The organism is Halorubrum miltondacostae, assembly GCF_041379815.1.
GTDB lineage: Archaea > Halobacteriota > Halobacteria > Halobacteriales > Haloferacaceae > Halorubrum > Halorubrum miltondacostae.
This window is the reverse complement of the sequence record NZ_JBEDNY010000001.1, coordinates 111,805-219,713: the sequence shown is the minus strand read 5'-3', so window position 1 is coordinate 219,713 and position 107,909 is coordinate 111,805. Positions and strand designations below refer to the sequence as shown.

Genomic DNA, 107,909 nt, shown 5'->3' with positions numbered 1-107,909 from the left:
ATGTAGATGCCGGACGGGTCCGAACATCCGAACGTACAAGGGCTCGGCTCGCCAGTACACCAACACTACAGATGATCCACACACCACGCCAAGCCAGCGGGGTGGCCGTCGAATGAGCAGCGACGGCGTCTCCGCGGACCGAGTCGAACTACCAATCAAACGCACCACGGGCGACACGATGGAGGAGCGCCTCACGGGCAACGCCTATCACAACATCCTGCCCGCGCGCTACCTCCGGAAGAACGCGGACGGCGAACCGGTCGAAGATCAAGAAGAGCTGTTCGACCGCGTCGCGCGCAACGTCGCGCTCGCAGAGGCCGTCTTCGAGGCCGAGAAGCAGGGCGTCGAGGTCACCGTCACGCCCGACCAGCTGAAGCCCGACCACCCGCGGCGCGACGAGCTCGCCGAGGAAGTGTTCGGCGCGGGCACGACGGCCGACGACGAGACCGAGACGGCGCTCACGGCCCACAACGTCAACAAGTTCGCCTACGAGACGGTCGTCCCCGAGCTGCCCGAGAGCGTGCGCGACCACGTCGAGGCGACCGCCGAGACGTTCCGGAGCGGGATGGAGTCGCTCTCGTTCATGCCGAACTCCCCGACGCTGATGAACGCGGGCGACGAGCTCCAGCAGCTCTCCGCCTGCTTCGTCGACTCGCCGGGCGACGACATCACCGACATCCACCAGACCGCCAAGGAGGCGGCCGAGGTGTTCCAGTCCGGCGGCGGCATGGGGTACGCGTTCTGGAAGCTCCGCCCGTACGGCGACTCCGTCGGGTCCACCGGCGGCATCGCCTCCGGTCCGATCACCTTCATGCGGACGTTCGACCAGATGTGCGAGACGATCGCGCAGGGCGGCGCGCGCCGCGGCGCACAGATGGGCGTCATGCGCATCTCGCACCCGGATGTCATCCAGTTCATCCACGCGAAGAACAAGGACGTCTCCCTCGCGCACTCGCTGCGCCTGAACGACCCCGACGACTTCACGCACAACTCCTTCGCGGACGCGCTGGAGGAGGCCCGCGAACTCATCGACGAGGACGGTAAGGTGCCCGAGCACCTCCGGAACGCGGTCGAGGGGCACCTCTCGAACTTCAACATCAGCGTCGGCGTCACCGACGACTTCATGGAGGCGCTGGCGAACGACGAGGAGTTCACCTTCACCAACCCCCGCACGGAGGAGCCCCACGTCGCCACCCCGGAGACGAAGGAGCTCTACGACATGTTCGGGCTCGGCGAGCACGTCGAGGTCGGCGAGGAGCTCTCCGTCCCGGCGGCCGAGATCTGGGACCACATGATCCAGGGCGCCCACGAAAACGGGGAGCCGGGCGTCGTCTACCTCGAACGGATCAACAAGCAACACTCCTTCGACGTGGAAGAGCACCCGGAGCACCAGATCCTTGCGACGAACCCCTGCGGCGAGCAGCCGCTGGAAGAGTACGAGGCCTGTAACCTCGGCCACATCAACCTCTCGACGCTCGCGGACCTCGACGCGCCCGACTGGCGCGTCTGGTCGGACGAGCACGCCGACGAGTACGACTCCGAGGCGGCCGCGGTCGAGGCGTTCTTGGAGGAGGCGATCGACTTCGAGGAGTTCGAAGACCGGATCGCGTACGGCACCCGCTTCCTCGAGAACGTCGTCACGATGTCCGATTTCCCGGTCGACGAGATCGAGGAGAAGGTCCGCGACATGCGGAAGATCGGGCTCGGGATCATGGGGCTCGCGCAGCTGTACGTCCAGCTCGGCGTCCGCTACGGCTCCGAGTCGGGCAACGAGATCGCCCGGCAGCTGATGACCCATATCAACCACGAGTCGAAGCTCGCCTCGCACGAGCTCGCCGAGGAGCGCGGGACGTTCACCGACTGGGCGGACTCGAAGTACGCGAACCCGACCGAGCACCGCGACTGGTTCGAGCACTTCACCGGGCTTGACGCCGACGAGTGGGCGGACGGCTTCCCGATCCGCAACCACAACACGACGACGATCGCCCCCACGGGCACGACGTCGATGATCGGCAACACGACCGGCGGCTGCGAGCCGATCTACAACGTCGCTTACTACAAGAACGTCTCCGACGACGTCCAAGGCGACGAGATGCTCGTCGAGTTCGACGACTACTTCCTGCGCACGCTAGAGGCCAACGACGTCGACGTCGAGGCCGTCAAGCGCGAGGCGCAGGAGCAGATGGCCGCGAACGAGTTCGACGGCGTCGAGGGGCTCGACACCGTCCCGGACGCCATCGGCGAGCTGTTCGTCGTCACCGGCGACCTCTCGGCGAAGGACCACGCCGGCGTCCAGGTCGCCTGTCAGAAGGGCGTCGACTCCGCCATCTCGAAGACGGTGAACGCGCCCAACGACTCCACGCTGGGCGACGCCAAGGAGGTCTTCGAGTACATCTACGAGAACGGCGGGAAAGGCGTCACCTACTACCGCGACGGCACCCGCTCGAAGCAGGTGCTCACGACGCGGGCGCAGAACACGGAGTTCGCCGACGAAAGCGAGGCCGCGGAGACCATCGTCGAGCAGATCAACGAGGTCTTCGGCGGCGTCGAGGCGTTCTTCGACAACGAGGACGTCCGCACAGCGATCGACGCGGAGGTCTCTGACCTGCTCGAAGCGACCGAGCAGCCCCGGATCGACTACAGCGAGCGCAGCCCGCGCCCCGACTCGCTGTCGGGCGTCACCCAGCGCGTGGAGACAGGCTACGGCAAGCTGTACGTCACCATCAACGAGGACGAGCAGGGGCTGCCGTTCGAGCTGTTCGCGAACATCGGCCACTCCGGCGGCTACACCAACTCCTTCACGGAGGCGCTCGCGAAGGTCATTTCGACGGCGCTGCGCTCCGGCGTCGACCCCGAGGAGATCGTCGACGAGCTCCAGGGCACCCGGAGCCCGAAGGTCGCCTGGGACAAGGGCGAACAGATCCAGTCAATCCCGGACGCCATCGGCACCGCGCTGCGGCGCTACCTCGACGACGACGTCGACAAGGGGATCCCCCAACAGCAGAGCCTCGACGACGTCGAGGAGGCCGCGTCGGGCGCTGGCCGCCCGAGCCAGACCGACGGCGGCGCAGTCGACGCCGGGACGGCGACGGACGCGCCAGCCGGGACTGCGCCGACGGGCGAGGACGACGCCGCCGGCGCCGACGACTCGACGCAGGAACTCATCGCCGCGGGCGAGTCGCCCGAGTGTCCCGAGTGCGGCGGGATGAACCTCTACTACTCCGAGGGTTGTAAGACGTGCGAGTCGTGCGGCTGGTCGGAGTGTTAAGATAACGAGCAGTCGACGACGCAGTTTTTTCGAACGCCGACTCCGCGACACGGACTCACCGGTAGCTGTTCGGCTGGCGTACCGCTGGGCGGGTCGAAGCGCGGAGAAGCGTCGCGGGGGAGCTAGTCGTCTTCGAGCGCCTGCGCGATCCGCTGGAGCTGTCGGGTCGCATCGCGGACCTCGTCGCGGAGCTGGCGCACCTCGCGGACGAGCTCCTCGTTGCCGCCGTCGTCGCCGCGGCCGCCGCGCTCGCCGCCTTGCGCGCCAGGACCGCCGCCCATGCCGGGCGGGCCGCCCGCGCCGCCGGGGCCGCCGCCGCCCATCATGCCGGACATCATCTGCGCGAAGGGGTTGCCGCCGCCGCCACCGCCCATCCCCGGCGGGCCGCCGCCGCCCATCATCTCCTCGGGGTCTGGGCGGTCGCCCTCCTCGCGCTCCTGCTCGCGTCGCTCGCGGATCTCCTCGACGCGCTCGCGGAAGGACTTCTCCTCCCCGTCGTCGCCGTCGGCGGAGTCGCCCTGTTCGCCGGCCTCGCCGTTCTCGGGGTCGGTGGCGTCGTCGTCTGCCATGCGCGAGCGTTCGGCGGCGCGGCCGAAAAGGGTTGCCGTGGCGTCCGCGACGATGTATTTATAAGCCCGCGGTGGACCGCCGCTGACCGTAGGGCGCGGTCGCCAACAGGCCGGCCGACGGGGTCGCGTCGGCGTCAGGTTCGAACCATCCGGTGACAGTTCGGGCACTCCGTCGCCTCGGAGCTCCCGCCAGCCGCGGGCACGCGGTCGCCGCAGTTCGGACACCGCATCCGAGCGCGAGCGTACTCGGTGCGCGAACGAACCGGCGATCGGTCGTCGTCGTTAGACATACTTGTTTGGTATCCACTAGCACACAAGTAGGTTATCGATATATTCCTAAAACATCATTTAGGCGTCGAACGCGGGCCGTCAGCGCTCCGCCATCACTCGTGGCCGGAGACGCGGACCGGCTCGTAGGGTTCTTCGAGCCACTCGACATCCGATGTAGAGAGGTCGATCTCGAGCGCTTCGACCGCGTCCTCGAGGTGTTCGACGCTCGTCGTGCCGACGATCGGCGTGTCGACCCACTCCTTGTGGAACAGCCACGCGAGCGCGATCTGCGCCATCTTCACGCCTTTCTCGGCGGCGAGCTCTTCGACCCGTTCGTTGACCGCTCGGCCGCCCCCCTCGCGGTAGGGGTGCGCGTAGAGGTGCTCTTCCGTCTCGCCGCGGAGCGTGGTGTCGACTTCTTCGTGCGGGCGCGCCAGGTAGCCGCGCGCGAGCGGGCTCCACGGCATCACGCCGATCCCCTCCTTCTCGCAGAGCGGGAGCATCTCGCGCTCCTCCTCGCGGTACGCGAGGTTGTAGTGGTTCTGCATCGTGGCGAACCGCTCGTACCCCTCGCGATCGCTCGCGTGGAGCGACTCCGCGAACTGGTGAGCCCACATCGACGACGCGCCGACGTGGCGCACGTCGCCCCGCCGCACGGCGTCGTCGAGGGCGGCGAGGGTCTCCTCGATCGGCGTGTCGTCGTCCCAGCGGTGGATCTGATAGAGGTCGATCGTGTCCATCCCCAGCCGGTCGAGGGAGTTCGACAGCTCCTGTTCGATCGCCTTCCGAGAGAGCCCTCCGGAGTTCGGGTTCGACTCGTCCATCTGGAAGTACCCCTTCGTGGCCACGACGAACTCGTCGCGGTCGTACCCGTCGAGCGCCTCGCCGAGGACGCGCTCGCTCTCGCCGTTCGAGTACATGTTGGCGGTGTCGAAGAAGTTCACGCCCAGATCGATCGCGCGCTCAACCAGCTCGCGGCCCGCCTCGGGGTCGAGGACCCACTCGCGCCAGTCAGGGTCACCGAAGCTCATACAGCCGAGACAGATCTCCGAGACGGTCGTGCCGGTCGAACCGAGCGTGGTGTACTCCATACCCGCACCAGTTCGAGGCGGGACAAAAAGCTACGCGCGGCGGCGACGCTCGTCGGCGGTCTCCCGGGTCGAACGCCGCAGGGAACGCTAGGGCGCTAGAGGTCCCGGAACGACGCGGTGTACACGAGGAACGCGCCGGTGAGGAGGACGAACGCGAGGAAGGTCACGAGGGCGAGCACGTTCGCGACCGGGGACAGCAGCGCGAGGAAGGACTCTCCGGTCGAGTCGAGCACGAGGACGGCGAGGAGGGCGGCTATCAGCCCGAGCAGCCAGTTCGTGAGAATATTGTCCATGGCTCGCTCGACACGACGAGCCGATAAAAAGCCGCGGATGACGCGGAGGTGCGGGTGGCGCGGAGACATGTGCGACCCGGGACCGCCGCGGGCGGGCGGCGCCGCCGGACCTATGAGAGTCGGGACCGTTGATCATTTCGTGAGCGACCGGACGACCTGCTGGCTGCTCGGCGACCAGCTCAACCCCGACCTCGACGTGCTCGACCGGGCCGACGACGTGCTGCTGATCGAGGCCCACGGGTTCGCCGACCGGAAGCCGTACCACGCCCACAAGCTGACGCTCGTGTTCTCGGCGATGCGGCACTTCCGCGACGACCTCCGCGAGCGCGGCTACGACGTGACGTACGTGCGGGCGGACTCGTTCGGCGAGGGGCTCGACGAGTTCTTCGCCGACCGTCGTCCCGAGGCGGACGGCGGCGACGACGACAGCGGGCCGCACCTCCGGCTGATGCGGCCCGCGGGCCACGGCGCCGGCGAGCGGCTCCGCGAGTTGGTCGCCGAGCGTGGCGGCACCCTCGAACTCATCGACAACGAGCTGTTCTGGACGACGCCGGCGGACTGGCGCGAGTGGGCCGGCGACGGAGAGGCCGCGATCGGCGAGGACGGGGCGGCGGAGCGGACCTTCCGACAGGAGAACTGGTATCGGCACGTCCGCCGGGAGGCCGACGTGCTGATGGACGACGGCGACCCGGTCGGCGGAGAGTGGAACTACGACGACCTGAACCAAGAGACGCCGCCGGACGACTGGACCCCGCCGGGCCGGCCGACGTTCGAACCGGACGAGCTGACCCGCGAGACGCACGCGTGGGTCCGCGAGCGGTTCGACACGTGGGGGAACGACGCGCTCGACGAGTTCGGGTGGGCGGTCACCCGGGAGGAGGCCCGCGAGGCGCTCGACCGGTTCGTCCGGGACGGGTTACCCGCGTTCGGGCGGTACGAGGACGCGATGGTCGGCGGCGAGCCGTTCCTCTCGCACTCGCTGCTCTCGCCGGCGATCAACCTCGGGCTGCTCGACCCCCGCGAGCCCGTGCGGGCGGTCGAGCGCGCCTACGCGGAGCGCGGCGTCGAGCCCGGCGCATACGACCCGGACGACCACGGCGACGGGGGCGGGACGGCAACGTCGCTCGACGAGTTCGGCGGGGACGCGGCGGACGGCGAGGACGGAGCGACCGGGGGCAGAGCGACCGAGAGTGACGAGCCGGCCCCGGTGCCGCTCAACGCCGTCGAGGGGTTCGTCAGGCAGGTGATCGGCTGGCGGGAGTTCATGCGCCACGTGTACCGCGAAGCGATGCCGGAGCTCGCGGACGCGAATCAGCTGGATCAGGAGCGGGAGCTGCCCCCCGCCTACTGGGACGGCGAGACGGACATGCGGTGCCTCTCGGAGGCGGTCGGCCACGTCCGGGAGTTCGGCTACGCGCACCACATCGAGCGGCTGATGGTGCTGTCGAACTTCGCGCTCGTGTACGGCGCCGACCCCGCCGACGTGAACGAGTGGTTCCACCTCGGCTTCGTCGACGCCTACCACTGGGTGACGACGCCGAACGTCGTCGCGATGGGGTCGTTCGGCACCGACGTGCTCTCCTCGAAGCCGTACGCCTCCTCGGGGAACTACGTCAACCGGATGAGCGACCACTGCGCCGACTGCCGGTACGCCGTCTCGCGGACCACGGGCGAGGGCGCCTGCCCGTTCAACGCGCTCTACTGGGACTTCCTGAAGGAGAACGAGGAGACGCTCCGCGGCACGGGGCGGATGGGGCTGATGTACTCGCACGTCGACAACAAGGACGACGAGGAGTGGGCGGCGATCCGGGAGCGCGCGGACCGGGTGCGCGAGCTGGCCGGGGACGGAGAGCTGTGAGGCCTACTCGCCGCTCGCGAGGCGGCGGAGCCGCGGGAGCGCCTGCTCGTACCCGAGGCCGACGAGCCCCACGTACAGCGCGAGCAGCCCCATGCCGACTGCCCACGCGCCGAGAACGAGCTCGCCGCTCGAGACCGCGGAGAGTCCGAACTGTTCGAGGACGACGCCGACCGCGGCGGCCGCGCCGGCACCGACGGTGGCGGCGAGGAGTTCGACGAGTTCGACCGCGACGGCAGGTACTTCGACCATACCCGAGGAGGGACGGCCGGCGATTATGACTCTTTCGGGACCACGGTGAACGGCGCGTCGTCGGCCGAGTCACCGGCAGCGACCCCCCGTGGACGCCTCACTTCAGGCCGAACGACCGCATGACGGTGTCCGCGAGTCCCTTCGCGATCAGCGCCAGCCCCGCGAGGAGCACCATCATCGCGCCGGCGATGACGGGATCGCGGTAGGTGATGATACCGACCGCCGCGACGACGAGGACGAGCCCGACGATGCCTTCGAGGCCGAGTTTGCTTCGCATGTCGTCGAGTCTCCGTCGAGCGTTGTTAAATCGGACTGATCCGCGCGCACGCGACGCGGCGGCGACCCGAGAACGCGTCTGCGTCGCCCCGGCGCAGAGCGGCCCTTTTATTTCCGCGAGCGCGTATCACCGCGTACGCATGAGCAACGGAGACGGTGGCGGTCGGAACGACCTCCGGATGCCAGACGACGACGAGGTGTTCGCGGAGGTCGTCGAGATGCTTGGCGCGAACCGCGTGAAAGTGCGCTGTGCGGACGGGAAACAGCGAACCGCGCGCATCCCCGGCCGGATGCAAAAGCGGGTATGGATCCGCGAAGACGACATCGTCCTCGTCGAGCCGTGGGACTGGCAGGACGAGAAGGCCGACATCTCGTGGCGTTACGAGAAGAGCGAGGCCGAACAGCTCCGCGAGGAAGGCCACCTCCGGCAGGCGGAGTGAGCGTCTCGGCTCTCCGACGGCGCGCCGACCGGCCGCGTTCCACGCGCCGCCCGCGCGGCGCTTAAGTTCGAACGGGCCCCAACGAGCGTATGCTCCGGCTCGCGATGACGACCGACGCGGAGACGTTCGAACGCGTGCGCGGGCCGCTCGCCGACCGCGGCGTCGACGTCGGTCACGTGCGGGCGAAAGAGCGGTCGCTCCGCGTCTCGGGCGGAGGCGCCGAGGGAGACGGTCCCCCGGCGGCCGACGCCGACGAGTTCGACGGGTTCGACGTCGGCCTCGTCTACCCCACCCGGCTGATGGAGGGGGCGGTCGTCGACGAGCGGCTCGGCGTCCCGTGGGTGAACGGCCGCGACGCGGTCGTCACCTCGCGCAACAAGGCCGGCGTGCTGGCGACGCTCGACGACACTGGCCTCCCGACGCCGAAGACGACGCTCGTCTCGAACCCGGTCGACGAGTCGGTCGTCGTCGACGCCGTCGCGGAATTCTCCTACCCCGTCGTCGTGAAGCCGAACTCCGCGACCCGCGGCGTCGGCGTTGCGACCGCGACCGACCTCGACTCGCTGTTAGGCGTGGTCGACTACCTGAACCTGATCCACGACTACCGCGCCACCGGCGACAAGTCGTTCCTGATCCAGGAGTACCTCCCGGACGCGCGCGACTACCGGGCGATGGTCGTCGACGGCGCGTACGCCGGGGCGGTGCGGCGCGAACTCGACGCCGACGCGCTCGCGGCGGGCCGGTGGAAACACAACGTCCACCGCGGCGCGACGGCCCGCGGCGTCGACCTCGACCCCGAGGCGCGGGACCTCGCGGAGCGCGCGGCCGCGGCGCTCGGGATCGACTACCTCGGCGTCGACGTACTCGCGACCGACGACCGCCTCGTCGTCAACGAGACGAACGCGCGGCCGACCGTCGACGCCGCGACGAAGTACGAGGACGACTTCTACGACCGGTTTGCGGCGCTCGTCAGGCGAACCGCAGAGAACGAGTGAGAAGCGAAGCGTGACGCGCCGGCTCAGACCAAGTCGATCGACGCGCTGTCGTCGTCGCGGTCGAACGAGACCTCCAAGACGCCGTTGTTGAACGTCGCGTCCGCGGAGTGCTCGTCGACGGGGGCAGGGAGCTCGACCGTCTCGTCGTACTCGCGCCGGTCGGAGACGGCCGAGATGGTGAGCGCGTCGCCGTCGCAGCGGAGCGAGAGGTCGTCCTTCGAGACGGCGGGGAGGTCGGCGACGAGACGGACCGACTCCTCGGTCGTGTACGCGTCGACGTGGGTGTCGGAGCCGAACCCGGCGTCGTCGGCCGACGCGGCATCGCCGGTGGCCATCTCGTTCATCATCCGCTCGATCTCCTCGAAGAAGTCTCCGAACGGATCGTCGCGGTCGTCTCTGTCCATACCCCACGTGAGGTCGGTGACCCCGATAAGCCTTCTGTCGGTCGCCGTATCGGCCGGTATCCGCCCGGTACCGGCGAGTACCACCCGGCGGCGGCGAGCGACGATCCGTCGGCGGGGAGGCGGATCCGTGAGGCCGATCGTAACAAATTCGAACGATTATGACGATCTCCGGCGGACTGAGCCGGATTTAAGTAGTTGCGGCTCGGCTTTTTCGAACATGAGTAAATCGTACCTGTCAGCCGGCGAAGACGTGAGCGACGACGAGGTCGTCCGAGTGGGGCTCAACGGGTTCGGTCGCATCGGGCGAAACGTGTTCCGCGCGGTGCTGGAGAACCCCCGGATCGAGCTCACCGGGATCAACGACGTGATGGACTTCGACGATATGGGGTACCTCGCCAAGTACGACACCGTCATGGGCCGGCTGGACGGCGTCGAGCGCGACGGCGACGCGCTGACCGTCGGGGGCACAGAGGTGCCGTTGTTCAACGTCCAGGACCCCGCCGACCTCCCCTGGGACGAGCTCGACGTCGACGTCGCCTTGGAGTGTACGGGCATCTTCCGCACCCGCGACGACGCAAGCGCGCACCTCGACGGCGGCGCGGACACCGTGATCATCTCGGCCCCGCCGAAGGGCGAGAAGCCGGTCAAACAGCTCGTCTACGGCGTCAACCACGACGAGTACGAGGGCGACGACGTGATCTCGAACGCCTCCTGTACGACGAACTCCATCACGCCGGTCGCGAAGGTGCTCGACGCGGAGTTCGGTATCGACGCGGGCACCCTCACCACCGTCCACGCCTACACCGGCTCCCAGAGCCTCATCGACGGCCCGATGAGCAAGCGCCGCCGGGGCCGCGCGGCCGCCGAGAACATCGTCCCCACCTCCACCGGCGCGGCCGGCGCCGCCCAGAAGGTCCTCCCGCAGCTCGAGGGCAAGATCGACGGCATGGCGATGCGCGTCCCGGTCCCGACGGGCTCGCTCACCGAGTTCGTCGTCAGCCTCGAGGAGACCGTCACCGAGGAGGCGGTCAACGCCGCCTTCCGCGACGCCGCCGACTCCGGTCCGCTCGCCGGCGTCCTCGGTTACACCGACGACGAGGTCGTCTCCTCCGACATCGTCGGCCTCCCCTTCTCCAGCTACGTCGACCTCCAGTCGACGAACGTCATCGCCGGCGGGAAGCTGCTGAAGATCCTCACCTGGTACGACAACGAGTACGGCTTCTCGAACCGGATGCTCGACATGGCCGCGTACGTCCAAGACGAGGCCTAGACGGCTCGGACCCCGACGCGTCCGGCTGACACGTCGGAGCGACGGTACCGTTCCCCGACGGAGGAGCTCTCCGGCGGCGACAGTTCCCGACGGCGACGTTCCACGGCGGCGGTTCCCGACGGCAACGTTCCCCCAGAGCGCAACCGCTTAACTACCGCATCGACGACCGTTCACCCATGCCCGAGTTCGACACCATCGACGACCTCCCGGCCGACTCACGCGTCCTCGTTCGACTGGACCTCAACTCCCCCATCGAGGACGGATCACCGCAGGACAACCGCCGGTTCGAGCGCCACACGGAGACGGTCCGCGAACTCGCAGCGGCCGGCCACCGGGTCGTCCTCATGGCTCACCAGGGTCGCCCCGGTCGCGACGACTTCACGTCGCTCGCCGGTCACGCGGAACTCCTCGCGGACCACGTCGACCGCGACGTGGCGTTCGTCGACGACACGTACGGCGACGAGGCGCTGGACGCGATCGACGCGATCGACGCGGGCGAGGTCCTCCTGCTGGAGAACACCCGGATGTGTGAGGACGAACTGCCCGAGGCGGAGCCCGAGGCGAAGGCGGAGACGGAGTTCGTTCGGACGCTCGCGCCGCACTTCGACGCGTACGTCAACGACGCCTACTCGGCGGCCCACCGGAAGCACGCCTCGCTGGTCGGCTTCCCGCTCGCGCTCCCCGCGTACGCGGGCCGCGTGATGGAGACCGAGTACGAGGCGAACACCGCCATCGCGACCCGAGAGTTCGACGGCCCCGTGACGATGGTCGTCGGCGGGACGAAGGCGACCGACGTCATCGGCGTGATGGACGCGCTGGACGACCGCGTCGACCGCTTCCTGCTCGGCGGCGTCGCCGGCGAGCTGTTCCTCCGCGCCGCGGGCCACCCGGTCGGCCACGACGTGGGCGAGATGGACCTCTTCGACGAGCAGTGGGAGCGGAACCGCGAGCTGATAGAGTCGGTCCTCGACGAGCGCGGGGACGCGATCCACCTCGCGAGCGACCTCGCGTACGAGGGGCCGGACGGCGAGCGCGCGGAGGTCGCCGTCGACGACATCGACGAGAAGGAGACGGGCTTCCTCGACGTCGGCGCCGCGACGGTCGACGACTACCGGCCGCTGATCCGCGAGTCCGACGGGGTCTTCGTGAAAGGTGCGCTCGGCGTCTTCGAGGACGAGCGGTTCGCCGACGGCACCGTCGGGGCCCTGGCGGCCATCGCGGAGACGGACTGCTTCTCGGTCGTCGGCGGCGGCGACACCTCGCGGGCGATCGAGATGTACGGCCTGAGCGAGGACGAGTTCTCGCACGTCTCTATCGCGGGCGGCGCGTACATCCGCGCGCTGACGGGCGAGCCGCTCCCGGCGGTGGAGGTCTTGGAGGCGGCGGCGCGGCGAGCGGGGAACTGAGGCGGCGGCGCGACGCAGCGGCCCGTCTGCCTACTCCTCGACGTCGAGGTCGAACTGCTCGTTTTCTGTGACCGCGTTCAGGACGACGCTCGTGTTCGACTCCCGGATGTCCGAGTCCGTGAGGATCGACTTGATCTGGTCGTTCATCCCGTCCGTGTCGGTGAACTTCCCGATGGCGATCACGTCGTAATCGCCGGTGACCTCGTAGACGCTCACCATCTGTTTCTCCTGGCGCAGCTTCTCCGTGACGTCCGGCAGCGCGCTCCCCTCGACCTTGAGCTGGAGCACGGCCGTCACGTCGTACCCGATCTTGTCGTAGTCGACGACGGGGGTGTACCCCCGGATCACGCCTTCCTCCTCTAAGTCGCGGAGGTGGTTCGAAACGGTCGTCACCGAGACGTCGAGCTCGTCGCCCAGGCTCCGGAGGCTCGCGCGGCCGTTGCTGAGCAGCGAGTTGATGAGCTTCGCGTCGAGGTTTTCGTACGTCATCACACCTAACAACGCTTCCGGGGGTTTAGAATTTTACGAACGTCCAGCAGTTTTGCCTGTCTGGCGGTTCATGCGCCAAGCGATAAGGCCTTTATACTGGCAGATAACGATTCAAACGTCCAGAACATGACGGACGAACACGCGAAACCGGACGGCGGCCTCACGGCCGATGAACAGGCTGTACTCGACGAGATCGAGGAGCAGAACGTCGATTTCCTGCGGCTCCAGTTCACCGACATCCTCGGCGTCGTGAAGAACGTCTCCGTCCCCGCGCACCAGGCGGAGAAGGCGTTTACCGAAGGGATCTACTTCGACGGCTCCTCCATCGAGGGGTTCGTGCGCATCCAGGAGTCGGACATGCGGCTCGTCCCAGACCCCGACACGTTCGCGGTGCTCCCGTGGCGCAACGACGGCGACTCGGGCGCTGCGCGGCTCATCTGTGACATCGTCGACACCGACGGCGAGCCGTTCGTCGGCGGGCCGCGGCAGGTCCTGAAGTCGGTCCTCGCCGAGGCCGAGGAGATGGGCTACTCCGTCTCGATCGGTCCGGAGCCGGAGTTCTTCCTCTTCGAGAAGGACGACGACGGCAACGCGACCACGATCCCGCACGACAACGGCGGCTACTTCGATCTCGCCCCCAAGGACCTCGCGTCCGACGTGCGCAAGGAGATCATCTTCACCCTCGAGGAGATGGGCTTCGAGATCGAGGCCTCCCACCACGAGGTCGCCGAGGGCCAACACGAGATCAACTTCAAGTACGCCGACGCGCTCACGACCGCGGACAACATCGCGACGTTCCGCGCCGTCGTCCGCGCGGTCGCCGAACAGCACGACCTCCACGCCACGTTCATGCCCAAGCCCATCGCCGACATCAACGGCTCGGGCATGCACAGCCACATCTCGCTGTTCGACGAGGACGGCAACGCCTTCGCCGACGACTCCGACGAGTTCAACCTGAGCGAGACGGCCTACCAGTTCATGGGCGGCATCCTGAACCACGCCCCGGCGTTCACGGCGGTCACGAACCCGACCGTGAACTCCTACAAGCGGCTGGTGCCCGGCTACGAGGCCCCCATCTACGTCGCGTGGTCCGACACGAACCGCTCGGCGCTCGTCCGCGTCCCGGACGCCGCGGGCGTCTCCGCGCGGTTCGAGGTCCGCAGCCCCGACCCGTCCTGTAACCCCTACCTCGGCATGGCGTCGCTCATCGCCGCCGGCCTCGACGGGATCAAGACCGGTGCCGACCCCGGCGATCCGGTCCGCGAGGACATCTACGAGTTCGACGACGCGAAGCGCGAGGAGTACGGCATCGAGACGCTGCCGCCGAACCTCGGCGCGGCGGTCGAGGAGCTGGAGACCGACGAAGTGCTCCAGGAAGCCCTCGGCCCGCACACCTCCGAGAAGTTCGCCGAGGCGAAGTCCCAGGAGTTCAGCGAGTACCTCACCCAGGTGTCGCAGTGGGAGGAGGACCGCTACCTCGAGACGTTCTGAGGGCGACCCGCGGACAGCCCGCGACCGGGATTTTTTCGCCGCGTCAGCCGCCGAGCGCCGGCTCCACCCGTCCGGGAAGCGCCGGGAGCGCGACGACGGCGACCACGGCGGCGGTCGTCGCCGCCAGCGTGACCGGGAGCGCGCCCGCGAGGGCGTACGCCCCGACCCAGAGCCCGCCGGTGACCGCCAGCGCGGGGACGGCGACGCGGGCCGGGACCGACGGCTCCGCGCCGTCGACGAGCCGCCAGCCGATCGCTCCCCCGGCGCCGGTGGCGACCCCGATCCCCGCCTCGACGACCTCCCCTGTGTGTCCGCCCGCGATGGCGACGGCCAGCGCGCCCGCCGAGACGACCGCCGCGAGGGCGAACGCCGGCGCGGGGTCCAGTTCAGCGGTCGGTCCGGCCGCCGAGTCCGCGTGGGCCGACCGCCGGACTCGCGGGTCGCCGGCGAGCCACAGCGCGACCGCGACGGTTCCCGTGCCGACGGCGAGCCCCGCGAGCACGTCGACGAGGTAGTGGACCTCGATGATCACCCGGGAGGCCGCGACAGCGACGGCGACCGCTCCCGCCGCGAAGTAGCGGCGGCGGTCGGTCCAGAGCCGGTCGTACAGCAGCGCGATGGCGAGGTACGCGGCCGCGCCGCCGGTGGCGTGGCCGCTGGGGAAGCCGAACCCGTCCGAGAGCACCTGCGCCTCGTACCAGTCGGAGAGGAGCGCGGGGAGCCACGTCGGGATGTCGGCCGGCGGCATCGCGCCGGGCGGCCGGGGGACCGCGAACCACGCCTTGCCGAGCGCCGTCGCGGCGTACGCGCACGTAACGGCGGCGATGGCGGTCGCGCCGGCGCGGCGCGGCGAGCCCGCGACGCCGTCGCCCGCGAACCAGTAGCCGACCGCGAGCAGCGCGAAGAGGAACCAGGGGTCCGCGAGGTGGGTGACGGCCGCGAAGGCGACGACGACGAACTCGGGGAGCGCGTCGACGAAGGCAGTCTCGCCGACCCCGCGCTCGGCGGCGACGAGTCCGGTCACGCGCCGATCACGCGGTCGCTCGCCGCCGGGTCAAAAGGCGCGGCGGCGGTCGTCACCGGGCCAGGGGACGCGGTGTCGATCGTCACCGCGCCGCGGGGTCCGGTGTCAGTCATCGCCGCGGCGGCGAGCGTAGTCGAGCGCCTTGCCGGGCGTCTCGATCAGGTTGAGGCCGATGCCGACGACGACGAAGATCGTGTATAGGCCGAGCGTCGACAGCCCGAGGACGACAATCGCGCCAACCGCGTAGATCCCGTCAAGGGAGGTCAGCGCGGCGAGCGTCAGCACGGTCCCGTACAGCAGCACGAGGTACGGCCCCCAGCCCCGGGCGTGGCCCCGGCGCATCCGCGAGCGGACGTACCGCTTCAGCTCCGACTCGACCTCCGGTTTGTCGACCGTCCGGCGTTCCACGTCGTCCTCGAACTCGTCGAGCTGCGACCGCAGCTCCCGGACCTCCGCCTCGAGGGCGGCGACGTCCGGCGCGCCGCGCGGCCGTTCGTCGTCGTCCCCGTCGGGATCCGACTCGCCGTTCATACCCGTGGGTCGGTCGCGGTCCTGTTGTAACTGCCGGTCCGCGGCGTCGTCGGAGCCGCCGGCCGCGACGCCGACGCCGTCGCGCACAGCCCCGACCGACCCGTCGCCGCCGGCCCCGCGCCCCGCGAGCACCACGTTGACCACGCCGCCGAGGACGACGACGACGGCGGCGAGGTACAGCCACGTGACGAGGAGCAGGATGCCGCCGATGACGCCGTACACCTGATACTGCGCGGCCCCCGCGGCGTACAACTGGAACCCGGCTTGGAGCAGCGTCCAGCAGACCGCCGCGAACGCCGCGCCCGGCAGCGCCTCGCGGACGCCGATCCGCGGCTGCGGCAGGAGGTAGTACATCGGGAGGAAGACGGCCGCGAGGAAGACGAGCAAGGCGAGGACGCTCGCTGCCTCGACCAGTGGGACCGCCTCCGCGGCCGCGACGAACGCGCCGACGCCCACCATCACCCCGATGCCGACGCCGACCCCGACGACGACCGAGGCGGCGTCCGCAATCTGTGCGAGGAACCCCGGCGTCTCGTCGCCGCCGTACAGGGAGACGAACGCCGTGTCGAGCCCGCGGAACACCTTCAGCGTCGACCAGAGCAGCAGCCCGACCCCGAGCAGGCTCGCCCCGGTCCGGCCGCCGGCGGAGGAGACGGCGTCGACGACCGCCTCCTCACCGGCCGGCGTGAGGAAGTCGCCCGTCGACGCGACCAGTTCCGCGGCGATGGTCTCGCCGAAGACGGCGGTGGCGACCACGACGAGGAGGAGGAGCGCGGGGACGAGCGAGACGAAGGCGTAGTAGGCGATGGCGGCGGCGAGGAACGTCACCTGTCGGTCGACGGCAACGTCGGCGACGCGCCGAACCGTGCCGAACGCGGCGCGCGAGTGTCTGGACACGTCCGGGGGTTCGACCGATGCCGACAAAAGCGGGGTGGTGCCGGCGGCGTGGGTGCGGCGTCCGCGGCGCAGGTGGGGCGTTCGCGGGGCGAAGCCGTCAGTCCGCGTCCTCGCCGAGGACGGCCACGCGCATCTCGGGGATCGACGCCGTGCTCTTCACCGCCGTGCCGCGGTAGTGCGCGCGGCTCGCCTCGTGGCCGGCCCCGCGCAGGCGCTCGACGAACTCGTCCATGCCGATGGCGGGCTCGCCCCACTGCTTGTACAGGCGGTGCTGGTCGTAGTGCGTGGGGGTGTCGATCTCGCGCGAGACCGTGCCGAGGAGCTTGCGCGCGCGCTTCGCCTCGCCCATGTCGTCGGTCGCCTCGCGGCGGACGGCGCGCGCGAAGTCCGGGTCCGCGACCGGGCCGAGCCAGAGCGGCCCGGCCGTGAGCACGCGGTCGCTCCCGCACGCCGGACAGTCGTCGACCGGGTCGGCGAGGTGGCCGCGCGTCGCCGAGCGCCAGAGGCAGTCCTCGCAGTGGTCAACGTGTCCCAGCGCGTCGAGGCAGTCGTCGGCCGCGCGCGCGCCGGACTCCAATTCGAGGTAGGTCCGCGCGTAGTGCCGGGAGACGTGCGAGAGGATCGGCGTGGACGCCTTGTCGTACCGCGCGGCGGTCCGTACCAGCGCGGAGATCAGCGTCCGGAGCCCCATCTCCGGGTGGTAGTCGGTGTTGCGCGGGACCGCTCCGTACTTGCGGATCCCGCTCTGGAGGTGCGCGCCGCAAAGCGGCGCGGTGTCGGTCGCGGTGACGCAGATCAGGTTGCGGCCGTTCGCGAACGCGGCGTCGGCGAAGGGGATCGGGGTGCCGTACGGGTCGAGGTCGACGACGTCGAACGGCCCCTCCTCGTACAGTAAGGCGTTGACGTCGCGGTGGACCGCCTCGCCGTCGAGGCCGTTGGCGTCGAGGTTCGCGGCGGCGAGGTCGATCGCGTCGGCGTCGACGTCGGCGCAGGTGACGTCGTACCCCTCGGCGGCGGCGCGGACCCCGCGGACCCCGGAGGCGGCCATCGCGTCGAGGTACGAGGCGACGCGCGGTTCGCGGTCGCGGTAGGCGCGCAGCGTCGCGACCATCACGTCGCGGTTCAGCTCCTGAGTCGGGTTGAAGAAGACGCCGCCGCCGGTGCCCTCGCTGGCGCCGTCGCGGGCCTCCGGGACGGAGACGGTGAGTCCGCCCTCTTCGATGTCCATACGCTCGGTTCGGTCATGCCGGCTAAAAGGGCCGCGCTCCGAGGGCGGGAGAGCAGGAGCGACGACCGCGCCGGCGGGACGCAACGGGGGAGGCTTTTACCCCGTCGGCGCGGAATCCGGACGTATGAACGGAGACGCCACGCGGCGACGCGACCCGGTCGGCGGGGAGACGGAGGGGCACGGATGGTAAGCCCGGCGCGAGTGGACGCGCTCACGGACCTCGCGTACGGGGCCCTGATCATCCTGTCTATCGTGCTCATCGCGACGCTCCCGGTGTTCAACGTCGCGATCGCGTTCGGTATCGGGGTGTTCGCCTCGTACGTGATCCACGTCGTCTGGAAGATGGCCCGGTTCGACCCGGACTGGATGACCCGCGAGGTCGCTGACCAGGTCGGCAAGCAAGTCGAAGAGAGCGTCGGCGAGACCGTCGATAAAGAGGTCGAGAAGACCGTCGGGGAAACGGTCAATAAAGAGGTCGAAAAGAGCGTCGGCGAGACGGTGAGCAAGGAGGTCGAGAAGACCGTCGAGGAGACCGTCGGCAAGAAGGTGAGTGAAGAGGTCGAAAAGAGCGTCGGCGAGACGGTCAACAAGGAGGTCAACGACGTCGCCGGCGACGTCAGCGACACCGTCAGCGAGGAGGTGACGGGGAAGGTCGAGGAGACCGTGGGCGAGACCGTCGAGAAGACCGTCGAGGAGAAGGTCGGCGAAACGGTCGAGGAGAAGGTCGGTGAAACGGTCGAAGAGACCGTCGAAGAAACCGTCGGCGAGAAGGTCGAGGAAACGGTCGAGAAGACCGTCGAAGAAACCGTCGAGGAGACCGTCGGCGAGAAGGTCGAGGAAACGGTCGAAAAGACCGTCGAAGAAACCGTCGAGGAAACGGTCGAGAAGACCGTCGAAGAAACCGTCGGCGAAGCCGCGGACGGAGACGGAGCAGACGACGAGGAGAACGCCGACGAGACCGCCGAAGCGCGCGGCGACTCGTAACGGATCGGCGACGCCGACCGCCGTCAGTAGTCTCGGTCGACGACGATCACCGGGTCGTCGGTCTCGTCGGCGATGCGGTCGGCGAGCGTCCCGAAGACGCGGTCACCGAGCCGCGACTCCGGCTCGTACATCACGACGGCGTCGTAGTCGGCGGCGACGCGGAGGATCTCTTCGTCGTGCTCCTTGCCCTCGACGACAAGCGTGTCGAGCGACGCGGCGTCGAACCCGGCCTCGACCAGCCGCTCCCGCGTCTCCGCCACCACGGACTCGCCGCGCTCGCGCGACTCCTCGCCCTCGACGACGTGGAACAGCGTGATCCGCTGCGTGGAGTCCTCGTTGAGGACCTCGATGAACGTCGGAAGCCGATCGAACTCGGCGACGTCCGGAAGCGGCACGAGGATCTGGCCGACGCCGTCCGTTGGCGCGGGGTCGAGTTCGGCGGCACACCCCTCCTCGGTCGCGACCTGTTGGATCGCGGCCGCGCGGTCCTTCCCGAACACCAGCCGCGTCCGGACCGAGGCCCCCGCGCCGGCGAACGCCTCGGCGACCTCGTCGAGCGTCGCCTGCGCCGCGTCGCCGAACTGCTCGCGCGCGGAGCTCGCCGGCGTCTGCTCGGGCAGCCCGTAGTGGCCGAGCACCACGACGTCGAGCGACGATAGGTCCTCGATCAGCACCGGTGACAGCGGCTCGGGGTCGGGGAGTTCGAGCGGCACGAGGATCGTGTCTGCCATGGGTCACGCTTGGCCGCCCGGGGCAATAAACGGGGAGATCCACGCGTCGACGATGACGCGCCGCTCTGCGGGCGGACGAGAGAAAACGGTGCCGCGGGGTCGACGCTACTCGTTACCGAACATCTGGCGCATCATCGGATGCATCTCCATCAGCTGCTCTTCGGCGATCTCCTCGTACAGCTTGTACGTGATAGAGACCGCCAGCAGCAGCCCGGTTCCGGAGACTTGCCCGATGGTGCCGAGCAGGTTCGCCATCACGGCGAGCAGCCCGACGAGGGCGCCGCCGATAACGGTCACCTGCGGGATGTACCGCTCCATGACCTTCTCGACGACCTGCGGGTTCCGGCGGAACCCGGGGATCTGCATCCCGGAGTTCTGGATCTGTTTCGCGGTCGCCTCCGGCCCCATGCCGGTGGTCTCGACCCAGAAGATCGCGAAGATGGCACCGCCGACGATCATGAACGTGAGGTCGACGGCGAGCCGGATCGCGATCATCCACGGTTCGACGGACGCCGGGATCTCACCGAGGAACCACATCCACTGCCCGCGGCTCTGGATGGGGTTCAGGTAGTAGAACAGCCCGGAGATGGGCTGTCCGGCGTCGCTGTACGTGCCGAGGAACGCCGGCATCCCCGCCCACTGCGAGGAGAGGATCTGGCCGAGGAACTGGATGTTCGCCTGCAGCGCGCGAACGAGGATCATCGGCAGGACGGACGCGTAGATGAGCTTCACCGGGAAGCGTCCGCGAGCGCCTTTCACGCGGGCGTGCGACAGCGGGATCTCGACGCGGACCGACTCCGCGTACACGACGATCCCGAAGATGAACACCGTGGTGAAAAGCGCCAGAATGTTCCCCGGATCGAACAGCAGGTTCTGGAGACCCTCCGCCGTGAACGGCGACAGCGAGGCCGGCACGTCGCCGACGATGACGCCGTACCAGCTCGCGAAGAACCCGGAGGCACCGAGCGCGGAGAAGCTGAAGAAGCCGCCGACGATCTGCTGGCTCACCGACGCGATGATGAACAGCCCGACGCCGGAGCCGACCCCCCACTTGCTCACGATCTCGTCCATGAACAGGATGAGGATGCCGCCGACGAAGATCTGCGCGAATATCAGCACCTGAACGCCGAGCGTGCCGATCCCGAGCGCGCTCCCGACCGCTTCGTCGGCCGGAAGGAAGCTTCCGGTGAAGACCATCGGCGCCGCCGTGAGGGCAGTGACGATGACCACCAGTAGCTTCTGGAGGCCCTGATAGAGGACCTGGTCGCGCGGGTCGTTCTCCGTGTCGAGGCCGAGGAGGTTCGCACCGCCCAACAGCTGGAGCACGATGGACGCCGTGACGATCGGTCCGATACCGACCTGAAGCAGCGACCCGGACGAGCCCGCGAGCACGGACCGGAACTGCCCGAAGAAGTCGGACCCCTGCCCGACCGCCAACCCGAACGGGTTGATGTTGGTCAGGAAGAAGTAGACGATCAGGATCCCGGCCGTCCACGTGAGCTTCCGTCTGAACGGGACGTGCCCCGCGGGCCGCTCCACGACGGGCATCCGCGAGAGCACCGGTTCGGCGGCCTCCTTCCAGCTCATGTTACGCCTCGTTGTTCTCGTCGTCCGAAGTGTTTTCCGGTTCGTCGGGCTCTTCGGCGCGCTCTGAGAGCGTCGCCTCGCCGCCCGCCTCCTCGATGAGCTCGACCGCGCCGGCGGTGAACGCGTCCGCCGTGACGCGGAGCTCGCGGCGGACCTGCCCGCCGCCGAGCACCTTCACGACGTCCGCCTCGTGGCCGTCCTCGACGACGTCGCGCGCGTCGAAGACGTACGCGTCGCCGTCCTCCTCGGCGAGGTCGTCCGCGGCGTACAGCGCCGCGTCCTCGTCGAGTTTCTGGACCTTCACTTCGAGGACCTCCGTCTGTGCGTCCTCGGGCCGCTTGAACCCGTGCTTGCCGAGCGGGCCGTAGTTGTGGTACTCGTGTTTCGCGCGACCGGCCGCGCCGCGACCACCGCGGTGTCCGGCGCCGCGCCGGTTCTTGTGCGTGCCGCCGCCGTGCGTCCGAGAGCCGCGCTGTCGTCGTTTCTTACTCGTCATCGCATCGCCTCCAGGAGACTGTCAATCTCCTCGGTGGTGTGTTTCCCGAGTTCGCCGCCCTCGATCACCGGGTGTTTGATGCCCTCGTGACCGCCGCGGGGGGCGTGGAGCCGGAGCGTCGGCGAGAGACCCTGCTCGCGCAGCGTCGTCTCCTCGTCGACGAGCGCCTCGGCCAGCGCCTCCAGGTCGGCGTAGTCGGTGTTGTCGTCGATCCACTCGTCGTCGACATCGGCCGAGCTCTCGAGGGGTTCGCCGCGCCGCGCGATCGTTCGCGCGACGGCCTCGACGCTCGGTTCCCCGAACGCGACGACGTCGTTGACCTTCGTGATCATGCCGCGGTACGAGTCCGTCTCGGGAACGAGCGTGGCGTGGTTGACGCGCCCGACGTTCAGCATGTCGAGCGTGTCCTCGACGCCGTGACCGAGGTTGACATCGCCGCGCAGCTGGACGATCGCCTGCATCACTCGCTCACCTCGTCGTAGTGGACTTCGCGCGCGTGCTGGGGCGTGCGGGACTGCGCCGCGTTCTCCAAGGCGTTGAACGTCGCCTTCGCGAGGTTCACCGTGGTGCGCGTGTTGCCGTCGGAGTTCGTCCAGGCGTCCTCGACGCCGGCGAGCTCCAAGATGTTGCGGACCGTCTCCGCGGCCGCGAGGCCCAGCCCCTGCGGGGCGGGCTTGATCTCGACGGTGACGGAGCCGGCCTTCCCCTTCGCCGTACGGGTCAGGGAGTTGGTGCCGCCGGGCTGGTCCTCCCAAGACCCGGAGCCGCGGTCGACCGAGATGATGTTCAGCTTCGCGACGTCGATCGCCTTCTGGATCGCGCCGCCGACCTGGTCGTCGCGGGCCTGCGCGTAGCCGAGGTAGCCGTCGCGGTTACCCACGGCGACGACGCAGCGGAACTTCACGCGGCGGCCGGAGTCGGTCATGCGCTGGACCATGTTGATGTCCAGCACCTCGTCTTCGAGCCCCGGGAGGAGCTGGTCGACGATCTCCGCCTCCTTCAGCGGGAGGCCGGATTCGAGCGCCTGTTCCATCGACGTGATGTCGCCGTCCTGTACCTTGCGGCCGAGTCGCGTCCGCGGTTCCCAGCCGTCGTTGTGTCTACTCATGGTCCTCCTGGATTGTCGCGAGCACGTCGTCGAAGTGCTCGGGTAGCTCGCTGGCGTCGAACGCGCCGCTGTACAGCGGCTCGTCCAGCTGCTCGGCGTAGTCGGCGATGTGTTCGCCGCGCGTGCGCGACCAGTCGGCCAGCACGTCGTCGTTGTGCGGGATGTCGAGGCCCGCGTCGATCGCTCCTTCCTGTACCGCGAACGTCTTATTGCCGGGCGTCGCCGTGTTGAGCCCGATGTCGAGGACGGCCTCGTCGAGGCCGGCGTCGACTGCGCGAGCGCCCGCGAGGAACCCGGTGAGGTACGCGCTGGGGAGGTTGCCCGTGGGGGCGTCCCAGCCGTACTCGCCGAGCTCCTCGCTGGAGGCGGCCGCGTGGGTCTCGTCGCCGTCGGATCCGGGGGTCACCAGCTGCGCCCTGACGTGAGCGTTGCTCACCCGAGCGACCAGGCGAGGCTTGCCCGATTTCAGCAGGCGCAACCTCTGATGGTAATCCGTCCGGACCTCGCGGCGGCGCCGCATCGGCACCTTGTATCGTGGTCCTGTCGCCATTAGTCCGTCACCTCGTAACCGTACTCCGTCCGAATGTACGCCTCGAGACGCGCGACGTCCTCGAAGTCTCCCCCGCTCGCTTTGTTGTACAGCGTGCGGTACTCGGAGGCGTCGAGCACGTCTTCGTCGTCGCGAAGCTCCTTCAGGCGCGCCCGCTGTGCGCGGATGCGCGCCTTCCAGTCGTCTTTCGTGTCCTGTCGCGCGCCGGAGCGCCCCTTGCGGGAGCCGGCGCCCGACTGGTGGCCGTACGAGCGCTTGTCGGCGCGCTCGCGGGCCCGACCGCGCGAGTTCGTCTTCGCGTCCTTCGCGCGGATCGTCCCCTGATCGATGAGCTCGCGGACGTCTTCGCGGGTGATGGCGTCCTCGATCTCTTCCTGTGCGTCGGGGTCGAGCCAGACGCGGCCCTTGCCGACGTCCAGCTCGTCCGCTGCGAGTCGTTTCTGCGCCTTCAGATCACTCATCGTCGACCTCCACTTCGACGTAGGTCGGGTTCAGCACGCGAATTTCGCGCTCCTCCGCCTCGTCTTCGATCAGTTCGCGCTTGCGACCGCCGACCTTCGAGGCGATCCGCACCGCCTGCGTGTCGCCGTCGACGCCCTCAAGATCGTCCGTGTTGTGGACGCGGACTTCCTCGAAGCCGCTCGGGTGTAGGTCGCGCGACGCCGTCGGCGAACGGAAACCGGCCTCGACGACCGGCCCCTTCGACTTCATGCGACGGCGCTGCTTGGAGAGCCCGCCGCGCGGCTTGCGCCACGACGTCGGGATCCGCTTTTTCTTGTGGTAGTCCTGCCGGTTGAACTGCGGTTTCCCCTCGCGGTGCTTCTGTGCGAGCGCGCGAGCGGTCTCGTCGTCCAGTTCCGGCGTCTTGTCGGCGTGGCCGCGGGGGCGAAGCTCCGTCTCGACGGTCTCTTCGGCGTCGGCCTCGTCGGCCTCCTCCTCGTCCGTCTCGTCTTCGATCTCCGCGTCCGCCTCCTCGTCGACCTCCAGCCCGCCGACGTCGGCCTTGATACGCGCTGCGAGCGCGTTGCCGACGCCGTCGACCTCGGAGAGCTCCGACTGAGAGGCGGCCTTCACGTCTTCGACCGTCTCGTAGCCGGCCTCGCGAAGGGCGTCCGCCTTCGAGGGACCGACACCGCTGATGTCTTCCAGTTCGTCTGCCATTGGTTAGGCACCTCCGGTGGGCTTCTCGACGATGTACACGCCGTCCTGGAAGACGCGCGTGTCCTTGTCGGTCACCTTCGTCAGCTGTTCGATGTCGGCGGCGGTCTGCCCGACGGCCTCCTTGTCGGAGCCCGTCAGCGTGACCGTCTCGCCGTCGATCTGTACGTCCGTGTCTCCGCGGATCGGCGTGCGCCGCGGGGCGCTCTCTCCGAGGAAGTTCTCGATGACGACCTCGTCGCCCTCCACGTTCACCTGCATCGGGAAGTGGGCGTAGTACACTTCCATCGCGTACTCCCAGCCCTCGGTGACGCCGTGGATCATGTTGGCGACGTGGCTCTCGAAGGTGCCGACGGTGGCGTTGGTCTTCGCGTCCTCGTTCTCGGAGGCGATGACCACCGCGCCGTCCTCGACGGTCACGTCGACGTCGGGGTACCAGAGGCGTCGCGTGACGCTCCCGTTTGGCCCTTCGACGGTGAGTTCGAGGTGGTCGGTCTCGGCGGAGACGTCGTCCGGAATCTCGATTTCGACTCTGTTCATTGTTAGTAGACGTATGCGATCACTTGGCCGCCGATGCCCGCTTCGCGGGCCTCGTAGTGGCTCATAACGCCGTGGCTCGTCGTGACGATGAGCGTCCCGTAGTCACGGGCGGGGAGGTATCGCTTCTCCCACTTCTCGAACTCGTCCGCACCCGCGGAGTAGCGGGGCTTGACGGCGCCACACTCGTTGATCGCGCCTTTCAGTTCGACCTCGAACTTCCCGGCTTTGCCGTCGTCAACGTACTCGAAGCCGTCGACGTACCCGCGGTCGTAGAGGACCTCGAGGACGGAGCCGATGATGTTCGAAGCGGGCTCTACCGTGTACGACAGGTGGCCAACGCTCTCGGCGTTGTCCATGCCGGCGAGCGCGTTGGTGAATGGATCGTTTCCCGTCATGATCAGCTGTACTTCTCGAATCCCATGTCTCGGGCGACCTCGCGGAAGCACTGCCGGCAGAGGTTGATGTCGTACTTGCCGACGAGTCCCTGCTCGCGGTCGCACCGCCGGCACGTGTGCCGGGAGTCGGTGCGCTTCGCGGCGTGCTCGCCCGTGTCGTTGTTCGCTTCGCTCATTCGGTTACCTCGACGTCGAAGTTCGTTTCGAGGAACGCGGCCGCGTCCTCGGCTGTCATCCGGTGGCGGGCGGGGATGGTCCCCGTCGCCTTGTCGCGTTTCGAGACGCGGTAGCCGGGACGGACGATCGTCGTCGTCACGTCGAGGCCGTAGATCCCGATGTTGGGGTCGTACTCCTGGCTCGGGAAGTCGGTGTGGTCCTCGACTCCGAAGCTGAGGTTGCCCGTGTCGTCGAACTGGCTCCGCGAGACGTCGACGAGGTCGAGCGCGGTCTCGAGGAACGCGTGCGCGTCCTCGCCCCGCAGCGTCACCTTGACGCCGATCGGGTCGCCCTTGCGGATCCCGAACTCGGCGATGGTGCGCTTCGAGGTGGTCCGGACCGACTGCTGGCCCGTTATCTCCTCGATGATCTCCTCGGCGTCCGCGAGGGGCTCACCGCCCTGGCCGACGCCCATGTGGACGACGACCTTCTCGAGGGACGGCTCGCGCATCTCGTGGTCGGCGCTCTCGGCTTCACTCATCCGCATCACCCTCGTCGTCGGTGAAGTTCTCGTCGATGACGACGACGTACTCCTCGACCGTCTCGTAGCCGCCGTCCTCGCTGGCGACGGTCACGGTGTTGTCGCCGGAGCCGAGCGTCACGTCGATCTCCTCGATCTCGCCGATCTGGCCGGCGTGCTGGCCGGCGACGGCGGTCACGAGCTCGCCCTCCTCGTACTCGAAGTGGGCGACGATCTCTTTCGTCTCGTTGTCGACGACGATCGAGTCGTTCGTCTCGTAGTCCGCGTCGTCGTCGACGCGGACGTTCGTCCCGTCGTGGAGCGTCAGCTGCGTGACGCCGCCGGGGACGACGGTCTTGTTCGTGATCTTCCCGAGCCGGCTGCCCGCGGCGTCCTCGTCGACAGGGGTCAGCGCGAGCCGACCGCCCTCGTCGGGGAAGACGCGGAAGTACTCCCCGCGCTCGGGGAACGCCAGGATGTCGAACATCCCGATCGGACGCTGTTCGTCCGAGACGGCGTCCCCGTTGACGAGGATCGAGTCGTTGTTCAGCGCGTAGCGCGCCTCCTTCGTCGAGTCGACGTAGCCGAGCACGTCTCGTAGCAGGACGACGAGCGGAACGCCCGCCTCGCCGTGCGGGCCCGCGCCCGCCTTCACGGTGAACGTGTTCGTCTTGCGCTCGACCGGCCAGGAGTTCGGTACTGACAGTCGCTTCTGGTGTCGCGTCATTCGTTATCCTCCTGGAGCCGCGCCTCGCGGCGCTCGTCCTCGAGGTCCAGCTCGGTCACCCGGACGTTGCTCGCCGGAAGCGGGCGGGGAACCTCCTCCCCGTCCGCCTTCTCGACGGTGACGTCCTCGACCGTGATCCGCTCGGCGGACAGGTCGACGGAGACGACTTCCGCCTCCGTGCCGGCCGCGTCGCCGCGAAGCACCTCGACGGTGTCGCCGGCGTTGACGCGGACGTTCCGCTGTCCGTACTCCTCGCGGAGGTCGTCGGTGAGGGTGGCCCGGACCTGATTCTGCCGCTCGTGGAGCGGCGCGGTCTCCGACCGTTTTCGTTGTTTGCGTGGCTGTTTCGTCATAGTTAGACGATCATCGTCGCGGTCGAGGCGATGCTCCCGAATCGTTCGGCGACCTCGCGGGCGACGGGGCCTTTGATTTCCGTGCCCCGCGGCTCCTCGAGGTCGTCGATGATGACGGCCGCGTTGTCCTCGAACTTCACTCGCGTGCCGTCCGGACGGCGGATCGGCTTGCGCTGACGGACGACGACCGCCTCCAGCACCTGCCGCCGCATCTCCGGGGTCCCTTTCGTGACCGAGACGGTCACCTTGTCGCCGATCCCCGCCTTCGGGTGGCGGTTCTTCGTGCCGGAGTAGCCCGACACGGAGATCACCTTCAGCTCACGGGCGCCGGTGTTGTCGGCGCACGTGATCAGCGAGCCCTTCGAGAGCCCCTGCGTGACGTCGGCCTTGAGCGCCTCCATCACTGATCACCCGAGCGGTTCTCGACGACGACGTGGGACTTCGTCTTCGAGAGCGGTCGCGTCTCCGCGATCGTCACTTCGTCACCGACTTCGAGCGAGTCGAGCACGCCCGGCACGTGGGCCGGGATGCGCGAGCGACGCTTCATGTACCGATCGTATTTCGGTACGAACACGTCGTACTCTCGCTCGACGATGACGGTCTTTTCCATATCCGTCGACACGACCGTCCCCTCGCGGGTCTGGCCGCGGACGGAGAGCTGCCCGTAGAACGGGCACTTCTCGTAGTCGTAATCCTCCGGGTTGTCTGGCTCCGGAGGCGTGGGTACGTCGATTCCTATCGCCATTGTGTGGCACCTCGTTCGGTGCGTTCGGCGGGCCGATATCGCAACCGATCGCCATCCACCGTCGCGTAGACCGCGTCTTTGCACTCGCCTCGTCGGCTCGCCGGACCCGCGCCGTCACCGGTGACGACGCTTGCGGACCCGGACGGGCCAGACTGACGGGGGCGGACCCCCGTAGTATCCGACCCGAGTTGGGACGCGGACCCCGGCGACTGTCCGTCGCCGGCGGCTTCATCTGTGCGAGCGGTCGGCGTCTCAGCGACGCCGAACTCGAACGTCGCGCCCGACTTGGGCACGCGTTTGTCCCCCGACGCCGTTCGGACCACGATGGTGCCGAAGGTCTCGTCGAGCACGCGACCGGCGATGCCCACGTGGGCGTCGCTGTCGGCGTCGGCCACCCGAACCGGGAGGCCGACGAGCTCGTGCCGGACGAGCGTGTCGGGGGAGATCATCTTACGCTTCGTCCTCGTCGAAGTCGCCTTCTTCCGCCTGAATCGTCTTGATCCGGGCGATCGTCTTCTTCAGCTCGTTGACGCGGCCCGGGCTCTCCGGCATGCCGCCGGCCGCCCGCTGCGCCTTCGAGTTGAGCAGCTCGGTCTCGAGCTCCTCGAGTTCGACCTGCCGCTCCGCCGCGGTCATGTCGCGGATCTCGTCGGTGTAGAGGATCGCCATTATTCGTCCTCCTCCTCGTCCTCGTCGGCCGCCTCCATCTCCGCGACGAGGTCGGCCGCCTCGGACTCGATCTCTTCGTCGAGCTCGTCGAGCTCGTCGGCCTCGACGTCCTCGCCGACCGGCTCCTCGGCGGCGACGTCCGTCGCCTCGGTGGCCGTTTCCTGGGTCTCCTCGACGACCTCCTCGACGACCTCCTCGTCGATGACCTCGGCGGGGTCGTCGTCGGGGACGTCGACGTCGTCGTCGGCGCCCACGTCGGGGACTTCCTCGGGCTCCTCCTCGAGCAGCGACTCGACGCCCTCGTCGGCGTCGACGGCCGCCTGCTCGACCTCCGGAACCTCCGCGTCCTCGCGGACTTGGAAGTCGTCGGGCAGGGTCGCGCCCGGCGGGATGATCTTCACGTTGACGCCGATCGTCCCGAGCTTCATGACAGCGACACCCTGGCCGTGGTCGACGACCTCCTCGGCGGGCTCGCCGTTGTGCTTGATGTAGCCGCGGTTGAACTTCTCGACGCGCGAGCGGGCGCCGGTGACCTTCCCGGACAGGACGATCTCGGCGCCCAGCGCGCCCGCGTCCATGATGCGGTCGATCGTCGTGTGACCGGCCTTCCGGAAGTACCAGCCGCGTTCGAGAGCGTTCGCCAGACGGTCCGCGACGATCTGGGCGTTCAGGTCGGGCTCGTCGACCTCCTGAACGTCGATCTGCGGGTCGTCCATGTCGAAGCGGTCCTCGAGCTCGGTGGTGATCTTGCGGATGTTCTTCCCGCCCTTCCCGATCACCATCCCGGGTTTTTCGGCCTTCAGGACGATCTGCGTGCCCATTGGCGTCTGGGCGACGTCCATCCCGCCGTAGCCGGCGCGGCCGAGCTCGTCCGCGAAGAACTCGTTGATCTGGGAACGGCGCAGGCCGTCCTCGATGAATTGGTGTTCGTCAGCCATTAGTTGTCAACCTCCGGCTCCTCGATGATCAGTTCGACGTCCGCGAGCGTGGTGTTCCACTCCGTCGCGCCCGCGGCGCGGGGGTTCCGACCGGGTCGGTCGCCGACCTTGTGAGGGGCGACGTGTTTGATCACCATCGCCTCGCCGTCGAACCCCTGCTCGTCGGCGTTGTTCTTGACGTTCTCCAAGAGCTTGAGGAAGTCCTTGGCGGCCTTCTCGGGGTACCGTCCCGCGTCCCAGCCGTCGATGTCGGAGCGGTGGCCCGCGCCGGCGTTGTGCTGGCGCATCGGCACCGAGGTCTCCTCGTCGATGACCTCCTGGAGGAACTCCTCCGCGTCGGCGACCGTCTCGCCTTTGATCTCTCGGGAGATCTCCTTGCTGTCCTTCACGCTGATGGGCCGGTCGCGGAGCATCCCCTTGGCGGTGGTCTCCGGGTCGGCCTCGACGCTGTAGTTGATTCCCATGGGTTACTTGAGGGGCACGAACTTCGAGGACCGGGTCGCGCCGATGCCGGCCTGACCGTGTTCGACGGTGCTTCGCGTGAGGTGGAACTCACCGAGGTAATGCCCGATCATCTCGGGCTCGACCTGAACGCGCTCGAAGCTGTGGCCGTTGTACACGGCGAAGGTGACGCCGACGAACTCCGGCAGGATCGGCATGTCACGCAGGTGCGTCCGGATCGGGTCGTCCGCTGTCGTCTCCTTGTCGCGGCTCCGGACCGTCTCCAGCAGCTTCTGCTGTTCGGTGCCGAGTCCGCGAACGATGCTTCGCCGCTGGCGTGCGGGGAGCAGTTCCGCGACCTCGTCTACGTCCATCTCCTGCAGCTCGTCGAGCGAGTGACCGCGGTAGGCGAACTCCTTGCCCTCGCGGCCGGTTCGGTAATCTGAACTCATTTGTTGCCACCTCGTCCGGTGCGCTTGGATGCGATGTCACCGACCTTGCGTCCCGGCGGGGCGTCCCGCGAGACGGACTTCGGCTGGCCGGGGTGTTGGCGACCACCGCCACCGAAGGGGTGGTCGACGGCGTTCATCGCGACGCCGCGCACGCGCGGGTATTTGGTACCACGCGCTTTCATCTTGTGGTGCTTGTTGCCGGCCTTGACGAAGGGTTTCTCCGTCCGGCCGCCGCCCGCGACCACGCCGATCGTGGCGCGGCACTGGGGGTCGAGCCGCTTCACTTCGCCGCTGGGGAGCTGGACGACCGCGACGTCGCGGTCGTGGGTGAGGAGCGTCGCCGACACGCCGGAGGCGCGCGCGAACTTCCCGCCGTCCCCGCGGTTGCTCTCGACGTTACACACCGGGACGCCCTCGGGGATCTCCGCCAGCGGGAGCGTGTTGCCCGGCTTGATCTCCGCCGAGACGCCGACCTGGATCGTCTCGCCCACGCGCACGCCTTCGGGCGCGAGCACGAGCCGACGGTCGTCGTCCTCGAACTCGACTTCCGCGAGGGGAGCCGAGCGGGCGGGGTCGTGTTCGATCCCGACGATCTCGCCGGTGATCGTGTCCACGTCTTCGAGCTTCTTGTGCGACAGTTCCGCCTTGTAACGGTGGGAGGGGGCCCGGAACGTCGGGCCGCCGCGTCCGCGCCGTTGTCCTTGGATTCGTCGTCCCATCTCAGAACACCCCGATACGCGAGGCGATTTCGGTCGCGTCGTCGTCCTCAGACAGGGTGACGATCGCCTTCTTCTCGCCCTGCGGCGTCACCTGCGTGTTGACGTCGACGACGCCCACGTCGTACCGCTCGGCGACCTCGGAGCGGATCTCCGGTTTGGCCGCGTCCACGTCGACGAGGAACAGCAGCTTGTTGTTGAAGTCCATCTCGTTCATCGCCTGCTCGGTGACGATCGGATGCTCGATGATCGAGTTCATCGGTCGGCCACCTCGGCGACGGCGCTCTCGGTCCACAGCGTGAGTCGGCCCGGGTGCGCGCCGGGCGCGAGGTCCTCAGCGTTGACCTCGCGAGCGGTCGCGACGTCGACGCCCGCGAGGTTGCGGGCGGCGCGGGACGGCTCTTCGCTGGTGACGACGAGGACGGACTTGGGCTGGCGGTACTTGCGGCCGCGGGCCTTGCCCTGTCCGGCGCGGACAGAGCGGCCCTCCTCGGCGCGCTCGATGTCGGCGTCGGCGCCGACCGCTTCGAGCACGCCCAGGGCGTCCTGCGTTTTCTCGAGGTCCTCGAACTCGTCGCTCACGACGAGCGGGAGGTCGAGGTCCTCGTCGAACGCGTGACCGCGCTCGGCGACGAGCTCGGCGTCGGTCGTGGCCGCGATGGCCGACTGGATCGCGAGCTGTCGCTCCTTGTCGTTCAGTTTCTTCGTCTGGTCCTTCTCGGCCTTCGGCGGGTGCGCGGCGCGGCCCGACACGGCGTGCGGGACGCGACGGGCGACGTTCTCGGAACGTGGCACGTGCGCGAGCCCGCGGCCGGAGCCGAACGACTCGGCGGGCGTCCGCAGCCCGGCGAACTCGTCGGCCCCGTAGGCCTGCTTCCGGTTGGCCTGAGCGGCGTCGACCGCGCGACCGATGAGGTCCGGTCGGAACGCGGTCTCGAAGACGGCCGGCAGCTCGACGCTGCCCGCCTCCTCGCCGTCCAGGTCGTGTACTGTTGCGTTCATTGGTTATCCCTGGTTGGATTCGGTGGAAACGTACCGGACCTCGGGGTCGAGGCGCGGCTGGTCGTTCGGCCGGATGGCCGGGCGGAACCGCAGCAGGCGCTGATCCGGACCGGGCAGCGAGCCCTTGATGAGCGCGTACTCACCGTCGACCTCGCCGTAGTTGACAAAGCCGCCGTCGACGGAGGCGTCGTCGCCCTCGCCGAAGTCGATGAGGCGCTTGTTGAGCTCGGTGCGCTGGTGGTAGCCGGTCTGCCCCTGCTGGGGGACGGTAGAGCGGACACGAGAGGGGTTCCACGGACCGAGGTTGCCGATCCGACGCCGCCATCCCTGGCGGGCGTGTTTGCCCTTCCGCTTTTGAACGCCCCAGCGTTTGACGGGACCCTGCGTCCCCTTCCCCTTCGTGATGCCGGAGACGTCGGTGTACTGGCCCGCGCGGAAGACGTCGCCGAACTCGTGGGCGCCGCCCTCCGAGACGAGGTCCAACGCGAAGTCGACGCGCTCCTCGAGGGAGCCGCCGCCAACGCGCGTCTCCATGACGTCCGGCTTCTTCTTCGGGACGTTGGAGAGGTCCGAGGGGGCCGTGTGCGTGATGACGCGCACGTCGTCGACGACGTCGTCGTCGAGCAGCGCGCGCAGCTCCTCGGCGTCCTCCTCGAATGTTTCCTCGGCCGGGAGGTCGAGCGCGCGGTCGAGCTCCTCGTGGAACTCGGTCGCCCAGACCTCTTCGACCGGTTTCTGTCCGTACGGCGTGTTCTCGTAGGCGCGCACGGCGACGGCGTACATCTGCGGCGTCTCGACGACGGTGACGGGGACGGCCTCCTCCATCCCTTCACGCGGCGAGTTCGCCTCGTCGTTGACCATCATGACGTGGGTCATCCCGGCCTTGTAGCCGGCGAATCCCTGTAGCGCAGGGGCCCCATCGTCTTCTGGCCACGAACGGATGCGCGGCACCTCGCTGTCTGCGCGGGTGCGCGGGCCGTAGCCCAGCGAGCCTTTTCGTGGTCGGCTTGGTTGTGGCATGTGTTTACTCCGTGAGTGTGAGCGAGCCGAGGGTCGCGAACAGAGCCTCCTCCGTCCGGACGACCTCGCTCGCCTGTGCCGGGATCGTGTTCAGCCAGAGGTCGAACCCCGGATCGGGTTCGACCGGACGGCCGTCGGCGACGGCCGACCGAATGCGGTCGGGCGAAAGCCCGAGCATCTCCGGAAGCCCCCGCTCGGGCGCCCCGAAGGCGACGGTGTAACCGCCGGCCTCGCGGGCGTCCGAGACGAGGTCGCCGAGCCGCGAGACGGAGAGTTCCGCTCCGTGTCGCGACGTCGCGACGGCCAGTCCGTCGCCGGCGAGCGCTTCCGACAGGTCCGCGGCCGCGACCTGGAAACCGACCTCCGGCTTCCCGGTGATGCGGGCGCGGACCGGTTCTCTCGAAGAGACCCTGATGGTGACGCGCTCCCCCTGCTCGACCTCCATTCCGGAGGGGACGAGCAGGGAGATCGGGTGTTCCCGCAGCGGGGAATTGACCCGGACGCGGCCTTCAGGTCCGACCTCGGTCACGAGTCCCTGTGTTTTCGACTCTTCCCCGCTAGGGGTCGAGCCGGTCCGCCACGGCACGCGGAGCGGGGGGAGCACACCGACGTACCGGAGTTCGTCGCGCTGCCCCCAGAGGTCCTTTCGGAGCTCCGGCGGCGTCGCGGCGTACCCCAGCACGGTGCGGACGTACTCCCCGCCCCGTCGCCCGTCGCCTTCCCGGTCGGGGAAGACCACGAGCCGATCCGCCCGGAACACCGCCGCCGCACGGGCGACGTAGCCGAGTTTGCGAGTCGCCTCGCGGTCGTCCTCGGCTTCCCGGACGAGCGAAGACGGAACACATATCGTGAGTCCGTCTTCGGTACGCATCGTGGCGAGACTGTAACCCTCGATTCCGGACGGCACGGTAAAAGGATAGCGGTCCCGATCTCCGGCTGTGCCGCGTTCACACGGGGTCTGCGCGGGGAATTCGGGCCACAGATCGAGAGAGCCGTTCACACGGGAGAGGGCCGAAGCGGGGAATCCGGGCCGACGGCTACGTCGGCCCGTCGACGACGTCGACGACGTCGCCGTGCTCGTCGACGCGGAGGGAGAGCGTGTCGCCGTCGGCGGAGAACGTCAGTTCGACTCGGAGCGGGTTCATCGACAGGATCCGCTCGTCGTACTCGTTGAGGACCCGGTCGTGTCGGAGGACGGACCGCGGCGAGAACGGGTCGAGCCCGTGGTCGAGCATGAACGCCAGCAGTTCGGGCGCGGACAGCAGTCCGAGCGCGGCGGCTCCCCCCACGCGGTAGGGGCAGTTCGGGCAGTCGGCCCGCAGCAACACCGCGAACCGCGACCGGCAGTCCGAGCAGACGCCCTCGTCGTCGTGGTCGCGACAGCCGTCTAACTCGGTCCGGACGGCCGCCGCGCAGCGGGGACAGACCCCGCAGCCGACCGCGATCAGTTCGACGTTCGTCCACGCGTGGGCCGCGCGGAGCACCTCTCTCGGGGTCCGGTCGCGGAGCCCCGCCGGCGGGAACGGCAGCCGACCGAGGTAGCCCGATTCTACCGCTCCGGGGCCGCCGACTCGCCCGTGCGAGCGGTCCCACCGACTCTCGCAGGTCGGGCAGAACACCTCGACGCTGCCGTCGAGCCACTGGATCTCCAGGGGGTTCTCACAGGTCGGGCAACGGTCGTCGACCGTCGTCCGCTCGATCTCGGGCTCCTCGGTCACCGCGCCGGACCGGATCGCTTCGACGACGCGCCGGCCGGGGTAGTCCAGCGCGTACCCGTCCGGGGTCTTCCGGACGAAGTGGCCGCGGAGCTCGTCGAGGTGGTAATTGAACCGGGCCGTGTCGTCGACGGGGAGCCGGTCGTACAGCTCCGAGAAGGCTAAAGGAGCCTCGGCGTCGCCGAGGACGCGCAGGATTCGCACCCGATGCTCGTCGCTGAGCGCGGCGAACGCGTCGTCGGGCGAGAGGCGGCCGTCGGTGTCCTCGTCGCTCATTGCGTCGGTCGGTGGAGTCGCGTCGAGGGACAGTTCGCCGGCGACATCGGATCAGCCGTCGAGACAGACGTTCGTTCCCGGCACGCACACCGGACCCGGCCGCCGACCGACCGTCCAGTCCCGGAGCCGCCGGGCGAACGGCCGAACGCCGCAGCGCGCCGCGAGGACTCCCGCGGCGAATCCGGCGCTCGGAGCCGGGTACGAGGCGGCGATCGGGAGCACCGCGAAGAGGCCGAACAGGAGTGCCGTCCCGCGCGCCGTTGGCGGCGGGCCGAACGGGGGAGTCGATGCGTCGGGTCGCGTCGGCGGTTCGTCGGAACGCATACGTCGATCGAAGGCACTCCGCGGGAATAAGTGTAATCTGAACGACTTTTTTGTAAGTAGCGCGAGATGAATTCGTTCGAGCGGACGGCGCGAGCGCGATCTCACTCGGGAACGATCCGCGCGATCGGCGCGTCGGCGTCGTCGACGGCAGCGTAGAGGTGTCCCGTATCCGGTTCGACCGCGACCGCGCGCATGCGCCACCCCCGGTCGGCGAGCAGCGGGTCGCGCTCGGTCACGGTCGCGTCGAGGCCGTCGCCGTCGACCGTGAACCGCCCGAGGTACTGCGCCGCGAGCGTGCCCGCGAACAGGTCCCCTTCCCACTCGGGGAACGCGTCGCCGTCGTAGAAGACCGCCCCGCTCGGCGGGAAGCCGCCGGAGCCGCACGGCCAGTAGTGGACCGGCGCGATCACGCCGTCGCGCTCGCCGTGAGCCGGCGCGAAGGGGTCGTCGGTCCCGTAGCGGCACGCCTCGCTGGCGACCGGCCACCCGTAGTCGCCGCCGCGCTCGACGACGTTGATCTCGTCGCCGTCCTCCTCGCCGTGCTCGCACTGCCAGATCCGGCCCGTCTCGGGTCGCACCGCCATCGCCTGCGGGTTCCGGTGCCCGTAGCTGTACAGCGCGTCCGCGGCCTCCGGGTCGTCGGCGAACGGGTTCTCCGGGTGGGGGTCGCCGTCGGGCGTCAGCCGCAGCGTCGCGCCCAGCTCGTTCGACCGGTCCTGCGAGACGTGGTCAGGTCCGAAGTTCTCGTCGCGCCGGTCGCCGACCGTGACGTACAGCGACCCCTCGGGGCCGAACGTCGCGCGGGATCCGAAGTGATTCGAGCCGCCGCGGAACGGCTCGGCGACGCGGATCGGCTCGAAGTCGTCAAGCACCGGCCCGTCGTCCGCGGCGAGCGAGAGTCGGCCGGCCCCGACGTGGGTCGTCGCCTCGCCCGCGCCGTTCGTCGCCGAGTAGGTGAGATAGACGCGCGCGTCGTCCGGGTAGTCCGGGTGGACCGCGACATCGAGCAGGCCGCCCTGCCCCTCTGCGAACACTTCGGGCGCGCCTGCGACCGCCTCGACGGTCCCGTCCGCGGGGTCGACGAGCGGGAGGCCCCCCGTCCGCTCGGTGACCAGCAGGCGCCCGTCGTCGGGTAGGAAGGCAAGCCCCCACGGATTCTCGAATCCCTCGGCGACGGTCTCGACGTCGTGGTCCACGTCCGCGCCGTCGTCCGGTGGGCCGTCGTCCCCGTCGGAGCCGTCAGTCCCGTCGCCGCTCTCGCCACCGAGGCAGCCGGAGAGCGCTGGGAGGGCGGCAGTTGCGGCGAGGCCGCCAGCCGCGCGGAGGGCGGTGCGTCTGTCGATTCGGTCGGGGCCGTCAGTCATGATTGACAGGTGGGGACGCGGCACCGATGACCCTTCCGCCGACCGTCGTTCGGAACCCTTATATCTCCGACCCGGGCTATGATCGGATGCGAAGCACGCACCGGTAGTGTAGTGGTATCACGCAACCTTGCCATGGTTGCAACCCGAGTTCAAATCTCGGCCGGTGCATCTTCTCGCTGCGCTCGAAGATCCACCGGCCTGACTCCCGCTCGCTGCGTCGCCGGCGCTTCGCGCCGGCTGCCAGAGGGACCACAGGTCCCTCGCTGCTCGCGGGAGTCTCAGCCGGTGCCGTTCCTAACGTCGTGAGTCGACCCGGAGGGTGGTTCGTGTCAGTCGCAGTCACCGCGGAAACACGGGTTCGCTCGCGGACCGCACAGTACCTCACGCCTCCCCAGCCTCGTCGCTCGCTGCTCGCGGTTACACCGCTCGCGATCTCCCTCCCGCGTGCGACTCACGCCCTCCGGGCGTTCGTCGGCACGCGCCGTCGCACGGAGTTCCCCGACCGGTAGTTTGAATCAGCGATCCGGCGAACCCGATCGCGTGACCGTACCAACGAAGACGCTCCCGAGCGGCGCGGAGCTGCCGGCGCTCGGACTGGGCACGTATGACCTCGACGACGGCGAGACGGCCGACAGCGTCCGCGCGGCGCTCGACGCCGGTTACGGGCATATCGACACCGCGGAAGGGTATCACAACGAGGCGGTAATCGGCGAGGCTCTCGCCGCGAGCGACGTCGACCGCGACGACGTGTTCCTCACCTCGAAGGTGCTCGCGAAGAACCTCAACTACGAGTCCGTGATCGAGTCGTGCGAGGCGTCGCTCGACCGGCTCGGCACCGACTACCTCGATCTGTACCTGATCCACTGGCCCAATCCCGCCATCTCCCTGCGCGAGACGCTTCAGGCGATGGCGGAGCTGCGCGACCGCGGGCTCGTCCGCGACATCGGCGTCTCGAACTTCAGCGCGTACCAGCTGAGTTGTGCGCACCACATCTCCGACGTGCCGATCGCGGTCAACCAGATCGAGTTCCACCCGTGGTTCCAGCGCCCGGACCTCGTTGACTACTGCCATGAGACCGACACCGTGATCGAGGCCGCGGCCCCCTTGGCGCGGACGGACGTGTTCGACGACGAAATCGTCGCCGAACTCGCCGAGAAGTACGACAGGCATCCGGCGCAGGTCGTCGTCCGGTGGGCGATCGACAGCGGCGTCGTCCCCCTGCCGCGCTCGTCGACCCCGGACCACGTCCGGGCCAACGCCGACCTCGACTGGGAGCTCGATGAGGCCGACCGGCGGCGGCTCGACGAGCGCGACCGCGACGCGCCGGTGTACGACACGCCGGCCCGCGACTGGACGAGCGACGTGTGGGGGATCGAGCAGTAGGTCGGCGGCCGCGGGCCCCGCCTCTCAGGACGCGACTCAGTCGCCGAGTTCGACCGGTCGGCCGGTCTCGGCCGACTCGTAGACGCCATCGAGCGCGCGCATGTCGGTGAGGGCGTGCTCACCGTCCGCGTGGAACGGCTCGCCCGCGAGTAGCTGGTGACCGAAGTACGCGAACTCTTCTTCGATCTGGTGGACCTGCTCGAAGTCGACGTCGACCCGCGTGCCGTCGCGGACGACGGCGAATCCGCGGTCCTCCCGCTCGTAGAACGCCGGGTCGAGGATCAGTCTGGCGTCGGTCCCGGTGACCTCCAGCCGGCTCGCGTGCTGGGCGTTCTGGCTCACCGTACAGAACGCGTCGACGTCGCCCGGGAACTCGAGCCGGAACGAGGCGTGCTCGTCGACGTCGGCGAACGCCTCGTGTTCCGACCGAGTCCGACCGGAGACGCGGACCGGGTCTTCGCGGAGGGCGAACCGCGTCGTGTTGAGCGGGTAGACGCCCAGATCCATCACCGCGCAGCCGCCGGACAGTTCCGGGTCGAGCCGCCACTGATCCGTGTCGCTTCCGAGCTCGCCGAGCATCGTCTGCGACATCGTCGCGTGGACGTGGATCACATCGCCGGCGACGCCCGCGTCGAGGAGGTCGCGGAGCCGCCGGACCGCGGGGTCGGTCTGCATCCGGTAGCCGACCATCAGGGGGACGCCGGCGTCGTGACAGGCCGCCACCAGCTCGCGGGCGCGCTCGGGCGTCACCTCCAGCGGCTTCTCACAGAGGACCGCCTTCCCCTGCGCCGCCGCGGCCTCGACGTACTCCAGGTGGGTCGCGTTCGGCGTCGCGACGTAGACGGCGTCGTACTCGTCCGCGGCGGCCCCCGATCGCAGTTCCTCGGGCGTGACCCCCGTCAGGTCGCGCTCGGCGGCGACCGCCTCAACCGCCCCGGCGTCGACGTCGGTGACGACGGTCGCCTCGGTGTACGCCGAGCGCGCGATGCCGGGTAGCGCCCACTCCCGGGCGAACCAGCCGAGGCCGACGACCGCGACCCTGACCGGGTCGGCGACGGCGTCCGGATCGAGCGTCTCCCAGTCGCGGCGCGTGAACTCGTCCAGGTACTCGGCGAAGGCGGCGTCCATGTCGCCCCCTCCGCGCGGGGGCGTCAAATAACCACGGCGACCCGCGGCGCGGCCGGGCGAGTCGCGGACCGCGACGCCGTCGGGGTCGGTCGCGCCGCGCTCACCACGGGCCGTCGTAGTCCACCCGCGGCCGGTCGACGTCGAGGCCAAGCTCGCGCAGCGTCTCGGCCGCACGCTGGACCGGCGCGGGGTCAGCGCGGTCGAGCGGGTCGTCGGTCGCCGCGGCGAACCGCACCGTCCAGTCCCCGTCAATCACGACCGCCGCCCGCCGCGGGATAGCGGAGTGCCCCTCCCACGAGTCGGCGAGCAGGTCGTACGAGTCGGCGACGCCGCCGTGGTAGTCGGCGACGACCGGGAACGGGAGGGCGAACCGGTCGGCGTACGCGAACGCCGCGTACAGCGAGTCGCCGGTGAGCGCGACGACGGCGAGGTCGTCCCGGCCGTGCCAGCCGGCGTCGCGGACCGCGGCGAGCGCCGCGGTACAGGGCGGGACGAACGTCGCGGGCGCGAGACAGAAGGCGACGGCCTCGTGCGCCTCAACGAGGCGGAACAGCGCCAGCTCGGCGGCGGTTCGCTCCGCGTCGCCGTCCGGAGCGGCGTCGACCGCGGACGCGGCGAAGTCGGGAGCGGTGTCGCCGACAGTGACCATGCGTCCACGAGGCGGGTGACCGACAAATAGCCACTCCCGGTGGGGCTAGCGCCCTTAGACGGGGTTCGGGGGTGGTGTGACGGGTGTGAGCAGCCGGCTCGGGAGGTGTTTTACCCGTGGGCCGCGGAGGGCAGTCGTGATCGGAGCCCACGCCGAGACGGCGCTCGCCCTCGTCGGCACCTACGGCGCCGTCGCGGTCTTCGTCGTCTTCGCGCTGGAGGGCGCGCTGGTGGGGAAGCTGCTGCCGGCGCGGACGCTGTTCGTCGCGGCGGTCGTCGCCGCGGGCGTCGACGCGATGGCGGTCGTTCCGGTGTTCGTCGCGGCGGTGGCCGGGGCGACGACCGGTCAGTCGCTGCTCTTCGTCGCCGTCCGCCGGTTCGACGTGGACCGACGGCGTCCAGGGTCGTGCCGGTCGACGCGGGCCGACTCGACGGCGCGACGCGCTGGCTCGACCGGTGGGGGCTCCCGGCGGTCGCCGCCTCGAACGCCGTCCCCGGGACGCGCGGGTGGCTCGCGGTGCCCAGCGCGAGCGCGTCGTCGGTGTCCGCGCCGCGGTTCGCCGCCGCGTCGCTGCTCGGGTCGGCCGCCTACGCCGGCGCGCTCCTGGGGCTCGGGCTGGCCGTCGCGCTCGGCGTCGAGAGCGCCGTCGGGCTGTTCGGCGGCGACCTCGTCGCGGCGCTGTAAGCCGGAACCGACGGGTTTCGCCCGGTCAGAGGATCGTCCCGTGCTTCTTGTCCGGCAGATCCTTCTGAACGTCCTCGTAGAAGTCGAACCGCGCGGCGAGTTCGGCGCGCAGGTCGGAGGGCGGGACGATCTCGTCGATGACGACCTCGCTGGCCATCCGGTGGACGTCGATCCCCTCGCGGTACTCCTCGCGCAGCCGCTCCTCCTCGGCCGCGCGCTCCTCGGGGTCGTCGATCTCGGCGAGCTTCCGGGCGTACACCGCGTTGATCGCAGCCTCGGGGCCCATGATCCCGATCTCGCCGGAGGGGAGCCCGATGACGCTCTCGGGGTCGTACGCCGGGCCGCCCATCGCGTAGATGCCCGCGCCGTACGCCTTCCGGACGACGACGGTCTGTTTCGGCACCGTCGCGGAGGAGGTGGCGTAGATCATCTTCTTGCCCTTCTCTAGGATGGCGTCCTTCTCCACCTGCGAGCCGGCCATGAAGCCGGGCGTGTCACAGAGGTACAACAGGGGGATCTCGTAGGCGTCGCAGGTCCAGATGAACTCCGCGGCCTTCTCTGCGGCGTCCGGGAAGATCGCGCCCGACCGCTCCGTCGGCTGGTTGGCGACGACGCCGACCGGCCGCCCGTCGATCCGGCAGAACGCCGTGACGATCTCCGGACCGTACCCCTCCTTCAGCTCGAACACCGACTCGGCGTCGGCGATCCGGTCGATCAGGTCGTGGGCGTCGTACGGGCGGTTCGGAGACTCGGGGATCAGCTCGTCGATCCCGTCGGGCGAGAACTTCGGCGGCTTCGTCTCGCGTTTCGGGGGCTTCTCGCCGGCGCGGTCGGGGAGGTAGCCGATCAGCTCCGCCACCAGCTCGCGGGCGTGCTCCTCGTCGCGCGCGACGAGGTCCGCGGAGCCGGACTCCTCGGCGTGGACGCGGGGGCCGCCGAGATCGTCCAGATCGATCTCCTCGCCGGTGACCATCTCGACCATCCGCGGGGAGGCGATCGCCATCGCGGACATCCCCTCCACCATCACGGTGAAGTCCGCGAACACCGGCGTGTAGGCGGCCCCGGCGATACAGGGCCCGTAGAGGACGCAGATCTGCGGCACCGCGCCGGAGAGCATCGAGTGGTTGTAGTAGTACTTCCCGATCCCCTCGCGGTTGGCGAAGAAGCCGGTCTGCTGGTCGATCCGCCCGCCGGAGGAGTCCATCAGGTAGAGTACCGGGTTCCCCGTCTTCAGCGCGCGCTGTTGCATCCGGAGGAACTTCTCGACGCCCTTCGACGCCATCGACCCCGCCTTCACGGTGAAGTCGTTGGCCATGAAGTGGACGTCGCGCCCCTCGAACTCGGCCGCGCCCGTCAGCAGGCCGTCGCCCGGGAGGCGGTCGCCGCCGCGCTCGTTCTCCTCGCCATCGTCGCCGGCGGGCGCGTCGGGGTGCCAGTCGTCGAAGCCGGCGAACTTCCCGTCCTCGAACTTCACCCCCGTGGGGTCGTCGTCGGTCGCGCTCGCGTCGCCCGTCCCCCGGGTCCCGTCCTCGCCGCCGAACCAGAGGTCGAGGCGGTCGCGGACGAACAGCTTCCCCTGCTCCGAGAGCCGGTCACGGTACTTCTCCGGGCCGCCCTCGCGGATGTCGGCTATCTCGGCGCGCAGGTCGCGCTCGCGGTCCGTGGGCCCGAGGTCGTCGTCGAGCGGGTAGCTCGGCTCCGACGGCTCTGCGCTGGCGGCCAGCGTCTCCGCGTCCCCGACGTGGACGTCGACGTCGACGCCGAGGTGCTCGGCGAGCGACTTCGCGATCGCTTCGGCCTCTTCGGGCGTCGCCGCCGCGCCGACGTGGACTTTCATGGACGCAAGACTTGCGGTAGATCCTAAACAGTTTTCCATGTGGGATCGGCGGGCCCACGTCGGCCGGCGGCCCGGGGCGGCGCGCCGCTCGTCCGGAGCGGTACCGCGCCGCTACTCCGCGTCGACGGCGGCTTCCAACCGCTCGATCAGCGTCTCGTTGCCGACGTACACCGGCGTGCGCTGGTGGACCGCCTCGGGCTCCACGTCGAGGATCGATCCGGAGCCGTCCGAGGACGCGCCACCCGCGCGCTCAACGATGTAGGCGATGGGGTTCGCCTCGAACTGGAGGCGGAGCTTCCCCTCCGGCGCGCTCCGGAGGGCGGGGTAGGCGAACACACCGCCGTAGGTGAGCACCTGGTTCACGTCGCCGACCATCGCGCCGCCGTACCGGAGCTTCAGGTCGTCCTCGATCGCCCGGGCGTACGCACGGAAGTCCGCGGGCCAGTCGGGGACCCGGCCCCCGAACCCGTAGACGGTCGGCGACGCCGGGAGCGTCAGGGCCGCCTCGACGACGGACCTGTCGACGCCGTCGCCGTCGGCGGTGACCACCTCCTCGCGGACGCCCGCCTCGTCGGCCACGACCATCGTGGTGATCGGGCCGTAGAGGACGTAGCCGGCGGCGACGAGGTCGCGGCCGCTCGCGGGCAGCGGCGCGTCGTACACGCCGACGACGGTGCCCATCGCGTTGTTCGACCGGAGGTTCGAGGAGCCGTCGAGGGGGTCGATCGCGACGGCGAGCGCCTCGTCTTCGCCGCTCCCGACCGCGCCGCCCGCGTCGACCGCCGCCTCGCGCTCCTCGCTGACGAACGAGCCGACGCCGTCGACCGCGGTTATCGCGTCGCCGAGCAGCTCGTCGGCGTACAGGTCGCCCGCCAGCACCGACTCACCGGACTCGTTCTCCGTGCCGCTCTCGACGCGGCGGCCGGGGAGCGCGGCGCGGATCTCGGGGGCCGTCGCCGCGACCGCGTCGAACACCGCGTCGACGGTCGAGTCGGGGGACGCCATCAGTCGTCGCTCTCGGCGATGGCGAGCGCCTCGGCCGGATCGACTTCCTGGAAGATCACGGCCTCCAGGGCGTCGAGGATGCGCTCCGGTTCGTCGCGCTGGAAGACGTTCCGGCCGACGGCGATGCCGGTGGCCCCCGCGTCGATGGCGTTCGAGACGTTCCGGAGGAACGCCTTGTCGTCGCGCATCGTCCCGCCGGACATGACGACGTCGGCGGGGCCGGCCATCTCGACGGCGTGGCCCATCGCCTCGGCGGAGCCGGGGTACTTCACCTTCACCACGTCGGCCCCGAGCTCCAACCCGAGCCGCGCGCCGTACGAGATGACGTCCGGGCTCGCGTCATTGCGGAGCCCCTGCCCCCGCGGGTACGACCACATGACGACGCCCATGTCGTGTTCGCGGGCGCCCTCCTGCGCCCGCCGGAACTCCTCGGCCATTTCGACCTCGTGGTTCGAGCCCCCGTAGACGGTGAACCCGATCGCGTCGGCACCCAGTTCCGCCGCGTACTCGGCGGTACAGTTGACCGCGCTGTCGGGCTCGCCGCGCCAGAGGTTCGAGGTCCCGTTGAGCTTCAACAGGAGGTTCACGTCGTCCTCGTAGTCGGGGTAGTACGCCTCGGCGAGCCCCTTCTGGACGGCCAGCGAGGTGACCGCCTCGTGGGTGGCGAGCTCGAAGATCCGTTCCGGGTCCGCCGTGTCCGGGTTCGGCTCGAAGTCGACCGGCCCGTGTTCGATTCCGTGGTCGTAGGCCAATATCAGGGATTTCCCGTCGCGTGAGATGTCGGCGGCGGCGTGAGGAAGCATCAGTTCGTACTCCAGTTACATCGATAAAAAACGCTATGGTCGTTTCGGCGAACGTAAAGAAATGGATTCCGGTGTCTCGGGGCGTTTCGACGGTTTCTGTGACGTATTCAGGGTAGATCGTACTTACTACTTAGATAGTTAATTGTCAGTCAGCCGTAACGGTCCCCGCTCGCCCCCGTCGCCGTTGGCCTCAGAGTCGCAATACTTACCACCCGCGGCGCGGCAGCGGTCCCCATGCGAGCACTATCCGAAATCGACGTCGTCGGCGTCGGCGGCGCCGGGACGATGGGGAATGGGATCGCACAGGTCGCCGCGACGGCGGGTTACGACGTGGTGATGCGCGACGTGGAGGCGGAGTACGTCGAGCGGGGCCTCGACAGCATTGACGACAGCCTCGACCGGTTGGCGGGGAAGGGGGCGCTCGGCGAGGACCCCGACGCGGTCCGGGACCGGATCACAGGGACGACCGCCCTCGACGACCTCGCGGACGCCGACCTCGTCGTCGAGGCCGTGATTGAGGACCTCGACGTGAAACGCGACGTGTTCGCCGACCTGGACCGCGTCACCGACGACGACGTCGTCCTCGCGACGAACACCTCCACGCTGTCTATCACGACCATCGCGAGCGCGACCGAGCGCGCGAGCGACGTGGTCGGCCTCCACTTCATGAACCCCGTGCCGATCATGGACGGCGTCGAGGTCGTGGTGGGCGAGCGCACCGACCCGGCGGTCGTCGGCTTCGCGCACGCCTTCGCCGAGGACCTCGGCAAGGAGACGTGGCAGGCCGACGACAAGCCCGGCTTCGTCACCAACCGTATCCTGATGCCGTGGATCAACGAGGGGATCCGCGCGTACGACGAGGGCGTCGCGGACAAGGCCGACATCGACCGTGGAATGAAGCTCGGTACGAACGTCCCGATGGGGCCGCTCGAGCTCGCCGACCACATCGGCCTCGACGTGGCGCTCGGCGCGAGCGAGACGCTCCACGACGAGCTCGGCGACCGCTACAAGCCGGCGTACCTCCTCAAGCGCAAGGTGGAGGCGGGCGACCTCGGCAAGAAGACCGGTCGCGGCTTCTACGAGTACGAGTAACGACCGAGGACGCCGGCGGTCAGGCCCCCTCCGCCTTGCCGTCGCGGTCGTCGTCGGCCGTCCACCGGCGCGCGCCGGGCAGGAGCCCGACCAGCTTCGTCACGTAGCCGAACCGGAACAGCCCCAGTTGCGAGAGCGCCCCGAGGACGAACACCGCGAGGAACGCCGGCGCGGTGAGGTCGAAGAGCAGGGGTTGAACCGTCGTCTCGGCGGCGGCCGTCTCGAAGCTCGCCGGCGTGAGCGACCGCGAAGCGAACGCCGCGCCGATGAGCGCAGTCGAGACGACGAGGGTCGTCCGCGTGAGGACGAATCCGAACAGCGCGCCGACCGCGACGCCGGCGAGCGTCGCGCCGACAAGCAGGACCATTCCCTCGATCCCCGCCGCGTCCGCCGCGTACAGCGGCCCCACCGCGAACCGCCCGGCGAACCCGCCGACGACGCCGCCGATCCCCAGCACCGCGAAGGAGAGCCCGGCGTACGCCAGGAAGCCCCCGAGGAGACCGCCGACAGCGACCGCCCCGGCAGTGAGGGCGGTCCCGTCGACCGCGACGAGGCCGACGACGTTCGGGGCGAACAGGTAGCCGGCGCCGGCCCCGACGAGCAGCCCCGTCAGCGTCACCGCGTAGACCGAGACCGCCGCGCCGACGAACGCGAGCGCGAGCCCCGCGAAGATCAGGCCGCCGTTGAGTGGGGTGAGCATGTCCGTATCGTGGCGCGCGCTGGCACTTAAATTGTCGCGCCCGAGGCGACGCGAAAGCCACGGCTCACCGCGCCCGGCTCGCCGCCTGTCGGTCGAGGTAGCGCGTGTACCCTCCGACGGCGAGGCCGAAGCCGACGACGAGCAGGACGAACCCGAGCAGCCGGCTCGTCCCGACGGTCATCAGGGCGAGGACGACGCCGAACAGCAGCGCGAACACGCCGGCGACGACGACGCCGACGTCGAGCAGCGGCGACGGCTGGATGGCACGGCAGTGCGGGCAGATCCGCGCGTCGCCCGGGATCGGCTCGCGGCACTCGACGCAGTGGACGCGGTCGCTCGGCACGCGCTCCTGTTCGGCCGCGGCGGGTATGGCTCTGTTGACCGGCGAGGCCCGACCGGAACCGACCGCGGAGCCGCCGTCACCGCCGGGCGAGTTCGCCCGGTTCGCGGAGGTCGAAGGCGACGCTCTCGGTCCCGTCCCCGGAGGGGATGAAGTGCACGTGACCGCCGTCGGTGAGTCGGGAATCGTCCTCGTACGCGCGATAACGGACCAGATACCGCCTGGCCTCGACGACCGCCTCGCGCGTGGCCTCACCGTCGGGGGCGACGTCGAGCGTCGAGCTGTACGCTCTCGCCGCCCCCTCCGCGGCGCCGTCGCCGAAGAATTCGAACTCGACGGCGAAGGAGTCGTCCGTCTGGTTGAACACGGTCAGGTCGACGCGGTCGTCGCGCGATCGGAGTCGCGAACACCCGGCAAGGGCAGTTGTGGTTCCGACACCGAGCGTTCCGAGGAGGGCTCGTCGGGAGGGCACGGTCGCAATGCGACGGTGCGCGGCATAAGCGTTCCTCGAACGCCGTTCGCGTACCGTCGCCGCGCTTTCAGGCCGCCGCTCCGTCGATCCGCCTCCATCGCGCGCTCCGTCAGTCCGCGCCCGCCGCCGCGGCCGGCTCGTCGCCCACGTCCAGCGTCTCCTCGACCTGCGTGAACACCGCGACCAGCGCGATCGCGGCGGCCGCGGCCCCGACCGCGAAGGGGACGACGAATCCGAAGCCATAGAGCCAGCCGGACGCCAGCGGACCGAGCGCGACGCCGAGGCCGAACCCCATCGTGAGCACCGACAGCGTGGTCCCGGACTCGCCCTCGCGGGCGAGGTCGCCGGCGAGCGCGAGTGACGGCGCGAACACGCACGCGACCGCGACTCCCTGCCCGAGCCGGACGAGCATCATCAGCGCCGGCTCCGTCACGATCCCCTGGAGCAGCGTCGTCGGGACGAGGAGGACGAAGCCGGCGAGCAGGAACGGCCGACGGCCGATCCGGTCGCTGGCGCGCCCCACCGGGACCTGGAAGATCACGTTGGCGATTGTGACGGCCGCGAACTGCGCGCCGAACCACACCGGCGGCTGGTCGAGCCGGACGTTCACCTGGTTCTGGAGGGTCGCGAACAGCGCGATACACGCGCCCATGGCGACGGTCGCGAGCCCGAGCGTGAACACGGGGTCGAGCAGGCGGTCCTCGCCGCGGACGCGGATCGAGACGTCGTCGCCCGCCTCCGCGGTGTCGTCGGCGTCCCTGACGAGGAGGAACACCAGCGTGAAGCTGAGGTACGCCCCGGCGCAGGCCGCGACGAAGGCGGCGTCGAACCCGTCGAGGACCGGGAGTCCGACGACGGAGAGGTCGTATGGCCCGCGCGCGACGACCGCGCCCGCGAGGACCGGCCCGAAGCCGAACCCGATGAGCCGGAACGTGTTGTACACGCCGAAGTTCCCGCCGCGGTCGGCGTCGCTCGCCGCGTACTCGTTCACTAAGGCGACCGTCGCGGGGATGATGAGCGCCGCGCCGAGCCCCTGGATCGCGCGCAGCAAGACCAACGCGGGATAGCTCGTCGCCACCGTGTACAGGCCGCTTGCGGTCCCCAAGAGGAGGATACCGGCGAGCACAAAGGGCCGTCTCGCGCCGACGCGGTCGGAGATCCGACCGGTGAACGGTTGCGAGAGGCTGTTGAGGAAGCCGAATAGCGAGAGGACGACCCCGATGAGCAGCGGCTCGGTCAGCGTGATCGCGGCCGCGCCGACGCCGACCTCGACGCCGAGCAGCCCCTCGATGTCGACGAAGTCGCTGGTGATGTATAAGGGGAGGACCACGATGAGGAAGGAGTTCCCGGCCGCGCCGACCATCCGCGCGAGCGCCAGCACGATCACGCGGCTGTCGGTGTCGGTGACGCCGGAGAGGATCCCCATTTATTGATCGTTTGGAACGGAACATAAAGGCGCTTGTGAACGGGGGGAGTCGATCCGCTTTCCGCCCGGTTCGGCACGCTGCGAGGCGGTCGGGCGGCGCGCACGGTCGCCGGTAGAAGCCGGGGTCGCGCGGGTCAGTGGGTCGCCGGCGTCCGCTTGTCGACCCCGCGTATCTCGAACCGTGCGCCGCCGTCGCGGCCACGTCCGGCCGCGACGGACCAGCCGTGCGCCGTGGCTATCTCTTCGACGATGGCGAGGCCGAACCCGGTGTTGCCCGGGGTGCCGCTCTCGCCCGGCTCGAAGAGGGAGTCGGCGACCGCGGGGTCGATCCCCGGGCCGTCGTCCTCGACGAAGAACCCGTCCGACAGGTCGCCGACCCGGATCGAGACGTCCTCGCCGACGTGGTCGACGGCGTTGCGCATCAGGTTCTCGAAGAGGTTCCGGAGGCGGTCCGGGTCCGCGAGCACCTCGCGGTCGGTCTCGACGGAGAGCGTCGCCGAGCCGGTGTCGACGGTCGACCAGCTGTCGTCGGCGACCGCGGCGAGGTCGACGTGCTCCGGGTCGCCGACCGTGTGGCCCTCGCGGGCGAGCGCGAGCGTGCGCTCGACGATCGACTCCATCCGCCCGAGCGCATCGAGCGCGGCGTCGAGGTTCTCCGCGTCGTCCGACACCTCTCGCGCCAGCTCGACGCGTCCCTGCGCGACGTTCAGGGGGTTGCGAAGGTCGTGGGAGACGATGCTGGCAAAGGAGTCGAGCCGGTCGTTCTGTCGTTCGAGGGCTTCCTCGCGCTCTTTGAACTCCGTGATGTCCTCTTGGAAGCCGACCCAGTGCGTGACGGCGCCGTCCGCGTCGCAGATCGGCGCGATGCTAACCCGGTTCCAGAACTCCGTGCCGTCCTTCCGGTAGTTCAGCAGCTCGACGCACGTCGGCTCGTCGGCGTCGATCGCGTCGCGGAGCTCCTGGACGGACGCCTCCTCGGTGTCCGGCCCCTGGAGGAACCGACAGTTGACGCCGATCGACTCCTCGCGGTTGTACCCGGTCATCTCGACGAACCGGTCGTTGACGTACACCATCTGGTTGTCCGGCCGCTCGGCGTCCGTGACGGTGATCCCGACCGGCGCCTCGTCGAGCGCGCGCGTCTTCGTCTCCAGCTCCTCGCGGCGCTGCCGCTCGTCGGAGACGTCGCGGAGGATGCCGACGCTGCCGTCGAAGGTTTCGCCCTCGTACGGGAGCGCCGCCATGTGGTCCCGGCACGGGATCGGCTCGCCCTCCTTCGGGAAGATGTCGACGCCGAAGTGCTGGACGTCGGGGCCCGACGAGGAGAGGATCGTGCCGAGCCGGTCCTCGGCCTCGCGAACCGCCGCGTCGTCCTTGATAAATCCGGGCTTCTCGCCGATGATCTCCTCGCGCTCGTAGCCGGTGAGCTCGGCGAACGGCTCGTTGACGAACCGGAACTCGCCGGTCTCGTCGACGACGTAGACGGGGTAGCCGAGCGCCTCGATGACCGTCGAGTAGCGCTCCGCGATCTCCTTGGTCCGGTACTCGTCGACGGCCTGGTCGACGCGGTTCGCGAGCCGGCGGAGCTGCTCGGGGCCGCCCTTCTGGAAGTAGCCGGTGACCCCGGCGTTTATCGCCTGGCTCGCGATCTCTTCGGACCCCTTGCCGGTGTACAGCACGAAGGGAATCTTCTGGTACTCCTCCGGGATCGCGTCGAACAGCTCGATCCCGTCCATTGCGGGCATGTCGTAGTCGCTGACCACGCAGTCGAATGCGGCCTCGTCGAGCCGGTCCAGGGCGGTCTCGGGGTCGGTGACGCTCGTCACCGCCACCGAGTCGAGCTCTCGCTCGAGGTACGCCTCCGTCAGGTCCAGGACCGACGGATCGTCGTCGACGTGTAGCACGTCGATCGCTGCGGACATACCCGAAGGGACGACCGCGACGAATAAACGCCTACCGACCCGGCTATCGGATCTGGATCTGTGGACGCGGCGGTCCGAGGTCCGCGTTCAGTTCCGGTCCGCGTGGCTGATTCTTAAGGCCGCGGAGCGCGGAGTCTGAGGCAATGACCGGCGGGACGCCAGTCGCCGGGGAGACGCTCCCGGGCGCCGGCGGCGGGGACGACGACGCCGCGGACCGCGTCGTCTGTCACGTCGACATGGACTGCTTTTACGCCTCCTGCGAGCGACTGCGTCACCCCGACCTCGCGGGCGAACCCGTCGTGGTCGGGATGGGGTACGAGCCGGGCGAGTCGATCGGGGCGGTCGCGACCGCGAGCTACGAGGCCCGCGAGTTCGGCGTCGAGAGCGCGATGCCGATCTCGAAAGCCCTAGAGCTGCTCCCCCGCCGCGCCGACGCGGACCCTGACGATCTGGACACGCCGGACCCGGCGGAGACCGGCCGGTACGTCCCGGTCGACCTCGACTTCTACGAGGACGTGGCGGGCGAGGTAAAGGAAGTGTTACGCGACTGCGCCGACACCCGCCGCGAGGTGAGCATCGACGAGGCGTACCTCGACGTCACCGACCGGACCGCGTGGACGGTCGCGGGCGAGGATCCCACCGACCCACCGCCGAGCGCCGCCGCCGGGCCCGCCGAGGCGCGGACGCTCGCCGAGGGGTACGCCCGGCACGTGAAAGACCGGATCGAGCGCGAGGCGGGGGTGCCGGCGAGCGTCGGCGTCGCGCCGAACATGTCGGCCGCGAAGGTGGCGAGCGACGCCGACAAGCCGGACGGCCTCGTCGTCGTGCCGCCGGGGTCGGTGGCCGAGTTCCTCGCGCCGCTGCCGACCGCTGACGTCCACGGGGTCGGACCCGTGACCGAAGAGACGCTCGCGGACTTAGGGGTAGAGACCGCCGGCGACCTGGCCGCCGCCGACCGCGACCGACTGGCAGAGGCGCTCGGCGAGCGCGGCCCGGAGCTCTCCCGGCGCGCCGCCGGCGACGACGACCGCGAGGTGACGCCGACCGGCCTCCCGAAGAGCCTCTCGCGGGAGTCGGCGTTGCCGACGACCGCCGACGGGGCGACGAAACGGGAGACCGTCTCCGCGCTCGCCGCCGACGTGGCCCGCCGCGCCCGCGAGCGCGGCTGCCTCTACCGCACCATCGGGATCAAGGCGGTCGAGCCGCCGTTCGACGTGAACACCCGCGCCCGGAGCCTCCCCGGCCCCGTCGACGACCCTGACCTCGTCGAGGAGGTGGCGCTCGACCTGCTCGCCGAGTTCGACGAGACCCGCGTCCGGAAGCTCGGCGTGCGCGTCTCGAACCTCGACTTCGCCGAGACCGACCAGGCGACGCTCGGGGGGTTCGACCCGGATGAGGGGCGGGGAGACGGAGACCACGGGGCGGGCGACGACGCCCGCGGGTCCGGCCCGCGGACGGTCGCCACCGACGGCGACGGCGGGAAGCTCACCGACTGGGTCGGCGGGGAACCGGGGTCGGAGGACGACGGGACGGCGGGCGGCGACGAGCGCCGGACCGCCGACGGACAGGCGTCGCTCGGCGACTGGTCGTGAGCCGCGCTCGACGCGTGGATTTATCACGCGATCGAGACGATCCGGGCACATGTCCCTCGCTCGCCGCGTCCTCCTCGGTGCGAACCCGGACGACTCGTCGCGTCGCTATCGCCTCCTCGTCCCGCCGCTGGTCTTCCTCGTCGTCTTCGCCGGCTACGGCTTCGGCGTCTTCGCGCACGCCGGCGGCGTGGTGTTCCTCGCGGTCGACGCCGCGGCCGTGGGCCTCCTCGCGGCCGGGGCCCTCGCCTACCGACGAGCCGGGGTCGCGCTCGCCTGGGCCGCCACCTACGGAGCGCTGCTCGGCGCCAACGCCGACCACTACCTGCTCGGCCTCTCCGGGCGGTCCCTCGGCGAGCGCGTCGGTGCGCTCCTCGAACTCGACGGCCTCGTCTTCGTCGCGGTCGAGGCGATCGCGCTGGGGACGATCGCGTGGGTCGCCGGCGCGGTCGCGGGCCGGGCGGTCGCCGAGGCCCGAGCGCGGAGGCGGGACGCGCCGGAGTGACGCGCCCGCCGAGTGACACGCCCGCGGAGTACGGGGATTAAGACCCCCGAGCGCCGACCCGAACGCATGGACGACCTCTCGTGGGAGACGCTCGACTCGGCCGTCGACTACGCCTGCCCCGGCTTCGACGTGCGGCGCGACGAGGTTCGGTTCCCGGACGGGGAGACCGACGGGTTCCACTACGTCGACGAGCCGCCGGCGGTCGTGGTGCTCCCGCTGACGCCCGACGGCGACGTCGTCGTCATCGACGAGTGGCGGCAGGCTGTCGGGCGGGTGAACCGCGGGATCCCCGCCGGGACGATGGAGCCGGAAGACGGCGACGCGGCGGCGACGGACGAGGGATCGGCGGCGACCGGCGGCGGAGCGACGACCGAGGCGATCGAGCGCGCCGCGGCCCGCGAGCTCGCCGAGGAAACGGGATACGAGGCCGACGGCTTCGAGCGGCTGACGACCGTCGAGCCCACGAACGGGATGGCCAACGCGGTCCACCACCACGTGCTGGCGACCGGCTGCGAGCCGACCGCCGAGCGCGAGCTGGACCACAACGAGTCGATCGCGGTGGAGACGGTGCCGTACGACGACCTCCTCGCCGCGGTCGTCGACGGCGGCCTGCGCGACGGGCGGGCCGTCACCGCGGTGCTGTGGTACGAACTGCTCCACCGATAGCGGGCGGCGCGCGGGTCGCGAGCCGCGGGGCGGCCGGTGGGTGACGGGAGCGCGGCTTCCGACACGGACAATCATTTTGCCGGGCGGCCCCTACCTGAGCCAATGACAGATCCCTCCAGCGCCGATCCGGCTCCGGACGGCGGGGTCCCCGAAGAGTTCGACGAGGTCGACCGGGACGCCGTTTCCGACGACGCCGGCGGCCCGGGAACGACTGGCGGCTCGCCGGGCGTCGCGGTGGTGACGGCGCTGGTCCTCGGCGTCCTCGGCCCCGTGATCGCGATCGCGAGCGGCGGGATCGTCTTCGGCATCAGCGCGCTGACCGGCGGGCTCTCGCTGGCGGCGAGCGTCGTTCTGACGCTGATATTCGGCCAGTACGTCGCGTTCGGTGGGCTGGCGCTCGCCTACCTCGCGTGGCGCGGGTTCGACCGCGAGGGGATCGTCTCGTACCTCGGCGTCCGGGTGCCGAGCCTCAAGGAGATCGGGATCGTCCTCGGCGGCTGGGTCGTCATCCTCATCTTGATCCTTGCGGTCTCGACGGTCGTCCAGGCGCTCGGCACCGAGACCGCGTCGAACCAGAGCGCGGAGCTGGCGATGGGGAACCCCGCGATCATCCCGCTTTTCATCGCCGCGTCGTTCCTCGTCATCGGGCCCTGCGAGGAGATCCTCTACCGCGGCGTCGTCCAGGGGCGGCTCCGCGAGTCGCTGCCCGCGGCCCCGTCGATCGCCCTCTCGGCCGCCATCTTCGCGGCCATCCACGTGATGGCGCTGACCGGCGGCCTCTCCGCGCGGCTGACGACGATCGGGATCCTCTTCGTACCGAGCCTGGTGTTCGGCGCGGTGTACGAGTACACCGAGAACCTCGTGGTCCCCGCGCTGCTCCACGGGCTCCACAACGCAGTGCTGTTCACTGCGCTCTACGTCGCCGTCACGCAGACGGACGCGATGCCGGCGGTCCTCGGCTTCCTCCCGGTCTGATCCGCGAGCGGTCGAACGGTCTCAGTACAGGTCCCCCAAGTCCTCCTCGACGTGCGAGTGTTCTTCGGCCGGGAACTCGCCGCTCGTCACTGCCGCCTCGTACGCCTCGACGGCGTCGACCATCTCGCCGCGTACGTCGCCGAACTGCTTCGCGAACGGCGGCGACCACTCGCCGAGCCCGACCGCGTCGTTGATCACCAGCACCTGCCCGTCGCAGTCGGGGCCCGCGCCGATGCCGATCGTCGGAATGTCGAGTGCCTCGGTTACCGCGCCCGCGAGGTTCGCGGGGACGTGTTCCAACACGAGGGCGAACGTCCCGGCGTCGGCGTGCGTCCCCGCGAGGTCGATGATCTCCTCGGCGGCGTCCTCGTCGGTCCCCTGCCGGGTGTAGCCGCCGAGCCGGTTCACGTGCTGGGGCGTCAGGCCGAGGTGCGCCATCACCGGAATGCCGACCTCGGTCATGCGGCGGGTCACGTCGACGGTGTGCGGGCCGCTCTCGATCTTCACCGCGTCCGCGTTCGCCTCCTTCAGGAGTCGGCCCGCGTTGCGGACGGACTCGGCCTCGTCGACGCCGAAAGAGAGGAACGGCATGTCGGCGACGACCAGCGCGTCCTCGGTCGCGCGCGCCACCGCCGCGGTCCGGCTCGCCACCTCGTCGAACGTGACGGGGAGCGTGGAGTCGTAGCCCAGGGCGGCGTTGCCCATGCTGTCGCCGACGAGGACGACGTCGATCCCCGCCTCGTCGACGATCGCCGCCGTCGGGGCGTCGTAGGCGGTCAGCATCGTGATCGAGTCGTCGCGCTCCCGCAGGCCCCGCGTTGTAGTCATACCTCGGTGTGACCCGCGCGACGCCGTAAAATCGTCGGGAACCGGAAAGGCGGGGCGGCGCGTCCGGGCGCCGGCGCCCCCGGCGCCGCCGACGACCGCCACCGATTTGCCGCTCGGCCGCCGAGTCGCTCGCGTGCAACCAGTCGAGCGGGCCGAGTACGAGGGGGTGGACTACGCGTGGGTGATGCAGACTACGTTCGTCGTCACCATCCTCGTGGGGGCGCCCGTCGTGGCGCTGCTGTCGACGCTCGTGACGCTGGAGACGTGGGGGGCGCGCGCCGCGTTCGCGGTCCGGGTCGGCGCGCCCATCTGGTTCGTCACCGCGGTCGCCGTCGCGCTGTACGCGCGGCGGTCGGACGCCGGCGACGGCGGTTCGGACGGCGACGCCACCGGTAAAGCGGAACGAGACGGCGACGCTACCGCCGGAGACGGCGACGCTGCCGCCGGAGACGGCGAGCCGGAGGCCGCCGACTCGGCAACCGATCGGCCCGACGAGGCAGAGAAGGACGACTGACCCGCGAGCGGCGGGGATCACAGCGTCGCGAACGGCGCGGGTCGCTACTCGGCGAGCAGGTCCGAGACCCACGCGAAGTCGACGCCGCCGCGCTCGGCGGCCACCGCGTCGGTCCGGGAGTCGCCGACGAACAGCGCGTCCTCGGGGGCGGCCCCGAGCCGCTCGATCGCCGCGAGCAGCGACTCGGGGTCCGGCTTGTGACTCCCGACGGTGTCGCGGCCGACGATCGCGTCCGCGACGAGCGCGTCGCCGAGGTCGTGCGTCTCGACCGCGATCCGGCACGCGTCCTCGCAGTTGAGCGAACAGACGCCTGCGGGCGGGTGGGGGGCGTCGCGACCGCCGTCCGCGGCCGGTCCGTCGGCGGAGTGCGCCTCGCTCCTGGCCGCGAGTCGGTCGGCGAGCGGGAGCCGCGTGGAGTCGCGGGCGCCGGAGCGCTCGTGGCCCGCGATCGCCTCTTCGACCTCGCCCCGGATCCCGTACTCGTCGGCCGCGCCGAGGAGCCCCCACAGGTCCTCGGTCGGCGGGATGAGCGCGTGCGCGGCGTAGACGTCGAGGACCGCGTCCGCGACGGCGTCCCAGTCGACAGCGAGCTCGACGAGCGTCCCGTCGAGGTCGTAGACGACCGCGTCGTACGCGGCGAGCCGGGAGCCGTCGCCGCCGCTCACTCGCCGAACACCCAGCGGGCGATGATCGTCTTCTGGACCTCCGTCGTCCCCTCGTAGATCTCCGTGATCTTCGCGTCGCGGTAGAGGCGTTCGACGTCGAACTCGGTCGTGTAGCCGTAGCCACCGTGGATCTGGACCGCCTCGTTCGTCACTGACATCGCAGCCTCGCTGGCGCGGTACTTCGCCTTCGAGGCGGCGACGCGGTAGTCTTCGCCCGCCTCCGCCTGCCGGCACGCCTCGCGGACGAGCAGCCGCGCCGCCGACACGTCGGTCGACATCTCCGCGAGCTTGTGCCGGATCGTCTGGATGTCGGCGATCGGCCGGTCGAACTGCTCGCGCTCCTCGGCGTAGGACGTCGCCTCGTCGAGCGCCGCCTGCGCGACGCCGACCGCCTGCGCCGCGATCCCGATCCGCCCCTCGGTGAGCGTCCGGAAGGCCGCGGAGAGCCCCTTCCCCGGCTCGGTGAGCCGGTTCTCCGCCGGGATCCGACAGTCGTCGAAGGTGAGGCCGGTCGTGTCCGACGCGCGGAGGCCGAGCTTCTCCTCCTTCTTACCGATCTCGAACCCGTCGGTGTCGGCCGGGACGAGGAACTGCGTGATCGCGTCGTCGGCGGGGTCGTGCGCCTCGTCGACGACCTTCGCGAAGACGATCGCCACCCCGCCGCGTTTCCCGTTCGTGATCCACTGCTTCTCGCCGTTCAGCGCGTACTCGTCGGTCGCTGGGTCGTACGTCGCGGTGGTCGACATCTCCGCGGGGTTCGAGCCCGCGTGCGGCTCGGAGAGACAGAACATCCCCACCGGGCGGCCGGTCTCCGCCATCTCGGGGAGCCACGCCTCGCGCTGGGCCTCGCTGCCGAACTCGGCGATACAAGAGGTGGCGAGGCAGTGGACGGAGAGGGCGGTCGCGACCGCGAGCGATCCATGCGCCAGCGCCTCGTTGGCGACCGCGTAGGTCGTCTCGTCCGCGCCGAACCCGCCGTACTCCTCGGGGACCGTCAGCCCCGTCAGCCCGAGTTCGGCGAGCCCGGCCCACACGTCCTCCGGGAACGTCTCCGTCTCGTCGGCCTCGGCCGCCGTCGGTCGGACCTCCTCGGCCGCGAACTCCTCGACGAGGTCGCGGACCGCCTGCTGTTCGTCGGTGAGCGCCGACCCGACGCGTGCTCCGGTCATGTCACCGACTTCGGTCCCTCACCGAAAAAGGTGAGCGATCGGCGAGACCGTCCGCCGCGGTGTCTCGGACGGCGTCGCCACCTACTCGCCCGCGTCGCGCGCCGCCCAGAGCGGATACAGGTCGTCTCGCGGCGGCTCGGCGAGCGTCTCCCCGTCGAGCCGGACGGTGCCCGCGGCGTCGTCCGGGTCGCCGCCGTCCCTAGAAGGCGATTCAACCGACCCGATCGCCGCGCCCGCGATCCCGGCCGCGTCGAGGGCGTCGAGCGCGTCGTCGACCCGATCCGGCGGGACAGCCGCCAGCAGCGCGCCGGAGCCGAACGTCGCGAGGGGGTCGACGCCGAGCGCGTCGCAGCAGGCGCGCGTCGCGGGGCGGACCGGGACCGCGTCGCGGTCGACGGCGAAGACCGCCCCGCTCGCCGCCGCCATCTCGACCAGCGCGGTCGCCACGCCCCCCTCGGTCGGGTCGTGGAGCGCGGTCGCGGCGTCGCGGACCGCGGCCGCGTCGGGGACGACGCTCACCTCGTCGAGGAAGCCGGCGGCGGCGTCGAGCGTCGCGGCCGGGACGCCGGCCTCCAGGCACTCGTCGCGGAAGTCGGTCGCGAGGATCGCCGTCGCCTCGATCGCCGCGCCCTTGGTGAGGAGGAGGCGGTCGCCCGGCTCGGCCCCGCCGCTCGACACGAAGCGGTCCGTCGTCCCCATCGCCGTCATCGAGCAGAGCGGGCGGTCGAGCGCGTCGAGCACCTCGGTGTGGCCCCCGACGACCGACGCGCCGAGGTCGCTCGCGGTCGCGTCGACCTGGTCGACGACGGTCCGGAGCCGGTCGGGGTCATCGTCTGGGAGGAAAAGCGTGTGCGTGAGCCACCGCGGGTCGGCCCCGCTCGCGGCGACGTCGTTACAGGCGACGTGGACCGCCAGCGTCCCGACCGACTCGGCCGCCAGCGACAGCGGGTCGCTCGCGACGACGAGCGTCTCGCCCGCGTCGGCCAGGTCGATCGCGGCCGCGTCCTCCCCGTAAGCCGGCCCCTGCGTCACCGCGGCGTCGGGCGCCCCGGTCGCCGCGAGCGCCGCGGCGAGCGCCTCCGGCCCCAGCTTCCCGGTCATCGCCCGCGGAGCCACGCCGCGACGGCGTCGGGGGCGGCGTCGAGCCCGCCGCCCTGCGCGAACGTCGGGCCGCCGCCGCCGCCGCCGCCGAACTCGTCGGTGACCGCGCCGATGGCGTCGCCCGCGTCGACGGCCGCGTCGCCCGCGGCCGCGACCACGACGAAGGGCGCGTCGCCCGCGCCGACCGCGGCGAGGGCGTCGACGGCGGTGTCACTTCCGACCGCCTCGGTCGCCGGCTCCCGGAGCTCGTTCGGGTCGGCGTCGGCGACGGTCCCGATCGCCCACCGCGCGCCGTCGACCTCGGTCGTCGGGAGGTCGCGCAGGCGGGCGGCGAGGAGTTCCCCGCGCGCCTCGCGGAGGTCCGCCTCCAGCCGGTCGGACTCGTCGCGGAGGCGGGAGACGGCGTCCGGGAGGTCGCCGACGCGCGCGTCCAGCGTCGTCGCGGCGTCGAGCGCGGCGGCGTGGACCGCGCCGATTTCGTCGATGGCAGTCGGGCCGACGGCGAACTCGACGCGGGTGACCCCCTCGCCCGGGTTCGACCGGTCTAACACCGCGATCGGTCCGATCTCTGCGGTGTTCGCGACGTGGGTCCCGCCGCAGGCGGCGACGTCCCACGGGTCGTCCGCCTCGCCGACCGTCACGACCCGGACCGCGCCGCCACTCATCGCGCCCTCCTCGGTCTTCGTGTTGAACGCGATCCCGTCGACGTCCCGGGCCGCCTGGGCCGAGTGGGTCTCCCACGAGACGGGCAGCGAGTCCCAGACGGCGCGGTTGGCGAGCCGCTCTAACTCGATCAGGTCGCTGTCGTCCAACGGCTCGGCGGTCGTCAGGTCGACGCGGACCTTCGTCTCCGAGATGTCGAAGCCGGCGTAGCCGAGGTCCTCAGCGATGCGGCGCGCGGCACCGTACAGCATGTGAGAGGCGGTGTGTGCGCGGGCGCAGTAGGTCCGGAACGCGTCGTCGATCAGGCCCGTGACCTCGTCGCCGGGCACGAGGTCGGGGTCGGCGTCGGAGTCGAGGACGTGGACCACGTCCCCGTCCCGCTCGGTGACGTCGGCGACGAGGTGGCCGTCGACGGTTCCCCTGTCGGCCGGCTGGCCCCCGGACTCGGCGTAGAAGTACGTCTCGTCGAGGACGACCTCGCGGCCGTCGACGCGGTCGACCGTCGCTTCGAACTCCCGGACCGTCGGCTCGGCCGGCGCGCGTGAAGCGGTCATTGCCGGGTTGTGGAGCCGGTCGGGTAAATAGGTGACCGCCGGACGAGAATGGTCCCAACTGCGGTGGCGCGGGCCTGCGAGCGGCCGGAGCGAAGCGGAGGGGACCGACGAGGGTGGGGAGGCGTGAGGCTCCGGGGTTGTGCGGGGCGGGGCTTCGGTGGTGTTCGTCGACGGACCGCCGAGTACCGATCACAAACAGACGGCAGCGCCGCTCGGAAACGCTAATACCCGGTCAAAAGCCGTCTACCGCTCACCCCTCCAGTTCGAACGCGACCTCGACTTCGGCCTGATACTCGCGGTCGGTCGCCCCCTGTAACTCGACGCCGAACTCCTCGACTTCGACCCAGTAGACGTTGTCCAGCGTGTCCTCGGCGCGGTCGATGGCGTCGTCGGCCGCGGCGTCGAAGCTCTCCTCGCTCGTCCCGATCAGCGTGATCTTCTTGAACACCATGTCACGTGCTGGTAGGACGCATGGGGGAATAAAAATAGGCGTCTGCGGAGGCCGGGGGCGCGCTACGGGCTTCCCGGCGCGCCTTCCATCACGGCGAAGTCCTCGCCGTCGTGATCGATGCCGATCACCGCCCAGTCGTAGGGGGGTTTCGAAGCGAGGAGCCGCTCCTGGAGGTCGGCCGCGCGGTCGCGCCAGGTGACGAAACACCGGAGGCGTGCTTCGTCACCGCCGTCTGCGAGATACGGGTCGAGGTCGTCGTCGTCCATACACAGCACCGTCACGAACACGCGCCGCCACTTGCGTTCCGCGACGAACTCTTGTCCGCCGTCGGAGACGGTGTATCCCAGTTCGCGGAAGACGTCTCTGGCCTCGGTCGTCGGGGGGATGCTCGCAGTGGCCATCTGGCTTGAGGTTCGGCTCCATCCGTGATAAAGTTTCTCACGATTTCGGACGCGGAGAATCGGCGGTGCGGTCGGGAACGCCGCGGAGAGCCGCGAGCGCGCCCCGTCGCCGGTGCCTCACTCGTGGGCCGCGTCCCACTCGTCCGGCTTCCGGAGGTTCCCGCACTCGGTACACTGGATCCGGCCCATCGTGTCCATCGCCGTGTCGAACGAGTCGCAGTTGCCGCAGCGGAACCCCCAGCGGGACTCGGCCGCCTCGTCCGCGAACACGAGGTAGAAGGGGCCGTCCGCGCCGCGCTCCGTGCGCGACCGGTCGGTGTACACCCGTTCCCCGCTCGCCGTCGTCGACGCCTCCAAGCTCATGGAAGCCTGTTCCCGCCCGAGCGACTTAAGCGGCGGACTCGGAAGTCGGGGGAAACGGGAGTCGAGGGTGAGGAAAGTTCGGTTCTCGGACCGCGGGCGGAGCGGCTACGTCCGGAACGACTCGCCGCAGCCGCACTCGGAGACGACGTTCGGGTTCTCGACCTCGAAGCCGGCCGCCTGGAGCCCGTGTTCGTAGTCGAGCGTGCTCCCGCCGATGTAGTTCTTGCTCGCGGGGTCGACGAACACCCGGAGGTCGTGGTGTTCCACGACGAGGTCGTCTTCTTCCGGCTCGGTATCGAAGCGCATGCCGTACGACAGCCCCGCGCAGCCACCTTGCTGGACGAATAGCCGCAGTCCGGCGATGTCGGTGTCGAGCCCCTCGCCCTCCAAGAGCGAGAGCGCCTCCTCGGCAGCGTCCGGAGTCACCTCGATCGCCGGGTCGTTCCCCTCGGTCCCGGTGTCGGCCGGTTCGGTACTCATGCGAACGCGTTCGGCGTCGACACTCAAAACCCTGCCGGCGGGAGCCGTCAGGTCGCGGCGTCGGCGCTCGGGTCCGGGTCGGACTCGGGCGCGCCGTCGCGAGCGGCCGGCGCGGGCCCGACGGCCCCGCTGACCGTCACGTCCCGTTTCGGATACGGGATCTCGATGTCGGCGTCGCCGAGCGCGACGTACAGCGCCCGGTTGAGTTCGTGCTGGGCGCGGCGGCGACGGGTGGGCCCGTTCACCCAACAGAGGATCTCGTACTGGAGCGCCGAGTCGCCGAACGACCGGAACCGCGCCCGCGGCTTCGGGGAGTCGAGGACCAGCGGCTCGGCCCCTACGACCGCCAGCGCGAGCGCCTCGAAGTCGTCCACGTCGGTCCCGTAGGCGACGCCGATCGGGACCCGGACGCGGCGGCGGCGCTGGGGCGCGGACTCGTTCGTCACCTTCGAGGCGTTGAGCGCCGCGTTGGGCACCGTCACGAGCACCTCATCGCGGGTGAGCAGCGTCGTCGAGCGCACGCCGACCTTGATCACGGTGCCGGCCGTGCCGTCGTCCAAGACGATGTAGTCGCCGATCTTGTAGGTGTCGTCGAAGTACAGCGCGATGCCGCCGAAGAAGTTCGCGACGGTGTCTTTCGCCGCGAAGCCGACCGCGATGCCGGCGACCCCCGCCGCGCCGAGCAGGGGCGTGATCTCGATGCCCCACAGCCACAGCAGGGTGCCGACGCTCCCGACGAGCACCGCGAGCGTCCAGACGTTCGAGAAGACGGGCGCGAAGTCGAACCGGCCGCCCTCGGCGTTGACCGCGGCCACGAGTCGGTTCACGACGGTGTTCGCCCCGTACGCCCAGACGAGGACGATCACCGATAGCGACGGCCGCCCGAACACCGCGTCGAGCAGCTCGGGGCTCACGAGCACCGACGACCGGACCGCCGGCACCTGCGTGAGGAGGAACACGCCGGCGAGCGCGGCGGTGACCACGAGCGGCGCGCGGAGCGAGGCGACGACGATGTCGTCGTACGCGGAGTCGGTGCTCGCGACGTAGCGGCGAGCGACCCGCAAGATTGCGTACTCCATCCCCACCGCGGCAGCGACGGAGACGACGAGGACCGCGACCGTCGCCTCCAGCGCGGTGAACCCCTCGAACAGCGTCAGCGGCGACGGAAACATACCGTCCGGAGGCGACTCCGCGGCATAACCGTTGCTACCCGCCGAATTCCCGGATTCGTCGCTACTCGAACCGCTTCCGGACGCTCTCCGCGTGCGCCTCCAGCCCCTCCGCCTCGGCGAGGCTCGTGATCGTCCCCGAGAGGTCGTCGAGCGCGTCGCGGTCGAGCCGCTGGACCGTCGAGGAGCGGAGGAACGTGTCCACGGAGAGCCCGCCGTACCGCTTCGCGCCGCCGTTCGTCGGCAGCACGTGGTTCGTCCCGGCCGCGTAGTCGCCCGCGGCGACCGGCGAATGCGGCCCGAGGAAGACGGAGCCCACGTTGGTGATCCGGTCTAAGAGCGCCTCGTCGTCGTCCGCGACGATCGAGAGGTGCTCGGCGGCGTACTCCTCGGCGAACAGCACGGCCTCGGGCATCGACCGCGCGTGGAGGACGCCGGACGCTTCGTTGTCGAGGGCGGCCCGGATCGTCTCCTCACGCTCGCGCTCGGCCGCCTGCGCGTCGACCGCGTCGGCGACCGCGGCGGCGAGGTCGGCGTCGTCCGTGACCGCGACCACGGAGGCGTTCGGGTCGTGTTCGGCCTGCGCGACGAGATCGGCCGCGACGAGGTCGGGGTCGGCGGTCTCGTCCGCGAGGACGAGCACCTCGCTCGGACCGGCGAGGAAGTCGATCTCGACGTCGCCCTGGACGATCGACTTCGCGGCGGTGACCCACTTATTCCCGGGGCCCACGATCTTCTGCGTCCGCGTCACCGTTTCCGTGCCGTACGCGAGCGCGCCGATGGCCTGCGCGCCGCCGACCTGGTACACCGCGTCGGCCCCCGCCTCGTGGATCGCCGCGAGAGTGACAGGGTTCAGGTCCTCCGCCGGCGGCGTGGCGACCGCGACGTGGTCGACGCCCGCGACGACCGCGGGGATGACGCCCATCAGCGCGCTGGAGGGGTACGCGGCCGCGCCGCCGGGCACGTACACCCCGACGCGGTCGATCGGGCGGAAGCGCCGGCCGAGCTCGCGGCCGCCGAAGTCGTCGCGCCAGTCGTCCGGGCGCTGTCGCTCGTGGAACTCGCGGACGTTGGCGGCCGCCTCTCGGACGGCGTCGAGGACCGGGTCGTCGGCGTCGGCCAGCTCCTCGTGCGCCCGCGCCGCGTCGTCGGTGATGTCCACGTTGCCGACGGCGACCCCGTCGAACTCCTCGGCGAACTCGCGGACCGCGACGTCGCCCTCCTCGCGGACCCGGTCGACGATCTCCCGCACGTCTTCGCGGACCCCCTCGACGCCGGCGTCGCGCTCGAAGAAGGCGCGCCGTTCGGCCGGCGAGAGGTCCGCGACGGTTCGTACGTCCATACGCGTCGTCGGGGACGGCGGGGCAAGGGCGTTCCGACTCGGTCGAACGGGGCGGGTCGACCGCGCCGGTGCTCAGGTCAGCGGGCGGATCCCGGTGACGTCGAGCAGCGCGAGGACGAGCAGCGCGGCCAGCAGCGTCGCCGCCGCGAAGAGGACGGGGGCGGACGCGGCGACGGCGACGCCGTACGGGGCCACCAGTCGCGTCGTGCCACGGATGAGGAAGGAGATGAACACGAGGCCGAACGCGGCGAACGCGAGCGCGACGAACCGGGAGCGATCCATCCGGGCGCTCAGTCCGTCTGTGGGACGCCGGTCCCGTGGGGGCCGTGTCCGTGGGGCTCGCGGCTGGGGTCGAAGTCGGTACACATATCGTAGAACACCGCCTCGGGGTCGCGGTTCCACTGCCACTTCCAGCGAGTGCGGACGAGCAGCGACAGCTTCCGGGTGAGCGACAGCTCCGGGGTGGTCGAGACGGTGTCGTACCCGAGGTCGCGGATGAGCCGGTGGTGGTCTACGTACAACACCGCCGCGAGCAGCACGCCGAGCTGGCAGTCCTCGGGGAGGTACTTGATCCCCGCGACGCCCTCCTCGTAGAGGCGCTCGGTGCGGGCCATCTCCTCGCGGATCGCGGCCGCGACGTCCTCGTCGAACTCCAAGTCGAGGATCTGTTGCTCGCTCACGCCGTGGCGCCGGAGCGTCTCTAAGGGGAGGTAGATCCGGTCGCGCTCGACGACGTCCTCGCGGACGTCCCGGAGGAAGTTCGTCATCTGGAACGCCTCGCCGAGCTTTGTGGCGTGCGGGAGCGCCTCGGCCTCCTCCTCGGGGTCGAGGTCCATGATCGCCGTCATCATCCGCCCGACGGCGGCCGCGGAGCCGTCCATGTACGTCTCCAGGTCCGCGTACGTCTCGTACCGGTCGGTGTCGATGTCGCTCGCCATCGCGTCCACGAACGAGTGGACGTCCGCGTCGCGGATACCGTTGCGCTCGCGCACGTGGGAGAACGCCTCCAACACGGGGTCGTCGGTCGGCTCCTCGCCGAGCGCGGCGGCCCGGAGCCGGTCGAGTTCGGCCCGCTGCTCGTCGGGCGGGGCGGTGTCCTCGGCGTCGACGACCTCGTCGGCGATCCGGAAGAATCCGTACAGCACGTACGTCGGATGGCGAATCCGTTGCGGCAGCAGCCGGGTGGCGACGTGGAAGGTCTTCCCGGTGCGGCGCTGGATCCGCTTGCTCCGGGCAACCTGATTTTGCTCTACCATGCTGACCTCGGACGGTCGGCAAGGAGGGTCACGTACGGGTCGCCCATCATAAAAGAAAAGTCGGCCTCCAAGAACATAACAGTTCGCACAACACAGTTTGGGTCTCGGTCGGGGCGGCGAATTCCGGCGACCGTCGCGGCGCGCGAGGGAACCGCCGACTCAGTAGAACGTGTCGCTACAGTCGTAGACGACGCCGTGAGCCGGGCAGACGTACTTACAATGGCGGTGGTACATCGGCGTCTCACAGACCGGACAGGGGCGGCCACCGTCGCGGGTAGGTTCGTCGCTCACGGGCGGAGTACGCGGTCGAAGGGCAAAACGCTATCCGACGGTCGCCCGGCGCGACCCTGACCAGTCAGCGTCGGGCCGGTGACGTGTCAGTTGTCCGCCAGCCGGTCGAAGACGGACCGGGCGACCGACTCCTCGCCGAACGGGAGCGTCAACACGCCCTCCCACTCGGAGCCGGTGAGCGCGTCGACCGTCTGCCGGTCGAGTTCGACGCGTCGTACCTCGGTCCCGTCGAGCGTCATCGACACGACGAACGCCGCCGGGTCGTCCATCGCGCCGGCCTCGTCGAGGCGGGTCCGGAACGACTCGACGCCCGCGTCGGGGAGCGCGACCTGAACGAGGTACTCGCCCTCCTCGGCGAAGACCCCCTTGACGCGGTCGAGGTCGCTCGCGTCGAACAGCAGCGCGTCGGTCCCGTCGTCGCCGGTCAAGCGCGCGACGAACGGCGCGTCCGGATCGACGGCCGCCGACTGCGGGCCGGCGTCGGCGTCGGAACCGCCGCCCGTCGGGCCGGGTCCGTCGCCGCCGACACCGCCGAGCGCCTCGCCGTCCGTCACCGTGGTCGCGCCCGCGAAGCCGACGGCGCCGACCGCACAGGCCGCACCGAGGCCGCCGAGCACGCTCCGTCGAGAGATGTCCATACTCTGTGATTCCGGCGAGCGGCAAAAAGGATTACACGCCGATTTCCGCGCGCGATAATTACGGAAATCCGGAACGTTCGACGTCCGGAACGTTCGACGTCCGGAACGTTCGCCGCCGGTCACTCGGACGCGAAGGCGATCTCGTCGCGGGTCGCCGTCTCGCCGAACAGCCAGTCGGCGTGGTCGACGGCGTACTCGCGGTGCTCCGCGGTGATGTAGCCGAGCGCGTCCTCGACGACGACCGGACGGTAGTCCCGGAGGCCCGCGCTGCCGGCAGTGTGGAGGACGCAGACGTTCGCGAGCGTGCCGCAGATCAGCAGGTCGTCGATGCCGTGCGCGTCGAGGTACCCCTCCAGGTCCGTCCGATAGAAGGCGTCGTAGGTGTGCTTCTCGACGACGTGGTCGTCGTCGCGGACGTCGAGGTCGGCGACGAGCTCGGCGTCCCACGACCCCTCGACGACGTGTTCGCCCCAGCGGTCGAACTCGTCGTAGTAGTGGGTCTCGTCGAACTGCTCGGGCGGGTGGACGTCGCGGGTATAGACGACGGACGCGCCGGCCTCGCGGGCGCGGTCGACGAGCGCCGTCACCGGCTCGATCGCGGCCTCGCTCGGCTCGGCGTAGAGGCTCCCGTCCGGGTGGCAGAACCCGTTTTGCATGTCGACGACGACCACCGCGGTTGCTGTCGGATCGAACGCCATACCGATGCTTGGCGCGCGCGCGACAAAAAGCATCGTTTGCGCCACGGACCCGTCGAAAAATTCGCCGGCCGCGGCGGCGAAGGAACCGACAAACTACTTACCGGGGCGTCCGATACGATTCCTATGCGACGGGTTCCCACCCTCCCGACCGCGGCCGCGGTCGTCGCCGCTGTCGTCGTCCTGTGTGTCGCGTTCACCGCCGGCGTCGCCGCCACTCCTGACGCCGGCTCGGTCGCCGCCACGTCCGACGGCGGGCCGACAGCGCCGGGCGCAGCGCCCTCCGCCTCAGCCGAGGAGTGCGACGCCGGCGACGGCACCGAGCTGGTCGGCTGTTGGAACGGAACCCACTACGAGGACTCCGTCGACTTCGCGGAGACGGACGGGCTCAACGAGACGCAGCTGGCGGCGCTGACCGACCTGACGATGGCCAGGGTCGAGCACGTCCGCCAGCGTCCCTTCCGCGAGGACGTGCCGGTAGAGACGGTCGCGCGGAGCGAGTACCTAAACGACACCGCGAGCGGGAACGGCTCCGAGGCGTTCCGGCGCTGGAACGACCAGGTGTGGGAAGCGCTGTTCGTCGTCGGCGAGGGGACGGACGCCAACAGCGAGATCGACTCGGTGTTCGGCGGCGCGGTCTCAGGCTTCTACTCGCCCTCGCAGGACCAGATCGTCATCGTCGTCCCCGACGGCGAGTCGCCCGACATCGACCCCTCGACGCTCGCGCACGAGCTGCTCCACGCGATGCAAGACCAGTACCACGACCTCACCGACCCGCGCTACGTCGGCGCGACGCAGGACGGCGACCTCGCGGTCGACGGCGTCGTGGAGGGCGAGGCGGTCCACGTCGAGGAGCGCTACGCCGCCCGCTGTGACGCCAACTGGACCTGCGCCGAGGCGCCCGAGAGCGACGGCGAGGGCGGCGGCGACCAAGAGTTCAACTTCGGTATCCTCCAGACCGTCCTCCAGCCGTACGGCGACGGGGCCGTGTACGTCGGCGAGCTCCGCGACGAAGGGGGCTGGGCGGCCGTCAACGAGACGATGAACGATCCCCCGGCCTCGACGGCGGAAGTCATCCACCGGAACCCCGACTACGAGGAGGGGAACGTCACGTTCGAGGACGCTGCGACCGACGGGTGGGAGACGTACGCGGACCAGGGGGTCGGCGGCGCGGAGACCGCCGGCGAGGCGTCGATGTTCGTGATGTTCTGGTACCAGAGCCTCGAGTACCGGAACGCTGTGTTAGATCCCGACGCGACGGTTCGCGAGAACGTCCAGATCCACCTCGACGCGGAGGCCCAGCTCCAGACCCGGGCGAGCTACAACTACGCGCACCCGGTGACCGACGGCTGGGCGGGCGACGAGCTGTACCCCTACCGGAACGGGGACCGCGACGGCTACGTCTGGGCGACCGAGTGGCAGGCCGAAGCGGACGCCGCGGCGTTCCGCGACGCGTACGTCCGGATGCTGACCGCGCACGGCGACGCCGAGTACGCCGCGGGGACCGTGTACGAGATCGGCGATGAGAGCGAGTTCCCCGGCGCGTACGGCGTCGAGAAGGACGGGACGAGCGTGACGATAACGCACGCTCCCTCGCCGGCGGGCGTCCTCGAACTCCGCCCGGACGCCGACCTCGCGCTCCCGGACGCGGACGACGGGACCGACAGCGACGGGACCGACGGCGGCGACGGCAACACCACCGACGGCGACGAGGCCGACGACGGCGACGAGAACACTAGCGACGAGGGCGGCGACGGCAGTGACGGCAGCGACGACGGCGACGGCGGGAGCACCGAGGGCAGCACCCCCGGATTCGGCGTCCCGGCAGCGCTCGTCGCCCTCGTAGCGGCGCTCGCGCTGGTCGCGCGACGGACGGTCTAGGGGTTCGTTCGCCCCACGTGCGCCGTCGCGGTCGTCGCGGGGGTGCCGCGGTGGCGGGGCGACACGGGTGGCTTTTCGTCCCCGCGGTCGAACATCGAACTATGAGCGAGTTCGACATCGTCGACGCGGCCGCGATCCGGGACGGTCGCGCGACCGACGCGTACTTCGAGCGGACCGAGGCGGCGCTGGCGGCGGCGGGGCGGAACCCCCGCGTCGTCGCCGAGGTGACCGCGGACCAGTTCCCGGACGGGGAGTTCGAGGTGTTTGCCGGGCTCGGCGACGCCGTCGAGCTGCTCGCCGGCCGCGACGTCGACGTGGACGCGATCCCCGAGGGGCGGCTGTTCGACGGCGGCCCGGTGATGCGGATCGAGGGGCCGTACCGTGCGTTCGCGCGGCTGGAGACGTCGCTGCTCGGCTTCCTCTCGCACGCCTCCGGGATGGCGACGGCGGCGCTCGACTGCCGGGTCGCCGCGCCGGACGCGTCGGTGCTCTCGTTCGGCGCGCGCCACGTCCACCCCGCGATGACCGCGGCGGTCGAGCGGTCGGCGCTCGTCGGCGGGTTCGACGGCTTCTCGCACGTCGCGGCCGGCGAGCTGCTCGGGCGCGAGGCGTCCGGGACGATGCCCCACGCGCTCGCCATCTGCTTCGGCCGCGGCGAGCAGGAGGCCGCGTGGCGCGCCTACGACGAGGGCGCCCCCGCGGACGCGCCCCGGATCGCGCTGTGTGACACCTACGCCGACGAGGTCGACGAGGTGCTGCGGGCCGTGGAGACGCTCGGCGACGACCTCGACGGCGTCCGCCTCGACACGACCGGCTCCCGGCGCGGCGACTTCCGGCACATCGTCCGCGAGGTCCAGTGGGAGCTCGACGTCCGGGGGCGCGGCGACGTCGACGTGTACGTCTCCGGCGGGCTCGGTCCCGCGGACCTCCGGGCGCTGCGCGACGTGGTCGACGGGTTCGGCGTCGGCGGGTACGTCTCCGACGCGGACCCGGTCGACTTCGCGCTCGACATCGTCGAAGTGGACGGCGAGCCGGCCGCCAAGCGGGGGAAGCTCTCGGGCGCGAAGGCGGTCTACCGCACCGCCGACGGGGGCCACGCGGTCGGGCTCGCGGACCGGTCGGGCCCGGACGGCGCGGAGTCGCTCATGGAACCGGTGATCCGCGACGGCGAGGTCGTCGACGGCGACGCGGCCGACCTGTCGGCGGCGGCGGAGCGGGCGCTCGCGGATGCGACGGCGGTGGGGTACGGCGCGGACGACTGAAAAGGAACGCGGCGCGGGCGGCTACAGCTCTTCGACGGCGCCGCCGTCGGCGCGCTCTCGGAAGACCTGTCCCTCGATGAGTGTCACCATCGTGTCCTCGTCCTGCCACGCGGTGGGCGACAGCTTCGCCTTCCGGCAGGTGCGCGAGAGGAACTCCGCGCCCGACCAGCCGTTCTCGACGGGGACCGTTGGGTAGAGCCAGCCGTGGGCGTTCCCGCTGTCGACGGCGACACCGTGGGTACCGATCTCGAGGTCCTCGGCCGGGTCGTTGGTGAGGACGGTGTTCGAGACGACGAACACCGAGACGGTGATGTTGTCGAGCTCCTTGGGCTCGACCTCGGAGCCGCAGGAGTCACCGGACGCCGCCTTGATGGCGGCCTCGACGATGGCGTGGCCGAGCTGATCGGAGGTGTCCCACGCGCCGGCGCAGCCGCGGAGTCGGCCCCGACCTCGCGTCGACTGGAGGCGGACGAAGGCGCCGGTGCGAGCGTAGAACGCCTCTCGCATACTTCCGGGCTGTTCGCGTTGCCCGTGTCGAACGAACGACTCCACCGCCTCCCGCGCGAGTTCGACCGCTCGTGCACCGTCGTCGTACGACAGCTGAACGGTCTGGGCCTCGGACATGAGAGTCCATTACGTTGCTGACGACTTGAACGCTTCCCTTGTGGGACCGCGCTCGCGGCGCTCGCGCCGTCTCGGCCGAGCGGCGCCCGACCGAACCGCTTATTCGCCGGCGGGCGAAACGACAGCCCGGACAGAGGGAGCCCGACTCCCGTGCCGCTGGCATGAGGAAAGTCCCCCCACCGGCCGGACAGGCGACCGGGCACACGCCCGGAGTCGGAGACGGCTGGCTCTGGAACAGCAACGACACCCCCCGCCCCGACCCGTGATTCGTGCGAACCGACCCGCGAGGGAAGGGAGTTAACCCGAGGAGGACCGACGGGCGGGAACGGATGGAACGGCGAATCCTCGCCGGTGCAAGTCCGCGCCACAAGGTAGTCCGGCCGCGGCGCGGACGCTCAGCCGAATGTCGGGACGAACCGAAGGGGGCTTACTCCCCTCAGTCCGCTCACACCGACCAGCAGCGCGGCAGTCCAACGATTACAGATGTGCCGAACTGCGGCGGCGCATGCCTCCGAGTGGCCGCCGGAGGCGGCCGCGAGGGGCACGCGCGAGGTCGTCGGGCTACGCCCGACTACCAGAGGGACCGGAGGTCCCTCGCTGGAGTCGGCGGTCCGGAGCGACGCGGAGGACCGCCGACGCGGCTGGGGCTTCGGCGGTGTTCATCACCGATCTGTTCTCAACAGTTCGTAACCGACTACCCGGAAAATCAGATGCGGCTCGGTATCAGGCCGTTTCCATCTCCTTTTCCAGTTCGCGGAGCCGCTCGATGCGGTTCTCCGTCGAGGGGTGCGTGGAGGCGATCTTCCCGACGAAGCCGGCCTTGATCGGGATGATGAAGAACGCGTTCATCTCCGCCTCCTCGCGGAGGTCCTCCTCCGGCACCCTGTCCATCCGCCCGTCGATGGTCATCAGCGCCGAGGCGAGCGCGCCGGGCTTCCCGGTGATGAGCGCCGCGCCGCGGTCGGCCGAGTACTCGCGGTACCGCGAGAGCGCGCGGATGAGCAGGAACGAGATCACCCACACCAGAAGCGACGCGACGATCGCCACGATGACGGGCGCGCCCTGCCGGTTGTCGCCGCCGAGCAGCCACCCCCACCGCACGATGAAGAACGCGATGGTCGAGAGGAACGACGCGATGGTCATCACCATCACGTCGCGGTTCTTGACGTGGGCGAGCTCGTGGGCGAGCACGCCGTCGAGCTCGTCCTCGTCGAGGCTGTCGAGCAGCCCAGTCGTCACCGCGACGGTGGCGTTCTTCTTGTTCCGGCCGGTCGCGAACGCGTTCGGGACGCGGGTGTTCGCGACCGCGACGGTCGGCTTCGGCAGGTCGGCCTGCTGGCTCAGCCGCTCGATCCGGCGGTGGAGGTCCGGGTACTCGTCGGGGTCGACCTCGCGGGCGCCCATGCTCCGCAGCGCGAGCTTGTCGCTGAAGAAGTACTGCGCGAGCGAGAACGCGCCGAACATTGCGAGCGTGAAGATGATCCCGACGTTGAACACCTCGATCAAGACGCCGATGAACACGACGTAGAGGGCAAAGAGGAGGAACATCGTGAACCCCATCCGTCCACGGAGTCCCCAGTCTGTCTTCCAGTCCATGCCTTTGAGTTACCGCTCGGCGCGTTAAAGCCTGCCGGAGCCGGGGATGCCGCGGCCGGGAACGCCTGCCCGCGGCGGGGCGATTCTCGTCGCAACGGTGCGTTTTTCTCCCGCGACGGCGACGCCGACGCATGGAGACAGTCCTCGTCACCGGCGGCCGCGGCGCGTCCGGGCGCTGGGTCGTCGACCGCCTCGCCGGCGACTACGAGGTCGTCGTCGTCGACTACGACCACCCCGGGCTCGACGTCGACCCCGCGCCGCATGTCTCGTTCCGCGCGGCCGACCTCGCCGAGCGCGACCAGGCCCTCGACGTCGTCGCCGCCGTCGACCCCGACGCGGTGGTCCACTGGGCGGCGATCCCAGTCGCCGGCACGCACCCGGAGGGCCGGGTGTTCGAGACGAACGCGCTCGCGGCGAAGCACGTCCTCGACGCGGCCGGCCGGGCGGACGCGCCGGTGGTCCAGGCCTCCAGCGACGGCGCGTACGGCTTCTTCTTCGCCGAGCCGACGCCGTTCCCGGACGAGCTGCCGGTCACCGAATCGCACCCGCTCCGCCCCGAGGACCCGTACGGGCTCTCGAAGGTGACCGCGGAGGCGGCGGCGGGCGCGGCCGCGCGCCGCCACGGCATCCCCGCGGTCTCGGTCCGTCCCTCGTGGATCCAGTACCCCAGCGCGTACGCCTGCCGCGCGGAGGAGTACGTGACCGACCTCGACGCCGGCGCGGGCAACTTCTGGTCGTACGTCGACGCCCGCGACGTCGCCGACCTCGTCACGGCCGCGCTCTCGGATCTCCTCGGAGCGAGTCCGGCCGTTGACCCGGGCACCCACGAGGCGGTCAACTGCGTCGCGGCCGACAACGCGCTCGGCCGACCCCTGCGCGACCTCCTACGCGAGTCGTACGGCGAGATCCCCGACGACTGCGCGGTCGACGAGGGCGCGTTCGACGCGCGCGACGACCGCGGCGCGTACGCGGTCGCGAAGGCGGCGCGGCTGTTCGGGTGGACGCCGTCGCGGTCGTGGCGCGACGCGGCCGACGAGGCGATCGCCGAGCCGACGCTGTTCGCGGAGTGATGGCACGACGGGAGTCGTGGCAGGCCCCGTCGGCGGCGATAGGCCCCCGTCAGATCGACAGGATCGCGTTGACGAGCGTCCGCGTCGCGATGGCGGTCACGGAGCCGAGCCACGTCAGGAGGACGAAGTGGATGTAGCCGTTCGCAGGGTTGCCGCCGTCGATCCGGCGGATCATCTGCGAGGAGAGCGCCGCGTTGAACAGCACGACGGTGAGCAGGAGGTACTCGATGAGCGGGATGTCGTAGGCGCCGGGATAGACGATCTGCCCGATGTCCATCTCCTCGAGCCCGAAGTCGGCTGTCAGGTCCGCCAGGATCGCGACGATCTCCAGCCCGATGAAGAAGGCGAACGTCGCGGCCGCCGTGATCCCGTACAGCAGCCCGATGAACGTCATCGCCGCCTGCCGGCGCTGCTCGCGGAGCTGGTTGACGGCGTTCATGTTCCGCGAGATCAGCTCGCCGAGCATCTTCGGGTCGCCGCCCATCCGCCGGCCGACGAGGTACATCTCGGAGAACTTCTGGATGAGGTACGAGCGCGAGTCACGCGTGAACGCCCGCCATGCGCCCTCGGTGCTGATCCGCATGTTGAGCCGGCGGTAGAGCCGCTCGATCGACTCCGATAGCTCGCCGAAGTTCTTGTCTCGCAGCGTCGTCAGCACGTCCGTGGTGGTCGACTGCTTTGCGCTCTCGGTCGCCCCCAGGGCGCGCACGAACGACGGGAACTCGCCGTCGCGGGCCGTGATCGCCTGCTCCTCGCTCCGGAGGACGACCCCGGTGATGATGAGCGGCGAGATGGGGACCGCGAGGTACAGCGGCAGCCGCACGTCGTCGATGAAGAAGAGGAGGCCGGGGAGCCCGGGGCCGTACCCGAACATCCCAGCGGCCGTGATCCCGATGGTGATAAAGGACAGCGCGCCCCCACCGATCAGCGACCCCCACAGCTTCAGGTCGCCGGGGGCCCGCTCGTTGGGGTGGTACCAGATCGGGTCGTACGGCGAGGTCGCGCGGATCATCGCGTAGAAGCCGAGCTGGACGAAGACGAAAAGGACGATGACGGCCGCGACCGTCGCGGTCGGGTCGTTGCCGGTGAGGATCGGGAGGACGACGGCGAAGACGAGGGCGAACGTCATCGAGAGGATCATCGACATGTACAGGTCCTTCATCACCTCTAGGTTCGAGAGCGCGGACTCGTAGCGGGTCTCGTACTGCGCGAGCATCACGTCCTGCTCGGAGACGAGGAACTCCTCGAGCGACTGCCCCGCGCCCATCGTGTAGCCGAGGCGGTCGAAGAAGTCGGCCATCGCGTCGGAGGGGACCTCCTGTGCGCGCCGCCGACACGCGTCGTCGAGGCTCTGGTTCCACGTGTCGACGAGGTGGACGACGCGACCGATCTCCTCGGCGGCGACGCCGTATTCCTTCTCCTTCGCCAGCGTCCGGAACACCTCCATCCGGTCGATGTTCGTCGTCGACAGCACCGTCATGTGCGTCATCACGAGGTGGAGCTGGTTGTCGATCTTCGTCTCCAGACTGGAGAGATAGATCTTCGGGTAGATGACGGCCGCGAACAGCACGAGCCCGCCGAACAGCGGGATCGGCACCCGGGCGGCGAAGGGGAGCGGCAGCACGACCAAGCCGACGACGCTGCCGAGGAACACGAACAGGGCCGGCACAAGCACGAGGCCGACGTACTTCCGCTTGGAGATGTCGAGCTGGTCGTACGACTCCATCACCTCCGAGGTCAGCTTGGCGGCCGTCGCGAGCCCGTCGCCCATCTGTTTCACGGCCATCGTCAGCGCCCCTCTGTCGCAGTCATGCGGTGCTCGCCTCCATCGCGGTCACCTCGTGTTGCGGTGCATGTCGAAGGGGAGCCCCTCGACGCCGTCGCGCTGGAAGGAGTTGATCGCGTCGTTGACCTCGTGGTAGCCGAGGATTCCCTCCTGGATCATCCGCTCGATCAGCTCCGCGCGGAAGTCGAGATCGTCGTAGATGTCGCGGGTGTCGGCGTAGCCGAGCAGCGTCGCGATCTGCTCTTCTAACACGTAGGAGTTGTTCATCCCTTGGAAGACGATCTCGTCTTCCACGGGGTCCCAGCTGAACACCTCGCGGGTGACGACCCCCTCCATCTCCTTGGAGTACCCCTCGATCTCCTGGACGCTCGTCACGCGCCGCAGGACTTGGTCGCCCTGCTTCACCCGGTTCTGGAACAGCGCCACGTCGGCGTTGTCCATGAACGTCTCCGGGACGTTGATCGGCTCGGAGGTGAACCGCTGGATCATCGAGACGATGTCGGACGCGTGGAACGTCAGCATGACGGGGTGGCCGGTCTGGGCCGCCTGGAACGCCATGCGCCCCTCGGCGCCACGGACCTCGCCCACGATGATGTAGTCAGGGCGCGACCGCAGCGCGGCCGCGACGAGGTCGAACATGTCCACGTCGGTGGACCCCTCGTCGCCCCCCTCGCGGGTCAGCAGCTGCTGCCAGGTGTTGTGCGGCGGAATGACCTCGGCGGTGTCCTCCGCCGTGTATATCTTCGAGTCGTCCGGGATGTACGAGAGGATGGCGTTCAGCGTCGTCGTCTTCCCGGACGCCGTCTCGCCGACCACGAACACCGTCTGCTCGTTCTCCAGACAGAGCCAGAGGTACGCCGCCAGCTGCGGCGAGAGGGTTCCCCAGTTGGTGATCTGATTGATCGACAGCGGCACCTCGTCGCCCTGCCGGATCGTGAGCGAGGACCCCTTCAGCGAGACGTCGTCGGAGTAGATGATGTTGATACGCGACCCGTCCGGCAGCGTGGAGTCGACGATGGGGTCGGAGTCGGAGAGGGGGTCGCCCATCCGCTCGCCCATGTTGCGCAGCCAGTTGTCGAACTCCTGGGGCGTGCCAAAGTCGACGGTCGTCTCCAGCATGCCGTACGTGCCGTGGTCGACGTGGCACTCCTTGGGGCCGATGACGTGAATGTCCTCGTTGGCCGGGTCGCGCATGATCGGTTCGAGGGGCCCGAGCCCGACGATGTCGCGGTTGAGCCGGTAGCGAATGTTCTCGTAGGTCTCCTCCGTGACGGAGAGCTTCCCCATGTTCAGGACCTTCGAGAGGTTGCCGCGCAGTCCGCCGTTCTGCTCGTCGATGTGCGTGACCTCCTCTAACAGCTCCTCGATGAGGTCGTCGTACTCGGCCTCGTTGTCCGGGGCGGTGTGCTGGCCGCTCACGGTGAGGAGCCGGTTTTTCACCTCGTTGAGGATCTCCGCCTGCGGCCCGGAGAGCTCCGGCTCGATGGCGTAGTACTTCGTGTCCTGCCCGAGGTCGCCGTAGATGTGGCTGTAGATGGGGCCGCCGACCGGGTAGATGACGTTCGGCCGGTTGGACTCGTACTCGCTTTTGGGCTCCTCGATGAACTGCGGGAACTCCCCCGTGATCTGTTTGAACTCGCGGAGGTGCTCCCGGAGGTGCGGCCGGCGCATGGCGGCCTTTCGGAGCTCTTCGGACGGTTGTGCGGTGCCGTGTTCGGTCATTGCTCACTCCGTATTGGGTTGGTCGCGGTCCGCCCGCCCGGACCGACTGTGCGGCTGCTGGTCATGTGCTAGGCGACGCTCCGGCTCTCGATGACGATTCCGGTTCCGGACCGCACCGAGAACCCGATCGTGTCGCCGACCTGTTCGCCCATGCCCGCGAACCGCTTCACGTTGATCTGCCGGCGGATGTCGTTGCCGACCTCGATCATCTCCAGTTCGAGGAACACGTCGGCGATGGAGCGGAACGGTCCAATCGCCTCGTCGTCGACCGCCGAGGGGTCGACCGTGAGCACCACCACCTTCCCCTGCGAGATGATCTCGCGGAAGAAGGAGATGATCTCCAGGGCGGCCTGCCGCTCCTCGTTCTTCCGGACGAGCGCCTCGAAGGTGGGGTCGTTCCGGAAGATGGCGTCGAACGTGTCGAGGAAGACGACGTCGGAGTTCCACATCGCCTCGGCGTTCATCAGGCGCTTGAGCAGCTCCTTGCGCTCGCCGTCACCGTCGGAGAACGCGCCGCCGGAATCGAAGTCGGCGTGGAGGAAGAGCAGCTCCTCCTGGAGGAGCGGCTTCACCATGTCGTACTCCAGCGAGTGCATCTGGTCGATGAACCCGCGGACGGTGAGCTCCGTCGACATCATCGTCACCGACGCGCCCTCCTCGACGAGCCCGTAGGCGAACCGCTGGGAGATGGCGCTCTTGCCGGCCCCGTAGTCGCCCTCCATGAGGACGATGCTGCCGCGGGGAATGCCGCCGCCCAGCTCCTTGTTGAGTCGGTCCCGTTCGCCGAGGCCGAGCGAGAGGAGGTTGTCGTGAGGCATCTCAGTTACCCCCCTCCACGCGGAACTGGAACAGCTCCTCGTCGCCGTTCACCGAGAGGAACACCCGGTGGTCGCCGTCGGCGAGGCCGCTGTCCCCGTCGATCTGGTTGGTGTTGATCGTGAGCCGAAGCACGTCGCCGCGGCTCCACGCGTTCGCGCCGTCGACGGAGACCAGTTCTCCCGAGATCGCGTTCGGCCGGACGTACGCGCCGTCGAAGACCACGTCGAGGTCCGAACCGTCGGGCGCGAGCCGATACGTGCCGGTGTTCTTTATCAACAGCGTCACGTTCTGGTCGCCGCTCGCGTTGTACACCCCCGCGCTGGCGTCCGAGATGATCGTCACGTCGGTCCGAAGCTGCTCGGTCGCGTCCAAGCCCGCGTCGTCGACGGCCGCGCTCACGCGGTCGACGCCCGTGGTGATCGTGCCGACGACGCCGGCGGCGATGACCAGGCTCGCGATGAACAGGATCAGGTGAGAGACGGGGACGCTGGCCATCTACGCGCTCACCTCCGTCACGGTAGCGGCGTCGCGGACGCCGGACTCGACGACGAGGACGACGCGCGTCCCGTTCTCGATGGTCGTCCCCGTGTCGCCCTGTGCGACCCGCACGGTGAGCGTCTCGTCGCCGAGCCAGAGCGCGGTGTCGCCGTCGCCGTCGACGGTCGTGGTCGCGTTCCGGCCGCCCACGTCGACGTACTCGTTGCCGACGACGAGCGTCGCGTCGTCGGCGACGAGCCCGATCGACCCCTCGTTCGTGGCGGTGACGGTGAGGTTGTCGGTGGTAGTGTTGTAGGTCGCGTTCGTCACGACGAAGTCGGTGTTCTGCCGCTCGAGCGCGCGCTCGTTGATGCCGTGTTGCGCGTCGGAGACGCGGTCGAGCCCGTTGGCGGCCACGGGGTAGAACGTCGTGAACGCGAAGAACAGCCCCGCGACGATGATGGCCGTGGACGCGGAGACGCTAACGCCCATCTCCCCACCCTCCGTCGGCCGGATCGGCGCGGTCGGAACGGGGATTCGGGTCGTTCATCGGTCGCGTCGAGCCGTTCCGGTCGCGCCGGTCGTCGCGTCGGTCCGCGTCGGTCCCGCGGGCCGCGTCGCCGCGCTCCGTCGCCTCGTGGTCCGCGCCGTTCGTTCGCCGCTCGCGCTCGTCGGGGGCGTCGCGCCGGCCCGACGAGTCGTGGCCGTTCCGACGCGGCTCGGGGCGCTCCGACCGACCGTTGCGCCCGTTCCGTCCGTTGCGACCGGTCTCCGCGCGCCCGCCGCGACGGCCGCCGCGGCGACCGCGGACCGGCCCGCCGCCGACGATCGAGCCGCCGGCGAGGTCGTCCCAGCGGTCGAGGAGGACCGTGTGGCTGCTGGTCCCGTTGAGCTGGGTCACGTACCGCAGGCTGCGGGTGTGGTGCTCGCGGACGAGCCGGTCGGTGCCCGGCCGGTCGACGAGGTTGCGGTCGATCGTACCGAACCCGGAGAGGAAGTCCCGGAGCCGCGCGGCGGCGTCGGGACCGACCCACTCGATCCGCTCGTAGTAGTTGATGGCGCGCACCGCGTCGGTGACGTCGCTCTCGGAGACGAGGAACTCCAGCCACTCCATCACGAGGAGGTCGCCGACGTAGTCGCCGGGGAGCTCGGTGAGGTACGGCTTGCCGCGGCCGCTGCTCCCCGAGAGGTCGTCCTGGCCGACGTACTCGAAGCCGCCGGAGGCCTCGGCGGGGTCGCCGCCGGGCTGCCGATCGGGCGCGGGCTCCGGATCGGCCGCGCCCGCCGGCTCGGGATCGGCGGGCTCGTCGAACCCGGTGCCGTCGTCTCCGACGCCGCCGAGGTCGTCGTCGCCGAAGCCGTCGTCGGCCTCGCCGAACGAGTCGGTTTCGTCTGCGGGGTCGTCGAACGAGTCGTCCCCGTCGTCGAACGGGTCGTCGTCCGCGGCGTCGTCGCCCTCCTCGGCCCAGTCGGCCTCCCCGGAGTCGTACTCTTCTTTCAGTTCGCTGAAGCTCTTTCCGTCGTCGTTCATATCGTCTCCGTCGTCCGCCGTTTCGGTCTCGGACGCGGCGTCGTCCGTGTTGTCGTCATCTAGTTCCTCGAAGTCGTCGTCGAGGTCGTCGAACCCGTCATCGTCGTCGAGATCCTCGTCGAGGTCGTCGAAGCCACCGTCGTCGAGGTCGTCGAACTCGTCGTCGCCCTCGAACTCGTCCGCCTCCGCCTCTTCCTCCTCGTCGAGGAGGTCGTCGTCGAAGAAGCCGTCCGCGTCGGCGTTCGCGACGTCCTCGTCGAGGTCCTCCTCCTCGCCGCCGTCCTCGTCGTCGAAGATGCCGAACGACCCCTCGCCGCCGCCGGCGACGCTGTCGAAACCGCCGGAGTCGTCGACAAAGGGGTTGATGCCGCGGGTGACCATCTCGTAGATGTCGAGGAGGTTTCGGACGTCCTCCTCGATGTCGTCGACGGCGTTCGAGATCTCCTCGTTCTCCGAGCGGACCGTCGAGACGGTCGAGGAGAGCGAGGCGACCTCGTTCTCGAGCTCGTCGAGTCGGTTCTCGAGCTCGTCGGTGGCCGCGCCGCCGCCACCGCCGCCACCGCCGTCGTCGAACTCGTCGTCCCACTCGTCCATACCGTCGAAGTCGTCGAAGCCGTCGCCGCCGCCACCGCCACCGCCGCCCATGCCGCCGCCCATCCCTCCGCCGCCACCGCCGCCACCCATGTCGCCGCCGAAGGGGTCGTTATCGCCGTCCATGCCACCGGAACCGTCGTCGTCGGATCCGTCGTCGTCGAGGAACCTGTCGAGGACGCTCGCACCGACGAGCCCCAGCGTGGCGACTGCCCAGGCGGCGGTTGGAGCTCCCCACACCGGTAGTTCGAGGCCCATTACCGTGTACGACCCGCAGAGCACACTTCAATTCACCCCTCAAAATATCAACCGTGAGAAAACACGCCACGGGACGGAGATCGGCCGTGGTCCGAATCGGGATGAGAGAGGGCCGGCCAGCGAAGCGTCCCCCGAACGAGCTCCCGAGCGTCAGATCGCCCGTTCGAAGCCGTCCGCGGCGCGGATGACGAGCCGGCCGTCCGGATCGAACCTGACCGTCCGTCCCACGGTATCGCCGACGTCGCTGGCGACGATCGGGACGCCGACGCTGTCGAGCACTTCACCGACCCGTTCGACGTTCCGCGGGCCGACCGCATCGGTGAGGTCGAGCATCTCGGCCCCGCCGGCGACGCGCGCCTCTAGGCGGCGGGGGTCCGCGCCGGCGTCGTCGAGCGCGCCGATCAGCGTGTCGACGCCGGTGTCGACGTACTTCGCGGGCCGCGAGGCGGCGGTCGACCGTCCCTCGCCCGTGGGCAGCATGGCGTGGAGGAGCCCGCGGACGCCCGCTCGCTCGTCCACGAGCGCGACCGCAACGCAGGAGCCCAGCCCGCTGGTCGTCAGGACCGCCTCGTCGCTCGTGACCGCGAGTTCGCCAACGCCGACCTTGATGCGCCCGCGGTCGTCCGCGGCCGACCCGCCGGTGACGGTCGTGGGGTCGGCGTCGGTGACCGCGTCGCTCCCCGTTGACGTCGCCGGATCGTCCGGTCGATCGTCAGGAAGCGAGCGGGTCACGACTCCGAGAGTCGGTCGAGCGCCCGGGCCAGTTCGCGCTCGTCGGGGAGCGCGTACACGTCGCAGCGCGCCTGGATCCCCTCCGTCTGTATCGCGGTGTCGATCACGAACCCGTAGTCCTGCCGCTGGCTGAGCTTCGCGACGAGCGGACTGATCGTCGACGCGCCGATGTCGTGGACGAACTCCGGCGGGGAGTGGGTGATCGTCGTACCGAGCACGTTCGCCCACCCGTCGATGAACCCGCTCGTCATCACGTTGCCGAGCTCGCAGAGCGCGTTCTGGGCCATCTCGCCCAGCGGCTCGTCCGTCTCCATCGGGAGCATCGCGTCGGCGACGGCCGCCGCCGAGGACTCCTCGAAGAGGATGGCGAGGTAGCCGCTCGGCTCGCCCTGTAGCTCGAACACCGTCCCCGCGTGGGGCTCGGTCCCGACCTCCGCCGGCACGTCCGCGAGCGGCACGAATCGGAGCCGGCTCACGTCGACGCTCGTCTCCAGCCCAGTCATCATCGCGATGTTGTCGGCGGCGTTGGCCGACCCCCGCTTCGCGAGCGACGAGAACGTCGACAGCGACTCGTAGGGGACCGCCGTGCTCGTCGTGCCGCCGTCCGCCTCGCCGCCGGCCGTCACCGCGGGCGCGGTCTTCCCGACGATGAGGTCGCGGAAGGGGCCCGAGTCGGGAAGCATGTAGATCGAGAAGTCGAGGTCGGTCGTCGTCGCGTCGAGGCGGCTCTCGAAGAGGAACACGCCGTCGCCGGCGAGCGCGCCGTCCGGCAGCACCGCCGCGCCGTCCGCCTCGAAGTAGCGCGGCGGCGACATGTCGATCGCTTTGCCGAGGTAGTTCGCCCACCCGTCGAGGAAGCCGCCGAGCGCGATGTTCCCGACCTCCGTCACCGCGCTGCGCTCCATCGACTGCCCGCCGGGGAGCAGCGAGAGCAGGGCGTCGGCGTTGACGGCGTCGAACGCGAGGACCGCCTCACCGTCCAGCCCGCCCCGGAGGCCGACGCTCACGCCGATCGACTCCCGCCCCGCGAACGACTCTGCGAGGTCTTCGCCGCTGGCGACGCTCGCGCCCGTCACCTCCACGGCCAGGTCGGTCCCGGTCAGGTCCGAGAGCGCGCCGGCGGCCTGTTTCGCCCCCCGTTCCGCGAGGCGGTTACAGGCGCCGAGCGCGCGGACGTCGACGCGCATTATACCGCCGATCCGATGGCGTCGAGCACGTTCGGCTTCTGGAACGGCTTCGTGATGTATCCCTCCGCGCCGGCCTTGATGGCCGCTTTCATCTTCTCCTCTTGCCCGACGCTGGTGCACATGATCACCGTCGCGTTGGGGTTCTCCTCGAGGATCTCCGTCGTCGCCTCGATCCCGTCGCGGATCGGCATCACGATGTCCATCATCACGAGGTCCGGCCCGTGCTCTTCGTACATGTTGACCGCCTCCACGCCGTTCTCCGCCTCCCCGACGATCTCGAACTCGCCCTCGAGGATCTCCCGGAGGAGGTTCCGCATGAACTCCGAGTCGTCGGCGATGAGTACCCGCGTAGCCATTGTTGTCTGAAGGGGGGCACAGCGACCACTTAATCGCTCGCCCGCGGTTCTCAGCGCTGAGAATGGAGCGGCGAGCCGGTTCGGCGGTCGAACGCTCGAAGCGGGCGCTCGCCTCGCGGTCGCGGACGATCGGAAGAATCGCGAGTCGGCGGGGCGCACCGCCGAGCGGTGACGGGGGTTAGACCCAGTGACCGAGGAGGTGGATGGCCCCGACGAGGACGGTCCCGCCGAACGCCTCGCGGGTCCCGAACGGGAGCGGGATCATCCCCACGCTGTCGGACTCGCCGTCGGCGGGCGTCTCGTCCGCGGGCGCGCTGCCGTTCGTCGTCTCGTCAGAGTTCCCTCCGGCGTCGGAACTCTCGTTGGTATCGGACGTGTTCCCGGTGTCAGTCTCCGACCCGTCCGTCTCGGACATCTCGGACGTCGTGCTGTTGCCGTCGGTGTCGGCCGCCTCGTCGCCGCTCACCTCGCCGCCGTCGGTGCCGGACGGGTCGTCGTCGTCGATCGTCGTCGTCGCCGGGTCGGCCTCGACGACGAGGGTGCCGCCGTGGGTATCGTCGTCGAGTCGGAGCGTGAAGGAGTACGTGCCGGGGTCGAGGTCGGGGGTCACGGACGCGAAGTCGTACGTCCGGGACTCGCCCGGCTCGAGGCGGACGCCCCACGAACCTCCGGTGCTCTCGTTGTCGACCGTGAGGGTGAGTTCGCCTTCGTCCGTGATACCGCCGGCGTTGCGCGTCGTGGCGCGGATCGACGACAGGTTCTCGCCCTCGGTGACGGTGACGTTCGCGGGCGCGTCCTCGATCACCAGCTCGTCCGGATTGTCGGCGTCGCCGACGACGATGACCGTCCGGCTGTCCCGGAGCGTCGACCCCTCGTACAGTTCGTAGTTCAGCTGGGTGCCCGGTTCGGTGCCGTTGAGAGCCGCGTCGACTGAGAAGTTCCCGTCGCCCATGTCGAGCGACGCTTTCGTTCGGAAGGGCGCGTCGGCGGCGTCGTTGACGAACGTCGCCGACAACTCGCGCACCGGCAGCAGCGACGTCGTCCCCGTGACCTGTCCGTCCTCGGCCTCAACGAGGAGTTCTCCGTCCTCGGTGACGTGGTCGTACCGGAGGTAGCGCTCGCGGACCGTGAACGACGCGTTAGCGCGCGCCGTCCCGTCAGCCGTCTCCCAGTACGGGAACTGCGCCGAGGCGTCGTCTGCGGTGTCAAACGCGGCGGGCGGCTCCGCGCCGTCTGCGAACGAGTACCGTTGTCCTTCCACCCCTTCGAGCGCGAACTCGACGGCGAACTCGTCGCCGGGCTCGACATCTTCGGTGAAGTGGTCGCCGTCGCTCGTGTCGACCACGAGGTAGAACCGCCCCGGCGCGTCTGTGGTCTCGAGCTCCGTCGCCTCGGCCGGAATGAGTTTGACGTCCGCCGGGTCGGCGCGCGAGAGGTCGATTTCCGCCGGCTGTCGGTTCCGACCGGGGTTCGTCTCGCGCACCCGAAGCGACACCCCCTCCTCGGCCGTCAGCAGGTCGTCAAGCACCCGGTGATCGATCGGCTCGCCCGGCTCGATCGGGTCGTCGGCGAAGTGCGACAGCGCCCCCCAGATACCCGTAGCCTCGAACCCGAGGACGATCCGGTTCCCCTTCGTCACCGCGGTCCGGTCCAGTCCGTTCGTTCGGAGCGCGCCGAGCGACTCGGTCTCGGCGTCGTCGTCGGGGGCGCTCGGGTCGATGCTGGTGAACACCTCGATCTCGTCGTGGAACGCCGGCTTCTCTAACAGGAGGTCCGCCTGGTCCGCGCTCTCCGTCGGCGTCACAACGCCGGCGTCGTCCACGACGAACGTTCCGTTGGTGATCGCGAGCCGGTACCGCTGCGGGACGAGGGGACGGGCGAGCCCGCCCGCGCCGGTGGCACTCGGGAGGCCGCTGAGCTTCTCGGCGACGGTGTTCCCGTCTTCGTCGACGAACTCCAAGTCGCACGACGTGTTCTCGCGGCTACAGCTGTTCACGTTGGTCGCGTCGGTGCCGAGCGTCCGCGTGTTGATCGTCACTTCGCTCGCCCCGGAGATTTTGAGAACGTCCACGAATCCGACGGGCTGGCCCGTGTCAGTGAGTCGGTTCCCGCCCACGAGGAGGTACACGTCACCGTTCGAGTTGTCGGCAGTGTATCTGATCTCGACTGGGTCACCTGCGACGCCGGTGTACGTCGACCGGGAGAAGCCGCCACTGACCTCAGGGCGGTCGTCGGAACCGACCGAGCCGGAAGCCTCAATGGCTGCGGGTTCTGACGCACCGGCGTCGAGAGACGGAGCGGCCGGGGTGACCGACACGCCCGCCGCGGCCGGGACGGTCGCGACGACGCCGCCGAGCGCGACGAGGAGCGTGAGCCCGATCACGCTCGCCTGGAACGCCGACAGCCCGATCAGCGCCGCTCGCCCCCCATCGTCGTCGCCGGAGCCGACCGTGTGGTCGCCGTCGGTCGCCGTCGAGCGGGTCGTGGTGGTGTCGGTGGCGTCGTCGTGTTCCATCGTCATGGGGGCGTGTTCAACGGGGGCGGGCCGACTCGCGGCCCGCGGTCTGTTGACGACGACTCGGCGGGTCACCGACTAAAGCGTACGCACCCGATTATCAGGGCATGTAACGGGAGTCGAAGTGAACGGGCCAAAAACCAGTGAATCGCCCGACGCGAGCGGAGTCCTCGGTCCGAAGAATTAAGCCCGGCCGCCACCCGATCCACGCCAACATGCCATCGTGTCCCCGCTGTGACGCTCCGGTCGGCGACGAGGCGCGGTACTGCGCGCAGTGCGGCGCCCCGCAGACGGAGGACGCGGCCGAGGAGTTAGACGAGTACGTCCAGCGACAGGCGGAGCAGATCGGCGGGGGTGGCGGATCGGGAGGCGGAGAGTCGAACGTGAGCGACGCGTTCCCGTCGACCGAGGAGCTGACGGACCGCGAACAGCTCTGGCGGCGGGGGTCATACGTCCTCGGGTACGGGACGATCGTCGTCGCGCTCACACGGGTTCCGGCCGCGGAGTCATGGCCGCTGCTCCTCGGGGGGATCGCGATCCTCCCGCCGATTCGCCGGCTCACCGCCGAGCCGCTCGGCAGTCCGCTGAAACGCGAGGTGATGGCGGGGATCTACGCGGTGTTCGCGCTGATCGGGATCGCGTTGTTCTTCTTCCTGTAAGAAGCGTCGACCCGTCCGAAACAGAATCCGCGAGATCAGTCGATCCGGAAGCCGCCCGCGTCCTCGGCGGCACGCACTAAGTCACCGATGCTGTCGCTCGCGGAGAGTCCCTGACTCGCCGCGAACCGCTTGATCATCACCGGCGGGAGGTCGACAGTGGTCTCCGAGGCCGCGAGCAGCAGGCCGATCGCCTCCGGCGTGGGCGAGCTCGGGCCGGCGTTCGACGCGAACCACGAGATGAGCGTGTCGAACGTCGCCGTCACGTCGTTCGACACCATCCGCTGGCGGGTGGTGTCGCCGTTCGCGTGGAGCGTCGCGTCGATGCCGTACTCGAAGCCGTCGCCGTCGAAGGAGTTCGCCAGCCACCGGCTCACCGCCTGCCTGTCGACGGCGTTCCCGCCGCCTCCGGCTCCGGAGCGCTGTGGCCCGCCGCCAGGCGCGGCGTTCGGCGGAGGTTGGCCGCCGCCCGGCTGGCCGCCGCCGCGTCCGTGTCCCGCAGCCTGCTCGCCGCCGGGCTGTCCGCCCGCAGCGCCGCCTCTCGACGCTTGGTCGTTCGCGGGGCGGCCGCGCTCGCCGACGCCGGGGCCGGCGGCGCTCGCCCGCGGGTCGTCACCGGCGGGACGACGTTCGTCAGGATTCGCCGGGTCGGCCGCGGTGAAGCCGGAGTCGTCGTCGGGCGGCGCGCGGCGCTGGCCGCGAGACCGCCGGACGTTGGGACGGCCGTTCGTCCCGACGACGTAGCGACCCTCCCCGATCTCGACGACGCTCTCGTCGTCGGTGAAGTCGAGCTCCTCCGGATCGGCCGGCATTGCGTCCGCGTCGTTCGGCGGGGGATCATGGTCACTCATGGGTCGTGATAGCGCACGCCGTAAAATAGGTGTTGCGGGCGGCCGAGCCGCCGAGGTTGTGGTTACCGCGCTGTTCGAGGCTCGTTAGAGCCGGACTGCTTCGCCCTGTTTGCTGAACAGGTCCGGAGCGCTCAGTTCGACAGACGTCGTCGCGCCGGACGGCGAGACGATGTCGAGAGTCGCAGAGTCACTCTGTCCAAACTTATCGTTTGTGTTGTCAGTGTTCGAGAGTGCCCCGGCTCCGGGATTAAGCAGGATCTGGTACTGCGAGCCATCGGAAATAACCGGACTCTTCTGAAGAGTTCCGTCTTGGCGTACGGTGAACTGATTGGCGCTAAGATCTGAGACGCCACTGACAACGACAGTAACAGTCTCGCTGTCCAGCACGTTTCCGCTCCCGTCGCGGAGTTCGACAGTCAGCGTTTCCTCAATTGAAGGATCGACGTTGCTGAAGGAAATGGTCTGTGAACCTGCAGCCGCTGAAGTAGTATCCTCGTTGGATCCGTCGGTCACTGCGACTGTTGAGCCGTCACTGAGAGTACCAGTTTCGATGCTAATATCTGTCGCACCGCTTGCGACCTCCGGGGGCGCTGAGATCTCATCTTCTCCGGGACTCCCAGTAGAACTGTCGACGCTACCGCCGGCAACGAAGACCAAGTTCTCTTGGCCACCAGGCCCCACCGCCTGAATCGTCGTTTCGCTTAGGTCGATTTGATCAGCACCAGGCGCGCCAGTACTGGTCAGCCGAACCTCGTCCAATTCGACGGTGTTACTTGACGAGACAATTCCGACTGAGCTGGTGACTTCAATCCGCTCGGAAACCAAGTCCGTACTCTCTTGCCCGGTCGCTTCTGCCTGTGACTGGAGGAACCCGGCCGTGTTGATCAGGACGCCGGCGGCGATCGCCGCCACCAGCACCATCGCGATGAACACGATGAGCGTCCCGATCCCCACCTGACCGCGCTCTTCCTCGTTGAGTATCATTTCAAACATTTTACAGCCTCACTGATTCGCTAACCACCGTGCTCGGAACACGGATCTCAGTCGTCGTCGTCGCGCCAGAGGCAGTGGTGAAGGTCACCGACAACGAGTCGCCCTCCTCAAGCACGTATGCGCTGTCACCGGCGTTGTTGTCGACGCTACTGCTTGTAGCGTCAAGTCCGATCGTAATCTGGGCGCGATCACTGTTGTCAGTGAAGACAACCGCGTTACTGCCCTTGAACATGTCAATGTCCGTGCCGTCGGTCCCGCCGTCACTCAACGAGAAGGTCTCCTGACCGCTCTCCCCGACGAGTTCGACCGACGTTTCGCTCAGATCAATGTTGTCTGCTCCAGGTGACTGAGCGAGCACAAAGTCCAGCTCAACGATTTGCCCGTTTCCGACACCGCTGTCGAAAGTTCCAGATTGGCTCACTACCTGAAGCCGGTCGCTTACTTGCGCTGTGCTTTCCTGCCCCGTTGCTTCCGCCTGTGTCTGGAGGAAGCCGGCTGTGTTGATCAGGACGCCGGCGGCGATTGCCGCCACCAGCACCATCGCGATGAACACGATGAGGGTCCCGATCCCCACTTGCCCGCGCTCTTCCTCGTTCAGTATGGTTTCGAACATTGTGTGTTGATGCCCTCAAATACGGTCTTTCGGGCTCTGTTTTGTCTGAGTAGGAAGTTAGTGATAAGAATCACTCCCAAATTATCTCACTCGATAGATAGAGGTTCGATAATAAAGCGGCCAATTGTGAACAAAAACGTAGAGCCGGTGCCGAGTGTGTACTAACTATTACAGCCGGACGGCTTCGCCGTCGGTGTTGAACAGGTCAGGTGCACGTAGCTCAACACTGGTTGTTGCGCCTGCAGGTGAGACTATCTCGACCGAAGACTCATCGCTTTGGCCGAAGACAGCATTGTCGTCACCGTGGGCGAACGTGTAACTGCCACCGTCGTAGACACCAGAAGACGTGTCCGTACCATCTAGGTCCCCGAATGGTTCTGCTGCCGGGTTGACGACAATAGTGTACTGCTCATCTTCGCTGATCACAGCTTGGCTACCGTCCTGTAGTGTTCCGTCTTTCAGGACTGCGAACTCGCCCTTATCAATCCTTGTAGCGTAATTATCTGTATTTGGATCGATAGTAGTTGAGCCATCCGCTTCCCGAGTCGTGAAGACGAGATTTGCCTGCCCGTTGGGTCCAACGGCCTGAATCGTTGTTTCGCTCAGGTCGATCTGATCAGCGCCAGGTGCGCCGGTGACAGTGAGTTTGATAGATTCTAACTCACCGTCCGATTCACTGCCCACGATGCCGACAGGACTGGTGACTTCGATCCGTTCGGAAACCAAGTCAGTACTCTCTTGCCCGGTCGATTCTGCCTGTGACTGGAGGAAGCCGGCCGTGTTGATCAGGACGCCGGCGGCGATCGCCGCTACCAGCACCATCGCGATGAACACGATGAGAGTCCCGATTCCCACTTGACCGCGCTCTTCCTCGTCCAATATAGTTTCAAACATTTTACAGCCTCACTGAGTCGTTGACAACCGTGCTCGGAACACGGATCTCGGTCGTCGTCGTCGCACCGGAGGCAGTGGTGAACGTTACCGATAGCGAGTCGCCCTCCTCGAGCACGTACGCGCTGTCACCGGCGTTGTTGTCGACGCTACTGCTTGTAGCGTCAAGTCCGATCGTAATCTGGGCGCGATCACTGTTGTCAGTGAAGACAACCGCGTTACTGCCCTTGAACATGTCAATGTCCGTGCCGTCGGTCCCGCCGTCACTCAACGAGAAGGTCTCCTGACCGCTCTCCCCGACGAGTTCGACCGACGTTTCGCTCAGGTCAATGTTGTCTGCCCCGGGTGACTGGGCGAGCACGAAGTCCAGCTGGACAATCTGTCCGTTTCCGACACCACTGTCGAAAGTCCCGGATTGACTCACCACCTGAAGCCGGTCACTCACTTGCGCTGTGCTTTCTTGTCCCGTTGCCTCTGCCTGTGTCTGGAGGAAGCCAGCCGTGTTGATCAGAACGCCGGCGGCGATCGCTGCCACCAGCACCATCGCGATGAACACGATGAGCGTCCCAATCCCCACCTGACCGCGCTCTTCCTCATCCAGTATAGTCTCGAACATTGGCTGTGTTGCGTTGGCCCCCGGCCTGCCCGGCGGGCGTTATCGTGGACGATGGGGATTTCCTACTTAAGATCACGTACCCGGTTATCCACATTGATAAACATTTCACGTCATGCGGTTTCGGAGTTATTTTGAGCAGTTTAATTACAGAATATATCAACGATTTCGCAGAGCGGGTATCAGATCTGGATATGGGACAGAATACCGACACCGAGGGTCTGCGTCGCGAATTCGGTGTGCGGGCGAGTAGCTATCTGATTGAGAACACGGTCGTTCGATGGAGCGGGAAAGTCGGCGGGAGATGAAGAGGAAACCTAGCGCTCGCGGGCGGGCGAGGCTGATGTGGTCGACTCGGAGCGAGCGTCGTCCTCAGAGCGGTCGCGGTCGTCGGTGGCGGCCATCAGCCGATCGAGCCGACGCTCGAACTCGGCATCAGTGAGTTCGCCCTCGACGTAGCGGTGTTTGAGCCGTTCGACCGGAGACGCGGTCGCCTCGGGGTCCGTGTCCGCCCGCGACGCGCGGTCCGCGGCGATCCGGTCGGCGAGGTAGCCGCCGAGTGCGCCGCTGCCGACGACGTACGCCGCGCCGAACAGGGTGAGTGCGAGGACGCCGACGGTCGCCGCGGGCGACACCGCGGCGGCGACCCAGATCGCGAAGAACGTCAGGGGCAGCGACAGCAACGCGACCAGCGCGCCCGTCGCCGCGCCGATCCGTGGGCCGCGGGCGGTCGCGGACTCATCGGTCCAGCTTGCCACGCCGGCGCCGACCGCGGGCGCGATCAGGCCGACGACGGGCAGGACGCTCACGAGCACCGTGACCCCCGCTCCGACGCCGGCGCGCGCGACGAGGTCCGAGAGGCGCGCGACCGTCGAGCGGCCGCCGGGAGAGTCGGCGTGGCTCATCGGCGGCGGTCCGAACGTGGCGGCGATGGGGCGGGTCGGTACGTCCCGGGAGCGAGCCGCGAGCGTGGCGTTTCGCGCCCGTCTCGGCAGCGGTCTGACATGGAAAAATCTACGAGACGCGCGCGCAAAAGCGCGTCGGGGGAGGGGGTGTGTCGAGGGCAGTTTGGCGGCCGCGACCGTGGCGAGAACGCTCTGACGGGGCCGTGCCCGCTCGCCGATACGGCGCGCGTCGCGCCGTCAGTCGCCGCGGTCGCGCAGCCGCGACAGCTCCGACTCCGGGATCACGAACTCCTGCGTGCCGGGTTCATAGACGGCGAGGCTGCCGGCGACGAGCGCCATCGACGCCGCGAGCAGACCGCTGTTGACCAGGAGCAGCCCCTCGGCGTTGGCGAAGCCGGTCCAGAAGGCGGCCGCGGGCGTCGCCACCGCCGCGACGACGACGAGCCCGAACCCGACCGCCAGATACGCCATCGCCGTGCGGCCGGACGACCGGTACGCCGCGATCGCGAACGCGACGAGCGTCGCGCTCGCACCAGCCACTACGGTGGTCGTCATCAGGTACAACCCCTCGATGAGCTCCATACCCACTCTGTACGAACAGCGGTGATAAACCCACGGGGGCGGGTATCAGCGCCGATAACACGACGCGATCGCGCGGCGGCCGAAACGGCGGCGGGACGCGCGCCGAACGCCGGACGGAGAGGATCCGTCGACGCGTACAATCACCGGTACGCTTATAAGAGATAAAAATCAATATCGATAACGTGAATGGTGGGGGACGACCTGATTACCGTACTCGGTAACAAATACAACACGGACATTCTGACGGCGACGGGCGACGCGAAGTCGGCGCAGGATCTCAGCGACCAATTGGACGTCCCGATCGCCACGTGTTATCGCCGGATCAATGAACTGGAGGAGGCGGACCTCCTCGAGCTCCACGACCGCCCGCTCTCGGACGAGCATCGGCGCGTGAAGGTGTACCGCCGGAAGGTCGACGGGGTCGAGGTCGACTTCCGCGACGGCCTCACCGTTGAGGTCGAGGAGCGGTCGGCGGTGAAGAACCGGCTCGACGACGTCTGGCGCGACCTCTCGTCGCGCGAGTAGTCGACGTCTCCGCGGCGTCAGAAGGACGGCTGGTCGTCGGAGCCGCCCATCATCGAGAAGCCGCCGGCGCGCTCGTGGACCGTGATCCCTCTCTGCCCGATCTCCATCGGGAAGATGTCGGTGTCGATGTCCTGTTTCCGCATCTTCGCCACCCAGACGTACCGGTTGACGCCGGAGTCGGTCGGCGTCTGGATGAAGTAGATGTTCCCGTCGGTGAGGAAGTTCTCCAAGCCCACCTCGGTGTCGGGGAAGACGGCCCCCTGCTCGTTGATGAGCAGCGAGGTGAGCCCGTTCGCCTTGAGGATATCCGAGAACTTCAGCAGGTAGGTGCGCTTCTCCTGTTCGGCGTCGAAGAAGAGCTGGAACATCGACAGCGAGTCGAGGACGAGGCGGTCGAAGTCTCCGTCCTCGACGGTGTCGAGCAGGCGGTCGACCGCGGTCGAGAAGTCGGTCTCACGGAGCATCTCGCGTTTGTCCAGGATGACGATGTCACCGTCGTCGACCATCTCGTCGAACCCCTCGAAGCCGACGGACTCGGCGGCCCCGCGGATGTCGGCCTCGTCCTCCTCAAAGGAGACGTACACGCCGCGCTCGTCGTGTTCGGAGACGCCGTGATGGAGGTACTGGATGCCGAAGATACTCTTCCCGGTGCCCGGGTTTCCGGAGACGAGGACCGTCGACCGCTGGGTGATGCCGCCGGTGAGAATGGAGTCGAGCCCCTCGACCCCGGTGGAGACGAGTTCTGACATTCGTTTCTCCCTTGGCGGCCGGAGTATATAAAAGACGGTTCAGTACGTCGGGCGAACGGACGCCGACAGTTTTATCTCTCGACATACCCCCCATTTGTGTATGCCCGGTGAAGCGTGTCCGGTCGCTCCCGGCGGTGGTCGACGGTGAGCGACCCGTCGATACTCGTCGTGGAGGACGAGCCAGACATCGCGGCGCTGTACGCCGGCTTCCTCGAGGAGCGCTACACCGTCGACGTCGCCGAGACCGCCACCGATGCGATCGATCGGGTCGACCCCGACCTCGACGTGGTGCTCCTCGACCGCCGACTCCCCGACGGGAGCGGCGACGACGTTCTCGAACACATCCGCGAGGCGGAGTACGACTGCCGCGTGGCCATGGTCACCGCGGTCGAGCCCGACTTCGACATCATCGACATGGGGTTCGACCTCTACCTCACCAAGCCGGTGAGCCGCTCGAAGCTGCTCGCCGCCATCGACACGCTCCTGACGCGGAGCGAGTACGACGACCTCGTCCAGGAGGCCGCCGCGCTCGCCAGCAAACGCGCCGTGTTGAGCTCGCAGAAGCCGGCCGCCCAGCGCGAGGGCAACGAGGCGTACGCCGAGCTCGTCGAGCGCTTGGAGGACTTGGGCGCCGACATCGACGACCTCGGAGAGTCGCTGTCGACCGACGACTACCGCGCGATGTTCCGCGACCTCGGCGAGGCCTAAGCCGCCCACCGCTCTTTCCGCTGCTCGCTCGAACCCTCGAGCCAGCCTGCTGCCGCTCTTACCGATACCGAGCTCCGCTGCTCGTCCGGGCAACGGCCGGTCAGAGAATCCCTCGACGGCGTCCGAATCTCGGACGAAGTTTGAACGGATGCTGCCCCGACTCCGCACAAAATCTGTCCGATAGTTGAGAAATGTATATCCCGGTCATCGCCCTCGTCGGGAACATGACGCACCGAAACACGCGGCGGCGGTTCTTGGCGACGAGCGGCGGACTCGTGACGCTGGCGCTCGCCGGCTGCGCGGGCGACGGCGGAACGGGTGACGAGGGCGAGATGGACGACGGGGATGAAATGAACGGTGACGACGGAATGAACGGTGACGACGGAATGGACGGCGACGACGGGATGGATGGAGACAACGGGACGGACGACGACGAGATGGGCGACGACGACGGGATGATGCAGTCCGCTACCATCCGAGTCCGGATCGAGAACGTCGCGCCCGCGGATTTCTACTCGACGGACGGGCCGACGAACGGCGCGATTTGGATCACGCCGGGCGCGTACGCGGTCCACGAAGACGAGAATCCGATCTACGAGCTCGGCGAGTCGGCCTCGATCGGCCTCGAAGCGCTCGCGGAGGCGGGCCCGCCGACCGGCTTCGAGGGGGAAGACGGGCTCGTCGACGAGCTCGGCGAGTCGGCGCCCGTGGCCCACTCGGGGGCGTATACGCCGCCCGACACCGTCGCAGACCCGAACGATCCGACCGGCGAGGTCCCGGGGGCCCCGCCGATCGCGCCCGGCGGCGCGTTCGAGTTCGAGGTCGACGTCTCGCCCGGCCACCGGCTCTCGTTCGCGTCGATGTTCGTCCCATCGAACGATGTGTTCGTCTCGACGGACGAAGCGGGGATCGAGCTCTGGCCGGAAGACGGCGACCCGGTCGAGGGTGACGTCACCGACGCCGCGGCGCTGTTCGACGCGGGGACGGAGCCGAACGCGGAGCCGCCGGGAGCCGGCCCGGACCAAGCCCCCGCGCAGGACTCGCCCGATCAAGGCGCAGACGAGGACGGGGTCGTACGCCGGCTGAGCGAGGTCGACGACGGCCACGAGTACCCGGCGGTCGGGGACGTAGTTCAAGTGACCATAACCCCCACATAGCGTATGAGCAACGGTACCAACTGTCGAGACGCGCTCCTCGCGGGGGCGGCCGGCGGGGCCGCAGTCGCGGGGTCGTACCTCGCGACGGGGTGGACGCCCTCGTTCGTCGTGCGGCCGATCGACCAGACCATCGTGAACCTGACCCCCGGACCGATCGTGACGTTCGCGATCGCGACGTTCGGCGACGCTGGCCACCTGATCCACATCGCCATGGCGGTCGCGACAGCCGTCGGGCTGTTCGGCGCGGTCGCGTTCGCGGGCCTACGGCTCGCCGCGCGCACCGACCGTCGAGCGACCGCGGCGGCCGTCGCCGGCGGCGGGGCGTGGCTTCTCGCGGCGGCGCTGACCGGGGTCTCAATCGGCGCGCTCGGCGCGGCACTCCCCGCGGCGGCGGTCGCCGGAGTCGGCTGGTTGCCCGCGTGGGCCGGTCGATCGAGCGCCGGCGACGACGCGTCGCTGTCCCCGTCGGAGTCCGACCCGGACGGCTCCGACGTGGCTGAGGAGGGGAGCCCCGATGGAACGAGTCGGCTCCCGGCGGGCTTCGACGCGGTGCGCCGCCGGACGCTCGGCGTCGTCGCGGGGGCGCTCGGGTTCGTCGTCGCGGCGGCCGGCGGCCGGCGGCTGTTCGTCGGGGGGGACGACCCGCTCGCCGACGCGCCGCGCTCCGAGGGCGCCGCCGCCCGGCTCCAGGAGCTCGACACCGCCGGGCTGGCGTTCGAGAGCGACGACCTCCACGACATGGTGAGCCCGATCGGGGAGTTCTACAACGTCGACATCGCGGAGTTCGACCCGGAGGTCACCGCGGCCGAGTGGTCGCTGACGTTCACCGGCGAGACGGAGACCGACCGGACGGTCTCCTTCGACGAGCTGATCGATCAGCCCGTCGAACACCGCGCGATCACGCTGCGGTGCGTGGGCGAGGACCTGAACGGCCGCAAGCTGGACAACGCCGTCTGGACCGGAACGCCGATCCGGCCGCTCCTCGAGTCCGTCGACCCGCAGGGCGAGTGCGACTGCGCGATGCTGCGCGGCGAGGACGGCTACTACGTCCAGTTCCCGGTCGACGTGCTCGCCGAGGGGTTCCTCGCGTGGGGAATGAACGGCAAAGAGCTCCCCTCGGGCCACGGGCACCCCGTCAGGGTGCTGATCCCGGGCCACTGGGGCGAGACGAACGTGAAGTGGCTCTCGGAGATCGAGCTCCTCAGCGTCGAGGACGACGGCTACTGGGAGGAGCGCGGCTGGGAGGGGACCGGCGAGGTGAAGACGGTCGCCAAGCTCTGGGACGAGGGGATCACCGAACTCGGCGACGGACGGATCGAACTGGCCGGCCACGCCTACGCCGGGACCCGCGGCATCGAGCGCGTGGAGGTGTCGACCGACGGCGGCGACTCGTGGACCGACGCCAGCCTCTCCGACCCGCTGCCCGACGCGGACGTCTGGCGGCAGTGGCGGCACGTCTTCGAGCCGAACGGGGAACACGAGGTCGTCGTCCGCGCCACCGACGGGACGGGGACGCTCCAGTCGAGCGAGGAGTCGGGCTCCGTCCCGAGCGGCGCGTCGGGGTGGGTCCGCCGGACGGTCGGCTGACGTGGTCGCCGCGCTCGGTGCGTCCGGCGGGCCCGACTCCGGGCGAAACGACTTTCATTACGTACCGGACACACCAGTACGTTAGATGGAGAAGGCCCTGTGGTACCTGTTCGTCGCGAGCCGCGGTGGCGCAAACAGGGTCCGGATCGTTCGGCGGCTCCGCGACCGCCCCCGGAACGCGAACGAGCTCGCGGAGGCACTGGACGTCGACTACAACACGATCACACACCACCTCGACATGCTCAAAGACCACGACGTCGTCGAGCCGAGCGACCACGACTACGGGAAGCTGTACTTCCTGACCGATCGCTTCGAGCACCACGCGGAGACGTTCGAAGAGATCACCGCGGAGGTGGACGCGGAATGAACCCCGCGTCGCCGACCGGGGTCGCCGTGCTGATCGCGGTCGTCAACAGCGCGCTGCTTGCGGTGCTGGCGACGATATGGCTCCGCAACTACCGCGAGTTCGGGTCGACGCTGCTGCTCGGGCTGGTCGGGTTCAGCGGCGTGCTCCTGATCGAGAACCTCGTCTCGATCGGCTTCTTTTTCGCGGGCATGCGGACGCTGTACGCGATGGATCCGCTCGTGGGGCGGGTGGTCCTCGCGATGAGCGTGCTGGAGCTGCTCGCGGTGTCGCTGCTGACCTACGCGACGGTCAACTGACGAGGCGGCCGGGCGATGACAGGAACGGCGGTGCGGGTGCCGGGGCGGCCGCGCCGGCGCGAGCGGGACCGCGGCGGCTCACGAGAGCTGGTCGCCGACGACCCGATCGGCCGCGGCGAGGAACGCGTCGCGCTCGTCGAGCGGGATGGTCGCGCCCGCGGCCACGTCGTGGCCGCCGCCGTCGCCCCCGACCGAGCGGCTCGCCTCGCGCATCACCGCGGAGAGGTCGAGCCCCTGCCGAACGAGGGCGTGCGAGCCGCGCGAGGACACCTTCAGTTCCTCGGCGCTCTCCTCGGCGAAGGCGATCACCGGCTTCGAGCGGTCGACCGCGGGCGAGCCCACCGCCATCCCCGCGACGATGCCGACGATGGTCTCGCGGATGCGCGACCCCGCGTCGAACCACTGGAGGTTCTCCTCGTGGGTGACGCCCTCCGACTTGACCCACTGGAGCCCCTCGGAGAGGTTCTTGCGGTGGGTGCGGAGGAGCCGCCGGGCCTCCGCGAGCGCGTCCCCGCGGTCGCCGAGACACACCGCGAGGCCGACGTCGCCGCGCTCGTAGCGTGCGGTGGCGTTGAGCAGCGTGGAGAACTCGCTGACGTCGCGCAGCTCGGTGCCCGGCTCCTCGTCGACGAGGGTGTAGGCGGTGCCGACGAGCGACTCGATCCGGTCGGCCGGGACGCCGGAGGCGACCGCGCGGCGCATCAGCGCGGAGGCGAGCCGCTGCCGCTCCTCGGCGTCGAGGTCGACCCAGCGCCGCCACTCGCCGTCGCGTTTCGCGTCGACATCGACGTCCGCGAGAAAGGAGATGGCTCCCGCCTCGTCGTTCGTGATCCCCGGGATGCGGACGTCGGAGGCGTACTCCAGGAACTTCGGGAGGGGGCGGGTCTGTCTGCCGTATAAATCGAGGTCGGTCCGCGCGTCGAGCACGCCCGCGTCGACCCCGTCGGCGACGATCGACTCGTTCGCGCCGACGAGGCCGTCCGTCGAGTCCTGCATGTCGCCGACCGCCCCGACGACGGCGAGCCCGGCGAGGTCGCGGTTGTCGCCGTCGGGGCCCTCTAGCGCGCGGGCGAGGAGGTAGCTCGCGCCGGCGCCCGACAGCTCGCTCGCGCCGTCGATCCCCTCGAGCAGCGGGTTGAGGTGGTAGCGCGTGTCGCTGTCGGCGGGCTGGTGATGGTCGGCGATGACGGGGACGAAGTCGCCCCGGGTCTCGTGGTCGGCGATGACGTCGAGCTGGCCGGAGCCGAAGTCGGTGAAACAGACGACGTCGAACTCGCGGGCGGCGATCCCGGCGATCGAGTCGGCGTTCAGCTGCTTCTCGAAGACGACCTCGTGGTCGATGCCGGCCCGGGCGAACGCGGTGGACGCGATCGCGGCGCTCGTGATCCCGTCGGCGTCGATGTGGGAGGCGAGCAGCACCCGGTCGGCCTCGCGCAGGCGGTCGGCACAGTCGGTCGCGCGGGCGGCGAGGTCGGGAACGGGGGCGGCGACTGCCATTACCACCGTATGGCCCCCGATCGGGCATAAACGCACGCTTCGCGGGAGCGACCCCGAAGGGGGCATCAATTGCCGTAACTGACGGTTATAGACGTACGTAGACGTATGAGCAACAAACATGACACGTGGGTTTTCAACCCGGAGTCTCCACGCCGGCGGCGAGCCCGACGCGGCCACCGGCGCCCGGGCCACGCCGATTCACCAGACCACGTCGTACGTCTTCGACGACGCGGACACGGCGGCGGAGCAGTACGCGCTCCGGGCGGAGGGCCACATCTACTCGCGGCTCTCGAACCCGACGGTGAACGTCTTAGAGGACCGGCTGGCCGACCTCTCCGGGGGATCGGACGCGGTCGCGACGGGGTCGGGGATGGCCGCGTTCGACGCGATAACCACCGTCCTCGCGAGCGCGGGCGACAACGTCGTCGCCAGCTCCGAGATGTACGGCGGGACGGCCGCGTACCTCTCTAGCATCGCGGACCGCCGCGGGATCGAGACCCGGCTGGTCGAGACGCTCGATTACGAGGCGTACGCCGGCGCGATCGACGGCGACACCGCGTTCGTCCACGTCGAGACGATCGCGAACCCCTCGCTCGTCACGCCCGACTTCGAACGGCTGGCCGCGATCGCCCACGAGCACGCGGTGCCACTTGTCGTCGATAACACGTTCGCGACGCCGTACTGCTGTCGCCCGTTCGAACACGGCGCCGACATCGTCTGGGAGTCGACGACGAAGTGGATCACGGGCAACGGCACCACCGTCGGCGGCGTCGTGGTCGACGGCGGCCAGTTCCCGTGGGACCACCCGGACGCCGACTACGCCGAGTTGGACGGCGAGTCGCCAGCGTTCCCGATCGACTTCGTCGAGCAGTTCGGCGACGCCGCGTTCGCCAACGTCGCCCGCCAGCGCGGGGTGCGGCCGACCGGCGGCCAGCAGTCCCCCTTCGACGCGTGGCAGACGATCCAGGGGCTGAACACGCTCCCGCTACGGATGGAGCGCCACTGCGAGAACGCGCGGCGGGTGGCCGAGTTCCTCCGCGACGACGACCGCGTGGACTGGGTGAGCTACCCTGGGTTCGAGGACCACGAGAGTCACGACAACGCCGCCGAGTACCTCGACGGCTTCGGCGGGATGGTCACGTTCGGCGTCGACGGCGGCTACGAGGCCGCGAAGACCTTCTGCGAGTCGGTCGACCTGACGAGCTTCCTCGCGAACATCGGCGACGCAAAGACGCTCGTCATCCACCCGGCCTCGACCACCCACGCGCAGATGGACGAGACCCAACAGCGGCTCGCGGGCGTCTACCCCGAGATGCTTCGGCTGTCGGTGGGGATCGAAGACGTCGACGACGTGATCGCCGACCTCGACGCGGGACTGGCCGCGGGCGAGCGCGCCGCGGCGGGCCGGAGCGGGGAGGAGCGAGCCGCGGACGAAGAGGCGGGCCGATGAGCGCCGTCCCGACCGACCACGGCGTCGCCTCGCTCGGGGAGTTCACCTTCGAGTGCGGGCAGTCGGTCCCCGACTTCGAGGTCGCCTACGAGACCCACGGCGAGTTCGACGGCGACAACGTCGTGCTGGTCTGCCACGCGCTCACCGGGAGCCAGAACGTCGCGCGCTCCCCCGAGCCGGAGCGGGAGCCGGAGACCACCGGGGCCGGGCAGGCGGGGCAGGCCCGCGCGTGGTGGGACGACGTCGTCGGCCCGGGGAAGGCGATCGACACGACGGAGTACTACGTCGTCTGCGCGAACGTCCCCGGCTCCTGCTACGGGACGACCGGCCCGGCCAGCGAGCGGCCCGCGGACCTCGACCTCCGCGAGGAGCCCGACCACGACCGGTGGGGGACCGCCTTCCCGCCGGTCCAAGTCGAGGACTGGGCGCGCGCGCAGCGCCGGCTGCTCGACCACCTCGGGGTGGGACGGCTCCGGGCGGTCGTCGGCGGGAGCGTCGGGGGGATGAACGCCTTAGAGTGGGCGAAGCGCTACCCCGACGACGTCGACCGCGTGGTGGCCATCGCGACCGCCGGCCGCCTCGACGCGCAGTGCCTCGCGCTCGACGCGGTCGCGCGGCGCTCGATCCGGGCGGACGCGGACTGGAACGGCGGCGACTACTACGGCGAGGACCGGCCAGCCCCGACCGAGGGGCTCGCTATCGCCCGGCAGATCGGGCACATCATGTACCTCTCGAAGGCGTCGATGGAGCGCAAGTTCGGGCGGCGGTCGGCCGGCCGCGACTCGCTCACCCGCGAGGACGGTGACCTCGGGCTGCCGCCGGAGCCGACGGCCGGGTTCTTCCCGTACCGCGAAGTGGAGTCGTATCTCGACTACCAGGCGGAGGGGTTCGGCGACCGGTTCGACGCGAACAGCTACCTCTACCTGACGCGCGCGATGGACGAGTACGACCTCGCCGCCGGGCACGGCACCGACGCCGACGCCCTCGCCGCCTTCGAGGGCGAGACGCTGCTGATGAGCTTCACCGCCGACTGGCACTTCACCGTCGAGCAGTCGGCGTCGCTGGGCGACGCGTTCCGCGAGGCCGGGGTGCCGGTCGCCCACCACGTGGTCGACTCCGACCACGGCCACGACGCGTTCCTCGTCGAGCCGGAGCACGTCGGCCCGCCGGTCCGGGACTTCATCGCCGACGGTGTCGACGGCCGCGCCGTCTCCGACGAGGACGGCGACGACGGCGGCGACCCGCGGTCCGACTCCGACCACGCGCCCGTCCACGCGAGCCTGTTTCGGGGCTGAGCGCCCGCGTCGGTCGCCACTTCGGATCTCCTCGCCCGTGCCGACGAGTCCGGAGAGCGATGCGGGCGCGTTTCGATCGCCGGTGGTAGCGGTAGCGTCACACAATCACGATCAATCATGATAACGTTCATAGTTCCCGACCTCGTGGTGTGTGAGGTATGCCAGGCGGACACGCTCAGACCCTGCGACCGTTCATGTGGCGCGCGGAACGACTGTACCCGGACACTGAGATCGTCTCGCGGACCCACGAGGGGCGGACGCGGCACACGTACGCCGAGTACGCCGACCGCACCGCGCGGCTCGCGAACGCCTTAGACGACCACGGGATCGAGCGCGGCGACCGCGTCGCGACGTTCTGTTGGAACCACACGCGCCACTTCGAGACGTACTTCGGCGTCCCGAACACGGGCGCGCAGCTCCACACGATCAACCCGCTGCTTCCCGACGAGCACATCCAGTACATCGTCGACGACGCCGACGACGAGATCATCTTCGTCGACCCGTCGCTCGCGGAGAAGATCGCGGGTGCCGCGGAGGGAGCGGAGGAGTTCGACGGCGTCGACTTCGTCGCGATGGGCTCCGAGGGGATCGACGCGCTCGACGCGCCCGCCTACGAGGAGTTCATCGCGGACCACTCGACTGAGTACGACTGGCCCGACCTCGACGGCGACCAGCCCGCCGGCCTCTGTTACACCTCCGGCACGACGGGGAAGCCGAAAGGCGTCGAGTACACCCAGTCGATGCTGTGGAGCCACACGATGGCCTCACAGACGCCGCAGGGGATCCCGATGGAGGACTCCGACGTGGTCATGCCGGTCGTCCCCATGTTCCACGTCAACGCGTGGGGGATGCCGTTCACCGCGGCCGCCGCGGGCGCGAAACACGTCTACCCCGGGCCGTCGCCGGACCCCGCGGACCTCGCGGCGCTGATCGAAGAGGAGGGCGTGACCATCTCCGCGGGCGTGCCGACGGTGTGGCTCGGGCTCCGCGAGTACATCGAGGGGGGTAACGAGGTCGACCTCTCGACGCTCGACACCGTGATCATCGGCGGCGCGGCCGCGCCGCAGGCGCTGATCGAGTGGTACGACGAGCGCGACGTCGAGGTGCTCCACGCGTGGGGGATGACGGAGCTGTCGCCGATCGGCACCGTCTCGCATCTCACGGACGACCTGCGCGACGCCGACTACGAGACGCAGGTGAACAAGCGCTCGAAGCAGGGGCTCGTCGCCCCCGGCCTGGAGTTCGAGGTCATCGACGAGGACGGCGAGGAGATCCCGTGGGACGGCGAGGCGTTCGGCGAGCTCCGCATCCGCGGCCCGTGGGTCACGAAGGAGTACTTCAAGCGCCCAGAGGCCAACGAGGAGGAGTTCGTCGACGGCTGGCTGAAGACCGGCGACGTGGTCACCGTCGACGAGGACGGCTACATGCAGCTCGTCGACCGGACGAAAGACGTGATCAAGTCCGGCGGCGAGTGGATCTCCAGCGTCGAGTTAGAGAACGCGATCATGGCCTACGACGGCGTCAGCGAGGCGGCCGTGGTCGGCGTCCCCCACGAGCGCTGGCAGGAGCGCCCCGTGGCGTTCATCGTCGTCGCCGACGGCGTCGACCGCGACGAGCTCGTCGAGCGAATCGAGACCGGGCTGCGCGAGGAGTACCCCAAGTGGTGGGTCCCAGACGCGGTGGAGTTCATCGACGAGGTACCCAAGACCGCCACCGGGAAGTTCTCGAAAAAGGACCTCCGGGAGCAGTACGGCGACCAGTCGCTCGTCGACGGGGCGGTCCCGGAAGACGACGCGCCGGAACAGGAGTAACGCCGGCGCGAGGGGAGCGCTGGGAGCGTCGCGGCCGCCGACCGCGCAGCGGCCGACCGCAGGGCGATTTTTTACTCGGCGCGGTCGCCGACGACCCACTTGTGCGAGTAGCTCTCACCGCACGTACAGTGGGCGTACGCGTGGACCACGTCGCCCTCGGCGTAGAGGCCGCCGACCTCCTCGTTTTGCGCCTCGGCGAACGCGAAGACGAACTGGATATCGTGGTCGGCGTCCGCGTCCGGGCCGTCCGCGAACGGGCACGCGCCGTCGTCGAGCGAGCGCGCAATCTCGCCCTCCGCGCCCATCGCCGTCTTCGCGAACTCCATCGCACCCATGCCCGTGCCGGCCTGGAACGCGGACCGGCCGGTCTCGCCGTCGAGGATCAGCCGGACGCCGCCGTCGGTCTCCGTGCCGATCTCGCGCAGCCGGGAGTCGTCGTCGAGGTACGCGTCGCTCAGGTAGAAGACCACGTCCTCGAGCCGCTCGCCCGCGAGGAACTCGTCGAGGTTGCTCATGGCGGCCGGAGGCGCGTGAGGGGTAAAAGGCGTGCGTGTCGGGCCGAGCGGCGCCGGACCGTCTCGGGGCCGACCGCGAGGCGGCGATCCGCCGAATCGATGACAGATTATGTAGAATCGGGGCAACTGTTAATACGTATCACGGAGATCCGTCGCGTGATGAGTACGCAGAGCAGATCCGGCGACCGGCTCGCTGAGTGGGCACAGCTGGTCGACGAGGACGTTCCGGAGGAGCTCCGAGAGGAACGCTCCGGCGACAGATAACTTTCACCCCGCTTCGCGAAGGCTTTAGGCCGGCGGCGGCGAAGCACCGCCGATGGCGACCGAGGCCGCCGGGATCGACCGAGACCTGCTCGTCGACGGGTTCCTACAGCGACGCCGCTACCAACTGGAACTCGCGGACGCCGCCGCCGACGAACACACCCTCGTCTGTCTGCCGACCGGCCTCGGCAAGACGACGGTCAGCCTGCTGATCACCGCCGAGCGCCTCCACGAGGCGGGCGGGAAGGCGCTCTTCTTGGCCCCCACGAAACCCCTCGTCCAGCAGCACGCGGACTTCTACCGCGAAGCACTCTCGATCCCGGACGACGAGATCGTCGTCTTCACCGGCGACGTGAGGCCCGACGACCGCGCCGCGCTGTGGGACGACGCCCGCATCGTGATCGCGACCCCGCAGGTCGTCGAGAACGACCTCGTCGGCAACCGGATCTCGCTGCGTACCGTGACCCACCTCACCTTCGACGAGTGCCACCGCGCGACCGGCGACTACGCGTACGTCTACATCGCGGAGCGCTACCACGCCGACGCCGCCGACCCCCTCGTCACGGGGATGTCCGCCTCGCCCGGCGGCGACACCGAGGAGATCGAGACGGTCTGTGAGAACCTCGGGCTGGGCAACGTCGAGGTGATGACCGAGGAGGACGCCGACGTCGACGAGTACACCCACGACACCGATGTCCAGTGGGAGCAAGTCACCTTGCCGGACAAGGTCCTCGACATCCGCGACGCGCTCAACGAGGTGATCACGGACCGACTAGAGAAGCTGAAGCAGCTGGGCGTGACGAACACGACGAACCCCGACCTCTCGCAGAAGGACCTCAACAAGATGCGGGGGCAGCTGAAACAGATGATGGACAACGACCAGTCGGAGGGGTACAAGGGGATGAGTACCCACGCCGAGGTGATGAAGCTCCGGCGCGCGACCGAACTGGTCGAGACGCAGTCCGTCGAGTCCGTGCGGCGCTACTTCGAGCGCCAGCGCGAGGCCGCGCGGTCGTCGGGCGCGTCGAAGGCGAGCCAGCGCATGGTCGCGGACCCGAAGGTGCGCGAGGCGATGCGCAAGGCGGAGTCGTTCGACGGGCTCCACCCGAAGTTCTCGAAGGCCCGCATCCTGCTCGCGGAGACCCTCGGTATCGACGGCGGCGAGCGCGCAATCTTGTTCACCGAGTCCCGCGACACCGCCGAGGCGCTCGTGGAGTTCCTCTCCGCGAGCTTCGACGTGCGGAAGTTCGTCGGGCAGGGCGACAAGGACGGCTCGGACGGGATGACCCAGAAACAACAGCAGGATACCCTCGACGAGTTCAAAGCGGGCGAGTTCGAGGTGCTCGTCTCCACCTCGGTCGCGGAGGAGGGCCTCGACGTGCCGGAAGTCGACCTCGTCTGCTTCTACGAGCCGGTCCCGACCGCGATCCGCTCGATCCAGCGCAAAGGCCGGACCGGTCGACAGGCCGAGGGGAAGGTCGTCGTCCTGATGGCCGAGGACACCCGCGACGAGGCGTTCTTCTGGATCTCGCGGCGGCGCGAGAAGAAGATGGCAAGCCAGCTCGCGGAGTTGAAGCAGGCCACCGACGACATCGAGGAGACGGTCAGCGACGACGGTCAGGCGGGCCTCGACGCGTTCGCCGGCGGGTCGGAGAGCGAGGAGGAATCGGGCGACGAGGAGGCGAGTTCCGCGGGCGAGGTCGACGGCGACGGCGAGGCCGCCGGCGACGCCGGGCTCACCGACTTCGCGGCGGAGTCGCGGAGCGGCGGGGACGACGACGCGGACGAGGGGGACGACGGCGACGACGGTGAGGCGGAGACGGACGCCGACGGCGCGGAGCCGGAGGCCGGCGACGACGGCGTCGTCGCGACCGCGGGCGTCGACGAGGGCGTCGAGGTCGTCGTCGACCAGCGCGAGCTCGACTCCTCGATCGCGAAGGACCTCTCGACGCGCGACGGACTCGTCACGCGGCTGGAGACGCTCGCCGTCGGCGACTACGTCCTCTCGGACCGCGTCGGGGTCGAGCGCAAGTCGGCGGCCGACTTCGTCGACTCGATGCTCGATTCCGACCGGTCGATGTTCGAGCAGGTGGGCGAGCTCTCGCGGGCGTACGCCCGCCCCGTCATGATCGTCGAGGGGACGAACCTCTACGGCCAGCGCGACATCGACCCCAACGCGATCCGCGGCGCGCTCGCGTCGCTCGCGGTCGACTTCGACGTGAGCGTCCTCCGCACCGAGGGCGAGGCCGACACTACGGAGCTGCTGGCGACGATCGCCAAGCGGGAACAGGAGACGCGCGACCGCGAGGTGAGCGTCCACGGCGAGAAGACGACGAAGACCCGCGCGGAACAGCAGGAGTACGTCGTCTCCTCGATCGCCGACATCGGCCCCGTGACCGCGCGGACCCTACTGGAGCACTTCGGTACCGTCGAGGCCGTGATGACCGCGCCCGAGGACGACTTACTGGAGGTCGACGGCGTCGGCCCGGTGACCGCGGAGCGCATCCGCGAGGTCGTCGGGAGCGAGTACGAGTGAGTTCGATCGGCGAAACGGTATTGTGATCGAGTCTAACGTATTCGCATGGCTGAGAGTATTCGTGTCGACGAGGACACGTACGCCGCGCTCGCGTCGTTGAAAAGCGACGACGAGACCTTCGACGACCTGCTAGCGCGGTTGCTCAGCGAACACCACGAGGGCCGTCGGTCTGGGGCCGGTCTCTGGGAAGAGAGCAACGCACCCGAGCGCGTTCTGGAGACGCGTCAGGAACTGAAATCCGGAATCGACATGCGAGATTCGGAACGCTAACTCCGGGACTCACTCGAACCCGCTCACCAGCGTCACGACCCACTGCCCGACGTCGTACTCGGACCGGACCTCCACGCGCGTCACCCACTTCACCCACTGGAAGCCGCGGCGGTCGGGCGCGACCAGCCGCGCCGGCGCGCCGTGCCCGTGGCTCAGCCGCTCGCCGCCGACGTGGGTCGCGAGCAGCGCGTCCTCGGCCTCCGCCAGCGGGAGGCTCCACCGGTAGCCCGTCACGGACGTGAACCGGACGTAGGCCGGGGCGCGGTCGGGCTCTCCGTCGTCAGCCGCGTCGCCGGTTCCCGCGGCGGTCGCCTCGACCCCGCCCGCCGCGTCCAGCAGGTCGCCGACGCGGATCCCGCCCCACTCTTGGACCGTGTACCAGCCGCTCGTACAGTCGAGCAGCGCCTCCGTCTCGTGGCCCGCCGCCAGCTCGTCGGCGGTCACCTCGACGGGGTCGCGCACGAGGCCGTCGACCGCCAGCCGGTAGTCGTCGGGGTCGATCGGGGCGGGGTCGTCCGCGACCCACGAGGTGATCGGGAAGGCGCCGTTGCCGTCACCCTCGCGGGGCTGTGAGCCGGTAAACCGCCGGTCGGCCCCGGCGGTGTCGAGCGCGTCGTTGACTCCCTGCTGGAGCCGGTAGGTCGCGCCGCCGGCCGCGAGCAGCGTGAAGTAGGTGACCGCGGTCCGGCGGCGCTCGAAGTCGACGCGGCGCGGGAGCCGGAACCGGGTGGAGGCGTGCGCGGCCACGAGCGGCACCAAGGCGAGCCCGAAGCCGACGTGGACCGACAGCAGAGTCCAGTACGAGAGCCGCACGTCGAGGCCGAACACCCACGCGGTGCCGGTCGCGAGCGCGCCGACCGCGGCGACGAGCGTCAGGAGGGAGAGCGCGGTCGACCGCCGCCACAGGTTCGGATCGGTGAGCCGGCGGCGGACCCGCGCGAGCTTCCAGGCCAGCAGCGCGACGATGCCGACGCCGAGCGCGCGGTGGAGCCAGAACAGCGGCCACCACTCCGGGACGCCGACGGTGAACGAGACCAGTCCGGTCGCCGTCTCGGCGAGGACGAACGCGAACAGCGACCAGTCGACCGCGCGCGGCGGCGGCTCCAGGCGGTCGAGCGCGGTCCGGAGGCGGTCCGTCGCGGCCATCTACGTCCGGTACGTGCTAGCGAGACAAAAGGCTACAGCTCGTACGTCTCGCCGTCGACGGCGAGCGGCTCCTCGAACGCCTCGTCGGCGGGGTAGTAGTGCCCGAGGTGGACGAGGCGCGTCCGGTCTGGGTCGAGCTCGTCCGCGAGCGCGAGCGCCCCCTCCCGGGTCATGTGCTTCGTGCCGAACGTGCGCGGGACGCCGTCCGGCCCCTCGTGGCGGCCGCCGATCGGGTGGTGTTCGCAGAGCGAGGCGGGGACGATGGCGTCGGCGAGGAGCAGGTCCGCGCCGGCGAGGGCCTCGCGGGAGCGGTCGGGGACGTCGTAGCTGGTGTCGCCGGTGAGCGAGAGCGTCGCGCCGGTCTCCGGGTCCCGGACGACGACCCCGTAACAGACGAGCGGGGGGTGGTCGACGGGGACGAACCGCACCTCGAAGCCGCAGGTCTCGAACGGCTCGAAG

The 107,909-nt window shown here is 69.5% G+C and carries 120 protein-coding genes, 1 tRNA gene, 1 other RNA gene and 1 pseudogene (1 of these 123 running past the window's edge); 33 read left to right on the top strand and 90 right to left on the bottom strand.

Translation table 11 applies throughout. The annotated features are described in order from the left end of the window. Positions 1-112: 112 nt before the first annotated feature. Positions 113-3,268, top strand: coding sequence for an adenosylcobalamin-dependent ribonucleoside-diphosphate reductase (locus tag ABNG04_RS01175; RefSeq protein WP_371159319.1), 3,156 nt, complete (start codon positions 113-115; stop codon positions 3,266-3,268). A 122-nt stretch (positions 3,269-3,390) separates the two neighbouring features. Here ABNG04_RS01175 and ABNG04_RS01170 read toward each other — a convergent pair whose 3' ends face one another. The 4 genes from ABNG04_RS01170 to ABNG04_RS01155 form a co-directional block, all read right to left on the bottom strand. Beyond that, positions 3,391-3,837 (bottom strand): hypothetical protein, encoded by a 447-nt coding sequence (locus tag ABNG04_RS01170; protein WP_371159317.1) that lies wholly within the window; start codon positions 3,835-3,837, stop codon positions 3,391-3,393. Between the two features lie 134 nt (positions 3,838-3,971). Next, on the bottom strand, positions 3,972-4,127 hold the full coding sequence (locus tag ABNG04_RS01165) for a hypothetical protein (RefSeq protein ID WP_371159315.1): 156 nt from the start codon (positions 4,125-4,127) through the stop codon (positions 3,972-3,974). A gap of 93 nt (positions 4,128-4,220) precedes the next feature. Next, positions 4,221-5,198 carry an aldo/keto reductase gene (locus ABNG04_RS01160; RefSeq protein WP_371159313.1) on the bottom strand — a complete coding sequence of 326 codons (978 nt, stop codon included), beginning with the start codon at positions 5,196-5,198 and terminating at the stop codon, positions 4,221-4,223. 95 nt (positions 5,199-5,293) lie between these two features. Further along, positions 5,294-5,491 (bottom strand): hypothetical protein, encoded by a 198-nt coding sequence (locus tag ABNG04_RS01155; protein WP_371159311.1) that lies wholly within the window; start codon positions 5,489-5,491, stop codon positions 5,294-5,296. A gap of 139 nt (positions 5,492-5,630) precedes the next feature. Between ABNG04_RS01155 and ABNG04_RS01150 the strand changes: the two genes are divergently transcribed. After that, positions 5,631-7,349 carry a cryptochrome/photolyase family protein gene (locus ABNG04_RS01150; RefSeq protein WP_371159309.1) on the top strand — a complete coding sequence of 573 codons (1,719 nt, stop codon included), beginning with the start codon at positions 5,631-5,633 and terminating at the stop codon, positions 7,347-7,349. Positions 7,350-7,352: 3 nt separating this feature from the next. Here the strand turns inward: ABNG04_RS01150 and ABNG04_RS01145 are convergent, their stop codons facing one another. Both ABNG04_RS01145 and ABNG04_RS01140 read right to left on the bottom strand, forming a co-directional pair. Continuing rightward, on the bottom strand, positions 7,353-7,598 hold the full coding sequence (locus ABNG04_RS01145) for a DUF8151 family protein (protein WP_371159307.1): 246 nt from the start codon (positions 7,596-7,598) through the stop codon (positions 7,353-7,355). A 97-nt stretch (positions 7,599-7,695) separates the two neighbouring features. Then, the gene (locus tag ABNG04_RS01140; protein ID WP_371159305.1) at positions 7,696-7,875 is read right to left on the bottom strand and encodes a DUF7470 family protein; all 180 of its coding nucleotides are present in this window, start codon (positions 7,873-7,875) and stop codon (positions 7,696-7,698) included. 139 nt (positions 7,876-8,014) lie between these two features. Here ABNG04_RS01140 and eif1A point away from each other — a divergent pair, with 139 nt between their 5' ends. Beyond that, a complete protein-coding gene (gene eif1A, locus ABNG04_RS01135; RefSeq protein ID WP_371159303.1) occupies positions 8,015-8,314 on the top strand; it encodes a translation initiation factor eIF-1A in 300 nt (99 codons plus the stop codon). An 89-nt stretch (positions 8,315-8,403) separates the two neighbouring features. Next, on the top strand, positions 8,404-9,309 hold the full coding sequence (locus tag ABNG04_RS01130) for an ATP-grasp domain-containing protein (protein WP_371159301.1): 906 nt from the start codon (positions 8,404-8,406) through the stop codon (positions 9,307-9,309). A 23-nt stretch (positions 9,310-9,332) separates the two neighbouring features. Here ABNG04_RS01130 and ABNG04_RS01125 read toward each other — a convergent pair whose 3' ends face one another. After that, positions 9,333-9,713 carry an Hsp20/alpha crystallin family protein gene (locus ABNG04_RS01125; RefSeq protein WP_297887238.1) on the bottom strand — a complete coding sequence of 127 codons (381 nt, stop codon included), beginning with the start codon at positions 9,711-9,713 and terminating at the stop codon, positions 9,333-9,335. Between the two features lie 217 nt (positions 9,714-9,930). On the opposite strand from ABNG04_RS01125, the gene gap reads away from it, so the two are divergent. Together gap and ABNG04_RS01115 are read left to right on the top strand one after the other, a co-directional pair. Continuing rightward, entirely contained in the window at positions 9,931-10,983 is a 1,053-nt protein-coding gene (gene gap / locus ABNG04_RS01120; protein ID WP_371159298.1) for a type I glyceraldehyde-3-phosphate dehydrogenase, read from the top strand. A 176-nt stretch (positions 10,984-11,159) separates the two neighbouring features. After that, a complete protein-coding gene (locus tag ABNG04_RS01115) occupies positions 11,160-12,389 on the top strand; it encodes a phosphoglycerate kinase (protein ID WP_371159296.1) in 1,230 nt (409 codons plus the stop codon). Between the two features lie 30 nt (positions 12,390-12,419). Here ABNG04_RS01115 and lrp read toward each other — a convergent pair whose 3' ends face one another. Further along, positions 12,420-12,878, bottom strand: a complete 459-nt coding sequence (lrp, locus tag ABNG04_RS01110; protein WP_371159294.1) for an HTH-type transcriptional regulator Lrp — start codon at positions 12,876-12,878, stop codon at positions 12,420-12,422. A gap of 126 nt (positions 12,879-13,004) precedes the next feature. On the opposite strand from lrp, the gene glnA reads away from it, so the two are divergent. After that, a complete protein-coding gene (gene glnA / locus ABNG04_RS01105) occupies positions 13,005-14,369 on the top strand; it encodes a type I glutamate--ammonia ligase (RefSeq protein ID WP_371159292.1) in 1,365 nt (454 codons plus the stop codon). A 43-nt stretch (positions 14,370-14,412) separates the two neighbouring features. Here the strand turns inward: glnA and ABNG04_RS01100 are convergent, their stop codons facing one another. The 3 genes from ABNG04_RS01100 to ABNG04_RS01090 form a co-directional block, all read right to left on the bottom strand. Further along, positions 14,413-15,393, bottom strand: coding sequence for a phosphatase PAP2 family protein (locus ABNG04_RS01100; RefSeq protein ID WP_371159290.1), 981 nt, complete (start codon positions 15,391-15,393; stop codon positions 14,413-14,415). A gap of 105 nt (positions 15,394-15,498) precedes the next feature. After that, positions 15,499-16,821, bottom strand: coding sequence for a YihY/virulence factor BrkB family protein (locus ABNG04_RS01095; protein WP_371159288.1), 1,323 nt, complete (start codon positions 16,819-16,821; stop codon positions 15,499-15,501). 97 nt (positions 16,822-16,918) lie between these two features. Next, entirely contained in the window at positions 16,919-18,049 is a 1,131-nt protein-coding gene (locus ABNG04_RS01090) for a tRNA (guanine(26)-N(2))-dimethyltransferase (RefSeq protein ID WP_371159286.1), read from the bottom strand. 183 nt (positions 18,050-18,232) lie between these two features. Between ABNG04_RS01090 and ABNG04_RS01085 the strand changes: the two genes are divergently transcribed. After that, positions 18,233-19,033, top strand: a complete 801-nt coding sequence (locus ABNG04_RS01085) for a hypothetical protein (RefSeq protein ID WP_371159284.1) — start codon at positions 18,233-18,235, stop codon at positions 19,031-19,033. 23 nt (positions 19,034-19,056) lie between these two features. On the opposite strand, the gene ABNG04_RS01080 is transcribed toward ABNG04_RS01085, so the two are convergent. The 29 genes from ABNG04_RS01080 to ABNG04_RS00940 all read right to left on the bottom strand — a co-directional run bounded on the left by ABNG04_RS01080 (position 19,057) and on the right by ABNG04_RS00940 (position 37,016). Further along, positions 19,057-19,764 carry a universal stress protein gene (locus ABNG04_RS01080; RefSeq protein ID WP_371159282.1) on the bottom strand — a complete coding sequence of 236 codons (708 nt, stop codon included), beginning with the start codon at positions 19,762-19,764 and terminating at the stop codon, positions 19,057-19,059. 105 nt (positions 19,765-19,869) lie between these two features. Next, positions 19,870-21,351, bottom strand: coding sequence for a preprotein translocase subunit SecY (gene secY / locus ABNG04_RS01075; protein WP_371159280.1), 1,482 nt, complete (start codon positions 21,349-21,351; stop codon positions 19,870-19,872). Position 21,352: 1 nt separating this feature from the next. Further along, on the bottom strand, positions 21,353-21,847 hold the full coding sequence (locus ABNG04_RS01070) for an uL15m family ribosomal protein (protein WP_371159279.1): 495 nt from the start codon (positions 21,845-21,847) through the stop codon (positions 21,353-21,355). Then, positions 21,844-22,308 carry a 50S ribosomal protein L30 gene (locus tag ABNG04_RS01065; RefSeq protein ID WP_371159277.1) on the bottom strand — a complete coding sequence of 155 codons (465 nt, stop codon included), beginning with the start codon at positions 22,306-22,308 and terminating at the stop codon, positions 21,844-21,846. Before ABNG04_RS01065 ends, ABNG04_RS01070 begins: the two co-directional genes overlap by 4 nt. Beyond that, positions 22,308-22,955: a 30S ribosomal protein S5 gene (locus ABNG04_RS01060; protein WP_006114456.1), complete on the bottom strand. Its 648-nt coding sequence runs from the start codon at positions 22,953-22,955 to the stop codon at positions 22,308-22,310. Before ABNG04_RS01060 ends, ABNG04_RS01065 begins: the two co-directional genes overlap by 1 nt. After that, positions 22,948-23,505, bottom strand: a complete 558-nt coding sequence (locus ABNG04_RS01055) for a 50S ribosomal protein L18 (protein ID WP_371159274.1) — start codon at positions 23,503-23,505, stop codon at positions 22,948-22,950. Before ABNG04_RS01055 ends, ABNG04_RS01060 begins: the two co-directional genes overlap by 8 nt. Continuing rightward, on the bottom strand, positions 23,505-23,966 hold the full coding sequence (locus tag ABNG04_RS01050) for a 50S ribosomal protein L19e (protein ID WP_371159272.1): 462 nt from the start codon (positions 23,964-23,966) through the stop codon (positions 23,505-23,507). The genes ABNG04_RS01055 and ABNG04_RS01050 overlap by 1 nt, the downstream gene beginning before the upstream one ends. After that, on the bottom strand, positions 23,959-24,666 hold the full coding sequence (locus ABNG04_RS01045) for a 50S ribosomal protein L32e (RefSeq protein ID WP_371159271.1): 708 nt from the start codon (positions 24,664-24,666) through the stop codon (positions 23,959-23,961). The genes ABNG04_RS01050 and ABNG04_RS01045 overlap by 8 nt, the downstream gene beginning before the upstream one ends. Positions 24,667-24,669: 3 nt before the next feature. After that, positions 24,670-25,203 carry a 50S ribosomal protein L6 gene (locus tag ABNG04_RS01040; protein ID WP_371159270.1) on the bottom strand — a complete coding sequence of 178 codons (534 nt, stop codon included), beginning with the start codon at positions 25,201-25,203 and terminating at the stop codon, positions 24,670-24,672. A 2-nt stretch (positions 25,204-25,205) separates the two neighbouring features. Next, the gene (locus ABNG04_RS01035; RefSeq protein ID WP_004597419.1) at positions 25,206-25,598 is read right to left on the bottom strand and encodes a 30S ribosomal protein S8; all 393 of its coding nucleotides are present in this window, start codon (positions 25,596-25,598) and stop codon (positions 25,206-25,208) included. Positions 25,599-25,600: 2 nt separating this feature from the next. Further along, positions 25,601-25,774: a 30S ribosomal protein S14 gene (locus tag ABNG04_RS01030; protein ID WP_004597423.1), complete on the bottom strand. Its 174-nt coding sequence runs from the start codon at positions 25,772-25,774 to the stop codon at positions 25,601-25,603. Continuing rightward, positions 25,771-26,295, bottom strand: coding sequence for a 50S ribosomal protein L5 (locus ABNG04_RS01025; protein WP_371159267.1), 525 nt, complete (start codon positions 26,293-26,295; stop codon positions 25,771-25,773). Before ABNG04_RS01025 ends, ABNG04_RS01030 begins: the two co-directional genes overlap by 4 nt. Beyond that, a complete protein-coding gene (locus ABNG04_RS01020) occupies positions 26,288-27,001 on the bottom strand; it encodes a 30S ribosomal protein S4e (protein ID WP_371159265.1) in 714 nt (237 codons plus the stop codon). Before ABNG04_RS01020 ends, ABNG04_RS01025 begins: the two co-directional genes overlap by 8 nt. Beyond that, positions 26,998-27,354, bottom strand: coding sequence for a 50S ribosomal protein L24 (gene rplX / locus ABNG04_RS01015; RefSeq protein ID WP_371159263.1), 357 nt, complete (start codon positions 27,352-27,354; stop codon positions 26,998-27,000). Before rplX ends, ABNG04_RS01020 begins: the two co-directional genes overlap by 4 nt. Before the next feature lie 2 nt (positions 27,355-27,356). Beyond that, positions 27,357-27,755: a 50S ribosomal protein L14 gene (locus ABNG04_RS01010; RefSeq protein WP_004597429.1), complete on the bottom strand. Its 399-nt coding sequence runs from the start codon at positions 27,753-27,755 to the stop codon at positions 27,357-27,359. Next, on the bottom strand, positions 27,755-28,099 hold the full coding sequence (locus ABNG04_RS01005; protein ID WP_371159261.1) for a 30S ribosomal protein S17: 345 nt from the start codon (positions 28,097-28,099) through the stop codon (positions 27,755-27,757). Before ABNG04_RS01005 ends, ABNG04_RS01010 begins: the two co-directional genes overlap by 1 nt. Beyond that, positions 28,090-28,548, bottom strand: a complete 459-nt coding sequence (locus ABNG04_RS01000) for a ribonuclease P protein component 1 (RefSeq protein ID WP_371159260.1) — start codon at positions 28,546-28,548, stop codon at positions 28,090-28,092. The genes ABNG04_RS01005 and ABNG04_RS01000 overlap by 10 nt, the downstream gene beginning before the upstream one ends. Before the next feature lies 1 nt (position 28,549). Then, positions 28,550-28,768, bottom strand: a complete 219-nt coding sequence (gene rpmC / locus ABNG04_RS00995) for a 50S ribosomal protein L29 (RefSeq protein WP_006114466.1) — start codon at positions 28,766-28,768, stop codon at positions 28,550-28,552. Further along, complete coding sequence (locus tag ABNG04_RS00990; protein WP_371159257.1) at positions 28,768-29,706, bottom strand: 30S ribosomal protein S3; 939 nt, start codon at positions 29,704-29,706, stop codon at positions 28,768-28,770. The genes rpmC and ABNG04_RS00990 overlap by 1 nt, the downstream gene beginning before the upstream one ends. Continuing rightward, positions 29,706-30,170, bottom strand: coding sequence for a 50S ribosomal protein L22 (locus ABNG04_RS00985; RefSeq protein ID WP_371159256.1), 465 nt, complete (start codon positions 30,168-30,170; stop codon positions 29,706-29,708). The genes ABNG04_RS00990 and ABNG04_RS00985 overlap by 1 nt, the downstream gene beginning before the upstream one ends. Before the next feature lie 3 nt (positions 30,171-30,173). Then, the gene (locus ABNG04_RS00980; RefSeq protein WP_007996133.1) at positions 30,174-30,599 is read right to left on the bottom strand and encodes a 30S ribosomal protein S19; all 426 of its coding nucleotides are present in this window, start codon (positions 30,597-30,599) and stop codon (positions 30,174-30,176) included. After that, positions 30,596-31,318, bottom strand: coding sequence for a 50S ribosomal protein L2 (locus ABNG04_RS00975; protein WP_049897897.1), 723 nt, complete (start codon positions 31,316-31,318; stop codon positions 30,596-30,598). Before ABNG04_RS00975 ends, ABNG04_RS00980 begins: the two co-directional genes overlap by 4 nt. Position 31,319: 1 nt before the next feature. Beyond that, positions 31,320-31,574 carry a 50S ribosomal protein L23 gene (locus tag ABNG04_RS00970; protein ID WP_006114470.1) on the bottom strand — a complete coding sequence of 85 codons (255 nt, stop codon included), beginning with the start codon at positions 31,572-31,574 and terminating at the stop codon, positions 31,320-31,322. Further along, complete coding sequence (gene rpl4p / locus ABNG04_RS00965; RefSeq protein WP_371159253.1) at positions 31,571-32,317, bottom strand: 50S ribosomal protein L4; 747 nt, start codon at positions 32,315-32,317, stop codon at positions 31,571-31,573. Before rpl4p ends, ABNG04_RS00970 begins: the two co-directional genes overlap by 4 nt. Before the next feature lie 3 nt (positions 32,318-32,320). Next, positions 32,321-33,337, bottom strand: a complete 1,017-nt coding sequence (locus ABNG04_RS00960; protein ID WP_371159251.1) for a 50S ribosomal protein L3 — start codon at positions 33,335-33,337, stop codon at positions 32,321-32,323. Positions 33,338-33,341: 4 nt separating this feature from the next. Then, positions 33,342-34,208, bottom strand: a complete 867-nt coding sequence (locus ABNG04_RS00955; protein ID WP_371159249.1) for a putative RNA uridine N3 methyltransferase — start codon at positions 34,206-34,208, stop codon at positions 33,342-33,344. Positions 34,209-34,374: 166 nt separating this feature from the next. Continuing rightward, positions 34,375-35,328: a DUF7351 domain-containing protein gene (locus ABNG04_RS00950; protein WP_371159248.1), complete on the bottom strand. Its 954-nt coding sequence runs from the start codon at positions 35,326-35,328 to the stop codon at positions 34,375-34,377. A 51-nt stretch (positions 35,329-35,379) separates the two neighbouring features. Next, on the bottom strand, positions 35,380-35,652 hold the full coding sequence (locus ABNG04_RS00945) for a hypothetical protein (RefSeq protein WP_371159247.1): 273 nt from the start codon (positions 35,650-35,652) through the stop codon (positions 35,380-35,382). Positions 35,653-35,753: 101 nt separating this feature from the next. Further along, complete coding sequence (locus ABNG04_RS00940; protein ID WP_371159245.1) at positions 35,754-37,016, bottom strand: PQQ-dependent sugar dehydrogenase; 1,263 nt, start codon at positions 37,014-37,016, stop codon at positions 35,754-35,756. Positions 37,017-37,113: 97 nt separating this feature from the next. Between ABNG04_RS00940 and ABNG04_RS00935 the strand changes: the two genes are divergently transcribed. Then, positions 37,114-37,184, top strand: a tRNA-Gly gene (locus ABNG04_RS00935). Positions 37,185-37,556: 372 nt separating this feature from the next. Then, the gene (locus ABNG04_RS00930) at positions 37,557-38,399 is read left to right on the top strand and encodes an aldo/keto reductase (RefSeq protein WP_371159243.1); all 843 of its coding nucleotides are present in this window, start codon (positions 37,557-37,559) and stop codon (positions 38,397-38,399) included. A 36-nt stretch (positions 38,400-38,435) separates the two neighbouring features. Here ABNG04_RS00930 and gfo6 read toward each other — a convergent pair whose 3' ends face one another. Together gfo6 and ABNG04_RS00920 are read right to left on the bottom strand one after the other, a co-directional pair. Beyond that, positions 38,436-39,527 carry a D-xylose 1-dehydrogenase Gfo6 gene (gene gfo6, locus ABNG04_RS00925; RefSeq protein ID WP_371159241.1) on the bottom strand — a complete coding sequence of 364 codons (1,092 nt, stop codon included), beginning with the start codon at positions 39,525-39,527 and terminating at the stop codon, positions 38,436-38,438. Between the two features lie 100 nt (positions 39,528-39,627). Beyond that, positions 39,628-40,176: a redoxin domain-containing protein gene (locus ABNG04_RS00920; protein ID WP_371159239.1), complete on the bottom strand. Its 549-nt coding sequence runs from the start codon at positions 40,174-40,176 to the stop codon at positions 39,628-39,630. Between the two features lie 136 nt (positions 40,177-40,312). Between ABNG04_RS00920 and ABNG04_RS00915 the strand changes: the two are divergent. Then, a pseudogene (locus tag ABNG04_RS00915) lies at positions 40,313-40,860 on the top strand (VTT domain-containing protein). A gap of 25 nt (positions 40,861-40,885) precedes the next feature. On the opposite strand, the gene ABNG04_RS00910 reads toward ABNG04_RS00915, so the two are convergent. From ABNG04_RS00910 to ABNG04_RS00900, 3 genes are all read right to left on the bottom strand, one after another. Continuing rightward, a complete protein-coding gene (locus ABNG04_RS00910; protein WP_371159237.1) occupies positions 40,886-42,697 on the bottom strand; it encodes an acyl-CoA carboxylase subunit beta in 1,812 nt (603 codons plus the stop codon). Between the two features lie 111 nt (positions 42,698-42,808). Further along, positions 42,809-43,702 (bottom strand): class 1 fructose-bisphosphatase, encoded by an 894-nt coding sequence (locus ABNG04_RS00905; protein WP_371159236.1) that lies wholly within the window; start codon positions 43,700-43,702, stop codon positions 42,809-42,811. Next, positions 43,702-44,505 carry a class I fructose-bisphosphate aldolase gene (locus ABNG04_RS00900; RefSeq protein ID WP_371159234.1) on the bottom strand — a complete coding sequence of 268 codons (804 nt, stop codon included), beginning with the start codon at positions 44,503-44,505 and terminating at the stop codon, positions 43,702-43,704. The genes ABNG04_RS00905 and ABNG04_RS00900 overlap by 1 nt, the downstream gene beginning before the upstream one ends. 234 nt (positions 44,506-44,739) lie before the next feature. Between ABNG04_RS00900 and ABNG04_RS00895 the strand changes: the two genes are divergently transcribed. Continuing rightward, positions 44,740-45,597, top strand: a complete 858-nt coding sequence (locus ABNG04_RS00895; RefSeq protein ID WP_371159232.1) for a 3-hydroxyacyl-CoA dehydrogenase family protein — start codon at positions 44,740-44,742, stop codon at positions 45,595-45,597. A gap of 19 nt (positions 45,598-45,616) precedes the next feature. Here ABNG04_RS00895 and ABNG04_RS00890 read toward each other — a convergent pair whose 3' ends face one another. The 5 genes from ABNG04_RS00890 to ABNG04_RS00870 form a co-directional block, all read right to left on the bottom strand. Further along, the gene (locus tag ABNG04_RS00890; protein WP_371159230.1) at positions 45,617-46,297 is read right to left on the bottom strand and encodes a phosphate ABC transporter permease; all 681 of its coding nucleotides are present in this window, start codon (positions 46,295-46,297) and stop codon (positions 45,617-45,619) included. Between the two features lie 64 nt (positions 46,298-46,361). After that, positions 46,362-46,640 (bottom strand): zinc ribbon domain-containing protein, encoded by a 279-nt coding sequence (locus ABNG04_RS00885; RefSeq protein WP_371159228.1) that lies wholly within the window; start codon positions 46,638-46,640, stop codon positions 46,362-46,364. A 76-nt stretch (positions 46,641-46,716) separates the two neighbouring features. Continuing rightward, on the bottom strand, positions 46,717-47,109 hold the full coding sequence (locus ABNG04_RS00880; protein WP_371159226.1) for a hypothetical protein: 393 nt from the start codon (positions 47,107-47,109) through the stop codon (positions 46,717-46,719). 109 nt (positions 47,110-47,218) lie between these two features. Next, positions 47,219-48,535, bottom strand: a complete 1,317-nt coding sequence (locus tag ABNG04_RS00875; RefSeq protein WP_371159224.1) for an MFS transporter — start codon at positions 48,533-48,535, stop codon at positions 47,219-47,221. A 134-nt stretch (positions 48,536-48,669) separates the two neighbouring features. Next, entirely contained in the window at positions 48,670-50,454 is a 1,785-nt protein-coding gene (locus ABNG04_RS00870; protein ID WP_371159222.1) for a PAS domain S-box protein, read from the bottom strand. A 143-nt stretch (positions 50,455-50,597) separates the two neighbouring features. On the opposite strand from ABNG04_RS00870, the gene ABNG04_RS00865 reads away from it, so the two are divergent. The 4 genes from ABNG04_RS00865 (at position 50,598) to ABNG04_RS00850 (ending at position 54,189) form a co-directional block, all read left to right on the top strand. Continuing rightward, the gene (locus tag ABNG04_RS00865) at positions 50,598-52,046 is read left to right on the top strand and encodes a DNA polymerase Y family protein (RefSeq protein ID WP_371159220.1); all 1,449 of its coding nucleotides are present in this window, start codon (positions 50,598-50,600) and stop codon (positions 52,044-52,046) included. A 49-nt stretch (positions 52,047-52,095) separates the two neighbouring features. Then, entirely contained in the window at positions 52,096-52,548 is a 453-nt protein-coding gene (locus ABNG04_RS00860) for a hypothetical protein (RefSeq protein ID WP_371159219.1), read from the top strand. Between the two features lie 66 nt (positions 52,549-52,614). Further along, positions 52,615-53,214 carry an NUDIX hydrolase gene (locus tag ABNG04_RS00855; protein ID WP_371159217.1) on the top strand — a complete coding sequence of 200 codons (600 nt, stop codon included), beginning with the start codon at positions 52,615-52,617 and terminating at the stop codon, positions 53,212-53,214. Between the two features lie 102 nt (positions 53,215-53,316). Beyond that, the gene (locus ABNG04_RS00850) at positions 53,317-54,189 is read left to right on the top strand and encodes a CPBP family intramembrane glutamic endopeptidase (protein ID WP_371159215.1); all 873 of its coding nucleotides are present in this window, start codon (positions 53,317-53,319) and stop codon (positions 54,187-54,189) included. Between the two features lie 21 nt (positions 54,190-54,210). Here the strand turns inward: ABNG04_RS00850 and panB are convergent, their stop codons facing one another. Continuing rightward, positions 54,211-55,017: a 3-methyl-2-oxobutanoate hydroxymethyltransferase gene (gene panB, locus ABNG04_RS00845; RefSeq protein WP_371159213.1), complete on the bottom strand. Its 807-nt coding sequence runs from the start codon at positions 55,015-55,017 to the stop codon at positions 54,211-54,213. Positions 55,018-55,150: 133 nt separating this feature from the next. Between panB and ABNG04_RS00840 the strand changes: the two genes are divergently transcribed. Next, the gene (locus ABNG04_RS00840; protein WP_371159212.1) at positions 55,151-55,531 is read left to right on the top strand and encodes a DUF5822 domain-containing protein; all 381 of its coding nucleotides are present in this window, start codon (positions 55,151-55,153) and stop codon (positions 55,529-55,531) included. 44 nt (positions 55,532-55,575) lie between these two features. On the opposite strand, the gene ABNG04_RS00835 is transcribed toward ABNG04_RS00840, so the two are convergent. The 15 genes from ABNG04_RS00835 to ABNG04_RS00765 form a co-directional block, all read right to left on the bottom strand. Then, positions 55,576-56,196, bottom strand: coding sequence for an HAD family hydrolase (locus tag ABNG04_RS00835; protein ID WP_371159210.1), 621 nt, complete (start codon positions 56,194-56,196; stop codon positions 55,576-55,578). Beyond that, on the bottom strand, positions 56,193-57,365 hold the full coding sequence (locus tag ABNG04_RS00830; protein ID WP_371159208.1) for an acyl-CoA dehydrogenase family protein: 1,173 nt from the start codon (positions 57,363-57,365) through the stop codon (positions 56,193-56,195). Before ABNG04_RS00830 ends, ABNG04_RS00835 begins: the two co-directional genes overlap by 4 nt. Before the next feature lie 81 nt (positions 57,366-57,446). After that, entirely contained in the window at positions 57,447-58,466 is a 1,020-nt protein-coding gene (locus ABNG04_RS00825; RefSeq protein ID WP_371159206.1) for an AIR synthase-related protein, read from the bottom strand. Then, positions 58,463-59,683 (bottom strand): alanyl-tRNA editing protein, encoded by a 1,221-nt coding sequence (locus ABNG04_RS00820; RefSeq protein ID WP_371159204.1) that lies wholly within the window; start codon positions 59,681-59,683, stop codon positions 58,463-58,465. Before ABNG04_RS00820 ends, ABNG04_RS00825 begins: the two co-directional genes overlap by 4 nt. Before the next feature lie 250 nt (positions 59,684-59,933). After that, on the bottom strand, positions 59,934-60,134 hold the full coding sequence (locus tag ABNG04_RS00815; RefSeq protein ID WP_006114497.1) for a dodecin: 201 nt from the start codon (positions 60,132-60,134) through the stop codon (positions 59,934-59,936). 62 nt (positions 60,135-60,196) lie between these two features. After that, positions 60,197-60,535, bottom strand: coding sequence for a DUF7116 family protein (locus tag ABNG04_RS00810; RefSeq protein ID WP_371159202.1), 339 nt, complete (start codon positions 60,533-60,535; stop codon positions 60,197-60,199). A 117-nt stretch (positions 60,536-60,652) separates the two neighbouring features. Further along, positions 60,653-60,898 carry a DUF5816 domain-containing protein gene (locus ABNG04_RS00805; RefSeq protein ID WP_371159200.1) on the bottom strand — a complete coding sequence of 82 codons (246 nt, stop codon included), beginning with the start codon at positions 60,896-60,898 and terminating at the stop codon, positions 60,653-60,655. Between the two features lie 105 nt (positions 60,899-61,003). After that, positions 61,004-61,378 carry a HesB/IscA family protein gene (locus ABNG04_RS00800; protein ID WP_049930136.1) on the bottom strand — a complete coding sequence of 125 codons (375 nt, stop codon included), beginning with the start codon at positions 61,376-61,378 and terminating at the stop codon, positions 61,004-61,006. Positions 61,379-61,425: 47 nt separating this feature from the next. Next, a complete protein-coding gene (locus tag ABNG04_RS00795) occupies positions 61,426-62,550 on the bottom strand; it encodes a mechanosensitive ion channel family protein (protein ID WP_371159198.1) in 1,125 nt (374 codons plus the stop codon). 61 nt (positions 62,551-62,611) lie between these two features. After that, positions 62,612-63,889: a histidinol dehydrogenase gene (gene hisD / locus ABNG04_RS00790; RefSeq protein WP_371159196.1), complete on the bottom strand. Its 1,278-nt coding sequence runs from the start codon at positions 63,887-63,889 to the stop codon at positions 62,612-62,614. A gap of 72 nt (positions 63,890-63,961) precedes the next feature. Next, a complete protein-coding gene (locus tag ABNG04_RS00785; RefSeq protein ID WP_371159194.1) occupies positions 63,962-64,171 on the bottom strand; it encodes a hypothetical protein in 210 nt (69 codons plus the stop codon). An 8-nt stretch (positions 64,172-64,179) separates the two neighbouring features. Further along, entirely contained in the window at positions 64,180-65,145 is a 966-nt protein-coding gene (locus ABNG04_RS00780; RefSeq protein ID WP_371159193.1) for a phytoene/squalene synthase family protein, read from the bottom strand. A gap of 159 nt (positions 65,146-65,304) precedes the next feature. Next, the gene (locus ABNG04_RS00775) at positions 65,305-65,436 is read right to left on the bottom strand and encodes an HVO_2523 family zinc finger protein (protein WP_371159191.1); all 132 of its coding nucleotides are present in this window, start codon (positions 65,434-65,436) and stop codon (positions 65,305-65,307) included. Between the two features lie 86 nt (positions 65,437-65,522). Further along, positions 65,523-66,074, bottom strand: coding sequence for a hypothetical protein (locus ABNG04_RS00770; protein WP_371159189.1), 552 nt, complete (start codon positions 66,072-66,074; stop codon positions 65,523-65,525). Positions 66,075-66,193: 119 nt separating this feature from the next. After that, positions 66,194-66,772 (bottom strand): cysteine hydrolase family protein, encoded by a 579-nt coding sequence (locus tag ABNG04_RS00765; protein WP_371159188.1) that lies wholly within the window; start codon positions 66,770-66,772, stop codon positions 66,194-66,196. Positions 66,773-66,895: 123 nt separating this feature from the next. On the opposite strand from ABNG04_RS00765, the gene ABNG04_RS00760 reads away from it, so the two are divergent. Together ABNG04_RS00760 and ABNG04_RS00755 are read left to right on the top strand one after the other, a co-directional pair. After that, entirely contained in the window at positions 66,896-68,650 is a 1,755-nt protein-coding gene (locus tag ABNG04_RS00760) for an Hvo_1808 family surface protein (RefSeq protein ID WP_371159186.1), read from the top strand. 101 nt (positions 68,651-68,751) lie between these two features. Then, positions 68,752-69,912 (top strand): nicotinate phosphoribosyltransferase, encoded by a 1,161-nt coding sequence (locus ABNG04_RS00755; RefSeq protein WP_371159184.1) that lies wholly within the window; start codon positions 68,752-68,754, stop codon positions 69,910-69,912. Positions 69,913-69,933: 21 nt separating this feature from the next. On the opposite strand, the gene ABNG04_RS00750 is transcribed toward ABNG04_RS00755, so the two are convergent. Next, positions 69,934-70,536, bottom strand: coding sequence for a TIGR00296 family protein (locus ABNG04_RS00750; RefSeq protein ID WP_297886471.1), 603 nt, complete (start codon positions 70,534-70,536; stop codon positions 69,934-69,936). Between the two features lie 129 nt (positions 70,537-70,665). On the opposite strand from ABNG04_RS00750, the gene rnpB reads away from it, so the two are divergent. Then, an RNA gene (gene rnpB / locus ABNG04_RS00745) (RNase P RNA component) lies at positions 70,666-70,978 on the top strand. 281 nt (positions 70,979-71,259) lie between these two features. Here rnpB and htpX read toward each other — a convergent pair. Next, positions 71,260-72,132 carry a zinc metalloprotease HtpX gene (gene htpX / locus ABNG04_RS00740; RefSeq protein ID WP_371159182.1) on the bottom strand — a complete coding sequence of 291 codons (873 nt, stop codon included), beginning with the start codon at positions 72,130-72,132 and terminating at the stop codon, positions 71,260-71,262. A gap of 131 nt (positions 72,133-72,263) precedes the next feature. Between htpX and ABNG04_RS00735 the strand changes: the two genes are divergently transcribed. Next, on the top strand, positions 72,264-73,202 hold the full coding sequence (locus tag ABNG04_RS00735; RefSeq protein WP_371159180.1) for an NAD-dependent epimerase/dehydratase family protein: 939 nt from the start codon (positions 72,264-72,266) through the stop codon (positions 73,200-73,202). A 49-nt stretch (positions 73,203-73,251) separates the two neighbouring features. On the opposite strand, the gene arlJ is transcribed toward ABNG04_RS00735, so the two are convergent. From arlJ to ABNG04_RS00685, 10 genes are all read right to left on the bottom strand, one after another. Continuing rightward, a complete protein-coding gene (gene arlJ / locus ABNG04_RS00730) occupies positions 73,252-74,988 on the bottom strand; it encodes an archaellar assembly protein ArlJ/FlaJ (RefSeq protein WP_371159179.1) in 1,737 nt (578 codons plus the stop codon). A gap of 48 nt (positions 74,989-75,036) precedes the next feature. Beyond that, the gene (gene flaI / locus ABNG04_RS00725) at positions 75,037-76,710 is read right to left on the bottom strand and encodes an archaellum flagellar ATPase motor FlaI (protein WP_371159177.1); all 1,674 of its coding nucleotides are present in this window, start codon (positions 76,708-76,710) and stop codon (positions 75,037-75,039) included. Between the two features lie 68 nt (positions 76,711-76,778). After that, entirely contained in the window at positions 76,779-77,528 is a 750-nt protein-coding gene (arlH, locus tag ABNG04_RS00720; RefSeq protein WP_297886476.1) for an archaellum protein ArlH, read from the bottom strand. A gap of 1 nt (position 77,529) precedes the next feature. After that, on the bottom strand, positions 77,530-78,024 hold the full coding sequence (gene arlG / locus ABNG04_RS00715; RefSeq protein ID WP_371159175.1) for an archaellum stator protein ArlG: 495 nt from the start codon (positions 78,022-78,024) through the stop codon (positions 77,530-77,532). After that, positions 78,025-78,498, bottom strand: coding sequence for an archaellum stator protein ArlF (gene arlF / locus ABNG04_RS00710; protein WP_371159173.1), 474 nt, complete (start codon positions 78,496-78,498; stop codon positions 78,025-78,027). It lies immediately after the preceding gene. Next, positions 78,488-80,386, bottom strand: a complete 1,899-nt coding sequence (locus ABNG04_RS00705) for a FlaD/FlaE family flagellar protein (protein ID WP_371159171.1) — start codon at positions 80,384-80,386, stop codon at positions 78,488-78,490. Before ABNG04_RS00705 ends, arlF begins: the two co-directional genes overlap by 11 nt. Before the next feature lie 150 nt (positions 80,387-80,536). Then, a complete protein-coding gene (locus ABNG04_RS00700) occupies positions 80,537-81,118 on the bottom strand; it encodes a chemotaxis protein CheD (RefSeq protein ID WP_371159169.1) in 582 nt (193 codons plus the stop codon). Next, positions 81,115-82,305: a chemotaxis protein CheC gene (locus ABNG04_RS00695; protein ID WP_371159168.1), complete on the bottom strand. Its 1,191-nt coding sequence runs from the start codon at positions 82,303-82,305 to the stop codon at positions 81,115-81,117. Before ABNG04_RS00695 ends, ABNG04_RS00700 begins: the two co-directional genes overlap by 4 nt. Further along, positions 82,305-82,661 (bottom strand): chemotaxis protein CheY, encoded by a 357-nt coding sequence (gene cheY / locus ABNG04_RS00690; RefSeq protein WP_371159166.1) that lies wholly within the window; start codon positions 82,659-82,661, stop codon positions 82,305-82,307. Before cheY ends, ABNG04_RS00695 begins: the two co-directional genes overlap by 1 nt. Before the next feature lie 178 nt (positions 82,662-82,839). Further along, a complete protein-coding gene (locus tag ABNG04_RS00685; RefSeq protein ID WP_371159164.1) occupies positions 82,840-85,182 on the bottom strand; it encodes a BGTF surface domain-containing protein in 2,343 nt (780 codons plus the stop codon). Between the two features lie 209 nt (positions 85,183-85,391). On the opposite strand from ABNG04_RS00685, the gene ABNG04_RS00680 reads away from it, so the two are divergent. Further along, positions 85,392-85,835: a zinc-ribbon domain-containing protein gene (locus ABNG04_RS00680; protein ID WP_371159162.1), complete on the top strand. Its 444-nt coding sequence runs from the start codon at positions 85,392-85,394 to the stop codon at positions 85,833-85,835. A 35-nt stretch (positions 85,836-85,870) separates the two neighbouring features. On the opposite strand, the gene ABNG04_RS00675 is transcribed toward ABNG04_RS00680, so the two are convergent. The 7 genes from ABNG04_RS00675 to ABNG04_RS00645 form a co-directional block, all read right to left on the bottom strand. Beyond that, positions 85,871-86,683: a DUF7500 family protein gene (locus tag ABNG04_RS00675; RefSeq protein ID WP_371159161.1), complete on the bottom strand. Its 813-nt coding sequence runs from the start codon at positions 86,681-86,683 to the stop codon at positions 85,871-85,873. Between the two features lie 84 nt (positions 86,684-86,767). Beyond that, on the bottom strand, positions 86,768-87,676 hold the full coding sequence (locus tag ABNG04_RS00670; protein ID WP_371159159.1) for a flagellin: 909 nt from the start codon (positions 87,674-87,676) through the stop codon (positions 86,768-86,770). A gap of 1 nt (position 87,677) precedes the next feature. Further along, a complete protein-coding gene (locus ABNG04_RS00665) occupies positions 87,678-88,289 on the bottom strand; it encodes a flagellin (RefSeq protein ID WP_371159157.1) in 612 nt (203 codons plus the stop codon). A 168-nt stretch (positions 88,290-88,457) separates the two neighbouring features. After that, complete coding sequence (locus ABNG04_RS00660) at positions 88,458-89,183, bottom strand: flagellin (RefSeq protein ID WP_371159155.1); 726 nt, start codon at positions 89,181-89,183, stop codon at positions 88,458-88,460. 1 nt (position 89,184) lies between these two features. Further along, complete coding sequence (locus ABNG04_RS00655; RefSeq protein WP_371159153.1) at positions 89,185-89,796, bottom strand: flagellin; 612 nt, start codon at positions 89,794-89,796, stop codon at positions 89,185-89,187. Between the two features lie 314 nt (positions 89,797-90,110). Next, positions 90,111-90,698 (bottom strand): SHOCT domain-containing protein, encoded by a 588-nt coding sequence (locus tag ABNG04_RS00650; RefSeq protein WP_371159151.1) that lies wholly within the window; start codon positions 90,696-90,698, stop codon positions 90,111-90,113. 237 nt (positions 90,699-90,935) lie between these two features. Next, a complete protein-coding gene (locus ABNG04_RS00645) occupies positions 90,936-91,280 on the bottom strand; it encodes a hypothetical protein (RefSeq protein WP_297888897.1) in 345 nt (114 codons plus the stop codon). Between the two features lie 186 nt (positions 91,281-91,466). Here ABNG04_RS00645 and ABNG04_RS00640 point away from each other — a divergent pair, with 186 nt between their 5' ends. Then, the gene (locus ABNG04_RS00640) at positions 91,467-91,805 is read left to right on the top strand and encodes a helix-turn-helix domain-containing protein (RefSeq protein WP_004597591.1); all 339 of its coding nucleotides are present in this window, start codon (positions 91,467-91,469) and stop codon (positions 91,803-91,805) included. 17 nt (positions 91,806-91,822) lie between these two features. On the opposite strand, the gene ABNG04_RS00635 is transcribed toward ABNG04_RS00640, so the two are convergent. Further along, a complete protein-coding gene (locus ABNG04_RS00635) occupies positions 91,823-92,554 on the bottom strand; it encodes an RAD55 family ATPase (protein ID WP_371159148.1) in 732 nt (243 codons plus the stop codon). A gap of 144 nt (positions 92,555-92,698) precedes the next feature. Here ABNG04_RS00635 and ABNG04_RS00630 point away from each other — a divergent pair, with 144 nt between their 5' ends. The 5 genes from ABNG04_RS00630 to ABNG04_RS00610 all read left to right on the top strand — a co-directional run bounded on the left by ABNG04_RS00630 (position 92,699) and on the right by ABNG04_RS00610 (position 96,669). After that, positions 92,699-93,262 carry a HalX domain-containing protein gene (locus ABNG04_RS00630; protein ID WP_371159146.1) on the top strand — a complete coding sequence of 188 codons (564 nt, stop codon included), beginning with the start codon at positions 92,699-92,701 and terminating at the stop codon, positions 93,260-93,262. A 224-nt stretch (positions 93,263-93,486) separates the two neighbouring features. Further along, positions 93,487-94,419: a spondin domain-containing protein gene (locus tag ABNG04_RS00625; protein WP_371159144.1), complete on the top strand. Its 933-nt coding sequence runs from the start codon at positions 93,487-93,489 to the stop codon at positions 94,417-94,419. Between the two features lie 3 nt (positions 94,420-94,422). Next, on the top strand, positions 94,423-96,006 hold the full coding sequence (locus ABNG04_RS00620; protein WP_371159142.1) for a molybdopterin-dependent oxidoreductase: 1,584 nt from the start codon (positions 94,423-94,425) through the stop codon (positions 96,004-96,006). 85 nt (positions 96,007-96,091) lie between these two features. Then, entirely contained in the window at positions 96,092-96,373 is a 282-nt protein-coding gene (locus tag ABNG04_RS00615; RefSeq protein WP_371159140.1) for a winged helix-turn-helix domain-containing protein, read from the top strand. Further along, entirely contained in the window at positions 96,370-96,669 is a 300-nt protein-coding gene (locus ABNG04_RS00610; RefSeq protein ID WP_371159139.1) for a DUF8036 family membrane protein, read from the top strand. Before ABNG04_RS00615 ends, ABNG04_RS00610 begins: the two co-directional genes overlap by 4 nt. 78 nt (positions 96,670-96,747) lie before the next feature. Here ABNG04_RS00610 and recJ read toward each other — a convergent pair whose 3' ends face one another. Continuing rightward, positions 96,748-98,166, bottom strand: coding sequence for a RecJ family nuclease (gene recJ, locus ABNG04_RS00605; protein ID WP_371159137.1), 1,419 nt, complete (start codon positions 98,164-98,166; stop codon positions 96,748-96,750). Between the two features lie 118 nt (positions 98,167-98,284). On the opposite strand from recJ, the gene ABNG04_RS00600 reads away from it, so the two are divergent. The 3 genes from ABNG04_RS00600 (at position 98,285) to ABNG04_RS00590 (ending at position 102,722) form a co-directional block, all read left to right on the top strand. Continuing rightward, complete coding sequence (locus ABNG04_RS00600) at positions 98,285-99,616, top strand: O-acetylhomoserine aminocarboxypropyltransferase/cysteine synthase family protein (protein ID WP_371159135.1); 1,332 nt, start codon at positions 98,285-98,287, stop codon at positions 99,614-99,616. Beyond that, a complete protein-coding gene (metX, locus tag ABNG04_RS00595; RefSeq protein ID WP_371159133.1) occupies positions 99,613-100,911 on the top strand; it encodes a homoserine O-acetyltransferase MetX in 1,299 nt (432 codons plus the stop codon). The genes ABNG04_RS00600 and metX overlap by 4 nt, the downstream gene beginning before the upstream one ends. 158 nt (positions 100,912-101,069) lie before the next feature. After that, positions 101,070-102,722 (top strand): long-chain fatty acid--CoA ligase, encoded by a 1,653-nt coding sequence (locus ABNG04_RS00590; RefSeq protein WP_371159131.1) that lies wholly within the window; start codon positions 101,070-101,072, stop codon positions 102,720-102,722. A gap of 71 nt (positions 102,723-102,793) precedes the next feature. On the opposite strand, the gene ABNG04_RS00585 is transcribed toward ABNG04_RS00590, so the two are convergent. Next, positions 102,794-103,237, bottom strand: a complete 444-nt coding sequence (locus ABNG04_RS00585; protein WP_371159129.1) for a DUF5807 family protein — start codon at positions 103,235-103,237, stop codon at positions 102,794-102,796. Positions 103,238-103,553: 316 nt separating this feature from the next. Between ABNG04_RS00585 and ABNG04_RS00580 the strand changes: the two genes are divergently transcribed. Then, a complete protein-coding gene (locus ABNG04_RS00580; RefSeq protein WP_371159127.1) occupies positions 103,554-106,034 on the top strand; it encodes a DEAD/DEAH box helicase in 2,481 nt (826 codons plus the stop codon). A gap of 45 nt (positions 106,035-106,079) precedes the next feature. Next, positions 106,080-106,304, top strand: coding sequence for a DUF7557 family protein (locus tag ABNG04_RS00575; RefSeq protein ID WP_371159125.1), 225 nt, complete (start codon positions 106,080-106,082; stop codon positions 106,302-106,304). A 9-nt stretch (positions 106,305-106,313) separates the two neighbouring features. Here the strand turns inward: ABNG04_RS00575 and ABNG04_RS00570 are convergent, their stop codons facing one another. Next, a complete protein-coding gene (locus ABNG04_RS00570; RefSeq protein WP_371159123.1) occupies positions 106,314-107,450 on the bottom strand; it encodes a molybdopterin-dependent oxidoreductase in 1,137 nt (378 codons plus the stop codon). Between the two features lie 32 nt (positions 107,451-107,482). After that, positions 107,483-107,909, bottom strand: partial view of an MBL fold metallo-hydrolase gene (locus ABNG04_RS00565; protein ID WP_371159122.1) — the 3' portion only. It continues 401 nt past the right edge of the window; 427 of the gene's 828 nt are visible here — the last part of the coding sequence; its start codon lies off the right edge, out of view — the gene reads right to left on this strand; it ends in the stop codon at positions 107,483-107,485.

Coding starts and splice junctions, on each gene's coding strand:
- ABNG04_RS01175 (WP_371159319.1), top strand. CDS start 113: ATGAGCAGCGACGGCGTCTCCGCGGACCGAGTCGAACTACCAATCAAA.
- ABNG04_RS01170 (WP_371159317.1), bottom strand. CDS start 3,837: ATGGCAGACGACGACGCCACCGACCCCGAGAACGGCGAGGCCGGCGAA.
- ABNG04_RS01165 (WP_371159315.1), bottom strand. CDS start 4,127: ATGTCTAACGACGACGACCGATCGCCGGTTCGTTCGCGCACCGAGTAC.
- ABNG04_RS01160 (WP_371159313.1), bottom strand. CDS start 5,198: ATGGAGTACACCACGCTCGGTTCGACCGGCACGACCGTCTCGGAGATC.
- ABNG04_RS01155 (WP_371159311.1), bottom strand. CDS start 5,491: ATGGACAATATTCTCACGAACTGGCTGCTCGGGCTGATAGCCGCCCTC.
- ABNG04_RS01145 (WP_371159307.1), bottom strand. CDS start 7,598: ATGGTCGAAGTACCTGCCGTCGCGGTCGAACTCGTCGAACTCCTCGCC.
- ABNG04_RS01140 (WP_371159305.1), bottom strand. CDS start 7,875: ATGCGAAGCAAACTCGGCCTCGAAGGCATCGTCGGGCTCGTCCTCGTC.
- eif1A (WP_371159303.1), top strand. CDS start 8,015: ATGAGCAACGGAGACGGTGGCGGTCGGAACGACCTCCGGATGCCAGAC.
- ABNG04_RS01130 (WP_371159301.1), top strand. CDS start 8,404: ATGCTCCGGCTCGCGATGACGACCGACGCGGAGACGTTCGAACGCGTG.
- ABNG04_RS01125 (WP_297887238.1), bottom strand. CDS start 9,713: ATGGACAGAGACGACCGCGACGATCCGTTCGGAGACTTCTTCGAGGAG.
- gap (WP_371159298.1), top strand. CDS start 9,931: ATGAGTAAATCGTACCTGTCAGCCGGCGAAGACGTGAGCGACGACGAG.
- ABNG04_RS01115 (WP_371159296.1), top strand. CDS start 11,160: ATGCCCGAGTTCGACACCATCGACGACCTCCCGGCCGACTCACGCGTC.
- lrp (WP_371159294.1), bottom strand. CDS start 12,878: ATGACGTACGAAAACCTCGACGCGAAGCTCATCAACTCGCTGCTCAGC.
- glnA (WP_371159292.1), top strand. CDS start 13,005: ATGACGGACGAACACGCGAAACCGGACGGCGGCCTCACGGCCGATGAA.
- ABNG04_RS01090 (WP_371159286.1), bottom strand. CDS start 18,049: ATGGACATCGAAGAGGGCGGACTCACCGTCTCCGTCCCGGAGGCCCGC.
- ABNG04_RS01085 (WP_371159284.1), top strand. CDS start 18,233: ATGGTAAGCCCGGCGCGAGTGGACGCGCTCACGGACCTCGCGTACGGG.
- ABNG04_RS01080 (WP_371159282.1), bottom strand. CDS start 19,764: ATGGCAGACACGATCCTCGTGCCGCTCGAACTCCCCGACCCCGAGCCG.
- secY (WP_371159280.1), bottom strand. CDS start 21,351: ATGAGCTGGAAGGAGGCCGCCGAACCGGTGCTCTCGCGGATGCCCGTC.
- ABNG04_RS01070 (WP_371159279.1), bottom strand. CDS start 21,847: ATGACGAGTAAGAAACGACGACAGCGCGGCTCTCGGACGCACGGCGGC.
- ABNG04_RS01065 (WP_371159277.1), bottom strand. CDS start 22,308: ATGCAGGCGATCGTCCAGCTGCGCGGCGATGTCAACCTCGGTCACGGC.
- ABNG04_RS01060 (WP_006114456.1), bottom strand. CDS start 22,955: ATGAGTAGACACAACGACGGCTGGGAACCGCGGACGCGACTCGGCCGC.
- ABNG04_RS01055 (WP_371159274.1), bottom strand. CDS start 23,505: ATGGCGACAGGACCACGATACAAGGTGCCGATGCGGCGCCGCCGCGAG.
- ABNG04_RS01050 (WP_371159272.1), bottom strand. CDS start 23,966: ATGAGTGATCTGAAGGCGCAGAAACGACTCGCAGCGGACGAGCTGGAC.
- ABNG04_RS01045 (WP_371159271.1), bottom strand. CDS start 24,666: ATGGCAGACGAACTGGAAGACATCAGCGGTGTCGGTCCCTCGAAGGCG.
- ABNG04_RS01040 (WP_371159270.1), bottom strand. CDS start 25,203: ATGAACAGAGTCGAAATCGAGATTCCGGACGACGTCTCCGCCGAGACC.
- ABNG04_RS01035 (WP_004597419.1), bottom strand. CDS start 25,598: ATGACGGGAAACGATCCATTCACCAACGCGCTCGCCGGCATGGACAAC.
- ABNG04_RS01030 (WP_004597423.1), bottom strand. CDS start 25,774: ATGAGCGAAGCGAACAACGACACGGGCGAGCACGCCGCGAAGCGCACC.
- ABNG04_RS01025 (WP_371159267.1), bottom strand. CDS start 26,295: ATGAGTGAAGCCGAGAGCGCCGACCACGAGATGCGCGAGCCGTCCCTC.
- ABNG04_RS01020 (WP_371159265.1), bottom strand. CDS start 27,001: ATGACGCGACACCAGAAGCGACTGTCAGTACCGAACTCCTGGCCGGTC.
- rplX (WP_371159263.1), bottom strand. CDS start 27,354: ATGACGAAACAGCCACGCAAACAACGAAAACGGTCGGAGACCGCGCCG.
- ABNG04_RS01010 (WP_004597429.1), bottom strand. CDS start 27,755: ATGGAGGCGCTCAAGGCCGACGTCACGCAGGGGCTCTCGAAGGGCTCG.
- ABNG04_RS01005 (WP_371159261.1), bottom strand. CDS start 28,099: ATGGCGATAGGAATCGACGTACCCACGCCTCCGGAGCCAGACAACCCG.
- ABNG04_RS01000 (WP_371159260.1), bottom strand. CDS start 28,548: ATGATCTCCCCCGACACGCTCGTCCGGCACGAGCTCGTCGGCCTCCCG.
- rpmC (WP_006114466.1), bottom strand. CDS start 28,768: ATGGCGATCCTCTACACCGACGAGATCCGCGACATGACCGCGGCGGAG.
- ABNG04_RS00990 (WP_371159257.1), bottom strand. CDS start 29,706: ATGGCTGACGAACACCAATTCATCGAGGACGGCCTGCGCCGTTCCCAG.
- ABNG04_RS00985 (WP_371159256.1), bottom strand. CDS start 30,170: ATGGGAATCAACTACAGCGTCGAGGCCGACCCGGAGACCACCGCCAAG.
- ABNG04_RS00980 (WP_007996133.1), bottom strand. CDS start 30,599: ATGAGTTCAGATTACCGAACCGGCCGCGAGGGCAAGGAGTTCGCCTAC.
- ABNG04_RS00975 (WP_049897897.1), bottom strand. CDS start 31,318: ATGGGACGACGAATCCAAGGACAACGGCGCGGACGCGGCGGCCCGACG.
- ABNG04_RS00970 (WP_006114470.1), bottom strand. CDS start 31,574: ATGAACTCGATCATCGAGCATCCGATCGTCACCGAGCAGGCGATGAAC.
- rpl4p (WP_371159253.1), bottom strand. CDS start 32,317: ATGAACGCAACAGTACACGACCTGGACGGCGAGGAGGCGGGCAGCGTC.
- ABNG04_RS00960 (WP_371159251.1), bottom strand. CDS start 33,337: ATGCCACAACCAAGCCGACCACGAAAAGGCTCGCTGGGCTACGGCCCG.
- ABNG04_RS00955 (WP_371159249.1), bottom strand. CDS start 34,208: ATGCGTACCGAAGACGGACTCACGATATGTGTTCCGTCTTCGCTCGTC.
- ABNG04_RS00950 (WP_371159248.1), bottom strand. CDS start 35,328: ATGAGCGACGAGGACACCGACGGCCGCCTCTCGCCCGACGACGCGTTC.
- ABNG04_RS00945 (WP_371159247.1), bottom strand. CDS start 35,652: ATGCGTTCCGACGAACCGCCGACGCGACCCGACGCATCGACTCCCCCG.
- ABNG04_RS00940 (WP_371159245.1), bottom strand. CDS start 37,016: ATGACTGACGGCCCCGACCGAATCGACAGACGCACCGCCCTCCGCGCG.
- gfo6 (WP_371159241.1), bottom strand. CDS start 39,527: ATGGACGCCGCCTTCGCCGAGTACCTGGACGAGTTCACGCGCCGCGAC.
- ABNG04_RS00920 (WP_371159239.1), bottom strand. CDS start 40,176: ATGGTCACTGTCGGCGACACCGCTCCCGACTTCGCCGCGTCCGCGGTC.
- ABNG04_RS00910 (WP_371159237.1), bottom strand. CDS start 42,697: ATGAAAGTCCACGTCGGCGCGGCGGCGACGCCCGAAGAGGCCGAAGCG.
- ABNG04_RS00905 (WP_371159236.1), bottom strand. CDS start 43,702: ATGGCGTCCCCCGACTCGACCGTCGACGCGGTGTTCGACGCGGTCGCG.
- ABNG04_RS00900 (WP_371159234.1), bottom strand. CDS start 44,505: ATGCTTCCTCACGCCGCCGCCGACATCTCACGCGACGGGAAATCCCTG.
- ABNG04_RS00895 (WP_371159232.1), top strand. CDS start 44,740: ATGCGAGCACTATCCGAAATCGACGTCGTCGGCGTCGGCGGCGCCGGG.
- ABNG04_RS00890 (WP_371159230.1), bottom strand. CDS start 46,297: ATGCTCACCCCACTCAACGGCGGCCTGATCTTCGCGGGGCTCGCGCTC.
- ABNG04_RS00875 (WP_371159224.1), bottom strand. CDS start 48,535: ATGGGGATCCTCTCCGGCGTCACCGACACCGACAGCCGCGTGATCGTG.
- ABNG04_RS00870 (WP_371159222.1), bottom strand. CDS start 50,454: ATGTCCGCAGCGATCGACGTGCTACACGTCGACGACGATCCGTCGGTC.
- ABNG04_RS00865 (WP_371159220.1), top strand. CDS start 50,598: ATGACCGGCGGGACGCCAGTCGCCGGGGAGACGCTCCCGGGCGCCGGC.
- ABNG04_RS00860 (WP_371159219.1), top strand. CDS start 52,096: ATGTCCCTCGCTCGCCGCGTCCTCCTCGGTGCGAACCCGGACGACTCG.
- ABNG04_RS00855 (WP_371159217.1), top strand. CDS start 52,615: ATGGACGACCTCTCGTGGGAGACGCTCGACTCGGCCGTCGACTACGCC.
- ABNG04_RS00850 (WP_371159215.1), top strand. CDS start 53,317: ATGACAGATCCCTCCAGCGCCGATCCGGCTCCGGACGGCGGGGTCCCC.
- panB (WP_371159213.1), bottom strand. CDS start 55,017: ATGACTACAACGCGGGGCCTGCGGGAGCGCGACGACTCGATCACGATG.
- ABNG04_RS00830 (WP_371159208.1), bottom strand. CDS start 57,365: ATGACCGGAGCACGCGTCGGGTCGGCGCTCACCGACGAACAGCAGGCG.
- ABNG04_RS00825 (WP_371159206.1), bottom strand. CDS start 58,466: ATGACCGGGAAGCTGGGGCCGGAGGCGCTCGCCGCGGCGCTCGCGGCG.
- ABNG04_RS00820 (WP_371159204.1), bottom strand. CDS start 59,683: ATGACCGCTTCACGCGCGCCGGCCGAGCCGACGGTCCGGGAGTTCGAA.
- ABNG04_RS00815 (WP_006114497.1), bottom strand. CDS start 60,134: ATGGTGTTCAAGAAGATCACGCTGATCGGGACGAGCGAGGAGAGCTTC.
- ABNG04_RS00810 (WP_371159202.1), bottom strand. CDS start 60,535: ATGGCCACTGCGAGCATCCCCCCGACGACCGAGGCCAGAGACGTCTTC.
- ABNG04_RS00805 (WP_371159200.1), bottom strand. CDS start 60,898: ATGAGCTTGGAGGCGTCGACGACGGCGAGCGGGGAACGGGTGTACACC.
- ABNG04_RS00800 (WP_049930136.1), bottom strand. CDS start 61,378: ATGAGTACCGAACCGGCCGACACCGGGACCGAGGGGAACGACCCGGCG.
- ABNG04_RS00795 (WP_371159198.1), bottom strand. CDS start 62,550: ATGTTTCCGTCGCCGCTGACGCTGTTCGAGGGGTTCACCGCGCTGGAG.
- hisD (WP_371159196.1), bottom strand. CDS start 63,889: ATGGACGTACGAACCGTCGCGGACCTCTCGCCGGCCGAACGGCGCGCC.
- ABNG04_RS00785 (WP_371159194.1), bottom strand. CDS start 64,171: ATGGATCGCTCCCGGTTCGTCGCGCTCGCGTTCGCCGCGTTCGGCCTC.
- ABNG04_RS00780 (WP_371159193.1), bottom strand. CDS start 65,145: ATGGTAGAGCAAAATCAGGTTGCCCGGAGCAAGCGGATCCAGCGCCGC.
- ABNG04_RS00770 (WP_371159189.1), bottom strand. CDS start 66,074: ATGGACATCTCTCGACGGAGCGTGCTCGGCGGCCTCGGTGCGGCCTGT.
- ABNG04_RS00765 (WP_371159188.1), bottom strand. CDS start 66,772: ATGGCGTTCGATCCGACAGCAACCGCGGTGGTCGTCGTCGACATGCAA.
- ABNG04_RS00760 (WP_371159186.1), top strand. CDS start 66,896: ATGCGACGGGTTCCCACCCTCCCGACCGCGGCCGCGGTCGTCGCCGCT.
- ABNG04_RS00755 (WP_371159184.1), top strand. CDS start 68,752: ATGAGCGAGTTCGACATCGTCGACGCGGCCGCGATCCGGGACGGTCGC.
- ABNG04_RS00750 (WP_297886471.1), bottom strand. CDS start 70,536: ATGTCCGAGGCCCAGACCGTTCAGCTGTCGTACGACGACGGTGCACGA.
- htpX (WP_371159182.1), bottom strand. CDS start 72,132: ATGGACTGGAAGACAGACTGGGGACTCCGTGGACGGATGGGGTTCACG.
- ABNG04_RS00735 (WP_371159180.1), top strand. CDS start 72,264: ATGGAGACAGTCCTCGTCACCGGCGGCCGCGGCGCGTCCGGGCGCTGG.
- arlJ (WP_371159179.1), bottom strand. CDS start 74,988: ATGGCCGTGAAACAGATGGGCGACGGGCTCGCGACGGCCGCCAAGCTG.
- flaI (WP_371159177.1), bottom strand. CDS start 76,710: ATGACCGAACACGGCACCGCACAACCGTCCGAAGAGCTCCGAAAGGCC.
- arlH (WP_297886476.1), bottom strand. CDS start 77,528: ATGCCTCACGACAACCTCCTCTCGCTCGGCCTCGGCGAACGGGACCGA.
- arlG (WP_371159175.1), bottom strand. CDS start 78,024: ATGGCCAGCGTCCCCGTCTCTCACCTGATCCTGTTCATCGCGAGCCTG.
- arlF (WP_371159173.1), bottom strand. CDS start 78,498: ATGGGCGTTAGCGTCTCCGCGTCCACGGCCATCATCGTCGCGGGGCTG.
- ABNG04_RS00705 (WP_371159171.1), bottom strand. CDS start 80,386: ATGGGCCTCGAACTACCGGTGTGGGGAGCTCCAACCGCCGCCTGGGCA.
- ABNG04_RS00695 (WP_371159168.1), bottom strand. CDS start 82,305: ATGCGCGTCGACGTCCGCGCGCTCGGCGCCTGTAACCGCCTCGCGGAA.
- cheY (WP_371159166.1), bottom strand. CDS start 82,661: ATGGCTACGCGGGTACTCATCGCCGACGACTCGGAGTTCATGCGGAAC.
- ABNG04_RS00685 (WP_371159164.1), bottom strand. CDS start 85,182: ATGACGATGGAACACGACGACGCCACCGACACCACCACGACCCGCTCG.
- ABNG04_RS00680 (WP_371159162.1), top strand. CDS start 85,392: ATGCCATCGTGTCCCCGCTGTGACGCTCCGGTCGGCGACGAGGCGCGG.
- ABNG04_RS00675 (WP_371159161.1), bottom strand. CDS start 86,683: ATGAGTGACCATGATCCCCCGCCGAACGACGCGGACGCAATGCCGGCC.
- ABNG04_RS00670 (WP_371159159.1), bottom strand. CDS start 87,676: ATGTTTGAAATGATACTCAACGAGGAAGAGCGCGGTCAGGTGGGGATC.
- ABNG04_RS00665 (WP_371159157.1), bottom strand. CDS start 88,289: ATGTTCGAAACCATACTGAACGAGGAAGAGCGCGGGCAAGTGGGGATC.
- ABNG04_RS00660 (WP_371159155.1), bottom strand. CDS start 89,183: ATGTTTGAAACTATATTGGACGAGGAAGAGCGCGGTCAAGTGGGAATC.
- ABNG04_RS00655 (WP_371159153.1), bottom strand. CDS start 89,796: ATGTTCGAGACTATACTGGATGAGGAAGAGCGCGGTCAGGTGGGGATT.
- ABNG04_RS00650 (WP_371159151.1), bottom strand. CDS start 90,698: ATGAGCCACGCCGACTCTCCCGGCGGCCGCTCGACGGTCGCGCGCCTC.
- ABNG04_RS00645 (WP_297888897.1), bottom strand. CDS start 91,280: ATGGAGCTCATCGAGGGGTTGTACCTGATGACGACCACCGTAGTGGCT.
- ABNG04_RS00640 (WP_004597591.1), top strand. CDS start 91,467: ATGGTGGGGGACGACCTGATTACCGTACTCGGTAACAAATACAACACG.
- ABNG04_RS00635 (WP_371159148.1), bottom strand. CDS start 92,554: ATGTCAGAACTCGTCTCCACCGGGGTCGAGGGGCTCGACTCCATTCTC.
- ABNG04_RS00625 (WP_371159144.1), top strand. CDS start 93,487: ATGACGCACCGAAACACGCGGCGGCGGTTCTTGGCGACGAGCGGCGGA.
- ABNG04_RS00620 (WP_371159142.1), top strand. CDS start 94,423: ATGAGCAACGGTACCAACTGTCGAGACGCGCTCCTCGCGGGGGCGGCC.
- ABNG04_RS00615 (WP_371159140.1), top strand. CDS start 96,092: ATGGAGAAGGCCCTGTGGTACCTGTTCGTCGCGAGCCGCGGTGGCGCA.
- ABNG04_RS00610 (WP_371159139.1), top strand. CDS start 96,370: ATGAACCCCGCGTCGCCGACCGGGGTCGCCGTGCTGATCGCGGTCGTC.
- recJ (WP_371159137.1), bottom strand. CDS start 98,166: ATGGCAGTCGCCGCCCCCGTTCCCGACCTCGCCGCCCGCGCGACCGAC.
- ABNG04_RS00600 (WP_371159135.1), top strand. CDS start 98,285: ATGACACGTGGGTTTTCAACCCGGAGTCTCCACGCCGGCGGCGAGCCC.
- metX (WP_371159133.1), top strand. CDS start 99,613: ATGAGCGCCGTCCCGACCGACCACGGCGTCGCCTCGCTCGGGGAGTTC.
- ABNG04_RS00590 (WP_371159131.1), top strand. CDS start 101,070: ATGCCAGGCGGACACGCTCAGACCCTGCGACCGTTCATGTGGCGCGCG.
- ABNG04_RS00585 (WP_371159129.1), bottom strand. CDS start 103,237: ATGAGCAACCTCGACGAGTTCCTCGCGGGCGAGCGGCTCGAGGACGTG.
- ABNG04_RS00580 (WP_371159127.1), top strand. CDS start 103,554: ATGGCGACCGAGGCCGCCGGGATCGACCGAGACCTGCTCGTCGACGGG.
- ABNG04_RS00575 (WP_371159125.1), top strand. CDS start 106,080: ATGGCTGAGAGTATTCGTGTCGACGAGGACACGTACGCCGCGCTCGCG.
- ABNG04_RS00570 (WP_371159123.1), bottom strand. CDS start 107,450: ATGGCCGCGACGGACCGCCTCCGGACCGCGCTCGACCGCCTGGAGCCG.